Below are 115343 nucleotides of genomic sequence, written 5' to 3' on the forward strand. Positions count from 1 at the left end.
CGGCAAATCAGGCCGCTTCCCTTTCCATTCCCCGCCACATTAGGTACAGGACAGCCCATATTGATATCCAGGCCCTTAAACCCTAATTCCGCCATCCCAATACTCATTTGGCGAAAGTTTTCAGGCTTATCTCCCCATATGTGGGCAACCATCGGCTGTTCATCCTCCGTGAAAGTCAAACGGCCGCGCACACTATCCTTCCCATCCGGGTGACAATAGCTTTCTGAGTTTGTAAACTCTGTGAAAAACACATCAGGTCTGCCTGCTTCACTCACAACATGGCGAAAAACGACATCCGTCACATCTTCCATTGGTGCCAGTACAAAAAATGGCCGTGGTAATTCACGCCAGAAATTATCTGTCATAACAAATCCAAATCCTTTCATGATGGGATACAGCCAAACCTTTATCCCAAAATTAAAAACTGACCATGCTTCTTTTACACTTATAGCATGTGTCAGCACTTCTTATCAAACGATAGTAAATTTTGAACATTTCACTTTTTACACGTTAAAAAGTGAAAAAGCAAACTGAAGCAGAACACCTTAATTGAGTTAACGTAATAGACTATCGCTAAAGTTAACCCCATATCGTTCATTTCTGATCAACTCAGTCAACTCCTTAACCTTTAAAAGGGTTTGAGAGAGAAAAAAGTGTGAAGATTATCTACACCTATTTTTTTATTTATATTGTGGTTTATTAATAGTAGCGCTGACCTTCATCTTACTTAGCGGCCTTACTTTTGCTCTTTTTGGACAAAAAGGATTCCAACCTAAATAGAATATCATAAGAGTTCTCCCTATTACCAATGCAAAATAATTGTCCTGTTATCGAAGATAAAATATTTAACGCTGCACCATATCCTTATCTCAATATCATTTGCGGAAAAATAATTTGATTAAGCAAATGGGGTTGGGGGTGGTATATCTGGGTACTCAAGAGAATGTAAAAAGTTAACTTGCCGCTTGTGAATCACATGGAGTAAAGAGGATGGGATGGGAAGAGAAAATAAACTCGAACTTAACAGAATTCAAGAATTTCAATCTGGTATGTTAATATCTTTATACAATCACCTATATATGTTTGTATAAGGTTACGATTCAGTAATCCTGATCCAGAACCAATAAAATAGACTGCTGACTAAGCGCCGCAGTCCTCACTCATAAGAATAAGAAAGTGTTCATTTTCTTTCATCATTAAATAAGGCATCAGAAGTTATGGCTTTTATTTCGAATATCCTTTGTTATACCTGTGATTATTTGTATAACAGTGAAAACCCCCAAGAAAACAGTGACAATATTAAACCATGGATTATCATAGAATGAAAGATATGTTTGAAAGAAATCCAGTTCAACTATGTTTGCTGGGAATCCATTCATTTCTCTATAATTAGGACCCCATCCCGTTAATTCTGCAAAATTAAAATAAAGCTGTGAAACTAAAAATGCCAAAACCGTGAGAAACCAACTTTTTTTAGACAACGGTCGTTTTTTGTTTACTTTATCCATTTCATTATCCGTTTCCTTTTCTGCAATCTTTTTAGCCAAGTGACAATCTAACATCATTATATGATGAAGCATGATTGTCGCGATAATTACTTATTAAGGATATAACCATCGCAGGTATTACTGTAATAGTTGTTATCACTTGCGTTTCCGCCTCGGATTTATTCTTTTTTTGGGAATAAGGAAAATAATTGGGGTCCTTTTTTCCTATTTAGGCTTTCATATCATGTATAACGACCAAACATGCTTTTTTAGTGTGTTTGATCTTTTATCCACAGTTGTTGCTAATAGTAGATGTGCCGATGAGTGTCGGGGACTTTATTCTTTAAGAAAGAAGTTTACAAAATATTAACTGAAATTACAAGTATTCACGGAACTTAAACGACTTGTTATTGCTTCTGGTTCACAACAAGATCTTCATATTTTGTCTGTCATGCCGTTTCCAAACGAAAAAAGAAAGTGTTAATAGAAAGCAGCCTGCTTGGCTGTTTTTCACTTGCTTTTCCATACGTTTTTTCAACTCTTTTTATCAGTTAAATAAAGACAGATAGGACAAGGGCAAAACTTGAAAAGACCCGGAAATCGGAATTGTTTATTTACCGAAATCCAGGTCTGAATTGTTTATTTTAGTTAGACGATTTCAAAACAAGCTTCGCCACGGCTTCCACATGAGCCGTCTGCGGAAACATATCCACAGGCTGAATATATTCGACGCGATAGTCCTTCGACAGCGTCTGCAAGTCTTTCGCCAGTGTGGAAGGATTGCAGGATACGTAGACGAAGCGCTTCGGTTTTACTTTTTTGATGGTATCTAAAAATGTTCTGTCGCAGCCGGTTCTCGGCGGGTCGACGATGACCACGTCAGGGCGGAAGCCTTCTTTCGTCCATTTCGGGAGCCAGTGTTCGGCTGTTCCTGTGACATATGCCGCGTTTTTGATGCCGTGTTTTTTGGCGTTTTTCTTCGCATCATCAATTGATTCTTTAATGACGTCCATGCCGCGGATCTCTTTTGCGCCGCTTGAAACCCACATGCCGATCGTACCGACGCCGCAATACGCGTCTACGACTTTTTCTTTTCCTGTCAGCTGAGCCGCTTGTTTCACTTCGTCATACAGCTTGACCGTCTGCTCAGGGTTGAGCTGGAAGAAGGCGCGGGCGCTCAGTTCAAATGACACGTCACCGAGCACTTCTTGAATGGCATGGCTTCCGGCCAGCGCTTTTGTTTTGTCACCGAAAATGACAGATGTGCGCGCGCCATTGACGTTTTGAATAATCGATTTCACTTCCGGCAGACGGTTCTGAATGGCTTTGACGATCTCGTCTTTATTCGGCAGTGTCTCTTTCGCGGTGACAAGCACGACCTGCACTTCGCCTGTTTCAAATCCGACTCTCGTCACGATGGTGCGGACATCGCCTTTTTTGGTCCGTTCGTTATAAACGGATACGTTGTGTTTTTCCAAAATACGGCGGACGATACCCGTTGTTTTGTTTGTCGCCGGATGCTGGACAATGCATTCCTTAATCGGAACGATTTTATGGGAATCAAGTCCGTATAAGCCGGCAATGATGCTGCCGCTTTGCGAGCGTCCGACTTGGAACTGGCTTTTGTTCCGGTAATTCCAAGGGTTATCCATTCCGATCGTATCTTTAATGTTCATTTCTTCGACATTGAATCTCGTATGACGTTCCAGAGACTGAATGACGATGTCGCGTTTTTCGCGAAGCTGCTGGGTGTATGCCAGATGCTGAAGCTGACAGCCGCCGCACTGGTCGTAGACCGGGCATGGCGGCGTGACGCGGTGTTCAGACGGCTTGCGGATTTTTTTGACGCGTGCTTCTGAAAATTTCGGCTGCACATTTGTCGCTTCGGCAACGACTTCTTCCCCTGGCAGAGCGCCGGGTACGAAGACAACTTTTTTCTTAAAATAGCCGACGCCCTCTCCGTTAATGCCGAGACGTTTGATGGTCAGCGGAAATGTCTGTCCGATTTTCAATTCGGCAGGCGCCTTTTTTTGATGTTGATTCACGTTTTTTTCTCTCCGTTTCTATATAAAGCCTTCCTCATGGGAAAACGGCTGATTTGAAATATCACATCTTTTCAGTATAACATGCAGCCGGCAGTTCCTTCATGTTTTTCACTGGAAGTTTCCTTTTTTCATTCAATGCTTCTCCACAAGTACAAGGACGCATAGCTTAAATACGGCGCCCATTCCCTGCTTATCTGAAGCATCACGTCTTTTGACGGTTTATCCTCAAGGGCGAAGCGGCGTTTGACGGCGTTTTGCAGGCCGATGTCCGCCAAAGGAAACAGATTCGGGCGGCCGAGGCCGAACATGAGCACGTTTTGGGCGGTCCACGGGCCGATCCCTCTGATGGCGATCAGCTTTTTCATAATGTCTTCATCCGATAAATGAGAAAGTTCCGCCAGATTGAGCGCTCCGTCTGCAATCATCCGTGAAATGTCAATCGCATATTCCGCTTTTCTCATGCTGAACTGGAGCTCCCGCAAGTCCTGATAATCAAGCGCCGCGATCGTTTTCGGCTCAGGATAGCACCAGACGCCGTCTTTTTGTTCACCGAAGGCATGGACGAACCGTTCCGTTAAAGTAAAAGCGAAGAACAGGTTGAGCTGCTGGTGGATGATGCATTTCATGAGACAGTTGTAGACGTCATATTCCAAGACGAGCGGAGTTCCCGCATGCTCCTCAAAAAGCGCCGACAGATTTGTTTTTGAGAAATGATCAAGCACAGGCTGAAGCGGCTGCTCCCACTGAAAAATGTGTTTGATCCGTTCAATCATCTCTTTGCGGTCCGTTTCTCCGCTGACGAGAAAAACCGGGTCTGCGGCGGTGCCTTCCCCTTGAACCGTGATGACGGACAGTTTGCCGTCCCTTGTTCTGAGCGGCACTTTGATTGATCTTGCTTTAAGATCGACCGCATTCAGCGGATCGAGCGACAGCCTTTCAAGGACTTTATCAAAATGATACGGCGGTGTGACCGAAACCGTTTCCTTCCACATATGCTCCACCCCTTTTTGTCCAAGTATATCATGAAGCGGCCGGGCGGCAATTCGTATACTTTTCTTCATAACGCCGCATGATATAATGGCAGGCGGAGGGTTGTTTATGATACATATAACCGCAATCACAACACATAATGAGATATTAGATAATATCCCCCTATCACGTACAGAACAACCGGACATCGCATGGTACTGGATTGATTTTTTCGGCGCTGAGATGCATGAAACCGAGCTGCTGCGGGATTATTTTCATTTTCATCCGCTTGCGATCGAGGATTGCTTTCAGCACATGCAGCGGCCGAAAATCGACCATTATGACGGCTACCGTTTTTATGTGCTCCACGCCTTGAACCCGGACACACTGGAAATGGAAGAGGTGGACATTTTTCAGTCCGACCGTTTCATCGTCAGCTTCCATTTGCACGAATCGCCCGGCGTCTCAAGGGTGAGAGAACGGTTTTTCGCTTCTCCGGGATTAGCCAAAAAAGGGCCCGGGCACATCACTTATATGATTATGGATCAGCTTGTCGATGAATATTTCCCCGTGCTGTACAAAATTGAAGACCGGCTGAATGAAATTGAAGACAGCAGAACCCATAAATCTTACGGCACTTTAATGAATGAAGTGTTTGAATTGCGGACTGATCTTTTGAACCTGAGGCGGACGATCATTCCGATGCGCGATTTAATGTACCGGATTTTGAGCCTTGACCATGTAAAAGAAAGCCGTGAAACAAAGGCGTATTTCAGCGATATTTATGACCACCTATTAAAACTGGCTGAGCTGATCGAGTCAAACCGTGATATGACGTCAGATTTGCGGGACAGCTATGTGACGCTGAATTCAAACCGGATGAACGCCATTATGATGACATTAACTATCGTCTCGACCATTTTTATCCCGCTGACGTTCATCGCGGGGGTTTACGGCATGAATTTCGATAACATGCCTGAGCTTCATTGGAAATACGGCTATTTTATCGTTTTGGGCGTAATGGCCGTCCTTGTGGCCGCCATGCTGTTTTGGTTCGCCCGCAAAGGCTGGTTTAATATTTTCAAGTAAGAACGGCTGCCGGCTGTTCTTTTTTTTGAGAAAACATGATAGTCTGGAAAAAAACGTAAAGAGGTGTGCGTCGTTACCATCCTTTCTCACAAAATCATTTCTTCTGTCCTCCTGCTTTTCAGTGTCATGTCCATCGCCCCGCTGTATAACGGCCGTACGGTGTCTGATTACATCTTTGAGTTACTCGGCTTTTCCTCTTGGCCGGAAGATGGAGCCCATATCTCCGTCATTCCCAGGGTCGTGCTTTACTTTGCGGCGTTAATCTGGTGTGCCGCCGCGTTCAGGCGGACGCTTCCCGCGGCGGGGCTGTTTCTGATCTTTCTCAGTATGGGGGCCGCTTCCGGTATCAGTCCTGCCACCGAATATGCCGCTTTTTCCTTAAAACAGTTCGCGCCCGAAAAAGAGGCTGTCGAATATTTGAAGCACCGCAGCGAATGCAGTCATCTGGTTGAGCGAAAAAGAGCGGGCATGAGCTGCACGCTTTATATCAATCATTACGGAAAAGGGGAACAAACCATTTCTGTCACGCCGGATTTATCAGAAAACATAAAGGACGTCACATTCAAATCAAAAACGTTCACTGTAAAGCCCCGTTCAAAAACAATCATCAAGACGCGGTTTACCGGATTTTATAAGGGGAAAGCCGCATCAGACTCCGGATGGTCCTCAGAACCTGAACTGAAAGTGGCAATCGTGTACACAGCGGAATAACCATTTTGCATGTATAATGGTGGAAAACTTTTCATTGGAGGGACTGTCAAATGAAGATCGCCATCGTCGGACTCGGCAATATGGGCCGCCCCATCGCCGAAAATATCATGAAAGCCGGATACAGCCTGACTGTATATAACCGGACGAAAGAAAAAGCGGCTGACCTGCTGGATAAAGGGGCTGAATATGCCGAAACGCCCCGCCAGGCAGCTGAACATGCAGAGATCGTGCTATCCATGCTGTCAGACGATGACGCCGTAACAGACGTGACGTTCGGAGCTTGCGGCATTATTGCCGGGTTATCTGAAAACGGCATTCATATTTCAATGAGCACGATCAGTACGGCGCTGTCAGAACAGCTTTCCGCCGCACATTCGGGCAGAGGGCAGTCCTTTATCGCCGCTCCCGTCCTCGGCCGCCCCGATGCCGCCGAGAAGGCTGAGCTTCGCATCATCACAGCCGGACCGGCGGAAGCGAAGAAAAAGGCCGAACCGCTGCTTAACATCCTGAGTCAGCAAGTATTTGACACTGGTGAAGAAACAAAGACCGCCAATGCCGCGAAAATCAGCGTCAATTTCTTGCTCGTTTCTATGCTGGAGGCGTTATCTGAATCATTCTTAATGATGGAGAAGTACGGGTTAGAGCAAAAACAATTTTTAGAAATCGCCAGCGCGCTCTTTGGCTCTCCCGTCTATCAAAATTACGGCACGATCATGGCTGAGGAGAAATTTGAGCCGGCCGGTTTCAAAATGTCTTTAGGGCTGAAGGATACCAATCTGGCGCTCGCCGCCGCAGAACAGGTTTCCGCAAAACTCCCTCTTGCCGAACTGGCCAAGAGCCATTTTGAAAGCGGGATCGCACAAGGCTTCGGGGATCTGGATTGGGCCGCACTGATTAAATGTATCAAATAAGCAGTGAAAACCTCTCCCGTTTAGGAAAAATGAAACCAATGTGTTAGAGAACACATTGGTTTCTTGGCTATTATAAGCGTCTGTTTCTTTGTAATCATTCCATTCATGTCCGTATTAATTTTATTTTTCCAAATGCAATGCCGAATGTTGTTTTTATATAAGGGGTGCTGTCAACCCATATTCTCCCTTGATTTTTCTCAATTAATGCTTTGGCAATTGAGAGTCCTAAACCGCTTCCCGAGTGTCCTGAGCTTCTGGATAAGTCTCCCCTGTACATCCTCTCAAATACCTTCTCTGATTCTGTCTTTGGTATCCCCGGCCCCCTATCCCAGATCAGCAGTTTACATTCTTTATCATTCTCTATAATTTCTATGCCAAGAACTTTTCCTTCTTTTCCGTAAAGGATGGCATTCTTCAATACATTATCAATAATTCTGATGATACTCAGGCGATCCGCCATAATAAGACACTTTCTTTCCGGGATATTTATTTTAAGCTCTAATTCATTTCTTTTTATCTCCGGCAAGTATTCAATCAATAACTCTCTGGTTATTTCAGAAAAGTCAATAATATCCGGCTGCATCGGCATTTCATCTGCATCCAGTTTAGCCATGTTAAATATTTCATCAATTAACTGCTTTAAATGATTCGACTTCTTTGAAACAATGTTTACATATTCCTTTTTTTCTTCTTCCGAGGCTGCAATATCATCTTTCAACGCATCTAAATATCCTATAATTGATGTAAGCGGTGTGCGAATATCGTGTGATATGCTTGATAACAGGCTTTTTCTCGCTGCGTGCGTTTGAATCGTTTCCACCTGTATTTTCTCTAACTTCTCGATCAATTCGTTTATTGAAAAAACCATTTCATTAAATATCGGAGCCCCATTCGCAAATATTCTTGTCGTTAAGTTCCCATTTAATGTCCGCTTAACCACATGGATCATTTGAATGAGCTCATTGTTGAATTTGCAGTAAATTGTAATAAGGATTACAGACAAACCGATCAGCAGACCATAGACAACCAATTTAACAGTGTTAAGCTCTTGGTGCTGCCAGTCATATAAACAATTGAGGCAAATCAGTGTAATCTGCAGAAACATAAGATATATGATTTTACGACTCATCTTTCTCACCTGCAAATTTGTATCCTATTCCCCAAACTGTTTGGATAAATTGAGGATTAGATGGGTCTTTTTCTATTTTTTTTCTCAGCTTTCTTATGTGAACCATCACGGTATTGTCATCTTCTAAGTAATGATTGCCCCAAACATTCCGAAACAACTGAGCCTTCGTAAATACCTGTTCCGGATTGGAAGCCATAAATTTCAGCAGCTCCAGCTCTTTTGCGGTTAATGATATTTCTTCACCTGCAACGCATACGATATATCTTTTCACATCAATTGATAAACCTTTATATTTCAGCAGCGGCTTCTCTTCTGTTCCGCTGCCGCTCCCTAAAATGAAAAACCTTCTCATCAGAGCCTTAATTCTGGCCACAACCTCGTTTACGCTAAAAGGTTTTGTAATATAATCATCTGCTCCTATACTCAACCCTACAATTTTGTCAGCTTCATGGTCCTTTGCAGTAAGCATAAGTATTGGCACATTGGTTTTTTCTCTTAGTTTTCTGCATACTTCAATCCCATCCATTTTTGGCATCATGAGATCCAATATTACGAGGTGATAAGTATTTTGTTCAAATAATGCCAAAGCTTCCTGTCCATCCTTTGCAACATCTGCTAAATAAAGTTCCCGTTCAATGTATTTTTTTAATAAATCTCTGATCACTTTTTCATCATCAGCGATAAGGACACGAATTTCTTTCACTTCATGACACCCGCCTTCATATTTTTTGTATTTATGTAAGTGACAGCAAAAATTCATTATTACATGATATGCAATCTATTATATGATCTGTTAGCCAATTTTCAGTTTTTTATATAGACACAGGTGTATTCAAATTGTCGGCTTATGAAAATTGTAACGCTCAGCTTCCAAATATAACTTTGACACAAACATCATGATATTTAAAGAGTAAGCCCTAATTCCAACAAGATCAGTATTTCGATTATGTTTTTATGTCGGGAATTTGTCCCCTAACCGCTAAATTATTACCTGTTGATCAATCATCAATATGAGTTTTTTGTTTGTGCTCGAACGAACAAAAACACCTGGTTCATACAGGTGTTTCTCATCCGCCTAAACATTTTTCGACCTCTCTTTTCGGGGTAAAATACAGCCCTCCCCCTTTTCATAAATAGTTAGAACTTTTTTAGTCAATGCAAGCCTTGGTACAATCCAATACGATAACACAGCTGATATAATTCCAAAAAGAGCTCCTGCAGCAACATCGAAAGGATAGTGTACACCTACCCATATGCGTGAAACAGCTACACTAAGCGCAAATATGATCCAGCCTGTTTTTTTATATACAAGCCAAAAAGAAAATGAGATAGAAAAGAATAGGATGGTGTGATCGCTTGGAAATGAATTATCCACCGCATGATCTGCCAGTTTGTTAACATTTGAAAGAACTGCAAATGGTTGATGATTGGAATAGAGTTGACCGGCAATTTTCCCGATCATCTCTGCTATAATGAATGCCACTCCCGCCTGTATGACCATCATTCTGTTTCTATCATTTCGGGTAAACCAGAAAACAAGCATAACGAGTGCTAAAATAAACACTGCATATTCAGCAAGTACGATCATTGCCGGATTTAGAAATGGATATTCTTTTCCCAAATCGTTTATAGCACGAAAAGCGGTCATATTCATCTCTGAAAAAAACACTTATACCATCCTCCTATTTAAACACTCATTTATATTTTCACGGGATTTATACGGCACAAATCAATCGGCTTTTCACTTGAAAGTCTTTCATAAACATTAATGGATATCCGCTTTGTTAAAATAGATCACCAAGGAAGCAAATCCCAATAGTGAGATTAGGGCAATTCCTGCATAGGAGTACTCCGGAGGATAAGTAGGGAGAAGCGTATTCATTGAAATGTCTCCGGCCGCTGCCCACGGGAACAATCCTCTGTGTTCTGAATTAGCTGTCATGATATTGATCAAAGTGACTAGAATCGTAAAAATAATGGTGGGTACGTAATTCTTTAGAACAACTGTGATCAGAACAATAGGTGTTGATAAAACAAATAGTAAAATTCCCCCAATCACAAAGTGCAAAAATGATTTGAGTATGAGTGATTGGCTGAGACCCGGGAATTGCAAGATCACACCCAGTAATAAAGTAAGCCCCCACGCAACTAAAGTTAAAAAGAATATCCAGATAAATAGCAGCAATAGTTTACTAAGTATCAGATTGATTCTGGAAACGGGTATGGTTAAAAGGTTTTTCAGTGTATCATCCATGTATTCCCTGTTAAAAATATAAGCGGCAACAACTCCATACAGCGGAACCCCCACTACCAAGACTGTATATAAGTTAGCGTTGCTGAAAAGTTCATGAAATTTTATGACAGGAGCGGGATTCTCAGTCTTTATCTGTACATAAGATGCAACGACAACCATAAATGGGACGACCAAAGCTCCTATCGTACTTATTAGAAGCATCGCAGACCTTCTGAGTTTTAGTAACTCTGCATATAACAAATTAACCAATGGTTCCACCCCCAACCAATTTTGTGAAATAATCCTCCAGACGGTCTTCACTCATCAAAATTTTAAACACCTCAATATCGTTCTGAACAAGTAATTTATTAATTGCTCCCTGTTGTCCAATATGCGAGAAAATGCGGATAATTCCGTCACCATGTACTTCGTAGTCAAAGATCTGAAAATGTTTCTCTAAAAGCATCGCAGCTTTATTATCATTCGAAACTTGAAACTCAAGAAACTTTCGATTTCTCTTCCGGAGAGTATCAAATTCGGTTTCCTCTAACAGTTTTCCCTCGTGAATAATGCCCAAATGATCAACTAATTGTTCAATCTCAGACAGGATATGGCTCGATATCAGCAGAGTAATTTTTCTTTCTTCAGCTAATGTTTTAATGAGCCTTCTCATCTCTTTAATCCCAATTGGATCTAAACCATTCGTCGGTTCATCTAATATTAGTAATTCCGGATAGTGAAGAAGAGATCGGGCGATGCCAAGTCTTTGCTTCATTCCTAAAGAGTATTTGCCTACAAGCTTTTTGGTTTCATTCTCTAATCCCACAATTTCTAATGCTTCTTCAATTGCATTTTTTTTGTGAATTCCAACGATCCTGGCATTTATTTCAAGGTTTTCTTTAGCCGTGAGGTTTCCATAGAATCCTGGTACTTCTACAATTGAACCAATTCTTTTTAGAATGTCTTTCTTATTCGTATGTAAATCCTCACCGAATATCTCAATCTTTCCATGAGTAGGCTTTATCAGCCCCAGCAGCATTCTTATTGTCGTTGTTTTACCTGCCCCGTTTCTCCCCAGAAACCCGTAAATATCACCTTCATTAACTGTTATGTTGAGGTTATCAACTGACTTTTGTTTTCCATAAACTTTTGTTAAATTTGTCGTTTTAATTATTTCCGGCATTGATCCAGACCTACTTTCCTAATGCTTATGTACAATAGTATAGGAATGCGTTTTTAACTGGAGATTAACTATTTCTTAACTATCTCTTAATTCATATAAGAGGGGAAGAATTGGCAAAAAACCTGCCCCTTTAACTGGGAGCAGGTCATTCAATATTGATTCGGGTGTTTCATCTCAGTGATGTTTATGGCGTAAGGGTTTTGACGCCTGCATCAAGATAAGACTATATGAAGAGGCGCTTCTCGTTACAAAGACGGCAGCTTCATTTCTTTCTCAAACATCAGGTCATCAATGCTTTTAAACGTGTAGCCTTCTTTTTTCAAATCGGTAATGGCATCGTCCAGAGCTTCTGAATTGTCCTTTGAAACGGTGTGAAGAAGGTAGATCGCGCCGGGATGCGCCTGCTTTATCATGTGATCATAGGCATATTGTTTCCCTTTTTGCTCGTTAACCTTCCAGTCGACAAATGCGACGGACCAGAAAACGGTTTGGTAGCCGAGGCGCTTCGTTTCTTTGAGGACATATTCGCTGAATACGCCGCGCGGCGGACGGAGATACAGGTTGTCCCGCTTTCCGGTAATGTTGTACACAGCTTCCGTGACGGAATCGAGTTCGTCTTGAATCTGATCGCCCGTTTTTGTCGTCAGATCAGGATGATGAAAAGAATGATTGCCGATGATATGGCCTTCCTTTGACATCCGTTTAATCAAATCAGGCTGCTCTTTTACAAAATGACCCGTTACAAAAAAAGTGCCCGTGACATGATGTTTTTTTAACACATCAAGCACTTTCGGGGTGTACCCATTTTCATATCCGTTATCAAACGTTAAATAGATGGTCTTTTCTTTCGTATTGCCCAAATAAAAGGCATCATATTTTTTGACCAGATTGTCCAGCTGTCTGCCGGCATCCGGCGGCTGATGATTGACACTGCGTTTAAAGCCCCAGTTTATCCGTTCATTCGGAACGGCCTCTGCGCTGTTGATGCCTCCCGCAAGTAAAACGGCCATGCAGCAAATTGAACAAAACCATTTCATGCCCAGCACTCCTTCTGCATTTTTCCTTATTTTGCAGTAGGCCCTGCCCTTTTATACAGCCGCATTATGGAAAAAGAAAAACCCCGGCATTCCGCCGGGGTTTATTCCCAATCCTTTTTAAAGCGTTCGTATTTTGCTTCCAGATCATCAAGCATGCCGATGAGCCGGTCTATATCTTCAACGTCCGTTGATTCAGGGTCTAATGAATCAATGACATTCATAAACATATCGAGTCTGTTCTTCAGGTAATCGAGCTGCTGATCTTTGCTGTTTACTGCATTCCCCATACTTCCACTCCATTCATTTTTTATAATGGTAGCGTATTTTTTGCCGTTTTTCAATGGTTCCGCTACTTGCGATCTTGGCAGATCAGGTCTAAAATTAACAGTTGGCAGACGTTAGTATGCCCCATTTATAAAGGAGTTAGATAGTCATGACACAAAACACAACACTGCGTCCGATCACACCGGAGTACGATCCTTGGGAAGCGTACATGGATGTCGACCAGTATGGAGATATGAAACTGACGAACGTTGAATTCACAACAACGACTTTGTGCAATATGAGATGCGAGCATTGCGCCGTCGGGTACACGCTCCAGCCGAAAGACCCGAATGCGCTGCCGATCGACCTTTTATTAAAGCGGCTTGATGAAATTCCTTTGTTACGCTCTATCAGCATTACGGGCGGCGAACCGATGCTTTCGCTGAAATCGGTAAAGGAATACGTCGTCCCGCTTTTGAAATATGCGCATGAACGCGGGGTGCGCACCCAGATCAATTCAAATCTGACGCTTGATATCGGGCGCTACGAGCGGATTATTCCTTATTTGGACGTTCTTCACATTTCTCACAACTGGGGAACGGTCGAGGACTTTGCCGACATCGGATTTGCGATGATGGAGAAGAAACCGACATTTGAACAGCGGGCGCGCTATTTTGACAAAATGATTGAAAACAGCCGCACGCTTGTCGAAGCAGGCGTAATGGTTTCAGCGGAAACGATGCTGAACAAACGGACGCTGCCGCATATTGAACATATTCACCGGCAGATTACGCAAGAAATGAAATGCCAGCGGCACGAAGTCCATCCGATGTATCCGAGTGATTTCGCCAGCGCGCTTGAATCACTCAGCCTGACGGACATGAGACAGGCCATTCATCATCTGCTCGACATTCGCGATGAAGAGACATGGATGCTGTTCGGTACGCTCCCGTTTTACGCATGCAGCCCTGATGAAGAAGACCAGAAGCTCCTCCGCCGCCTGCGGGAAGCAAAAAACGTTACGGTGCGAAACGACCCTGACGGCCGCTCCCGCCTGAATGTCAACATTTTTGACGGAAATATCATTGTCACGGATTTCGGCGATACACCGCCGCTCGGCAATATTAAAACAGACAGCCTTCCTGAAGCATATGACAAGTGGAGACAGACGAAGCTGAGCAAAGAGCTGAACTGCCGCTGCACAAACGTCCGGTGCCTCGGCCCGAACGTCCTTGTCAAAAACAGTTATTATCAGGACACGGATTTTTCATTACGAAAAGCCAGAGGTTAACAGAAGATGGAAACGACAATTACGGACATTTTGAAAAGCAAAGTGGTTGAGATCATCATCGTCGCTCTCGTGCTTTACGCCGGTGTTTTTCTGATCAACCGCTTTGTCCAGGTGTTATTTAAACGCACGGATTTCTTAGAGGAACGGAAAGGGAAAACGATTGAAAGCCTCGTTCGGTCCATCACCCAGTATACGGCGACGATCGGGTTTATCTTTTACGTCATTTCTTTATTCGTTCATGATTTCGGCCGAATTTTAGCCGGGGCGGGTGTTGCCGGTATCGTCATCGGTTTCGGCGCCCAGTCATTAATCAAAGACATATTGGCCGGTGTCTTTTTAATATACGAACGCCAGCTTCATAAAGGCGATTACGTGACGATTAACAATCTGTTCAACGGCACAGTCGAAGAAATCGGACTCCGTTCCCTTCAGATCCGTGAGTGGACCGGCAAGCTGCTTACCATTTCAAACGGTGAGGTCAGACAGCTTCAAAACTATAACATTGATTTTATGCGGATTACCGAGTCCGTCGTGATCAGTTACAAGGAAGATCCCGAGCGGGTATATGCCGTCTTAGAAAAAGCCTGCGACATGCTCAATGATGAGCTTCGCGATTCACTGAAGCGGGATGAATTTCTCAATGCGACGGAGCCGTTTCAAGTGCATGGAATTATGAGTCTGAACAAATTAACCAGAGGCATTGAATTTACAGTGAAAGGCATGGTTCAAGACACAGAATACTTCTCGGCGAGCCTTGCGGTGAGACGCGTTCTTGCCCGGGAGCTGTACAACAACAATGTGCAATTGCTTGAGGAAATGTATCACACACAAAAAAGCTGATTCCCGAACCGGAATCAGCTTTTTTTATTTATCTCGGCTGCGCTGTCATTTGAAAACCGAATGTGACGTGATCCTGCACCGGAATCCAAGCCCCGATTCCTTGCGAAGTCACATTTTTGACGACAAGTTTCCGCTTGCTGCCTTTCAGCACCAAATACACTTCACCGTATGTTACTTTTCCTTTTTCATTAACGGCCGGAGCGTAGGCGTGCAGGTAGCCGAGCCGCTGCGGAGAAATTTTGTAGGTTTGATCGCGTTTTGTGCCTGCGCCGATAACCGTTTCAAACGCGAGCGGCAGTTTTGTTTTCTTCATCGCTTTTTGCATCATCATGCTTTTTACGTCTTCTGCGTTCGGCACCTTCGCTGTGAGCCCGCCTTTGATTTTGTATTGCTGTTCTTGGGCGTATGAGATAACCGCGGTTTGCTGCCCGCCCCGGTTATCCGCTCTGTTCGTGTTGATTTTTTTATATTCCCAGTTGGCGACCGTTTCGTTCGATTGATAGCCAAGCGCCCATTTCCCGAGAAATATTGTCGCCCGGTATCCGATGGCAAGCGGTGAACCGGAAACCGAGGATTCATTCAGCATCTTTATCAGATGCGGATTTTCGATGTTGATCTCGGATGTGTCTAACAATTCCTTCGCCAGTTTGCTCGGCTGAAGCATCGGCTGATCCTGTGACGCATTCGGATACGTATTTTCCTTTGAAATGCTTACGACAGAGTTGGGAACTTTAAACGGTTTTTTTGCATCGGCAGACGGCGTTGCGAAAAAACTAAAGGATAACAGCAGAATCAGTGTGGCATGAAACAGCTTTCTCATCATATCACTCTTTCTATAGCATTTTCCTTTAGTCTTTTCCTCCGCAAACGTTGTTATCCGCATTTTTTACAGGTTAAAGCAGGAAAAAACCGATCGCCATGATGACATAAGCGGCAAGGAGCGTAGCCCCCTCAAACCAGTTCGAATCACCGTCATTTGAAATCATCGTCATCAAAAGGACGGATGAGATCATCGCGACAAGCTCGGGCAATGTGAATACAAGCGGCATATTGACCGGAAAAAAGATGGAACAGATCACAAGAACCGGAGCCACAAACATGGCGATCTGCAAAGTCGAGCCTACCGCGATTTCAACGGCGACATCCATCTTGTCTTTGTACGCCATAATAATCGCCGACGCATGCTCTGCGGCATTTCCGACGATTGCGACGATAATCACTCCGATAAACAGCTCGCTCCAGCCGAACTGTTCAGCCACCGCATGAAACGTATGGACAAGGTTTTCAGATATGTAGGCGACGATAATGGTTGAAATAAATAAGACGGCTGTCGCTCTTTTCCCCGACCATTCAGGCTGCTCCTCTTCTTCCTTTGCCTCCGGCTGGTTCGGCTGATAAACACCGCGGTGGGTGACGAGCTTGAAATAAAGAGCCGCCACGTACAAAAGGATCATGATGATGCTGATGCCGACACTCAAATCAAGCTTGTTTTTTTCCCCCATATCCATGGAAAACACTTCGGGAATGACAAAAGCAACGATAATGGCAAAAATCAGCAGGCCGGAATTATGCCGGGCATCATGAATATTGAATTCCTGCCGCTTGTATTTCAAACCGCCGATAAAAAACGACAATCCCGCGACGAGCAGAAGATTGCCGAGCACCGAACCGGTCAGTGAAGCAAGCACGATGCCCGTAAGCCCTTCTTTTAAGGCGAAAAGCGATATAATCAGCTCTACCGCATTGCCGAACGTGGCATTCAGCAGACCGCCGATCCGCGGTCCCGCGATAATGGCAAGAGATTCAGTCGCTCTCCCCATATAACTTGCAAGCGCAATAATCGTCAAGCAATAAATAATAAACAAAACCGCTGACGGCCAGTGCATCAGGCCGCCGATGACTGAAAGCGGAACTCCCGCCGCAGCCGTAAAGAAAAAAATCCGATTCATATCTGCCTGGCTCCTTTTTTCGAATAAGTCTTTTTATATCCTTCTCAAAAACTCCCTCAATTACACTTCCTCGGCAGCCCGAATTGGCATTTTCAGGTTGCCGGACGCGGAAAATCCGTGTACGATCAAGAAAGATACTGAAGAAGGAGAAATACGCGATGTCACGACTGTACTTCTTTATTTTGGTTCTGCTTGTTTCCATCTCCGGATTTTCCCAAGGCATGCTTCTGCCGGTGATCTCCGTCATTTTTGAAACGAACGGAGAATCCGCAGCCATAAACGGACTTCACGCAACCGGCCTTTATATCGGCGTGCTTCTGGCGTCGCCGTTTATGGAGGCCCCGCTGCGCAAGCTCGGATTCAAACCTCTGATGGTCATGGGCGGATTTCTTGTTATCATCAGCTTATTCAGTTTTATTTGGCTTCAATCCATATGGTTGTGGTTTTTTCTTCGGCTGCTTATCGGAATCGGGGATCATATGCTGCATTTTTCAACCCAAACGTGGGTGACTTCCAAGTCAACGCCCCGAAACAGAGGAAGAAACATTTCGCTGTACGGACTGTCCTTCGGGCTTGGATTCGCTGTCGGCCCTTTCATGGTCCCTCTTGTGAAAACAAGTCCGTCCCTTCCGTTTATCGTATCCGGCTGTATCAGTCTTTGTGCCTGGCTGTTTGTGTTTGCCTTACGTAACGAGTACCCGGCGCAAGGTCCGGATGAAACATCCGGGGACAACAGCGCAAAACGGTTTTACCGCGCCCTTCTTTTCGGCTGGGTCGCTTTTCTCCCGGCTTTCGGGTACGGTTTTTTAGAAACGGCGCTGAACGGAAGCTTTCCCGTGTACGCCCTTCGTTTAGGTATATCCGTTGATGCCGTAGCGCTGATATTGCCCGCTTTTGCCATCGGAAGTATTGTATTCCAGTTCCCTCTCGGTTTATTAAGCGATCGATTCGGGAGAAAACGTGTTCTGCTCGTCATCTTATTAACGGGTGCCCTTTGCTTTTTGACAGCCGGACTGTTTCCGTCGCCTTCTGTCATCGGCTGCTGCTTTTTCACGGCGGGAATGGCGGTCGGCAGTATGTTTTCCCTCGGCATCAGCTATATGAGCGACCTGCTGCCGTCCCATCTGCTGCCGGCGGGCAATCTGCTCTGCGGCATTTCCTTCAGCCTCGGCAGCATGATCGGCCCGGTCGCGGGCGGCTGGTATATGCAGCGGTTTGAAAGCGCCAATTTGTTTTACTTTATTACGGTGATTCTGGTCTGTATTTGGCTTGCGCTCGTCTTCGGGAAAACAAAGCACAGTCCCGCATCCGAATCCCATTCTTTTCCGGCCTCATAAAAAAAGCCGCCTGATCTAAGTCAGGCGGCTTCTTTCTAGTGGTATCCGTTCTGCCCGTTAGCGCTTCCGCTTGTTTTATTCTTCGGGCCGTTTTTTGAGTTTTGTTTATTATGGCTTCCGCCTTTTTTCGTATGCTTGGTCATAGCCGATTCCCTCCGTTTTTCAGCTTGAACGTCATCCGTTCCTCTATAGCTTGCTCCCGCGGTACGGATTTTCATCAGGAAGCTTTTTACGTTTATGTAAAAGCGCGTTGATTTCTCCTCCTAAAATCAGCAGTGTTCCCGTAAGATAAAACCAGATCATAAGGACGATAATTCCCCCGATGCTCCCGTATGTGGCGCTGTAGTTGGCAAAGGTGCCGACGTAAAATGAGAACAGCATACTGACGATAATCCAGCCGGCTGCCGCAAATACGGCTCCCGGCAGGACAAAACGGAGGGAAAGCCTTTTATTCGGCGCGAAAATGTAAAGCGCGGTAAACACGATTAACAGGATAAGCGGACTGATACCCCAGCGGACAACCGACCACACCTGCAAAAACAGGCCGGAAGCGCCGATGAAATCTGCGGCCAGCATTCCGATTTCTCTGCCGAACACCGGCAGAAGCAGTGCGATTAAAATCGTAACCACCATCGCGATGGTTAAAAAAATTGAGGTCAGGCGAATGATGATAAATGAGCGGTTTTCCTCGACTTCGTAGGCATGGTTAAATGCTCTGACAATCGCGTTCATACCATTCGAAGCCGACCAGATGACGGCGATAATCCCGAATGACAAAAGCCCGCCGCTGCGCTTGTTCAGCGTTTGCTCCGTTATGGATTTCACCATGGACATGGCGCTGTCGGGCGCATATTGATCGACCGCCCCGAGCACGTCTTCTGCCGATATGGGAAGATAGGCGGTGAGCGTCAGCATGAAAATCATTAACGGAAACAATGACAGCAGGAAAAAATACGCCAGCTCCGCCGATTTACTTTGTCCTTCATGCAGTGAAAACCTTGCAAACAGCTCTTTTATAAAACCCATGACATCCCACCTCAATGATCGTTTTTCGAAAAATGCTCCTTCGTTTCTTTTAACAGGTCAATGACCTGCGGCGTCGTCTGCTTCAGCTTGGTGATCTGCCCGTTTAAAAAACTCAGATCTTTCGATACGGTATTGGCGATGATTTTCACTTGATCCAGTTTTGCAGAAGCCTGCTGTTTCAGGGCTTCAGGATGTTTTCGGTAAAATGCCGCACGCCGCCTGCACGCGTCCATGTTCCGGAAACATCCCTCTCTCGTCGGCTTATGTAATAAGGACAGTGCTCCGCCGGCGGCAGCGCCGATCAGAATCGCTTTTGTCATGATGCGTGTCTGCTTCATCGGTCAATCCCCCTTATAAGTGATGGTCTTTCTTTATTGTCTCCAGCAAATGACGGCACCCGGACTCGATCAAAGCGTACACCTCGCTGAAATTCCCGGTATAATACGGATCGGGCACGTCCGCAAGGTCCGACTCCGGTACATAATCAAGCAGCCTTGCAATACGCGGCGCCGCTTTTTTATAACCGGCCATGCTGCGCAGATGTCCGATATTTTCTGCATCCATCGCAATGACGTAATCAAAATCGGTCAGATCAGACTCACGGACCTGCCTCGCCGTGATGCCGCTTGCGCTGATCCCTTTCTTCTTTAGGATCTCCTTTGTCCCTTCATGCGGCGGATTTCCCGCATGCCAGGCGCCGATTCCCGCTGAATCAATGTTAATCTGCCCGTTCAGCCCGTTTTTCTTCACCATATCAGAAAATACCGCCTCTGCCATAGGCGACCGGCAAATATTTCCCAGACAGACAAACAGCACATGTATCATATCAATAACCTCCCTATTCTTTCCCCGCATTTTGAGGATCAAAAACCTTATCATCATCTTAGCAACTTTTCTGCGGCTGTGGAAATAAGCTTTTATTCTAAATGAATTCTGTTAGAATAAAGGGTACGAAAACGGTCATGAAAGGATGCATGAATTTGCCGAGCCAACAAACAGAAACGTTAAACAAAATGATTGAAGACATTTCGCAAAAGCTCAACATGCTCAATGTCGGTGTCATCAGAGCGGAAGATTTCAGTGATGAAAAAATAGAAGATCTTACATACCTTCATCAAATGGTCATGAAAAAAGCATCATTCAGCCCGAGTGAAATGCAGGCCATTGCCGAGGAGCTCGCCTCTCTCAGAAAATAAACCCATGTCCGACCTGCCGAAAAACGGCGGGTCTTTTTTTGATTTAAAAAAGTAAAAAATAAAAGTTCATCGGTTTGACACATATAAAAAGAAGGAGTATAGTAACTGTGAACTTGGTAGAACGATATACTAAATGAGCGGGCCACTTATCTTTTTTTATTTTAGTAGAACGATATACTCATTGTGATATCAGCGTTATTCAAGTTTGTCTCAGCAGCCGTTTTATCAAACAGTTTTCAAAGAAAGGCAGTGGTTCAATAAAGGGGAATGGATCTGCGCTTATCAATTTAAAAAAATAATTTAATTCTTTATTAACCGCATTAGGGGATGTCATCATGAAAAACATATACACCAAAATGGCAGCGGGTCTTTATATTAACTATTTCCTGCTGGGCATGATCAATATTATTATCGCATCCAATATGGAGGCATTATCAAAACAGCTTCATACATCCGCAGCCGGGGTCAGCTATTTGGTCTCCGCCATCGGGATCGGGAAGCTGATTTCGCTTCTGTTTGCCGGGAAGCTTTCGGATACGTTCGGGAGACGGCCGTTTATCGTGTCGGGCGCCTTTCTGTATCTGATTTTCCTAATCGGAATTCCGCTTTCGACAAACTATACGGCCGCGTTTATCTTCGCCATTTTCGCCGGGATCGCCAATTCCTTTTTGGATTCCGGGACATATCCGGCGCTTATTGAAGGATTTCCGAAAAACGCAAGCTCTGCAACCGTGTTAATCAAAGCGTTTGTATCCATCGGCGCGACGGTGCTTCCGTTTTTTATCGCGTTTATTGCGGACAGGCATTTGTTTTACGGCTGGACGTTTTTCGTACCGGGCATTATTTTCTTCCTGAACGGCTTTTTCCTGTTAAAAGTTCCGTTTCCGAATCATAAGCAAAAAGAAGACGGCGGCCGGACGGAAGCCTCTCCGTCTGATGACGCGTTCACATCACAGCCGTCGATATGGCGCGAAGGTCTTGCGATCATTCTGTTAGGCTTTTCATCTACGGCGCTGTTTATGCTCGTTCAAGTATGGCTTCCTAAGTTCGGGCAAACCGTTTTGGGCATGCCTGAGGTGCAGGCCGTCAAATTGTTGAGCTATTACAGCATCGGGGCGCTTGTGTCCGTGTTATTGCTGGCTGTGCTGTTAAACAGAGTGATTCAGCCGATTACGGTAATGGTGCTGTACCCTGTGATCGCGGCAATCGCGCTGCTTGCTCTGATTTTTATTCAGCAGCCGGCCGTATCGGTCATCAGCTCCTTTGTCATCGGACTTTCAACTGCGGGCATTCTGCAATTGGCGATGACGGTTATGGCTGTTTTATTCCCTAAAAATAAAGGTACGATCACATCTTTTGTTAATATAGCATCAAGCTTATCTTTTATTGTCATTCCGCTTGTAACGGGAGCGATATCCAAAGCCGCCGGCCTGACGCCTGTTTTTCTGCTTGATATCGGAATTGCGGCCGTCAGCGCCCTTCTCGCATTGTTTATCGGAATCCGCTTTAAGCAAGTGATGAAAGCCTGACTATTTTATAAGGGAGAGGATTTATCATGCAATCTATCACGATCAGAAATACGGTCATCGGCGAAGGGCTTCCGAAGATCATTGTGCCGCTGATGGCGGCCGGAGAGAAAGAGCTGCTCGAAGAAATTGAAGCCGTCAACGGGCTTCGCCCGGATATCATTGAGTGGCGGGCGGATGTATACGAGCATGTTGACAGCCTGGACGCCGTAAAAGGCATGCTTGAAAAGCTGCGGAAAGCCGCAGGCGCAACACCGCTGCTTTTCACATTCAGAACCCATAAAGAAGGCGGAAATAAAGTTATTGATGACCGCTTTTACATTGAATTGCTTAAAACCGCCATCGAAACAAAACATATTGACCTTGCAGACGTTGAGCTGTTTACGGGAGAAGCGGAAGTCAAATCAATTGTGAAAACCGCTGAAGACAACGGCGTATATGTCGTCATGTCCAATCATGATTTTCATCAGACACCGAAAAAAGAAGAAATCATTTCCCGGCTGCGGAACATGCAGGCGTACGGCGCGCACATTCCGAAAATCGCGGTGATGCCGCAAAGCACGGAAGATGTTTTCGTCTTATTGGATGCCACTCACACGATGAAAACACAATACGCGGACCGGCCGATCATCACGATGTCAATGGCGGGAACAGGCCTGATCAGCCGCCTGGCCGGCGAAGTCTTCGGCTCAGCGTGCACGTTCGGCGCGGGCAAAGAAGCATCAGCGCCCGGGCAGATTCCCGTTGAGGAATTGCGCAGCGTACTCAGCATTTTAAATAAACATATGTAATCAGCGTTTTTTGCCCTCAAAGCGGGTTGAAAAACAAATGAATGGACTAACGGAGGAATACATCATGAAGAAAGAATTAGGACGGATTAACGGAAAAACTCAGCTTATCGGATTATTCGCGACACCGATCGGACACTCTTTATCTCCGGCGATGCACAACCTGGCGTTTAAAAAATTAGGATTGAACTACGCTTACCTCGCGTTTGAAGTCGGCAATGAACAGCTGGAAGATGTGGTAACGGGAATGCGTGCCTTAAACGTCAGAGGCTTCAATGTCTCGATGCCGAACAAGATGAACATTCTCCCTTATCTCGATGAACTCGCGGATTCAGCGAAATTCACCGGCGCGGTAAATACAGTCGTTAATGAAAACGGCAGACTGATCGGACACTCCACTGACGGTATGGGATACGTCCGCAACTTAAAAGAACACGGCATCGATATCACAGGGAAAAAAATGACGCTGGTCGGTTCCGGCGGGGCCGCCACTCCGATAGCGATTCAATCCGCATTGGAAGGCCTCGGAGAAATCTCTATTTTCGCCCGCAATGACGCGTTTTTCGAAAAAGCGGAAGAAAATGTCCGCATCATCAATGAAGAAATGAAGGGATCTTCTTGTAAAGCGAAAGTCTTCCCGCTCGAAGATCAAGATGCGCTGCGTGCTGAAATCGCTTCAAGCGATATTTTCACAAACGGAACAGGTGTCGGCATGAAACCGCTTGAAGGCTTGAGCGTTATTGAAGATACATCCATGCTCCGTCCGGATTTGATTGTGACAGACGTCGTTTACAACCCCGTTACGTCGAAATTGCTTGAACAAGCTCAAGCGGCCGGCTGCAAAACCATTAACGGTCTCGGCATGATGCTTTGGCAGGGCGCCATGGCGTTTGAATATTGGACAGGCCGTGAAATGCCGGTTCAGTATATTAAAGAGCAAATGTTTGAATAACCTATTGTGACAGAAGCGCCGAAGGACAATCCGTCTTCCGGCGCTTTATCTTTTTCTCCCTCCTCTCTCTTTCTTCTCATGCGCCAAAACGCTTATAATGGATGTAACGAATAAAAACCAAGTGAGGAATGCGACGTATGAAACAGCAAAAAAAACGCCGGGTGACATTGCAGCAGGTCGCCGAACATGCCGGCGTCTCAACATCCACCGCTTCATTAATTGTCCGCAATAATCCCCGAATTTCCGAAGCGACCCGTGAGAAAGTGCTGCAATCCATGCGGGAGCTGGGGTACGTATATGATCGGGTCGCCGCGAATTTACGATCACAGACGTCCACAACGGTAGGATTGATTATCACTGACATTTCCAATACGTTTTTCTCAGAATTTCTGATCGGCGTTCAGAATACGCTTGAGGAAGTCGGATTAACGGTGCTGTTAGGCACGACATTTGATTCCGTCGCCAAGCAGGAGCAGCTGATCTCGACCATGCTGGAGCACAGGGTCGGCGGATTGATTTTGTGTCCGGTTTCAGGGACGGCTGAGGAAACCCTTTCCCGCCTTGAGCAGCTTGACATTCCGGTCGTGCTCGCCGTCAGGGAGATTGCCGATGCCAACTGTGATTTTGTCGGAGCCGATTATGAGGAAGGCACCTATAAGGCAGTGCGTCATTTCATTGAGAAAGGCCATCAGGAGATTGCGTTTCTGGGCGGCGTGAAGCACTCATCAACATGGACGAAGCGTATGAAAGGGTTTAAAAAAGCGCTCCGTGAAGCGGATCTGGAAGTGAAAAATGAATATGTCATTGACAGCGCGCCGACCCGCGAAGCAGGCTGTGACGCCGTGACGGAGCTCCTCCGCCGGTCTGAGCGCCCGACCGCGATTTTCTGCTTCAGTGATTTGGTCGCGTTCGGCGTCATGCAAGGGATCAGAAAAGCCGGGCTCGTTCCGGGCGAAGATATTGACATTGTCGGCTTTGATAACGTGCCGGAAGCTGAAATTTCTTATCCTCCGCTTACAACCGTTTCTTCCTTTCCGCGGCAGTCGGGAAAAGAAGCGGCTCAATTGCTGCATCATAAAATCACCAATTCCCAGCACAAAAAACAGCGCATTATTCTGGCGCCTGAGCTGGTCATCCGGGAATCTTCACAAAAAAAGCGGAACGCCTGATACGGCGCTCCGCTTTTATATTACGCAAGCAGTTTTAATGATTCGCGGTTGAATGCCGGAATGTCATCCGGTGTGCGGCTTGTGACCAGCTGGTTCTGGCAGACGACGACTTCTTCATCCACCACATTCGCGCCCGCGTTTTCCATATCGATTCGGATTGAAGTAAATCCTGTCGCTTTGCGCCCGTCCAATGCTTTCGCGTTGATGAGAAGCTGAGGGCCGTGGCAGATGGCGAACACCGGTTTTTTATCATCCATAAACGCTTTGGCAAATTGGACGAAACGGTCATCCGCACGCAGCATGTCAGGTGAGAATCCGCCCGGGATCAGCAATGCGTCAAAGTCTTTCGGATTCACATCATCGATGGACGCGTCCACTTTCACTTCCGCTTCCCCTTGTTTTCCTTTGACTGTTTTTCCTTTTTCCTGTTCAATTACGGTTAATTCATGACCCGCATCTTTAAAAGCTTTCGCAGGTTCAGTATACTCGACATCCTCAAAGTAATCCGTTAATACAACTGCAATTTTTTTACCCATAGTTACTAACCTCCTGCTTGATGAAGTCTACATAAATCCATGTACCCCAGCCACACTAACATCAAACATAGGTAACGCGTTTACCGCCCGCCTGTTTTACATAGGTCATTATCCTCATTTTTTATCTTTTCACAAGAATCATCATGAAATCTATATAAACTTTCACAAAATATTCTTACAATGGTACTGCATGACAAAATTTGTTGAAAGGTGGAGAACAGGTGAGAATACAGAAAAGACGATGCAGCGTCAATATGACACTCCGTATTCTGCTGCCCCTAGTTATGATACTTAGTCTGATCCTCCCAACATCACCCATTAAAGCAGAAGAAAACAAATCCTCCAGTGTGAATCTCAGCATTTTAGCCACAACTGACGTTCACGCTAACATGATGGACTACGATTACTACAGCGACAAACCGACAACGGAATTCGGGCTGGCCCGAACGGCTCAGCTTATTGAGAAGCACAGGCGCGAAAACCCGAATACGCTGCTTGTCGATAACGGAGACCTGATTCAGGGGAATCCCCTCGGAGAATACGCCGTAAAATATGAGAAAAATGATATCATTTCAGGCGCAAAGACCCATCCGATCATTGAAGTGATGAACAGTCTGCATTATGACGCAGGAACACTCGGCAATCATGAATTTAATTACGGGCTTGAATTCCTGGACGGGACAATCAAAGGCGCTGATTATCCGATCGTTAACGCCAATGTGAAAACAGTAAGCGGCGAAAACCGTTATACGCCTTATGTCATAAAAGACAAAACCGTCACGGATGAAAACGGCGGCAAGCATCAGCTAAAAGTCGGCTATATCGGCTTTGTTCCTCCCCAGATCATGACGTGGGATAAGAAAAATCTCGAAGGCCGCGTTCAGGTCGAGGACATTGTGGAATCCGCAAAGAAAACCGTTCCGAAAATGAAAGCTGAAGGAGCCGATATCGTCATCGCCCTCGCCCACAGCGGCATCGAAAAAAAAGCGCAGTCTTCCGGAGCGGAAAATGCCGTTTTTGATCTGGCAACGAAAGTCAGCGGAATTGATGCGATCGTATCGGGCCATCAGCACGGGCTTTTCCCTGATGCCGAATACAAAGGCGCTGATCAATTCGACGTCGATAAAGGCACGATTAACGGCATCCCCGTTGTTATGTCAAGCAGCTGGGGCAAATATGCGGGCGTCATCGACCTCCGGCTTGAAAAAACAGACAGCGCGTGGCATGTGGAAGATGCAAAAGGCAGCATCAAGCCGATTGCCGGCAATGTGACTTCGGAAAACGAAACCGTCGTCAATACCGTCAAAAAAGCGCACGAAGGCACTTTAAAATACATCAGAGAACCCGTCGGCCAGACAAAAGCCGATATCAACAGTTTCTTCGCCCAAGTCAAAGATGATCCGTCCATTCAAATCGTAACGGATGCGCAAAAATGGTACGCCGAAAATAAGATGAAGGATACGGCATACAAAGATCTGCCTATCCTCTCGGCGGGCGCCCCGTTTAAGGCCGGCGGGCGGAACGGCTCAAACTACTATACAAACATTTCCGCTGGCGACCTCGCCATCAAAAATATCGGCGATTTGTACCTGTATGACAACACGGTTCAGATCGTCAAGCTGAACGGAAGCGAAGTGAAAGACTGGCTCGAAATGTCCGCAGGGCAATTTAATCAGATCGATCAGGCAAAAGGCGGCAGCCAAGCGCTTTTAAATGACGCCTACCGCTCATACAATTTTGATGTCATTGACGGTGTCACCTATCAGGTCGATGTCACAAAACCGGCGAAATACAACGAAAACGGAACAGTCATTCATCCCGATGCAAGCCGGATCGTCAACCTTTCTTATCAAGGAAAGCCCGTCAGCGCCAAGCAGGAATTTCTGATCGTCACAAATAATTACCGCGCTTCAGGCGGCGGAGGATTCCCTCACTTAAGCAATGATAAAATCGTATATTCATCAGCCGATGAGAACAGGCAGGTCTTAATGGATTACATCATCCAGCAGAAAACGATTAATCCGCAGGCTGATCATAACTGGTCCATCCTTCCGGTCAAAGGGACAAACCTGACATTTGAATCTTCCTTGGCCGCAAAGCCGTTTGCCGACCGCGCAGATGACGTCGCCTATATCGGTGAATCACAAAACGCGGGCTACGGACAGTACAAGCTCCAATTCAAAGATGATGAACCGGGCACAGATCCGCCGAAAGATGATGCATGGAAACTCACCGTTATGCATACAAACGACACGCACGCCCACCTTGATAACGCGGCGAGGCGGATGACGAAAATCAAGGAAATCAGAAGCGAAACCGACCGCAGCATTTTACTGGATGCGGGAGACGTTTTTTCAGGCGATCTCTATTTCACAAAGTGGCAGGGGCTGGCTGATTTAAAATTGATGAACAGCATGGGCTACGACGCCATGACCTTCGGAAATCATGAATTTGATAAAGGTCCGGGTGCTCTCGCCAGCTTCCTGAGCGGTAACGGAAGCGCGGCTGACCCGTCCGGAAAATACAATTTCCAAGCGCCTGACTTTCCGCTCGTCAGCTCAAATGTCGATGTGTCCAAAGAGTCAAAACTCAGACCATTCATGAAAAAAGCAGACACATTTACGGCAGGGAAAAAGAAAAAAGCAGGCATCTATCCATACATTCTGCTTGATGTAAACGGAGAAAAAGTCGCCGTATTCGGCTTAACGACAGAAGATACGTCCGTCACATCAAGCCCGGGAAAAAGCATTGTCTTTCATGATGCCTTCCAATCCGCACAAGATACAGTAAAAGAAATACAGAACAAGGAACATGTCAATAAAATTATCGCCCTGACCCATATCGGGCATCAGCGTGATCTCGATCTTGCCAAAAAAGTAAAAGGCATCGACTTAATCGTCGGCGGACATACGCATACGCTTGTAGATAAAATGGAAATTGTTAAAAACGAAGAGCCGACCATCGTCGCCCAGGCAAAAGAATACGGCGAATATTTAGGCCGTGTCGATGTCGCATTTGACAAAAACGGCGTCGTTCTGCCGGAACAATCCTCTCTTCAAGCGCTGCCGGTGAACGAGCAGACGAAAGAAGACCCGGGTCTGAAAAAAGAGCTTGATCCGTTTAAAAAAGAGCTCGTCTCAGTCAAAAATGAAAAAGTCGGCTCAACGAAGGTCGCACTTGACGGCCAGCGTGAGCATGTCCGCTCCAAAGAAACCAATCTCGGAAACTTCATCGCGGACGGCATGCTGCAAAAAGCGAAGGAAGCGGCCGGCGCCCAAATCGCGATCACAAACGGGGGCGGCATCCGCGCGGGCATTGATAAAGGAGACATCACACTCGGCGATGTGCTGAATGTAATGCCGTTCGGCAACACGCTTTACGTCGCGGATTTAACCGGCAAACAGATCAAACAAGCCTTGGAACAAGGGTTAAGCGGAATTGAGGCTCAAGGCGGCGCCTTCCCTCAAGTTGCCGGTTTAACATACACCTTTACACTGAATAAAAAGCCGGGACACCGCGTTCTTCAAGCTGCGGCCGTACAGGATGACGGCAGCGTAAAGCCGATTTCTGATAAGAAGACATACAGAGTCGCCACCAGTAACTTTGTCGGTGAAGGCGGAGACGGATATTCCGTCTTTAACGAAGCGTCCCATAAAGAAGACCTTGGCTTTGTCGACTATGAGGTCTTCACCGAGCAGCTTGAAAAAGCGGGAAAAGCGGTGGAACCGAAAGTTGACGGCCGCGCGCAGGAAGTGTACCTGCCGACGAAACAAAAAAACGGCTCCTGGACGCTTGAAGATGACAGCGCATTTGCCGTCTATGCCAAAAACGCCAACACGCCGATCGTGTATTACGATAAGAATGACGGCGCCAAAAAGCCGATTGATCTCAGCGTGACAAAAAAACAAATCGGCCTGTTAAAGGACAGAACATCGGATTCTTCCCTTACGATCCTGCATGACAAGTTCAGCATGAAAATGCCGATGGCAAACGCTGCTTCAGCTGATACACGATTCGGCGTGACACCGAAAGGAAAAGTAAGCGGGGCGCTTTCAAATGTATACGACTTTACAATGAAGCAGAAAAACAAAGACATCAAAACATTCAAAGCGCCGGTAAAACTCACCCTGCGCATTGAGAATACGAAAAAGGCGAAACAGCCCGGCATTTACCATGTAGACCGGAAAAAGAACGTCTATACAAAAACAGACAACGGTTCGGTTACACACGATCTCGTCACGGGCTATACAAATCATTTCAGTGAATACACCATATTAAACGCAAACACGAAGAGCGCGCCGCCGACAAGCGGAGACCACGGCTCCGGAAAGCAGCCAAGCGGACAAAAACCGTCATCCGGCCCTGCACAGGACGGGGTATCGCCGGGCGGCCTGCTTCCTGATACGGCCACAACGATGTATTCCATCCTTCTTGCCGGGTTTCTCATCAGCGCGCTCGGAACCGCACTGTATCTGTATCAAAGAAGAAAAGCAAAAAAAGTGAACGAAGCATAAAAAGACCGCTTTTATCGTGCGGTTCATCCCAAGAGCTCTCCTGATCTGTTTTGCAGGGGAGCTTTTTCTCTCGGTCCCCTTCTGAGTCGACAGCCGTACGGCCGAGTGATAAAATATGACCGTTATTCGCGAAAGACTGCATCCGCATCGTTTAACACTTCACGGCAGGGCCTCTCTTTCATACGGCGCCGCCTGTTTGGAGGACTTTTTTTGAAGATAACAGGAAACAAACGAAACCGCATGTCTTACAAGAAAAAGCTGTTTTACGTGATAACAGCGCTCTGTTTTATCAGCTCGCTCATTTTCGTCACTCACAACGCTTCTTTTTATGAGCGGCCGATTGCCAAAGTGACGAAAACAACATTGGAACATCAGTCTGACGTACAGGACATGCATAAAAACAAAGATAAGACTTTCAATCAGACGATCACTGCCAGACTTGAAAACGGCAGTCAGAAAGGACAGCTCATTCATTTGTCCAATCAGTATTCATCATCCGGAGCGAATGATCAGAAATATTCGATTGGTGATGAAGTATTCGTTTCTATTGATAAAGGGAAATCATCAAACAAGGATATATCGGGAAGCATTATAGATAAAAAACGGGATAAACAGCTTTTGCTGATCGCTTGGGTTTTCATCTTCACCTTGCTTATCGTCGGCAAAAAACAAGGCTTCTTTTCGATCGTCAGCCTGATGTTTAACGCCGTTTTACTGTCGTTTGCATTAGATTTGTACAGGAAGCATCCTAATATAGGGTTAATTTTCATCTGCGGTATCTGTATTCTCATCTTTACTGTCATCTCATTGCTGCTTGTCAGCGGTTTTCACGCGAAAACATATGCCGCCATTGCCGCGACGCTCGCAGGCACTTTCGTTTCCCTGCTGATTACGTATCTGGTGATGCTGGCAACCGGAGAGAAAGGTCTCAGATATGAGGAAATGCAGTATTTAACCCGCCCTTATCACACGGTGTTCATGGCCGGGGTATTTATCGGATCACTGGGAGCGGTCATGGATGTAGCCATTACCATGACGTCATCTGTCTTCGGATTATATGAAGAAAACAAGGGTATCTCATTACAAGCTCTCAGACGTTCCGGGATGGAGATCGGAAAAGACATCATGGGGGCGATGACCAACATTCTGTTTTTTGCTTATATAAGCGGCTCTATTCCGATGATGCTTTTGTATTTGAAAAATGATTCCCCGATAGGATTCACTCTTTCTATGAACATTTCCTTGGAAATAGCCAGAGCATTGGCCGGAGGGATCGGAATCGTATTAGCCATACCCGCCAGTCTGTATGCTTCTATCTTTTTTATTAAACGAAAGAAGGCAAGCTCATGAATGTCATCGTAATTCTCGCGGCGATTTTATTTCTATTAATGGTCATCATCGGCGGAAAAAAAGGAGCGAGGTCTTTTATTGCGTTATTCTTAAATTTCGGTGTTCTCTTTCTCACCATTATTTTCATGACAGACCCGCATATCAATCCGATTGTTTTAACATTGCTCTCTTCCGCCGTGATTTGCAGCATTACTCTTTTTTATATTAATGGAGGAAACGTCAAAACCGTAACCGCCTTTATTTCTGCAATGCTGACCATTGCATTGCTGCTGTTTTTTATTATGGCCGTAACAAAACATACTTCGATTCAGGGATTCGGTGAAGAAGAATTGGGGGATATCGGCATATTCACACTGTTTGTCGGGGTGGATTTTGTAAAGGTTACCGCAGCTATGATCATCATGGGCACGATTGGGGCGATTACCGATGTCGCGATTTCCATTACTTCACCCATGCGGGAAATTTACAGTCATAATCCGTCCATGAGCAGAAAAGAACTGTACACATTCGGATTAAGCATCGGGAGAGATATTTTAGGAACGAATACGAATACGTTATTCTTTGCTTTTTTCGGCAGCTATTTGGCTTTAATTATCTGGTTTAAAGACTTATCATACTCAGCTGAAAAAATAGTGAACTCAAAAGTATTCAGTGCGGAAGCCGTCACCATTCTTTGCGCCGGAATCGGGATCGGCATCATCATTCCCGTTACGTCCTGGATCACCGCCTGTTTTTTAGCAAAACCAAATAAACAGTAAAAGCTGCCGGGACACGCCCGGCAGCTTTTTTTATCTTATACCCACTTTACAACATCTTTTGAGGCAGATCTTGTTTTCGGGCGCGGTTCTCTGACACGGTAGCCGAATGCGGCCATGACAGAGATGTCGAAACTTCCGTTTTCCAGAAGCCCTTCTTCTTCAAGAATCCGGTGGATTTCTTTGTAGTTGAAGCCTTCAACAGGACAGGAATCGATGCCGATCTGCGCAGCGGCTGTCATCATATTGCCGAGGGCGATGTAAGTCTGTTTGGATGCCCAGTCAAACAGCGCGCGATCTGATTCAAGCAGATTGAAATCATTTTTCTGGAATTCTTCCGTTTTGCTGATATAGCCTTCATACATATCTTCCGGCATTTTTTTGACTTCCCGCAAGTGATTTTTGACATAATCGGCGTCAAAACGGATATCCTTTGCCGTCCGGGCAAGCAGAAGTACGAAATGGCTTGCGGTCGGCAGCTGCTTTTGCGCCCCCCATGTGAACTCGCGGAGTTTTTCACGAAGCTCCGGATTTTGAACGACGACAAATTTCCAAGGCTCCAAACCGAGTGAGCTTGGGGATAATCTTCCCGTTTCTAAAATGAATTCAAAATCGCTTTCTGAAATTTTTTTCTCAGGATCAAATTCCTTTGTGGCGTGTCTGAATTGATACGCTTCGATGATCTGCTGTTTTTTATCTGACATTCATGATCTCTCCTTTTCATCTCGTTATGTACTATTGTAGCCATTATTTTTGAAAGTACCAGTACGCACATTTTTGTTGGATAGTATTCATTTTGATACTGACAAAAAAACGGGCTGCCGCGGCAGTCCGTTTTTATTTTTCTCTTCTCGCAAAGTCGACGAAACGGAATTTATCGAGCCTGTGCCGGCTTTCCGTATATTGGAAGAGGCTGGTATCCTCCAAAAAGACGCGGTTTTTCACGACCGCCATATGGCTGAACCCGCCGAGTTCTAAATACTTCCGGTCTTCCTCCCCCGCCGGCTCCACGACAATTTCCTTTTGCGCGTAGCTGATGGACAGGCCGAGCTCTCCTTCGAGATACTCATAGATCGAATCTTCACAAATCGCCTTCGTTAATAGAGGCACATGTTTTTTCACAAAGTAATCCTTGTCCAAAATAATATGTTCTCCGTCAATCCGTCTTGATCTGACGACTTCCCACACCTTTTCATCCGCCACTGTACCAAGCTCTTTTGCGGCTTCTGAGGGAGGCAGGATCAGCCCGAGACGGTGAACCTCCGTTCTCGTCTCTTTTCCAAGCGTTTCCGAAAGCTCTTTAAAGCTGATCAGGCCTGAGACGGGAAAGCGCATTTTTTCTCTGTCTAATATGACGGAGCCTTTGCCTTTGATTTTCTGGATGTAGCCGTTTTGCGCCAGCATATTGAGCGCTTTACGGACGGTTTCTCGTGATGTGCCGTATTGATCGCACAAATCATTTTCAGACGGAAGAACGTCTTCAGCCTTCCGCTGGCCGCTTTCAATCTGCCGCACCATATCTTTATAGATTGTGATATATTTATTCACTTTCATTCATGACCACCCAGATTAGTGTATCACGCTTTTGTCAGATGATAAACGATCGATTCATACGGACGGAGCGTCAATCGTTCCGGCCGCCCTTCCCTCGGTTCATCATTCGTCAGCAGCACCGTAAACCGCCAGCCGTCCGTGTCTTTAAGCGGAACCGTAAAGTCCGCTTCTTTCCCGTAGAAGTTGTTGATGCACAGAAGTTTTTCATCCTTGCCGTGTCTGACGTACGCCAGAACCGCCGGATCATCTTCAGCAAGCAGCTCAAACGTTCCTTCAGTCACGATGTCATATTCCTTTCTGAGCTTGATGAGCTTCTGATAATGGTAGAAAATTGAATCCGGGTCCCGCAAAGCCGCTTCCGCGTTAATGTCCCGATAATTATCCGCCGCCGGAATCCAAGGCGTTCCCGTCGTGAAGCCGCCGTGCGGTCCGCTGTTCCATTGAACGGGGGTTCTTGCATTGTCTCTTGATTTCTCTTTTAAAATGGCGATAATGTCTTTTTCTGACACGCCTTCTTCCTTCATCTTTTTGTAAATGTTCAGTGATTCGACATCGCGGTATGAGCCGATGTCATCGAACTTCGGATTGCCCATGCCGATCTCCTCACCTTGATAAATGTAGGGCGTGCCCTGCATCATATGAATGGCCGCCGCCAGCATTTTGGCTGATTTCGTCCGGTATTCGCCGTCGTCTCCGTATCTGGATACGGCCCGCGGCTGGTCATGGTTGCACCAGAATAATGCGTTCCAGCCTCCGCCGTTTTGCATCTCCGTCTGCCAAAACGCTAAAATCCGTTTCAGCTTCAGAAAATCAAACGGAGCGAGCGCCCATTTTTCACCATTCGGATAATCCACTTTTAAATGATGAAAGTTAAAGGTCATATCGAGTTCTTTATTTTCAGGGTTTGTGTACCGGATGCAGTGGTCCGCCGTTGTCGAAGACATTTCACCGACCGTCATGCTGTCATATTTCGAAAACACTTCCCGGTTCATCTCATGAAGAAATTCGTGCACGCGCGGCCCGTCCGTATAATAAGGGCGCCCGTCACGACCATCCTCGGCATCAGGAAACGATTGGTCTTTAGAAATGAGGTTGATCACATCCAGCCGGAAACCGTCGATCCCTTTTCGGAACCAAAAATGCATCATGTCGTAAACCTGTTTTCTCATCTCTTCATTTTCCCAGTTCAAATCGGCCTGCGACACATCGAATAAATGCAGATAGTGCTGGCCTGACGCCGGGTCGAGCTCCCAAGCGGAACCGCCGAATTTTGATTCCCAGTTGTTCGGCGCCCGGCCGTCTTCCTTTCCGTCTTTCCAAATGTAAAAATCCCGATACGGACTGTCGGGTGACGAGACCGCTTCTTTGAACCATTGATGCTCGACTGATGTATGGTTTACGACAAGATCCATGACGACCTTGATTCCTCTTTTGTGCGCTTCATCAAGAAGGCGTTCAAAATCCTCCATCGTTCCGTATTCTTCATAAATGGTGCAGTAATCGCGAATGTCATAACCGTTGTCATTCTGCGGCGAATCGTAAATCGGCGTAAGCCAAATGACATCAATCAAAAGCTTCTGCAAATAATCAAGCTTCTCGATAATACCGTTCAGATCACCGATCCCGTTTCCCGTCGTATCATTAAAGCTCTTCGGATAAATTTGATATACCGCTGCCTTTTTCCACCATGGTGTGCTGTCTGTTTTCATTTTTCTTCACCGCCTGTATTGTTTTGAATGGAAAGGGGAAAGGGACAGCCTGTTAGAAGGCGCCCCGCAGGTTTTCTATTTTTGCCGTTTCAGCCGCGCATACCCGTATGTTCCCGCAAACGGGAGAATCAGCACAATCAGCATTCCGATCGCAAACGGACCCCAGTACCGGCTCATAATGGAGAAGATCCCCGGCACGCCGCCGACTCCGACCGAGCTTGCGAGAACGCCTTTGACGGAGATGAACATCCCCGCGATCCCCGAACTGATCATGGCGATCACAAACGGAAATTTGTAACGCAGATTCACGCCGAAAATCGCCGGCTCTGTAATGCCCAAATATGCGGAAATGCCGGCCGTCAGTGAAAGCCCCCGCTGTTTTTTATCTTTTGTAATCAGCATCATGGCCAGAGCCGCCGATCCTTGAGCGATATTTGACAATGCGAGCATCGGCCATAAAAATGTGCCGCCGAGCTTTGATCCGATTAATTGAAGATCGACCGCGAGAAACGTATGATGCATCCCCGTGATCACAAGCGCCGAATACAGCCCTCCGTACAGCAGGCCTCCGATGGCGGAGAATTGGCCGAAAACGGCAATCAACCCCGCCGTCAGCGCGTTACCGATCGCAAAGGTGATCGGACCGATGATAACAAAGGATAGAAAACCGATGACCAAAAGCGTCACCGGTGCGACGACCAACAGCTGAATGCCCTCCGGCGTCCGTTTCGTCAAAAAGAGCTCAAGCCTGGCAAGTAAATAAGACGCCAGCAGAATCGGAAGCACCTGACCTTGATACCCGACTTTCTGCACCTCAAGGCCGAACAGGTTCCACACCGGAATATCGCCGCTCTGCTCGGCGGCCCCGTAGCCCCATGCGTTTAACAGATCAGGATGCACCAGCATCAGCCCGAGCACGATACCCAAAAGCGGGCTTCCTCCGAACCGCTTCACTGCCGACCAGCCGATTAAAGCCGGCAGAAAAGCGAAGGCCGTCCCTGCGATCAGATTAATCATATTGGCAAGATCCGCCCATTGCGGATACACTTGGACAATCGATTTCGTGCTGTAGAAAATGCCTTCCGCCGTTAAGATATTGTTCAGACCCATTAAAAGCCCAGCCGTGACGATCGCCGGCAAGATCGGAATAAAGATGTCCGCAAGCGTTTTCACAGCACGCTGCAAAGGATTCATTTTTTGCGCTGCCGCCTTCTTCACGTCATCCTTGGACGCTTCACCCATCCCCGTTTCCTTCACTAATTCCGCATATACTTTGTTGACCGTCCCCTGCCCGATCACGACTTGAAACTGCCCGTTTACCGCAAAAGATCCTTTGACAATGTCTATTGCATCAAGCATTTTTTGGTTTACCTTGGTTTCATCTATTAATGCAAACCGCAAACGCGTCACACAATGAGTCGCCGCCTCAATATTTTCAATTCCGCCGACAGCTTCAGCGATCTGCCGCGCAGCCCGGTTAAACTCACCCATGCCAACCCCTCCGTAACCGTTTTCATTTTGTCTCGCAAACTTGTATATACATGTTTATGACTCTATTGTAATGATGTATATACATGTCGTCAATCTATTTTTATAGCGCTTTCATCACAAATATACTGCGAAAGACCCTGAAACAAAAAAAGCCCCGCCGGAACCGGGCCTTGACTTCTTGTTTGGTCGGGAACATGTCCGGGCGAAATTCACAACAGGAGCACAAAAAGCATACAGTACTGTACAACTAAGTTAAAGAGGTGTGAAGAGATGCCATCCACTGTTATCAACCTGTACTATTTGAAGATTAACAGTATTTCTGGCAACGGATCTATTACGATTGGGGAAGCGGCATACAACAGTCCCACCACAAATAACAAATCACAAGGACTGAACTCTTCATTCGGCGATACGTCACCTATAGAATCGATGATGGAGAACTTGTTAAATGATCCTGATGTCAACGACCAGACAGCCATCGGAACCGCAGATACCGCAAATATTACGCCGGTGCCGCCCATTATAGATTAAAGGGGTTTTTATGAATGCCTTACCAAATTAACGTCGTCAATATAAAAGTAAACGGAGCAACGCAAAACGGAAACGTCGATATCGGTCAGACCGTACAAAACAGCCACACCGCCAACAGCAAATTTGTCGGCGCGAACTTTTCTTTAGGGGATTTTTCGCCGGCCGCCGGATGTTTGAATTCGGGCCATCTTGACCCTGACGTGAGCGATCAGGATCAGATCGCCAACCCGTCAATGCCGATCGCAAATCAAATATAGGGAGGTTCTGCCGAAGTGGATATCGAAAAAATGAGAAAGTGGCTTGAGATTACGAACGAGCACAAGCCCAGCGACTTTTGGACCAATGTCCTGAAACGGAAATCTCCCGAAGATTTTTTCTCCTTACAAAAAAACACCCTGACTTATGATATTTATCAGGATGAACAGCACACATTTGTCATTGTGGAAATGCCCGGCGTTTACGAAGAAGAATTGACATTGAGGCTGCTGTCTAGAACACGGCTGCATATAAGAGGAAACATCACACCCCTTTTTCCAAAGAACATGGGCGTCTGCCAAAACCGGTATTACGGGGAAATCGATGAGACGATTGAGCTTCCTGAACCGGCTGAGCCCCACCTGTTACAGGCGCAGTGCGTAAACGGCCTGCTCCACATTTCCTACCCGCGCCTTATGGAGCACATTCCTTTTCAGAAAAAAATCTAAAGAGCCGGCTTACGGGCGGCCCAGCCGTCTGTACACTTTCTCCTTATAATGAGAAGATGCGGGTTTTGAGAACATGGCTTTCTCCTCCGTCAGTTTGTCGAGTCTGACTTGTTTTTCCGTCCGTTTGTTCCGCAGGTGATCCCGCTCCTGTTCATTGCGGCACTTGGCGATCAAATAATCGAGCGTCATCAGCTCTTTCTTCAGCGCGCCTTCATCCTCGGCGATCCCGGCGTTTTTTAATATGCGGTAGCCCATTCTGAGCGATTCCGGAAGATGTGCGGCATCGTCTTTCGGCAGGGGCTTTCCCATTCCTTTGATGCCGGCGAACTCTCCATCCTTAATGGCGCGCTTGATTTTATCTTCAGCCACGATATGGGCAATATCCATTACTGTTCACCTCTTTTTTCAATAGAAACCGGGTATGATCATACGGAAACACAGGTCCCAGTTTGTTCCATTTATATGTTTTAAAGCTGTCATTCAACAGATCAACCGCCGTTGCGACAGCGTTTTTCGCCCTTTTTCCGATGAGCCTTTTCCACCTTTTCTATTTGCTGGTTTCATGGTATATTGATTACGTTCGTTTTTTCTATCGTTCCGTGTAAACCGTGATCGGAAAAAAGGAGTGTAACAATGAAAACATTTATAAAAGAAAGAGGACTTGCCTTCTTCTTGATAGCGGTCGTGTTATTGTGGGTGAAAACATATGTCGCTTATATTTTAAACTTTAACCTCGGCATAGACAACACGATCCAGAAAATATTGCTTTTTGTGAATCCGCTGAGCTCCAGCTTGTTCTTTCTTGGACTTGGGCTTCTTTTCAAGAAAAAATTACAGCAGACAGCCATTATTGTGATTCATTTTTTATTGTCTTTTTTGCTTTTTGCAAACATCGTCTATTATAGATTCTTTAATGATTTCATTACCATCCCGGTCATGATGCAGGCAAAGACAAACGGCGGCCAGCTCGGAGACAGCGCGTTCTCGTTAATGAGATGGACAGACGCCTTCTACTTCCTGGATACCGTCATTTTGATTATTTTGGCCCTGAAGATGAAAAAACCGGCTGAAAAACCGGCGAAGAAATCATTCAGAATCGTTTTGGCTTCCGCCGTGCTTATGTTCCTGATCAACCTCGCCGTCGCGGAATCCGACCGTCCTGAGCTTCTGACACGCTCATTTGACAGAAACTATCTGGTGAAATACTTGGGCACATACAACTTTACGATTTACGATGCCGTGCAGAATGTGAAATCAAACAGCCAGCGCGCGCTTGCCGATTCAAGCGATGTAACGGATGTGGAAAACTATATGAAGGCCAACTATGACGTGCCGAACAACGTCTATTTCGGAAAAGCCGAAGGAAAAAACGTCATCTACGTCTCATTAGAGTCTCTGCAATCCTTTATCATTGACTATAAAATTAACGGCAAGGAAGTGACGCCGTTTTTAAACAAACTGGCGCACGATAATCAAACATTCTACTTTGATAACTTTTTCCACCAAACGGGACAAGGTAAAACATCTGATGCGGAATTTATGATGGAGAACTCTCTGTACCCGCTTTCGCAAGGTTCGGTTTTCGTCAATAAAGCGCAAAACACGCTGCAGTCCGTTCCTGCGATCCTAAAAGGCAAAAAGTACACGTCTGCCGCTTTCCACGGAAATACGCAGACTTTCTGGAACCGTAACGAAATGTACAAAGCGGAAGGCATCGATAAGTTTTTCGATTCCGCTTATTATGACATGAGCGAAGAAAACACGAAAAACTACGGCATGAAAGACAAACCGTATTTCAAAGAATCCATGCCGCTCTTAAAGAGCCTGCCGCAGCCGTTCTATACGAAGTTCATTACGCTGTCAAACCACTTCCCGTTCGGGATGGATAAAGAAGACACGGACTTCCCGGCGGGAGACTTTGGCGATTCAGTCGTCAATAATTACTTCCAGTCCGCGAACTATCTGGATGAATCAATCGAACAGTTCTTTCATGACCTGAAAAAAGACGGCCTGTACGATAAGTCGATTATTGTGATGTACGGAGACCACTACGGCATCTCCGAAAACCATAATAAAGCGATGGCGAAAGTGCTCGGCAAAGATGAGATCAATGAATACGACAATGCCCAGCTTCAGCGGGTGCCGCTCTTTATCCACGCTCCCGGCGTGAAAGGCGGCCGCAATCATAAATTTGCCGGTGAAGTCGATGTCGCGCCGACCGTTCTTCATCTGCTCGGCGTCGATACGAAAGATTATCTCATGTCAGGTTCAGATATCTTATCGAAAGAGCACAGAGAAGTCATTCCGTTCCGTAACGGAGACTTCATCTCGCCGAACTATACGAAAGTGTCCGGCAAGTATTACGATACGAAAACCGGAAGACTTTTAGATGATTCAGAAGTCGACAAAAAAGAAGACTCTCTCGTCAAGACTGAGCTTGAAATGTCTGATAAGATCATCAACGGCGATCTGCTTCGTTTCTATCAGCCGAAAGGCTTTAAGAAAGTGGACCCTTCACAATTCGATTATACGAAGCGTGAAGATTCCTCAGCAGATGATCAAAAAGAATAAACAAAAGCCAGATCATATCAATGATCTGGCTTTTTTATGTTCAGCTCCCGGCGGCCATAGTGCGCTTTTGCAGGCTGTCGGAAAGAACTGAATAAGCGACGACTTTCTTTTTCTGCTGTTTGACGACATCTACATGGTCTTCGTAGCTGTATACAAACACCGTCACATCTTTTTTTCCTTTTCTCGTCTTAATGACAAGCGGATCGGCTCCGTTTTGCGGATGAAGATAACGCTCTTCATCCCCTGGGTATATATAATGCCGTTCGATAAACACGGCTTCGTTAAAATCATCAATCACCCGGCGTTTGTCTTCGCCTTCCAGACGTTTTCCGCCGAGGGAAACGGCAGCGGACGCGTCACTGAGCTTCGAATGGGTTTCAAACTTGCGGAGAATCCATTCCACCGCTCCGGTAGGAAGGCATGTCAGCACAATCTTAATCAGGCTTATGACAACAATTGAAACAACTGCAATCCATGTCACCTTACATCATCTCCATACTTGTTCTACATGAATCTTAACATAGAAGAAAACGTTGTTTTTTGTACATTATGTGAAACTTGATATATGTTCAAAAAAATCCGGATCACCTAGGTGATCCGGATTTTTCAAGTCTGCTTCTGGTCGTCACGGCGGACGGCTTCTCTCAGCTCTTCCGCGACAAATTCGACGTTCGGCCCGATAATGACCTGCGCCGTTTTATTCCCCGTTTTGATAACCCCTTTTGCTCCCGCTTTTTTAAGCGCCGCCTCATTAATGAGAGACGTATCCTGCACGGTCAGTCTGAGGCGGGTCGCACAGTGATCAATCGTTTCGAGGTTTTGCCTGCCGCCGAGCCCCTTGAGCATGGCATGTTCTTCGACGGAACCGGCCGTATCTTCACTAAGCACTTCTTCCTCTTCCTCATCATCTTCCCGTCCCGGCGTTTTCAAGTTTAACGTTTTGATGAGCATATAGAAGACGACAAAATAGATCACCGCATAACAAAGCCCGACAACGAGCAGCAAAAGCGGTTTTTCGGCAATCCCGTAGCTGAGGAGATAATCGATCGCCCCCGCCGAGAATGAAAAACCTGACCTGATTCCGAGAACATTCACGATAAATAAAGAGAACCCGGTTAATATAGCATGAACCCCGTACAAAAGCGGTGATAAAAACATAAATGCAAATTCAATCGGCTCTGTAATTCCGGTGATAAATGCCGTCAGCGCGAGACCGATCATCATTCCGGCCGTCGCTTTGCGCTTACTTGGCTTAGCCGCGGCAATCATTGCCAGACATGCGGCCGGAAGCCCGAACATCATAATCGGAAAGAATCCCGTCATATAAGTTCCCGCCGTCGGATCCTTCGCAAAGAAGCGGGCCAGATCTCCCGTTTTTCCGTGAAAATCGCCAAATTGGAACCAAAAAATATTATTCAGCACATGATGAAGACCAAACGGAATCAAAAGCCGGTTAAAAATCCCGTAAATCCCGGCGCCGATTCCGCCAAGCCCGATCATCCATTCCCCGAAGGACGTAATCACCGACTGAATCGGCGGCCACACAAATCCGAAGACCCCCGCCAAAATAATGGTGATCAGCGCCGTTACAATCGGAACGAGCCTGCGCCCGCTGAAAAACCCGAGATATTCGGGCAGCTTCGTATCCTTAAAGCGGTTATACGTGTATCCCGCAATTAACCCCGCGATAATCCCTCCGAAAACGGCCATATTATTTGTCGAATTGATTGATTTTACAGCCGCGTCCAGCATGATATAAGAAATTGCTCCCGACAGAGCGGCGGCCCCGTTGCTGTCTTTCGAAATCCCGATCGCGATTCCGATCGCGAAAATCAGCGGCAGATGATCAAATACCGCGGTCCCCGCCGCGTAAATGAACGGAATATTTAATAAGTCCTCTCTGCCGATGGCCAAAATAATACCAACGGCGGGCAGAACGGCAATCGGAAGCATAAATGATTTTCCGAGTTTTTGCAAAAATTGAAGCATTTTACCCATCCCCCTTCTTTTTTCTTAAATATACCACATAAGTTATCTAGTGATCTATACCAATTTTCCTTCATTTATTCACATAAGGCTTGTTGGTTTTCTATTTATAAACCAGTTGTGGTAAGCTTGAATCAGATGATTAAAAATAGAAAGCGGGAATGACAATGATTGTAACGAACGATCAAGAATTAGAAGGCCTTAAAAAAATCGGCAGAATCGTCGCGCTGGCGCGTGAAGAAATGAAGAAAAAAGCCGAGCCCGGCATGAGCACGAAAGATCTTGACCTGATCGGAAAGGCGGTGCTTGACGAGCACGGAGCCGCTTCCGCTCCGGAGAAGGAATACGATTTCCCGGGCGTGACATGCATCAGCGTAAATGACGAAGTCGCTCACGGCATTCCGAGCGCCTCTAAAATCTTAAAAGCCGGAGATCTTGTAAATATCGATATTTCGGCGGAGTTCGGCGGTTTTTATTCCGATACGGGAATTTCATTTGTACTCGGAGAAGGCGATGAACGTCTGCAAAAGCTTTGTAACTGCGCAGCATCCGCATTTCAGAAAGGATTGGATCAGGCAAAAGCCGGCAAACGCCAAAACCAGATCGGCAGAGCCGTCTACCATGAAGCCCGCTCCAACGGATTTACCGTCATTAAAACGCTGACGGGCCACGGAATCGGCAGAAACCTCCATGAAGCGCCGAACCACATTATGAATTACTACGATCCGTTTGATAACGCGCTGTTTAAAAACGGAACCGTGATCGCGCTTGAGCCGTTTATTTCCACGAAAGCGGAAACGATTGTTGAAACGGGAGACGGCTGGACGTATAAAACGCCGGATAAAAGCCTTGTCGCCCAAGTGGAACATACCATCGTGATCACAAAAGACAAACCGATTATTTTAACTGCATTGTAATGTTTCATCTCCCTTCCAAACAGGTATACAACAACTAACCCGAAGGAGGGAGACGCATGAAAAAAGATAAAGAAAAAATCAAAATCGAAAACGAAATACACGCCATGCACGGCGTAACGAAACAGCAGATTTTAGAGGATTTCGAGGAATTTAAGGCGTACCTTCATCAGAAAATTTCCGCCGGAAAAAAACTGGGTCTGGATGACAGCAAAATCATCAAAAGCGCCGCCATCCTCGGGGACTATCTCGCCAAACACGAGGAGCCCCGCAATGCGGAAGAAAAACTCTTACAAGAACTGTGGGACATTGCGGATGACAATGAAAAACAGCATTTGGCCCAACTTCTCGTCAAACTTGCCGGACACTGATACAGTGCCCGGCTTTTTTATGCTCCGTTATAAGAGTTGTGCTACACTGGACATATGTCTGTGAAAGGAGCCATTTTTCAACATGTGGTTTATTATCTTCGGGTTTATTTTCTTTATTGAAAGCATCATTCTCACCGTTTACGGAGTCAAGAAAAAGAAGGGGATGCTGGTTTATTTCGGCGTCGTTTTCGGAATCATGACACTCGGAACGGTGCTGTTAAAATTAACCGGCCATTAAGCATGAAAAGACCGCCCTTTACATATATATGTAAGAAAGCTTTACATCTCTGAATCGAAAGTCTCAGTTTTTGCGTTATCCCTTTTCACCGTCTTTTTATAGATGTTACAATGCCAAAAGTTTGGCAAAAACTGAAGAAACCTCCCCAGCGGGAGAACGGAGAAAGGAGTTTTCTGACATGCATTATGGCAGTAAAGGCTGGTATGTAGAAGAGTTAAAGAAAAAAGGAATTACCCACTATGAAGGAAGAAAGCTTCAAAGCTTCAAAAAGTACTTCCTTGCCAATCTGCTGGAAACAAAAAAACAAGCATAACGTAAATCAGCCGTGCTGTCAGTGCAGCACGGCTTTTTTTCTATACATTAGTGAGCCTGTCCCTTTTTTTAAGGAAGGACTCCCTCCAGCTTTCTGACAGCGCTTCTTCCCGCAGTATTTCTTCAATCGCTGACAGATTGCCGGAATCACGATATTTCACTTCATTCGCATACCAGACGGAAATGCTTTCTTTGCCTCTCGACAGACGCTTGAGGACGGGACGCGGATCGACATATCCTTCTTCAAGCACCCTGAAATAAAAGCCGGTAAATCCCGTCTGCTGTACACGGAGCACCATATCTTTGATGCCATATTTGAGCGCGAGTTTGACGCAGGGCTGGCGCGGCTGGCTTACTTGAACGACGGCTTCCCCCAGCTGAAAGACGTCTCCGATCCACACGTCTTGTTCGGCCAGTCCTTTGACCGTTACATTCTCCCCAAACGCGGCGGCGGGAAGTTTTCTCGCGAGCGTTGTTTCCCAATATGAATAATGCTCGGCGGGATACACGCACACCGCTTTATCGGGGCCTCCGTGATTCTTCAGATCAGCCTGCCCGTCCCCGTCAAAATGGGTTTTATACAGCATGACGGGAGAATCTGCGGGCCGCTTTATGATGCCGGAATTGATTTGTCTGCCGGCAAATTCATGAATTGCGGGCTTTCCGAGATTGATAGATAAGACAGAATAGTCTTGCGTCACCTCGTTCACATCCTTTGCGAAATCTCATATCTTTCCTTTATCATAGTAAGAAAAAGGTGGTTTTTCCATGCTTCAATATCATATGATTGCAGACGGCCGGGTTCAGGGCGTAGGTTTTCGCTACTTCGTCCAGATGGAAGCCGACAGACATAAGATAGCTGGCTGGGTAAAAAACCGTGATGACGGCCGGGTGGAAATCCTTGCCGAAGGTCCTGAAGAGTCGTTAAAACAATTTGCCGAAGCAGTCAGAAAAGGCAGCCCCTTCTCAAATGTCACAGGCGTAACCATCGAAGAATCACACCGTCTGAAAGGGTACCGCACCTTTTCCATCAGTTACTGATAAGGCTTGTCCTGATAATAATAATTCGGCTTCACAATCGTATTGTCATATGATTTATGGAAAATGTGGGTGGAAGCCGGCGAGATCGGCGGAATCAGCCAGGTCCAGTCGCCCGTCAGCTTTCTGCCCGCGTCTTGTTCCTGTTCTTCGAAGCGTTTAAATTGATTCGCCGCCGTATGGTGATCGACAATGCTGACACCGTGTTTTTTGTATGAATAGAGCACTGCCTTATTCAGTTCCACCAGCACCTGATCTTTCCATAGGTCGGTATTCAGGCTGGCGGAAATCCCCATGACTGCAGCGGCTTTTTTGAGCATATCATACCGTTTTTCGTCAGCAAGGTTCCTTGCGCCGATTTCGGTTCCCATATACCATCCGTTAAAAGGCGCCGCGTTGTACGACAGCCCGCCGATTTCAAGCCTCATATCGGCGATAATCGGAACCCCGTACCATCTGAGATTTAAATCGGCAAACTCTTCAATATCCGGATGGGTGATCGGCACTTCTTTCACGAGCGTCTGAGGCAGGTCATACCAGACCGGCTGCCCGTCCCCTTTCATCCGGAAAAGCAGCGGCAGAATATCAAAATCGGTCCGCTTCCCGCGCCAGCCGAGTTTTTCGCAGACAGCCGTCAGTTCATATGATGCCGGATCACCGACTCTTCCTTTTTCAGTCTCATATCCCGCATAGCGGATGAGCTGGTGATTCCAGATTTCCACTTGTTTCTCGCCATTCTGCTCAGGAGGGAAAATCGTAATCGTCGGTTTAATTTTTCCGCCGTTCGTGGCGATTTCAATATGTTCAAATAATGCGTCGCGCACCTCTTCTTTCGTGTTTACACCGCGCCGGTCAATGACGTTCAGCGATTGCCAGAACAGACGCCCGATACAGCGGTTGCTGTTGCGCCACGCCATTTTCGCCCCGTGTTCAAGCTCTTCCGCCGTATGGACGTAACTTCCCGTCCGATCTATCTCATCTTTTATCGCGTGAAGACGCGCGTTGATTTGCGATTCCATTCCGAGTTCCTGATAGCAGACATCAATAAAATCCTTCGCCTCATCCCAAAGTATTTCCGTATGTTTCAAAAAACTCTCTCCTTCAATTTACATCTGTTTCCCATTGTATCGTTTTTAGGAGTGAACACAATGGTTTTTTTGTATCATACTGGAAAATGCATAGAAAAAACACCTGTGATTTTCGCAGGTGTTTTACAAAACGGAATGCAATTTTTCAGCCAGTTTAAGCAAATCCTCACGGTAGTTTTTTCCCGTCATCGGAATTCCGTGACCCGTCAAAAGCGCTTCCGGCTCCAGTTCGGCCAGTTTCTGAACGGACGCGGCCGCCGTCTGCGTATCCGCTGTAAAATAGGCGGGCGGCCCGTGAAGCTCTTGCTTTTGAATGACAACGTCCGCAAGCGATTCCTGTTCAACAGTGATCACGGCATCACCGGCAAGCAGAACGCGGTCTTTATCCCGGAATAATGAAATATGGCCGGGTGTGTGGCCGGGCGTATGCACCCATTTCCATTCTTCAAGAAACGGAACGGTACCGTCTGAAGGCAGTGCCTGAACGGACGGAATGCGGATCGTATGGCGCGGAAACAGCGGTGACAGCTTTGCGACAAGCCCTTTTTTCGCATCGGGCCTGGCAGGCGGATAATCTGCTTTCCCCGTGACGTACGGGAGCTCCTTTTCATGAATGTAAACCGGCACATTCCAAAGCTCAAGCAGTTCTTCAATCGCACCGACATGATCAAAATGGCCGTGTGTCAAAATGACCGCCTTCAGCTGATACCCCTCTTTGAATCGGCGTTTCATTTCTTCTGTTATCATCTCCGCCGATTGAGGCATTCCCGCGTCAACCAGAATGATTTCCCGCGGAGCTGAGGGATTTTCGATAAAGTAAACATTCGCAATCTGCACGGTCAATCCGTAAACGCCGTCCGCCGCTTTAAAACCGGCGCCGCTTCTCACTGAAAAAAGCGGCATAAACGGATCACTCATCATGGCACCTCCTCTGATGCCTTTAGTGTGCGACGAACCGGGTGTTTTATGTTAAAAAATCGTGATTGCGCCGATGATGAGCGCAAAGGCCGTCATGACGATAACGGCAAGAACCGCCCATTTCATCGCAAACTTCTGGTGCTCATCAATGGTGACCCCGGCAAGCCCGACTAATAAATGCGTCGACGGCACGAGCGGGCTTAACATATGAATCGGCTGGCCGATGATCGAAGCGCGGGCGATTTCCACCTTATCTACACCGTACGCCACGGCGGTCTCGGATAAAATGGGCAGCACGCCGTAAAAATAGGCGTCATTGGGCATCAGAAACGTAAAGATACCGCTCGTTAAGGCAACAATCGCCGGAATAAACCCCCCCATCTGTTCCGGAATAAGCGATACGAGGGAAATGGCCATCTCATCAACCATCTTCGTCCCTGTTAAAATTCCGGTAAACACCCCTGCGGCAAAAATCATCGAACCGATCGCAAGCACATTGCTCGAATGGGCTGAAATACGCTCCCTTTGATCATTAAGCTTCGGATAGTTGACAATCAGCGCGATACAAAACGCAATGATGAACAGCACGGTTAAATTCACTTTTCCTGACACTAAAAATCCCACTAAAGAAAGCGTTAACAGTAAATTGAACCACCATAGTTTCGGCCGCCTCCATTCATCTTCCGCAGCCGCAGCCGTTTCATTTGTATGGGACGGCTGCTTTAATTCGATCACCCCGAGCCGTTTCCTTTCCATCCTTCCGAGTACATAAGCGACCACAATCATACACACCATTCCGCTGGCAATGACAGGCAGCATCGGCCCCGTCAGCTCTGCCGGGTCAACGCCGAGCGCACTCGCCGCACGCGGCGTCGCGCCGCCCCATGGGATCGTATTCATGATACCCATGCCGACACCGGCGATTCCCGCTAAAATAATCGGACGGATTCCGAGCATAATATACAAAGGCAGCATTGCGCTTGTCGTAATCATATACGTCGTCGAGCCGTCTCCGTCCAGTGCGACAAGCATGGTCAAAACGGCTGTTCCGACTACAATTTTGAGCGGGTCGCCTTTAACCAGCTTTAAAATACGCGACACCATCGGATCAAATAAACCGGTATCAATCATAATGCCGAAATAAAGAATCGCAAACATAATCATAACTGCAATCGGCGCCACCTGTTCAATCCCGGAAATCATCATCTCGCCGACCCGGTTAAAAGAAAACCCGGCAAACAGTGCAAACACGATCGGCGTTAATACGAGCGCCGTTAACACTGAAAGCCGTTTTGTCATAATCAGCACCATAAAAACAAGCATCATAAGAAAGCCTAAGATTGCTAACACAGTATGTCCCCCTTATTATGAATACGCTTACATTTTAAAGGCCCGATCCCCTTTATCCGCCTTTTTGCTATCTTATGAGAATTGGATATTGAAGTAAATATTTTGGATTTTAAAGATTTTTAATTTTTTATAACCTTTTCGTTCATTTTGTTCATTTATAAATAAAAAGCCTCCCGCAAATATGCGGAAGGCTTATTTTTCGCTGCTCATCATCTCTTTATAAAACTCGGTCTGCTCTTCTAAAAAGCGTTTTGCGCCGCTGCTGTTTTTATAAAAGCTCTCCCAATCCCGTTTTTTCAACATTTGCTTCCACTCCGCGGATGAGGTAATCTGTTTCAAAGCCTGATCCCAATAGGCGATCTCGCCTTCGGTCATGTCTTTCGGCCCCATGATGCCTCTCCAGTGCGCAAAGACAAACGGCACCCCCTGCTCTTTCCATGTCGGCACATCGCTGAAGCCGGAGAGCCTTTTGTCCGACGTAACGGCCGCCAATGTGATTTTCCCTTTCCGATAGGCGTCTCTCGCTTCTGAAATGGTCATTGAAGCGGCGTCTATCTCGTGGCTGATAAGAGCTTCAATGACTTCATTGCTGCTCCCGTATTGAAAAAAGCGGATATCAAACGGAGAAATTTCGGCCATTTCCGCCGCTCTCGCAAAGGAGAGCTGGTCATCATTTCCGAGGCCGGGCGCAAATCCGATTTTTATGCCGCCCGGATGTGCTTTAATATCGCCGAGCAGCCGCTTTCCGCTTTTTATCTTTGAATCCTTCGGAAGAGCGACGGTCTGCCACTCTTTTGCGATAATGGCCAAAGGCGTAAAATCAGCTGCCTTCAGCCGGCTTTGTCCCAAAATTTCATTGCTTAACAGCAGGCTTGAATTCATACTGATGACATCCGTTTTTCGTTCGTTTACATATTTCCAGCCGCTGTCTCCGCCTCCGCCGGGTTTATAGACGATCTTTACGGGCCGGCCTAATATTTGCTTCCGCTCTATTACCGATTGCAACGCTTTTGCCGTTACGTCCCAGCCCCCTTGAGGCGCTGCCGGGACGACAATTTCAACCGGCCCTTCAGCTGAACGGATGCCCGCCATCTGCCGTCCGTCAAAAGAAACCAGCGCCGCCAGCATGACAAGAAGCACTCCCAACCGCTTCATTTCTCCCATCCCTTATTCATGTGCTAAATAATATTTCCGTTCCGGCCTGCCGATAATGCCGTACTCTAATTCAGCGAGCGCTTCTTCCCGAGAAACGAGAAACTCGGCGTAGCGCCGCGCCGTTGTTCTGGAGGCGCCCATTTTTTCGCCCAGTTCTTCAGCCGTCATCCCTTTTTGGGCTTCCCTGAGCGCGTTTTTGATTTTTTGAAGTGTAATCGAGTTAATCCCGGTCGGCAGATCATTGAGCTGTTTTTGTTCTTTCTGACCGCTTCCGAAAAACATGTCGATAACGGACTGGCTCAGCTCCGGCTGTGAGTGCAGCCATTCTCTTTTTTCCCGGTACTGCAAAAGCACTTCTGTAAATTTATGTGCCGACACCGGCTTTATGACATAGTGGGAAACGCCTGATCTGAGCGCTTCCTGCAGGAGTCTTGTTTCGGCAGAAGCCGTAATAATGATGATATCAACGGAAGGAAAACGGCCGCGGATAAGGGGAAGCAGATCTGTCCCCAGCTCATCCGGCATATAAATATCCAAAAGCAGCAGATCAGGCTGCCGTTTCTCAAGCAGCGATATGGTGTCTTTGGCATTGATTGCTTTGCCGATGACATTGAATCCATCAAGATGTTCGATAAATTTTTCGTGAATTTGCGCTATTCGAAAGTCGTCCTCTGCAATCGCGATGTTAATCACACCGATTCCCCCTTTGGCCTTTCTTTCGGTATAAACACCGTAAATACGGCACCGCCGCTCTTTTGCTGCGAAATCTCTATCGATCCCTGCAATTCACTGACGGCTTCTTTCAGATTGGCTAAGCCGTATCCTCTCCTCGTCCCCTTTGAAGAGTAGCCCTTTTCAAATATCGTTTCTGTTTTTTCCTGAGGCACGCCGTCTCCTGAATCCGCCACTTCGATGACGATATCCCTGCCGATATCGGTCATAAAAAAGGCGACCTCTTTTTTCTCTTTTTCGGCGACGGCTTCGAAAGCGTTATCAATAAGATTTCCGATGATCGTAATGAGCTGGGATGAACCCACATGCTCCGGCAGCGATTCTAAAAAGCTGTTTTCATCTATTGAAAGCTTTACTTTCTTCTCAGACGCCTTTCCCATTTTTCCTAATAGTATGGCCTGAACCCGCTGTGAATGAATGTTTTGAAAGAGGATTTCGTGCTGTTCATTCTGGATGGCGTACTCTTCTTTTATCAGTTCAATGGCTTCATTATATTCTCCCAGCTCTAACAGACCGAGGATCGCGTAAAGCTTATTCGAGAATTCATGCGTTTGCGCCCGAAGATCCTCCGAGTATTTTTTCATTTCAGTCAGCTTGTTAATCAGTTTCTTGAGCTCCGTTTTTTCGCGGAAGCTGATTACCGCTCCGTATACTTGCCCGGTCTGCTTCATTTCTTTCACGTTTAAGATAAATACTTTATCTCCGGCACGCACCTCCACGTTCGGCGGTAATTCTCCCCCTGCCAAAACCGGCATGAGATTTGCGCCCGGCATGATTTCTTTTATATGCCTTCCGATCATCGGTTCCGGAAGATTCAGCATATCAGCCGCAGATAAATTCATCATGGTTACCGCGCCTTCTTTGTTTACGGCGATAATCCCTTCTTTCATCGCAAGGAGCATCGCATTTCGCTCCCGGTACAGAGCTGCAATTTCATGCGGTTCAAGGCCGAGTGTATCTTTACGGATGCTTTTTGCGAGCGCCGCCGCTCCCCCGATGCCGATAAGAAACACCAAACATGCAAAATAGCCTAAATGCCGCAGATGCGCTTTCATATCTTTTTCTATCTCATCTTGTAAAAACTCGACCGTTACCGTTCCGACGACTTCGTTATGATTTTTTTCCTCCAAAATAACCGGGGCGCTTCCCCGGACGGCCTTCATTCCGTCGGAAACCGGTGACCCGCCGAACATGACGGTTTTATTTTGCAGATTTTGATTTTCTTTCGGAATACTGCTTCGGGCCGAATGAAATGCAACATGCCCTTTTTGATCAGTGATGAAGACGGCGTGCGCGCCTGCCTGTTCTTTCATTTGTTCAATGACGTCTAACTTTGTAAAAGCTTCTTGATCCGCAAGCCGGAATGCCTCTTTTACAGGAGGCATGTATGAAATGGTTTTTGCCGTTTGCACCGCCAGCTGTTCAGCCTGCTTCTGCCCTTCCTTTAATTGCTGAAAGGCAAATATAACTGTGAGCGTTCCGATGACAAGTATTAATAAAGCCGCAATTAATCCGGCGATTTTCATTTGCAGAGAGACATAAAACCGCTTCGCTTCCAACACAGCACCAGCCGTCCTTTCCTCCTAAAATCATACCACTTTTTAAATCTTTATTTCTCATTTTTGAGAATTTTCGTGATCTTTTTCTCTTGTCATTTCTTTCAAAAAGTGCAGTCTGGTATAATTTTCCTCAAGAGAGATAAGAAGGATGAACTTTTTATAATCGCTGCGCAAAAAAAAGACTGACAGAAGCCAGTCTCGGGATGTTTAACAACGGACATATCTTCAGTTGACAGAGTGATTCTCTATGATGGCTGAGATACATTTGAATGACCAGAAATATCAATCAATTTTCCTTTGACGGCCAGGCGCCCTTCGGTTCTTACCGCTTTGTCGCATGTGATTAATGTAATCTCTTTATCTTTTGTCTCCTGAATTGCGTTTGCTTCTATTTCTGAAATCATGGTTTTTGATGTTACAGAATAAATATAGTCTTTTCTAAAGTCGGTAATCACGATTTGCGCGCCTTTTTTTATGTGTAAAAGAGGGCCGAACAATAGGTTCTCCTGCTTCAGATGGTGGCCTGCCAACGGGTAGTTTCCCTCGCCCATTTTCTGATCTGGACGCATAGTTGCCGCGCCGATCAGCAGGTTTTCATTGGTTGTGCCTTTTAAAATCGGAAGGTCTAAATCGATGCTGCTGATGGTTATCCGTCCGATTATCGGTTTCGGTTTGCGATTAAAACTTGACTGAACTGTTTCCCTGAAACCGGGCGGATGAATGGATTCAAAATCATAGTCCGCTTTTTTCATGTTATTTTTCCTCGCTTGTTCTGCGGTTAATTCCGATTCAATTTGGCTTTTACTGAGGTACGCGATCAAACAGCCTTTCATGAGAGGAGAGGAAATGAGAAGCAGCCCGGACAAAATAAGAACGGCAAGGATCATTTTTTTAACCATGAAGAAAATTCCTTTCTTGTACGTCATGCGGTGAGTATTTGGTGAGAAATGATTCTCTTTTTAAAAAAGCACCTGATCGATTCTTACATGATCAGGTGCGATAACGTCTATCTATTCCTTGCTTTCTTCTTTCTTGATACAACAGCCGCGGCTCCGCCGGCTAATAGCAGCAGAATACCGGCCGTGACCGGTATCATACCGTCCGTATCACCGGTTTTCGGCAGGTTTTTGCCTGTATCCGAGTGATTGGTTTTACCATTGGTATCAGGGTGATGCCCGCCTTGATTCGTTTGATGATTCGGTGTGTCTTTCCCAGGTGCGGGATTTTTTAATTTCTTATTAGAAACGACGACCTCAACGGCTTTTGACTGTCCTTTTTCAATGGTGAATTCAATTGGTTTTTCGTTCAGCTGATAGCCGTCAGGCGCTTTTGTTTCGATAAATCGATACTGCCCGGGCGCTAATCCTTTCACCGTAAAACGGCCCTTTTGATCCGTCTTCCATACCGCCGGCCGTTCTTTGCTGCCGCCGGTGTTTACCGGACGTCCGGCAGAATCCGTGATCTTGAATTCAGCACCTTCCAGCACCTTATTTTTATCGTCATGATCCACTTTTGTCAGTGTGGCATCACCAGGCGTCAGTGTATTCTCCGCACTGATTTCGACTGATTTTATGTCGGTATTTGTGATCTTGAATGATATTGGCGTTTGATCCAAACTGTAAAGTTCAGGCGCTTTTGTTTCGATAAATTGATATTCGCCTGCTTTCAGTCCCCGTACGATAATCTGTCCGTGCTCATCTGTCGTCAGACCTTCTCTCAGCACTTTGCCGTTTGCATCTGTCAGATTAAACTTCGCACCTTGCAGGACTTTCCGTTTGTCACCTTGATCCAATTTTGTGAGAACAACGCTGTTCTTGATGTTAACCGCAGTCAGGGCAGCCTGATTCGGTTTTCCGCTGTTCTCAGCCTTAATCGTAAACGGCACAGGGGTTGTTGACAGCAGATAACCATCCGGCGCTTTTGTTTCAACAAATTGATAGTTTCCGGGCGCCAAACCGCCGGCGTCAATTTTGCCGCCTTCTTTTGTCATCAGATCGTCTCTTACGGTTTTTCCATCACTGTCAATGATTTTAAATACTGCACCGTCTAAAACGTTTCCGTCTTGATCCTTCTTGATCAGCTGGACAGAGCCTTGATAGTTGACAAAGGTGCCGGCGTCAGACGGCTTCGGCTTTCCTTCCGCTGTTTCTGAGATGGTAAACTCTATTTTCTCCGTATTTAACACATAGCCGTCGGGCGCTTTCGTTTCGATGAAGGCGTAATGCCCCGGTGCAAGACCGGACGTTTCTACTTTTCCGTTACTATCTGAAACCAGATCTTCTTTAACCGTGTTTCCATCACTGCCGACGATTTTGAAGACTGCACCTTCAAGGTTTCGGCCTTCCGCATCTTCCTTCGTCAGCCGGACAGAGCCTTTATAGTTGACGGCCGTTCCTGCGTCAGTTGACTCCGGCTTTCCTTCCGCCGATTCTGAGATGGTAAACTCCACTTTCTCCGTATTTAACACATAGCCGTCGGGCGCTTTCGTTTCGATGAAGGCGTAGTGACCGGGTGCAAGGCCGGATGTTTCTATTTTTCCGTCCTTATCTGAAACCAGATCTTTCTGAACCGTTTTACCATCACTGTCGATGATTTTGAAAACTGCTCCTTCAAGATTCCCGCCGTCTGCATCTTTCTTCGTTAATGCGGCTTTTCCTTTATAATTCACCATTGATCCCAATTCAACATCAGGTACTTGATTCTTTTCGTTCTTTGCGATTGAGAAGTGAATGGCTTTTGTGTTTACGATAAACCCTGATGGGGCTTTCGTCTCCATCAGCCGATAGTATCCGGCGGGCAAACCGTTGATCTCAACTTTCCCATTTTTATCGCTTTCAATATTATTTTTTATCAGAGTATAGGTACCGTCGCTTGATTTTTTCTCAAGCTTAAATACAGCACCGGCCAAAGGCTTGTTGTTTTCGTCTTTTTTGATAAGCGTCACCTTATTTTTTTGATTTATGACTTTATAGAATGCTCCCGTTGCGGAGGATTTGCCGTCAATCGCAACGGAGACCCCGTTTACATAAGCATCGCTGATGGTGTAGCCGTCCGGAGCTTTTATTTCTTTCAGTACATAGGTTCCGTAACGGATATTCCCAAACGTAAGTTTACCGGCATCGTCTGTTGTGCCCGTACGCAGCAGCTGCTTGCCGTCTTTAGACCATAATTGAAAATCTGCTCCTGAAAGAGATGTTCCGTCTGATCCTGTTTTAGATATCGTCAGGCTTCCCTTCTCTCCTGATCCTGAGCCGCCGCCGCTTGAAATGGCGACAAACACTGAGCTGTTGTTCTCTTGGGTCTGCTCCTCAACATTCGTCCCCGATATCGACACTTTGTTGCTGACCTGACCGCTGCTGCCGGAAATATTAATGAGAGAACGATATTGTATGACATACGCGCGATCGATTTGTTTATAGCCGCCTATAAAGGTAAGGACAAATGATTGTTCACCGGTGGCATTGTCAGTTTTCATATCTACTTTATAGTCCTTATCTTTCTCAAGCTCCACATCACCCGGAATAAGATTTCCGCTGCTGTCTTTCATAACGCCGTTCTCATTATATTTTGCTTGATATACTTTAAAAGAATCTTCATCTATTATTTGATTCTCATCCGGTGTGTCTTTGACTTTTACGTTATCCAGTGTCGATTGGCTGGCATTGACATTGATGTTCCAATCGATATTGTTTCCGTTTTGTTTGCCGCCTTTAGAAATCAGGTTTCCTCCGTTTGCGATGGAAACTGAACCCGTCAGCGTTCGGTCTGCGTGGTCATTATTAAAGTACTCTGCTTTGTTTGTGTATTGATTCTGTTTGATGACCTGGCCTTTTAATGACGTTTTAAATTCAATCAGGTATGGTACAGCGTCATCTGTTTTGAGACGTACGATTAACGTATTTTTGTTGCCGTCTGACGGCTCCTCTATTTCATATTTTGAAGAATCCAGCGCCTCTCCTTCAATGATGGAGCCGTTTTTGCTGATAGTATACGTTTTGACAGCAACCGACCCATGCAAAAATTGCTGACCATCTGTGATCGTATCTTTTATATAAGGATTCTTTGAAGGTTCGCCATTGTAATTGATGCCGACTTTCCATGTGATTTCTTTTGAAACGGCATTGTATGAGCCGTTTTTGAATCCGTTATGGGACGTCTGATTGTTCGGTGTGAAACCGCTCGATTCCTTATTTGTGCGTTTGTTGCCGTTTTTATCGGTCCATGTGGACTCCGCCGTATTCTTAATCGTTTCGTTTGAAAAGTCAGCGTTGAATTTTGTCGTATACGTGATCTTAAACTGACTGTTTGTTTCTGCATAATCCCCGATCAATGCTATTGTAAAGCCTTGATTTCCGGATTTTTTTGTTAATGTATAGTCTGTTCCTTCTTTCAGCGTTTTGTTATCAGTCGTGTCTTGCATGTGAAATGAATCGTCAATGAGCGCCAGGCCTCCGCTGGTAAATTGATCATCCAGCGTCCAGTTTTTCATTGTGTAACCGTTTTTGTTAACTGTGATTGTCCAATCAACCGTCTTCTTCTCATAGTCTGCGTTTGAATAATGTTTAATCAGATTCTGCTGAATGGCGGTTCCCGGAGTTTCCTTTGATTCCCCTGTATCTGTCACTGCTGTGTTGGTGTATTTGACAGGACTGTCAATAATGACCCCATCGTTGATTTGAGATTGATAAATGATCTTATATGCTCCTGTGACAGTTTGCTTGAATTTTATGTCAAAGCCGTTCCCGTTATCAGTCAGCGTATAATCCTCACCCTCTTTTAATGGGGCGCCCTCTTGTTCGCTGCCGTTCTGGCTGAATGTAATCGGAAGGACTTTCAATGAACCGGGAACAAGATGCAGATCGTCTGATCCGAACGTATCCTTGATGCCGGCTTTGGATTGATCAATCTTTTTCTCACCGTAGTTGTACATAACAGCCCAGCTGAACGTTTGGGTTTCTCCTTTATAACCTGTCGAAGATTTTTCTATCATTTTTCCGTAACCCGCTGTTACGGAAGCTTCCGCAGAAATCGGCTCCGCATTTTCTCCGCTGAATGCCGCCTTGTTTGTCAGCGTGATGTTTCCGCCTTTACCCGGCTTTGCCTCATCTTTAATTTCCGTGTCATATATGAGCCGGTAGGCTGAATCAATTGTCCCGGCGAAGGTGACATTACCGTTTTCGTCAACAGTATAACCTGAAGTTATCTCATTTCCCTGACTCACCGAGCCGTCAATATTCACATCAAGTTCATACACTTTCACAGAGCGGAAAGTCAATTCGTCCGGAAGGCTTTCAGTCAATTTCGCATTCTTAACTTCTTCTTCCTTTTTATTAAGATCAACCGTCCACGTTACCTTTCCGGGATTAATACCTTTATCCAATGACCCTGATTTCTCAATGGTTTTATTGACATTCGGTTTAAAATAAACCGTTACGTCCGGCGTATCAGAGTTAACCGGAAACTTAATCTTTTGTGTGGTGGATCCTTTTATTTCTTTCTGATGGAATTGGGTGTTTACATACAATGACCCCTTGACGTTAGTATCTTCTTTTACCTCGCCGTTAAACGTCATGATGACATGGCCGCTCGTATTAATGGAAAAAGTTCCGTACGTACTATCGCCGTCGGTCAATGGCTGGTTGGTAATGTCATTATGCATGATAAATTCTTTAGGCAGATCAAATTCATATCGATCACCGTCGTTTATTGTTTTTCCCAGCTCATTCGGAATCGCCCATTGAATGGTGATATTTGCCGGAGAATTCGTATTCGCAGGGTTGTTTTTGTCATATGGTTTTCCTTTTTCATCCGTCAATTTCACATCAGTTAAAATATTTTGCGTAATCTGGCTTCCGCCTGATTGAAGGCTTTTAGCGGCAGATTTGCTTGAAATCACCATTTTTGATTGACTGCGTTTAGCAGAAGGTTTTGATTTCGTTGTCTGTTCTGCTTTCTCCCCGCCGTCTGCAGATGCTGATTTTTTCTCTGTCTTTTCCTGAGGTTCAGCAGGTGTTGAAGAGGTGTTTTTTTCTGTTTCGGAATCCGTTGTTCCGTCGTTCTTCACAGGTATTAACACCTGCTGGGCCTTGCCGGCATCCAGTTGAAAAAGAGCTTTTGCCATTTTCGTCTCATCTGTTATGTCGGGAGTAAACTTCGCCGACAGTGTAATGGAGCCTTTGGCATCCCCGGCATCCGCTTCAGCATCATTCACTTTCACTTCCAGCGTGCTGCTGTTTGCTTCAGCTTTATATATACCGATCACCCGATCAGCTGATGTCAGCTCACCTTCATCGTTATCTAATGTAAAACTTTCCGGAACCTTTATGGTGATATTCCGGTCACTTGCATCTTCCTTGTTTTTTAGTGACCATTCGTATGTCAGTGTCACTTTATCTCCCGGTGCTAAAGCCGGTTCACTGGCTTTTGACCCGTCAACAGTCTGCTGTCTGCCGTCTTTGACTGCAACTGAATCAAAGAACCCGCTCTCGCTTTGTTGTGATCCGGAAGCGGCTGCGATCGGAGTAAAGCTGACAACCTGGCTGAAGATGAAAAACAGCGTGAAGCATGAAATCAATGCCGGCCTCAGCCTTTTGCTTTTTTTCGGGCTGAACGAAAAGTTCCTCACTCCCAAGTCTTATTCCTCCCCTTTTATATAGACTTACGTTCGAACAAGCCGGTAAGCATGGGATTCTCCTTATCCGAACCAAACTACATTGTATGAAATCGGCCTATACAAATTCTGTACATGGGATCATTTCAGAAATAGCGCACAAAAAAAGACCGGCATCAGCCGGTCCGGTCATTCAATCGTCAATTGATTTTATCCTTCAATTGTTTATAGCGTTCGTATTCCTTTATCGCCTCTTCTACCTTTCCCAGTTTATTAAATAACTGCAGTTTGTATTGTATAATTTTATCGTCACCGGGCTCTATTTTCTCAACCTGCAGGCAAATGTCCATCGCTTGATGATCGTTCTTCTCTTGGATGAGAAAACCAATCAGTTCGTACGCTTTGCTGAGCCACAGATGGGCAAGACGCGCTTTTTCCGGCTCCGCCCACAGATAGCCATTCTCCATGAAGTAATGGTTCTTATATGACATGACAATGTTCATGTGCCAGGTTAGTGCAGCTGCGCTGAGCGGAGGAGCCTCTTTTAATGTTTTTTCCCATTCAACTGTATCAACCTTTACTCCGGAAAGCCGGAGAATGTATCCTATATCGGTATTTTCTATTGATTGGCTGAAGGGCAGCTGACCGATTAATTTCCGTATCTGATATATTGTCGAATAGAGCTGGGTGCTTGCTTTTGATATATCATAAGCAGGCCAAAACATTTCCATCAGCATGTCTTTACTGACTGTGCGCCCTTGATTAAGAAGTAAAAATGCATACAGTTCACGGGCTTTGGATGTTCTCCACTTGACTGTTATGTATGTTTTGACACCATTTACCGATTGATAAAAGTCCAGGTTCCCAAAACATTGTATAACATAATCCGTCCCGGTATTCTCTTCTGCCGTCCTGAGTTTTTTATTCATTCGGATTCGCTCAACAGTTGTCAGCAGCCTGGCATTGTCAACCGGTTTTAAAAGATAATCGACAGCATTTAATTCAAACGCTTTGATCGCGAATTCATTATAAGCGGTGATAAAAATAACTTGAATATTTTCATTGAGCTCCTGAATCGATTCAGCAAGCTCAATACCGTTTATCCCGGGCATTTCAATGTCAAGAAACACCGCATCAGCTGCTGAAAGCTCCGAATGCTCCAGAACTTCCGCCGGATCTTGAAACGTTATAATAGATTGAAAGGCGTTTGTCCGCTCAAGCATACGATTAAAATGAAGCAATGCCAGTTCCTCATCATCCACAATTAACGCTTTCAAACCGCATCCCACCCGTCAATATAGATATATCTGAAAATAATTTCAATTATACCATGCCTAATGCCCTATATAGTTGGATTCTTTTTCTTTCTCTTGTTGTATTATAACGTTTGTGATTACAATATTTATACATTACATAGGATAATAGAATGCCCCTGAATGGGATAAAGGAGTAATGATGTGAAAGAAAAATTTATTTCGATTTCGATTATTTGCGGCTATGCCGCTTTCTTTATGATTTTTATGGTCCTGAATTATTTTTCAGGATCATCCCTCCCTCAAGCTGAACAGGGCGTGATCAATCTGGAAAAGTGGGATTTTCAAAAGGATGGAAATGTCCAGCTGAACGGGAAATGGATTCTATATCCAAATCAGATGCTATCACCGCAGGCTCTTCATTCAGCAAAAGGAAAAAATCCCGTACTCGTTGATGTCCCCGTCAATGTGAAGCTGTTCGGAAAAACGGCCGACGTGGATTACGGAACGTACAAACTGACAATCCGCTCAAATGAAGACAATCAGGTTTTGGGGATCAGCACATCTTATATCTACAGTTCAAACCGCCTTTATCTTAATGGAAAAGTAATCGGACAGAGCGGCAATCCTACAGAAAAAGCTGATTTTAAGGCGCAGAACAAACCGTACAGCAGCTTTTTCAGGCTTCGCAAGGGTGACAATGAACTTGTCCTGCATTTTTCGAATTTCGGAAAAGTTCCCGGCTGGGGGATCGCAAAACCGATAACGTTTGGGACTCAGGAACAAATTATACGCGAGAATCAAATTTCCTTTTTCAATGATTCCATTATGATTACAGCTTTTTTCATTACCGGTATATATTTTCTCGGCTTTTTTCTGCAACGGACAAAGGATAAACATTTATTGTTCTTTTCCGTGATGTGTCTGCTTTTTTCTGCCATTATTCTTATGATCGGGAAAGAAAGAATTATCTTTCTCCTCTTTCCGTCTATTTCATTTTCATTGCTGAATTCCTTGCGTATCATCTCAACCGTGCTTGTCAGCATGGCGGTTTTTCTTTATCTCTTTTATGCATACAGAGAAATTGTCTCAAAAACGACGATCACCATTTTAACCGCTTTATCCGGGACCATCTTGATCACTGATTTTATGTCCGGAAGTTTCATTGACCATCTCTCATACATTTTACATTCTGTTCTTGCCGTTACGACTCTGTTTTATATTACATATATTTTTACGATTGCCGCCATAAGAAAAATAAAAGGAAGCACGTACCTTACACTCGCATCCGTCTCGATGAGCGCTTTTGTAATTCTTACGACCATTTCAGCTTACAGCGGCAAAACGGCTTTTTCTTTTAATTCGCTCTATTCATTGCCGACAGTCATCGCTTTATTGGCGGTGGTTCTTCTGATGGCGCAGCAATTCGCCGGAGCTTTCCGGGACAATGAAGTCCTCTCACGGAAATTAGTCAAAATCGACCAACTGAAAGATGAATTTATCGCCAAAACTTCACACGAATTCAAGACGCCGCTGAACAGCATTATTAATATATGCCAAACCCTTGTAGCCGGCAGAAAAAAGAAGACGATAGAGGAAGAGAAAGAAAATATGCAGCTGATCATCCGTATGGGCTACAGACTTTCTGATCTCGTAAATGATATTCTTGATTTGGAAAAAATGAAGCAGGGTATGCTGCAGATTCGTCCGGTTCCCGTCGATGTGCATGCCGTCATATGCAGTGAGATGAACTTCTACCGGCTTTTATCCAAACATAAAAAACTTGCCATTCTTAATCATGTGCCGGACGGCCTCCCTTTGGTGCTTGCAGATGAAAACCGATTCCGGCAAATCTTAACCAATCTTATTGAAAACGCAATCAAGTACACATCCGAGGGGAACATTATTCTTTCTGCTGAAAGCCTGAATGACAAAATGATTCAAATCACGGTGGCCGATACCGGCAGCGGCATTCCTGAGGCTGATCTTGAAACCATTTTTGATTCTTTTCAGCAAGCGGGAGGGACGGAAGAAGATGGAACGGGTTTAGGTTTAAGTATTGTGAAACAGCTCGTCAAGCTCCAAAACGGGGACATCTGGGCGGAGTCAGCGGCGGCGCAAGGATCAGCCTTTCATTTTACGTTACCCGCCGCTCAAATTGATTCTTTACCGGAAGCAAAGACCGAACTTCCTGAATCACATCCCGGGCAGAGAATGTCGGATATTTCGCTGGTCACGCCTTATTACTCAGAAAAAATCGATGCTCCGACGATTCTGATCGTCGACGATAACATCGAGAGTTTGAAAATTTTAACTGATATGCTGGAAGGTGTTCCTTATAACGTAATCGCAGTAAAAAGCGGAAAAGAGGCGCTTCAAGCTGTCTCTTCCTCGAAGCTTGACTTGGTCATATTAGACTTGATGATGCCCGACATGACGGGTTTTGAAGTCTGCACAAACATCCGCGAAAGATTCAGCATGGTCGATCTGCCGGTTCTTATCGTTACGGCAGCCATTATCAGCCATGACAAATACAAGGCGTTTCATGCCGGAGCAAACGACATCTTACAAAAGCCTTATCATTACTCTGAATTCACCGCGCGTATTAAAAATTTAATTTTGATGAAGCATACGGCTCACCAAGCCACAAATTTAGAAATGGCATTTCTTCAGTCGCAGATTAAGCCTCATTTTCTTTACAACGTATTAAATACGATCATCGCGCTCAGCCATTTGGATATTGAAAAAGCACGGGAAACCACTGCTGCATTTACAAACTATTTAAGGATGAGTTTTGATTTTCAAAACACTTCGGACATCAGCTCATTCAGAAACGAACTTTCTATCATTACGTCATATCTTTCTATAGAAAAAACACGCTTCGGCAAACGGCTTGATATCCTTTTTGATATTGAACAGGACATTGACTTCCCCCTTCCGCCTTTAATGATACAGCCATTGGTGGAAAACGCCGTTCATCACGGGATCAGTAAGAAAAGAGGCGGCGGACGGATAAAGCTGACAGCGAAAAAACAAGGCGAAAACACGTATTTTATCAAAGTGGAGGATAATGGAACCGGCATCATGCCGGGCATACAGAAAGATATTTTGTCTTCTGATGTTAATCGCAGTGTCGGCCTGAAAAATATCAATCGGCGGCTGAAGCATTTTTGCGGAAGTGAATTGACGATCACCAGCACCCCGGATGAGGGCACCGCTGTTTCGATGATGATTCACACTGCCGGCACAACGGATGATTCGAACTCACTAAAAACGTCTTCATTAAGATACTGATTAACTTCAGAAGGCTTGTAAATACTTCTGCCGGCTGTCGGGGAATTCCCGTCAGCCTTTATTTACCCAAAAAGACGTAAAAACAAAAAAGCTTGAAGAAAAAGTGATATCTTCTCCAAGCTTAGATGATCCGCACCAGTCTGGCCGTTTTCACTTAAGAAATCGTAACTCCCGCGCTTGCATATCCCGCCACTGTATTAATAAGCGAAAGGCCTGTCGCAGTGGCGGAGAATACCATTAACAGCCGGGTTTGAGGAGTTACCGCAATGTTCAGCCCTGTCGTGATTCCGTTGCTGATGCTGCCGATTGACAATACGCCGGTGAGGGGAGGAGCTAAAGTGACGGATGCTCCGGGAATCGGCGTGAACGTATTGTTCGGCACTGTGGAACTGTATAATTGTGCGGTTATCGTAACAGTCGAGCCGACAAGCGACAATGCTGCGGTTGTACTGAAATAGGCGGCAATTGATGTAATGGTTCCGCTTCTCGGAGCCGAAAAAGCAAAGTTCAGCAGAGTTCCTCCAGCCCCGGTAAGATCAATTGCACCTCCCCCTCCGACATTGACGCCCGTCACAGAATTGCCGAACCCGACAAGGCTCACCGTTCCGATTAATCCGCCGGCAATGGTCGTCACGGCAGTTGGGAGACCAGAAGCAAAAGGAATGATTGCGCCTGCTCCTGTTGCGCCTGTTACTCCCGTGGCCCCGGTTACTCCCGTTACTCCGGTGGCGCCGGTTATTCCGGTTGTTCCCGTTACCCCAGTTGCACCTGTGGCTCCCGTTACTCCGGTTGCACCCGTTATTCCGGTAGATCCAGTATCTCCGGTTGCTCCGGTCGAGCCTGTTACTCCGGTCGCTCCTGTTACTCCGGTGGCTCCTGTTACTCCAGTTGATCCCGTTACTCCGGTTACTCCTGTTACTCCGGTCGCTCCTGTTACTCCGGTTACTCCGGTGGCTCCCGTTATTCCTGTCGCTCCTGTTGCTCCGGTTATTCCAGTGGCTCCGGTGATCCCGGTTGCTCCTGTTGATCCCGTTACCCCGGTTGCTCCTGTTACTCCGGTGGCTCCAGTATCTCCAGTTGATCCCGTTATTCCTGTCGCTCCGGTGATCCCGGTTGCTCCTGTTATTCCTGTCGCTCCCGTTATCCCTGTTACTCCTGTTGATCCCGTTATCCCTGTTACTCCTGTTGATCCCGTTATCCCTGTTACTCCTGTTGATCCCGTTATCCCGGTGGCTCCTGTTACTCCGGTAGCTCCTGTTACTCCCGTGGCTCCCGTTATCCCGGTGGCTCCCGTTACTCCTGTTACTCCCGTGGCTCCCGTTACTCCGGTGGCGCCGATTTCTCCGGTCGAGCCCGTTACTCCTGTTGCTCCTGTTGCTCCGGTGGCGCCGGTGGCTCCTGTTATCCCAGTTGCTCCAGTATCCCCGGTTACTCCAGTCGCTCCGGTTACTCCAATCGCTCCGGTTATGCCTGTTACCCCGGTTGCCCCCGTTACCCCGGTTGCACCTGTTATTCCTGTCGCTCCCGTTACTCCGGTCGTGCCCGTTATCCCGGTAGCTCCAGTATCCCCAGTTACTCCGGTAGCGCCTGTTACTCCGGTGGCGCCTGTTACTCCGGTGGCTCCCGTTATTCCGGTAGATCCAGTATCTCCGGTTGCTCCTGTTACTCCGGTCGCTCCAGTATCTCCGGTTACTCCCGTTATCACTGTCGCTCCGATTACCCCGGTCGCTCCAGTTGCCCCGGTCGCTCCGGTGACGCCGGTGATCCCGGTTGCTCCCGTTACTCCGGTTGCTCCCGTTGAGCCCGTTGAGCCCGTTGAGCCGGTTGGGCCTGTCGATCCAGTTACACCAGTTGGGCCTGTTACTCCGGTTGAACCTGTTACTCCAGTTGATCCCGTTACACCAGTTATCCCCGTTACACCAGTTGGACCCGTTGCTCCGGTTGCGCCGGTTTCTCCCGTTACACCGGTTGTGCCGGTTGAGCCTGTCGATCCCGTTACTCCGGTTGGGCCTGTTACTCCTGTTGCTCCAGTCACTCCGGTTGAGCCAGTAGCTCCGGTATCCCCGGTCGAGCCAGTTACTCCGGTTGCCCCAGTCACTCCAGTTGCACCTGTTGATCCCGTTGGACCGGCCTCTCCCGTTGGGCCGGTTGATCCGGTTACACCCGTTACCCCAGTCGCTCCTGTTGTTCCCGTTGCTCCGGTTATACCAGTTGGGCCTGTTGCGCCGGTCGCTCCTGTTGATCCCGTGGTTCCGGTTACTCCTGTTGGCCCTGTTGCGCCGGTTGGGCCTGTCGATCCTGTTGCACCCGTTTCTCCGGTTGGTCCGGTTGAGCCTGTTGGGCCGATTTCTCCCGTTACACCGGTTGCGCCGGTTTCTCCTGTTGGGCCAGTTTCTCCCGTTGGGCCAGTTTCTCCCATTGCCCCGGTTACTCCTGTTGCTCCAGTTACACCGGTTATTCCTGTTGACCCTGTTACACCAGTCGCTCCGGTTTCTCCGGTTGAACCTGTTGATCCGGTTGGACCGGTCTCTCCCGTTGAGCCGATTTCTCCAGTTACCCCCGTTGCCCCGGTTGGGCCGGTTGATCCTGTTACACCAGTTGCTCCAGTCACTCCGGTTGAGCCAGTCACTCCGGTTGAGCCAGTCGCTCCTGTTATCCCCGTCGCACCGGTTTCTCCTGTCGCTCCCGTGACCCCAGTCGGGCCAGTCACACCAGTTGCTCCGGTTGGGCCGGTTGATCCTGTTACACCGTTTTCTCCGGTTGAACCAGTTGAACCTGTCGACCCTGTTGGCCCGGTTGGACCTGTTATTCCGGTTGCCCCAGTTACACCAGTCGCTCCTGTTACTCCAGTCGCTCCTGTTACTCCAGTTGGGCCGGTTGGACCGGTTACTCCTGTTGGACCGGTTACTCCGGTTGAGCCGGTTATCCCAGTTGATCCTGTTACACCTGTTGGCCCGGTTGAGCCCGTGGTTCCGGTTTCTCCGGTTGCTCCCGTTGAGCCGGTTTCTCCCGTCGCCCCAGTTACTCCAGTTTGACCGGTTGAGCCAGTTACACCGGTCGCTCCGGTTTCTCCTGTTGAACCAGTTACACCAGTTGGGCCTGTTACTCCCGTTGCACCGGTTGCGCCGGTCGCCCCGGATGCACCCGTCGCTCCAGTTTCTCCTGTTGGACCAGTTACACCAGTAACTCCTGTTGAACCGGTTGAACCAGTTGGTCCTGTCGATCCGGTTGGGCCTGTTGCACCAGTCAAGCCAGTTGTTCCTCTTGCTCCAGTCACTCCGGTTGAGCCCGTGGTTCCGGTTGCTCCTCTTGCTCCTGTTACACCAGTCGCTCCTCTTGCTCCAGTCACTCCGGTTGAGCCCGTGGTTCCGGTTGCTCCTCTTGCTCCTGTTACACCAGTCGCTCCTCTTGCTCCAGTCACTCCGGTTGAGCCCGTGGTTCCGGTTGCTCCTCTTGCTCCTGTTACACCAGTCGCTCCTCTTGCTCCAGTCACTCCTGTGGGGCCCGTCACTCCAGTGGGACCTGTTATTCCTGTTACGCCAGGTTCACCCCCGGTTTGCGCCAATGAAACGTCGTCTATTAAAACCGTGCCGGAAGAAACCTTACTTAATACAATGACGGCAGAGGCCGCGCCAGAAGGCACACTGCTTGTTTTATAGATTTCAGACCATGTGTGGAAGAGCACGTTCGGCAAATTTCCGGGTGTAATATTTTCTTGAATGGAACTGATTTGTTCACCTGCTGCGCTGACATAGTTGATCTGGAGAGTTACTTGGGGACTTGGCTCATTTCCGAGCGTTGCGAGTGATACGAATAGAGTCACTGACTTGGCTGAAATTGGAACGATTTGACTGAGGTAAGCATATGGCTGAGCTCCAATAAATTGCGCAGAATATCTCCCTGAATGTGCAAACAAACTGTTAATCTGAGTATTTGCCGAACTCCACCCCGCTAATGTACCGGTTTCAAAGCTTCCGTTTATAATCGGATTATTCATTCAATCTTTTTCCCTCTCCTTCCCGTTGTTGACCGTCTTACTTATTAAGACAGCATATTAATACGGGCTGTGTTTTGACAACCTAAATAAAAAAGGTGATTTCTTTTCATCACCTTAATCCGATCCTTGAATGGGGAATCCCGTCGCAATGAGGGAGCGGTTTGCCGCTGCGACTTGTGTTACGTAATTCGAAGAAAGGACGGATAAATAGAGCTGGTACGCGGCTGTTTCATCCGCCTTCATTTCGTCGATGTACGTAAAAGGAATTCCTATGATTTGTCCGCCTGAAGAAAAGAGGTTCCGCTCTTGTCTCTGTGTTTGTATCGATACGCCATTTCTTTGCAGATCGACAGCTAAGACCAATGAGAAATGAGACGCGAGCGGATCTAATTCCACGTTTACTTGTATGACGGCATCCGTTTTCACAAATTGATCTGTCGGCGCGGCTATCACTGCGCTTAACACGTTTATCGGTGTTCCTTCTAACGGAATCATCATCTGGTCTGCTGTATTTTGAAAAGCTACCGCAGGAACCGCTCCCGGCGGACCCTCAGGCCCCGGGGGACCGGGCGGACCCGCCTCCCCTTGCGGACCGCGGGAGCCGGCGGGTCCTCTTTTGCCTTCGGGACCTCGCAGCCCGGGTACGCACAAGGCAGATCGGTTTTCATCTGAAGACGGAAACCGTTTTTCCGTCCCTGTTTCCGGTCTTTCAAGTTCACATGGTAATTGTTCATACCGGCGTTTCATATGTCTGCTCATATATTTGTAAGGTTTCTGTTTCAATATCATGTATTGATTACGGCCGCTGCTCATATTATCACCCCGGCCATATTCTATTCGCACTGGAGTCATCATGTGCAGGCCCTTCCCCTTCCTTACAGAAATAAAAAAAGGCAGACTCAGGTCTGCCTTTTTTCTTCTACCATAACCCTAATACTTTCCACCATAATCCGCCGATCACAAGCCATGTCACAATATGGACGATTGACAGGATAAAGCCGATGGACCACCATTTGCTTTGCGATATATAGCCCGCTCCGAAAAAGACCGGAGCCGCTCCTGAGCCGTAATGCGTCGTCGAACCGAAAAGGTTGCTGAAAAACGCCAAGCTGAGCGCCGCCAACAGAGGCGGAGCGCCTGCCGCCACGATGACGGCGAGAAATGCCGCATACATGGCGCTGATATGCGCGGTTGCGCTCGCAAAGAAGTAATGCGTGTAATAATACACGACAATCAGAATCATAAATGCCACAATCCATGAAAAACCGGAAACAGAAGATTTCATCATATTGCTGAACCAAGACACCATACCGAGCTCATTCAGGAAATTCGCCAGCATCACAAGCGCCGCGAACCAAGTCAGCGTATCCCATGCACCTTGTTCCTTTTTGATGTCCTCCCATGTTAATACCTGTGACAAAAGCAAAACGGATAATCCGATCAGGGCCGTCGTCGTTGCGTCAATATTTAAGCTTCCTCCGAAAATCCACAGCGCAAGCACCAATAAAAAGACGATGACCATGGAGAGTTCGGATTTTTTAAACGGACCCATTTCTTTCAATTTTTCCGTTGCGATTTTAGCCGCATCCGGTGTTTCTTTAATTTCCGGCGGATACAGCTTATAAATGACGAGCGGCGTAATGATTAAGCTCGCCAATCCCGGTACAATGGCCGCGATTGCCCAGCTTGTCCATGTGATGTCCACCCCTGCGACATCGTGGGCCAGCTTGGCGATCAGCGGGTTCGCCGCCATTGCCGTCAAAAACATCGCAGACGTAATCAAGTTTCCTTGAAAACCGGTTTTTAATAAGAAAGCGCCGATTTTCCGCTCTGTTCCGTCTGCCGGCGTTGATCCGAAAGTTTCGGATAATGATCTGATAATAGGAAAAATAATGCCGCCCGCCCGTGCCGTGTTGCTCGGAATGGCAGGTGATAAAATTAAATCACTGAAAAGCAGTGAATAAGAAAGGCCGAGTGTTTTCTTCCCGAACCGTTGTACGAATACGTAAGAAATCCTGGCGCCGAGCCCGGTTTTGATAAATCCCCGGGAAATAAAAAAGGCGATGACAATCAGCCAGATTGTCTTGTTTCCAAATCCGCTTAACGTATTTTCAATAGATAGCGTTCCCGTTAACGCGGTGACTGCCAATGCAAAAATTGCAATTGCGCCCATTGGCAAGGGCTTGGAGATAAAGCCGATAATTGTTGCGACAAAAATAGCGAACAAATGCCATGCTTTAGGTTCAAGTCCGGACGGCGCGGGAATAAACCAAATGATTAATCCCACAGCAACAGTAATAAGCAAAGGAATGATTTTTACTGCCTGCTGTTTTTTTGCGTCTTTTTCTGAAGCCATTACAGGTCTCCTCCTATTTTGTTGTCTTCCATCCCCTATCCCATTTTACTACTTAACTAAGTTAATAAACGTTTTTGTTAATTAAAAAACACAAAGGAATATTTTCCTTTGTGCTTCTTGTTTATTATTTTAATATGCCCGACCCAGCTTTAGATATAACATCTGATTTTACATTTGATGATGAGCCAATGGAACCGTGCAATGACGGTGTCCAGCCGACGGACTGACTTAATCCGTTGGCGGCTGACGCGTTAATGGAGGAGCCGTTTAAAAGAGTGCCGTCTTCATGAAGCGCTTTTCCGCCGCTGAAGACGCTGATGACTTTATCAGCAGCCAGTCCCGGCACTTCAAAAACATTATTCTGGGCATATATTTTCGACGCGTGGCCCGCGCCCCACGCATAGCTGAACGGGTATGCCGCGCTTTTAGAGCCTGCGTAAAAATTATTATAAATATGAACCTGCCCGTACCGGACCCGCGGCGCGCGCTGGACGATGTTCTGGTAATAGTTATGGTGAAGGGTCACCTTCAGTTTTCCCTCATCCGACGTCTTGCTGTCGCTGTTTCCGATGACGGAGCCTTTGTCATGGTCATGATATTTATTATAGGACAATGTAATATAATTCGCCCCGTTGGCTATATCCGTCTGGCCGTCATGGTGCTGATATTTTCTCCCGTAATAGTAGGGAAAACCGCTGTCGGGATTCGATCCGTCATTAAAGGTGCAATGATCGATCCAGATGTGCGTCGCGCCGTTAATGGTGATATTGTCATATTCCGAGTTCCAGTTGCCGCTGCTGCCGTCCGTCGGGTCCCATTGCGGAAAATAGTCGTAAGCGTCTTGAAATTCAATGTTGCGGATGATGACATTGTCGACGCCGTTCTTTATATTAAAACTTCCGCCTGTCACTTTGGCATTTGAACCCGAGCCAATGATCGTCGTATTTGAAGGAATGTCAATCACGACCCGTGCCTTCTGTTTTTTTTGCGATCGCTGTCTGGCGTCTTCCTGGGTGCCTGACGGCGCTTTTTTCCCCCATTTGTCCGGGTCGTACGCCTTCAGATAGGCGTTCGGATCATATGCCGGATCTTTATAATCATTAAAGCCGAGTGTTTTATTGCGGTCGTCCGTATTCATATTGATTGTGCCTTGTATGTAAATAATCTTTGGCGTGCTGTTGGCGCTTCCCCCTAATGCGGAAACGAGCTGCTGTCTGTTTGATACGGTGTATACATTCGATGAAGAGGCTTTCGCGCCGCCGGTTGTCCCGCCGGAAGCGGCTCCCCAGCCGTCATTTGTTCCTAACGTCTGCCGTCCCAGATCAGCGGCATAGACGTCTGCAGGGATCATACATAAACAAACCGCCAGCATAAATAACATTTTTTTCATGAATTGTGCTCCTCCTGATTCTTTGTTCCAATTTATTACAATCGAATTGTATCAAATCAGTTGAGAAACAGCACCGAAAATGTACAGAATGTGCCTTTCGGTTTTATTGCGGAAACCGCAAAAAAATCCCAAGGGACCGAAAACCCCTTGGGATCTGTTCAGCTTACGCCCATGACTTTACTTTTTCGTTATCCGTGACAAACAGAAGAACTTTTCCTTCATCTAAGCGCTTTTCAAATTGTGACGCTTCCTCTTCTGAAAAGCCGATTTCGTGAATTTTGTTGCGGAGCTCGTCGCCTTTTTTATTAAACATATTGCCGACCGCGTGTTTAATGCCCGTTTCTTTCGCTCCGATGGTATTGACATCAGTATTATCGGCCAGGCGGTCCGTTCTGTCGTCATCATGTGAAAGCACATATACGTCCTCTTTTGCAACACCCAGCTGCTGAAGCTCTTTTACGTCCTGCATCAGTTTTTGATCATTTGTATATTCTCTTACTACCGGTTTCATTGATAAGTCCTCCCTTTTGTTTTGTATATTGGATGTTTACCCGATCAATCAAGGATCAAACAAAAGAAAGAGAGTTCAGTGGGAAAACGGGCAGATTGTCGGTGGATATTTTCTGGCGGGACATGTTACAGTAGAAAAAGCAACTTTTATCAGAAAAATAAAAATCTTCATGAGCCGATTAAGCAGGGAGGTGGTTCCTATTCATTACTTTTCACCGGAACAGCGATTTAACGCTTGGGTTGTCAGTGATTTAGTGAAGCAGGTATTCCGCCGGCATACCCGCTGCCCGGATGGAATAAAAGAGCTTACGGCCTTTGCTGAAGATACTTTTCATATTAATATCGATTTCGTTTTCTCTATCATTATCAATATCGGTGATATCGAATCCGTTCTGCCGACAGAAATTGAAAATAGGCTGAATTCTTATCTGACCGCGCTTCAGCCCGTGATTACCGCTGACATGCTTCATTCTTCAAAAACAAATGCCTATGAATATTTGGAACATGAGAAAAACACCGATGTGTACCGGTTATTCTATTAAATATGCATATAAGGAAAGAAGGGCCCTGGCCCTTCTTTTTTTATGGCCGCTGACGGTTTGATTTTGTAATCGGGAAATGGTTCGTGTTACATTTGGAACAACCACTTATCTTGAAGGAGGATTCAGTATGCCGAATCATCAGCAGCAAATTCAATTGGCAAGACGCCCCAAAGGCGTTCCCGCCCATGACGATTTCCGCTTTGAAACGATTGCCGTGCCCGAACCGAAAGACGGCGAAGTGCTTGTGAAAACAAGTTATGTGTCCGTTGATCCGTACATGCGCGGACGGATGCAAGATACAAAATCATATGTAGAGCCGTTCGCTTTAGATGAAGCCATAACAGGCGGAGTGATTGCCGAGGTTCTGACAGACGGCGATAAGCTGAAAAAAGGAGATGTTGTGATCGGAAATCTCGCGTGGCAGGAATATTCAGCCGTCAATGAGTCCGCCCTCCGCAAGTTGGATACGGATATCGCACCCGCCCAGGCGTATCTCGGCATTTTAGGGATGACCGGACTGACCGCTTACTTCGGGCTGCTCGATATCGGCCGTCCGAAAAAAGGCGAAACCGTCGTCGTTTCAGGCGCGGCGGGCGCCGTCGGCTCAACAGTCGGACAGATTGCCAAAATCAAAGGCGCGCGGGTTGTCGGCATCGCCGGATCTGATGAAAAAATCGCGTATTTGAAAGAGGAGCTTCAATTTGATGAAGCCATTAATTACAAAACGGCGGATGATATTCAAAAAGCGCTGGAACAGGCATGTCCTGACGGCATCGATGTCTATTTTGACAATGTCGGCGGACCGATTTCAGATGCGGTGATAAACCTGCTGAATGAATTCGCCCGCATTCCGGTATGCGGAGCGATCTCATCGTACAATACCGAAAGTGAAGAAGAAGACATGGGCCCCCGCGTCCAGCCGAAGCTGATCAAAACAAAAGCGCTGATGCAGGGATTCATCGTCAGTGATTATGCTGACCGCTTTTCCGAAGGCGCGAAACAATTGGCCGAATGGCTCAAAGACGGAAAGCTCCACTATGAAGAAACGATTACGGAAGGATTCAAAAATATTCCTGACGCGTTCCTCGGCCTGTTTAAAGGAGAAAACAAAGGCAAACAGATCATCAAAGTCAGTGATCTAAGTTAACATGATGATAAAAAAAAGGAGGGCTTTGTCCCCTCCTTTTCTGCTTTTTCGCATCAGCCGCGAAGAATCAAAGTAAGAAAGCCGTCTTCATCCGGCTCCGTATCTTCCAAAGTGAATCCCGCTGCTTGAAAGCAGGCTAAACTGATTTGATTGTCTTTTTCGATGCTTGCCGCCCATTCCCGCACGCCGGTAAACCCAGGATCAGTCAGCAGTTTTTGCAAGATCTGTTTTCCGTACCCTTGAAGCTGGTACAAAGGATTGACGATCAATCCGATATACGCCCGCTCCTCCACAAATTCTATAGAGACCATGCCTGCCGGAAGCTGCCCGTCATATGCCATAATGACAGTATCGTCTTCATCTTCACTCAATCGTGCATACCACGCGTCTAATGGCAGCATCGCATCCATTCTCCGTCTGATATTATCGTTCTTAAACCCGTGTTCAAGTATTTTCAGCTCAGGTTCCTTCAATATTTGACATCTGTCTATTGAAACCATCTTCCCACTCCCCCGCCTGAATTCATATTCCATTATTTTACAACAAAAAAAAGAAGGGCTTCCCGCCCTCCGTTTCTTATTTCTCAGATAGTTTTCCGCCTGAATAAACGGCCTCTTTCAGCTCAATTCCGAGTGATTTGGCCATTTTTTTCAGTTTGGATTCTTCCATCGGCGTGACAAGGCTGAGTACGGTTCCTTCTTTACCGGCCCGCCCCGTCCGGCCGGATCTGTGGATATATCCGTCTTCATTCGGGATGTCCGCGTGAATGACGTACGGAAGATCATCGATATCGAGTCCGCGCGCCGCAATGTCAGTCGCCAGAAGAAGCGGAAATTCTCCCCGTTCAAACGCTGATAATATCTTTGCCCGCTCCATTTTTTTCGCTTCTCCGTGCAGGATGCCGAGGTCCACATGGTGATAGGCGAGTTTTTCCGCATAGACGCTTAAATTCCCGATATCTCTGACGAACACGAGCGCCTGCATGCCGTTCAGCCGTGACAGTTTTTGCAAAAGCTTCACTTTATCCCGCTGATCACAGACGAGATATTGATGTGTGACACGCGCTTTTTCCGCCGTATTCCGCTCCACTTTCAAAACGGCCGGTTCGTGCGCGATGGTATTCAGCACCTGTTCTGTTTCCGGCTGCAGCGTAGCGGAAAAGCTTAAAAGCTGTCGGTCTTTCAGCGTCGTTTTAATGATTTTTTTCATCGTTTCGCGGTGTTCCTTTGTCACGAGCTGATCCGCTTCATCAAGAACGATCGTCTTGACTTCATGCATTTTCAGCTTTTTCGCCTGAATCAATTCGAGCACCCTGCCCGGTGTGCCGGCAATGATATGCGGTTTATTTTTGAGCTTCTCCACCTGCTTTTTCACGTTTGCCCCGCCGATCAAAGACAAAGCGCGAAGATCGGAGCCTTTTTTCCAATCCTGAATCACTTGAAAAATCTGCATCACAAGCTCGCGGGACGGCGCTAAAATGATCACTTGCGGATGTTTCTGTTCCGGGTTGATCCGCTCCATCACCGGAAGCGTGTACGCCAATGTTTTTCCCGTTCCCGTCGGGGATTCTGCGATGACGTCTTTCCCTTCCATAATCACCTGAGCGGCTTTTTCCTGAATGACGGTCGGCTCCTGAAAGCCTGAGGCCTCCCAGTTTTCGGCGATAAATGGTTGTGTATGCTGTAAAAATGGCCATGTTTGGGTCATGTCGTTCTCCTCAATTCTTAAAATCTACTCCATAGTATCTCAAATGCACGCGCCAAACGCAATTTTCTTTTTCCTTCCAAGCCTTTTAACAAACGGTCTCCTCCTTTATAATCATAAATGAGAAAGACACATGATAAATAAAACGTGTCTGATAACGATAGAGGTGTAATGATGAGTATTTTATCCGTAAAAGATTTAAGCCACGGCTTCGGTGACCGTGCGCTTTTTAACAATGTATCGTTCCGTCTTTTAAAAGGGGAACACGTCGGCTTAATCGGAGCAAACGGCGAAGGTAAATCAACGTTTATGAATATTATTACCGGAAAACTTGAGCCTGATGAAGGTAAGGTTGAATGGGCGAAAAACGTGCGTGTCGGCTACCTCGATCAGCATACCGTGCTTGAAAAAGGAAAAACGATCCGCGACGTGCTGAAGGATGCGTTCCATTACTTATTTGCAATGGAAGAGGAAATGAATAAGATTTACAACAAAATGGGCGAAGCAGACCCTGATGAGCTTGAGCAGCTGCTTGAAGATGTCGGTGTCATTCAAGACGCCCTGACAAACAATGATTTCTACGTGATTGACAGCAAAGTTGAAGAAATCGCCCGCGGCCTCGGCCTGCAGGATGTCGGACTTGACCGCGACGTCACAGATTTAAGCGGCGGACAGCGGACGAAAGTGCTGCTCGCCAAACTGCTTTTGGAAAAACCGGAAATCCTTCTGTTGGACGAACCGACCAACTACCTTGATGAACAGCATATTGAATGGCTGAAACGCTATTTGCAGGAATATGAAAATGCGTTCATCTTAATTTCTCACGACATTCCGTTTTTAAACAGCGTGATCAATTTGATTTATCATGTGGAAAATCAGGAGCTGACGCGTTATGTCGGCGACTACCATCAGTTTATGGAAGTATACGAAGTGAAAAAACAGCAGCTCGAAGCCGCCTATAAAAAACAGCAGCAGGAAGTGGCTGAGCTGAAAGATTTCGTCGCCCGCAACAAAGCGCGGGTCAGCACGAGAAATATGGCGATGTCCCGCCAGAAAAAGCTTGATAAGATGGATATGATCGAACTGGCGGCCGAAAAACCGAAACCGGAATTCCATTTCAAGCCTGCGAGAACGTCAGGCAAGCTCATTTTTGAAACGAAGGACTTAGTCATCGGCTACGATACTCCGCTGTCACGCCCGCTCAATCTCAGAATGGAGCGCGGACAGAAAGTCGCCCTGTACGGCGCAAACGGCATCGGGAAAACGACGCTGTTAAAAAGCCTGCTCGGTGAAATCCAGCCGCTGGAAGGCACGGTGGAACGGGGCGAGCATCAATACACGGGCTATTTCGAGCAGGAAGTGAAAGAAACCAATAACAATACGTGCATCGAAGAAGTGTGGAGCGAATTTCCTTCCTTTACCCAGTACGAAATCCGCGCCGCCCTCGCCAAATGCGGCCTGACGACCAAACACATTGAAAGCCGCGTCTCCGTTCTCAGCGGAGGAGAAAAAGCGAAGGTCAGATTGTGCAAGCTGATCAATTCAGAAACAAACCTGCTCGTGCTTGACGAACCGACAAACCACCTGGATGTCGATGCGAAAGAAGAGCTGAAACGCGCGCTGAAAGAATACAAAGGCTCCATTCTGCTGATTTCCCACGAACCCGAGTTCTACATGGATATCGCAACGGAAACATGGAATTGTGAATCTTGGACGACGAAAGTGCTGTAAACACAAAAAGGAACTCCCGCCTGTGCGGAAGTTCCTTTTTTTCTTAATGTCCGGCTTTTATTCCGGCGAGATGTTTGCGTCCCATGAGAAGGACAAGCATGCCGACAAAAACGACGATCCCGCCTACTGTATATGGAGTGCTTGCGGTGAAGTGTTCTGACAGCATTCCCGCAATCCACGGAGCGAGCGCACCGCCGATAAAACGGACTGAGCTGTAGGCTGAAGACGCGATTGAACGTTCAACCGGCGCAGAACCCATCACAGCGGTTGTCATGATCGTATTCACCATACCGAGAACAGCACCGGCGACAACGATACACGTAATGATCAACGTCTGATGGTCAGTCCAGATCCCCATGACGATGAGAATGACCGCAAAGGCGATAAAGAGAACGACGAGCGAACGCACTGTTCCCAGCGCTTTGTGCAAGAGCGGCGCCGTAAAGACTGACGTAATTGCCAGCAATAACCCCCAGCCGAAGAAGACGTATCCAAGGCCGTGTTCATCTAAATCCAGCACGAACGGAGAATAAGCAAGCAAAATAAAAAATCCAAAGTTGTATAAGAATGCAGATACTGCCATTGTCAAAAGGCCTTTATATTTGAGCGCCTTCATCGCATCAAACACACCGACGCGTTTCGCCGGTTTCGGCAGCTTCGGCAGCATGAGTGAAATCGCGCAAAGCGCTATGAACATGAGGACAGACACTCCGAAGAACGGAGCGCGCCATGAAATGCTGCCAAGCTCTCCGCCGGCAAGCGGCCCGACGGAAATCCCCAAGCCGAGCGCGGCCTCATACAAAATAATAGCTTTGGCGCTGCCGCCGACAGATACCCCGACAATGACGGCAAGCGCGGTTGAAATAAAGAGAGCATTCCCAAGCCCCCAGCCGCCGCGATAGCCGACAAGCTGAGCGATTGAACTTGAGCTTCCGCCAAGGGCGGCAAACACGATGATAAAAATAAGTCCGAGAAGCAGCGTCCATTTTGCGCCGATCCGGCTTGAAATCGCGCCGGAGAAAAACATCATAAAACCGGTAACGAGCAAATAACTTGTAAATAACAGAGATACTTCACTAGGTGAAGCATGTAATTGTGCGGCGATCGCCGGAAGAATCGGATCGACAAGACCGATTCCCATAAAGGAAATAACACAGGCAAACGCAACCGCCCAAACGGCTTTCGGCTGGCTGAATAAGCCTGTTTTCTGTTGTGATGATGTATCCATTTGACCAGACCTCCTGTTTCATCCATTAAAAGAAACGCTATATCCATAGCGTTTACAGCAAAATCATTCGATTGATTGAATGGCGCGTTCAGCTTTTTCTTTCATTCCGTTAAGGCGCGTTTTAAAATGCTGAAATGTGCTGATCTTCTCATCAATCATCTCAAGCTGGTGGTTCAAAGCGTGCTGAATCTCTTCCAGCTTTTCTTTCCGTTCCTTCGGATCCAGTGACAACAAGTACCCCTCTTTGTTTAATTCCAGCTGACGGCTCATCTCCATAAACTGCTGAAGCTCCTGAAGGGAAAAACCGAGCACTTCTTTTGTGCTGGTTACTTTTTCGAGCTCCTCCATATCATCTTCAGAGTAAAGCCGGACGCCGCCTTCTGTCCGTTTAGGAGCAGGAATCAAACCAATCTCCTCGTAAAAACGAATGGTTCGTTTTGTCAATCCGCTTCGCTTGGCAACTTGATCAATCTTCATCCATTCCAAGGTGAATCCCCCTCTTGTCGTATCTGTTTCTATTATACACCATTTGAACCTTAACGTAAACGTAAACTTTTTATGCCTGATAAACTTGGTTTGGACAAAACGTTTGTCTTTAAAGCGCCGGGAAACATCTGTGCAAGATAAAAAAAGCCGGTATGACCCGCCATCTTCTCGGGGGCCGTACCGGCTTTTCTTAATTCTCAAGTTCTTCAATCATCAGTGACAATTCGGTCCAGCGCTCCATCGCCGCTTCAAGCTCTTCAGCCGTTTTTGCCTGTTCGGCCATCAGTTCTTGAATCTTTCCGAAATCACTTCCCGCTTCAGCGATTTCCGCTTCCAGACGCTGATGCTTTTCTTCAAGGCCGGCGATTTTGTCTTCGATGCCGTCCCATTCGATCTGATCCTTATATGAAAGCTTTTTGCGTTTTTTCTTCGGCTCTTCTTCCGCCTTTTTCTCTTCGGCCGGCTGTTTTACCGCCGTCTTCTTCGCTTTTGCGTGTTCCATGTATTCACTGTACGAACCTTGGAAACGGGAAATGACACCTTGTCCTTCAAATACGATCAGGCGGTCAATGACGCGGTCAAGGAAATAGCGGTCATGGGATACGGTGATGACGACGCCTGAGAACTGTTCGATATAATCTTCGAGCACGCTTAATGTTTCCGTGTCCAGATCATTGGTCGGCTCATCTAAAAACAGCACATTCGGTTCCTGCATCAGTACATTCAGCAAGTACAGACGGCGCTTTTCCCCGCCCGACAGCTTTCTGATATACGTCTGCTGCATCGGACGCGGGAACAGAAAACGCTCAAGCATTTGTTCCGCGGTGATGACATCGCCTTCCGCCGTTTTGACGATTTCAGCCGTCTCTTTTATATATTCAATGACTTTCATATCGCCGTTCATTTCGCTGTGGTCCTGGGTGTAGTAGCCGATCCGGACCGTCTGCCCGATGGTGATATTGCCGCTGTCAGGCTGAATTCTGCCGGCGAGGCTGTTTAAAAGTGTCGTTTTTCCGATTCCGTTCGGCCCGATGATGCCGATTCTTTCCCCCGGGATGACAAGCTCATTAAACCGGCTGATCAGCGCTTGGCCGTTATAGGTAATGGTGACGTTATCGGCTTCGATCACCTGTTTTCCGAGACGGTGTGAGCCGATCGCGAAATCGAGTGATCCGGAGACTGCCTGCCCTTTTTGCTCCTTGAGCGCCTCCGCTCTGTCCACTCTCGCTTTTTGTTTCGTCGAGCGCGCTTTCGCCCCTCTTCTGAGCCACGCCAATTCGCGGCGCAGGAGGTTTTGACGTTTTGTTTCTTTTTGCTCCGCCAGCGCTTCCCGTTCGGCCCGTTTTTCCAAGAATACTTCATAGTTTCCTTTATACGTATAAAGGCTTCCTCTCTCAAGCTCGTAAATTCTGTTCGTCACCCTGTTCAGAAAATATCTGTCGTGCGTGACAAGCATAACGGCACCCGGATATTGCGATAAGTAGCCTTCCAGCCATTCAATCGTTTCATTGTCCAAGTGGTTTGTCGGTTCATCCAAAATGAGCAGGTCAGCCGGCTGGATGACGTTTTTCGCAATCGCGACGCGCTTTCTCTGGCCGCCGGACAGCTCGCTGACATCCTTCATCAGATCGGTGACGCCAAGTTTGGTTAAAACCGTTTTGGCTAACGTATTCGCCTCCCACGCATCATTCGCGTCCATTCGGGCCTGCGCATCAAGCAGCTGTTTCTGGCGCTGGTCATTTTCCGGTTCTTCATTCAGCGCCTGAAGCGCTTTTTCGTATTCTCTCATCGTTCTCATGACGGCTGATCCGCCGGAATAAATATGCTCAAGTACGGTTTGTCCGGCCGGAAGCTCAGGGTCCTGATGCAAAAACTCAATATGCACGTTTCCTGAGGCCGTAATCTCGCCTTCCTCCGTTGATTCAAGGCCGGCAATGGTTTTCAGAAGCGTAGACTTCCCCGTTCCGTTCGGGCCGATTAAACCGATTCTTTCATTCTCTTCAATATGAAAGGAGATATGGTCGAATAATGTCTTATCTCCGTATGTTTTATAAAGGTTTTCCGCTTTTATGATGCTCATGGTCCCTATCAATCCTCACGTAAGTTCATGTGTTCATTTTAAATCAGGCGCTGGAATAAAACTAGTAAAAGGACAGACAAATTTCTTGGAAGAGATCATTTTGTCCGAAGAATGTTTCCGCCTCTCCTTTTATACACTGGAGGTGAAGAGGTGATGACATGATCAGCGTCAGTTTGTGCGTTATCGTGAAAAATGAAGAGGAAGTGCTTGCGGGCTGTCTTGATTCCGTCAAAGACATTGCGGATGAAATTGTGATTGCTGATACGGGCTCGACCGACCGGACGAAAGAAATTGCGGCCCGTTATACGGATAAGATTTATGATTTTGAATGGATCGATCACTTTGCGGCCGCCCGTAATTTTGTGTTTTCGAAAGCGGAAATGGATTATATTCTGTGGCTGGACGCCGACGATATACTGACGGAAAAGGACCGTGAAAAGCTGATTGAACTGAAGGCGTCGCTTTCAAAAGAGGTGGACGCGGTATCCATGTATTATCACGTCGGCTTTGATGCTCGGGGAGAGGTCAGCTTCAGATACCGCCGCAACCGACTCGTCAAGCGTGAAAAAGGGTTCCGCTGGATCGGAGCCGTGCATGAGTATCTTGAAGTATACGGAAACATCATAGAAACCGATATTGCCGTCACACACCGGAAATCCGAGAAAAAGCACTCGCCTCCCTCAGACCGCAACTTGAAGATTTATGAGAAAATGGCGGAAAACAGTGAAACGATGACACCGCGCGATTTGTTTTACTTCGCGAATGAATTAAAGGATCACGGCCAGTATCAGCGCGCCATCACGTATTATCACCATTTTCTTTCCACAAAACAGTGCTGGATCGAAGACGAGATCAGAACGTGCCAATATCTATCCGATTGCTACAGGGCGGTCGGCCATGAAGAGGCCGCCATGACGTCTCTCTTAAAATCATTTCTGATCGATTGTCCGCGGCCGGAGTTCTGCTGCAGGCTCGGCGACTATTTTGCGGAGAAACGGCAATACCGGCAGGGCGTGTTTTGGTATGAGCTCGCCCTATCCGCCAAAAGCAGTGATGCAGGCTTTACCCAGCTCGAATATTCCACCTGGTATCCCCATCTGCAGCTCTGCGTCTGCCACTGGCAGCTCGGCGACAGAGAAAAAGCGAAGATTCATAACGACAAAGCCGCCTCCTATCATCCGTCACATCCGAGTGTCCTGTATAATCAAAACGTGCTCGGCACATAACATCAAAAAAAGAGCTGCCCCCGTATGTAGGGCAGCTCCTTATTGATTACGCTGTCGGAATTCCTCCGCTTACACTGTAAATCTGGGATGTCACATAGCTCGATTCTTCTGAGGCCAAAAAGACATAAATCCCTGCCAGCTCCGCCGGCTGTCCGGCGCGCTTTAATGGAACGGCCGGTGTTTCCTTGCCGAATTTCGGAATGTTTTCACCGGGCTGCCCTCCCGAAATCTGCAACGGCGTCCAGATCGGCCCCGGCGCTACCGAGTTGACTCTGATTCCTTTATTCGCCAGCTGCTTTCCTAAGCCGACGGTAAAACCGATAATGGCATGTTTCGTCGCGGCATAATCCAACAGCATCGGGCTTGGATTATACCCTTCTACGGATGTTGTCGTGATAATAGACGCGCCTTCCGGCAAATACGGAAGCGCCGCTTTGACGAGCCAATACAGTGAGAATACGTTGACTTCAAATGTTTGATAGATTTGTTCTGTGGCAAGATCGCTGATATCATCCACTGCCTGCTGTTTGCCGGCGACAAGAGCGAGCGTGTCAAGACCGCCAAGCTCTTGATACGCTTTTTCCGCCAATTCTCCGCAAAACGCTTCATCGCTTAAATCTCCCGGCAGCAGAACGGCTTTTCTTCCCTCTTTTTCAATTAACGCTTTCACTTCTTCGGCATCCGGCTGTTCCTCAGGCAGATAGTTAATCGCCACATCCGCCCCTTCCCGGGCATAAGCAATCGCGGCGGCCCGGCCGATACCTGAATCGCCGCCGGTGACGAGGGCTTTTCTTCCCTTCAGCTTGCCGGCTCCTTTATAGCTTGTTTCACCGCAGTCCGGCACAGGCTTCATCTCTTTTTGCAAACCGGGCGGTTCTTGATATTGTTTTGGAAATTCATCATGATCATATTTCGTCAGCGGGTTGTGCAGATTTGCATCAGACATACAAGACTCTCCTTTATCATTGGTGATGTATTCGTATGTGTACCCCTGAGCATGATGGATCAAACGTGTAAGTGCAGTTTCCGATTGATAAAGGGAAAACAAAAAAGGAGCCCGTAAGCTCCCTTTTTTTATGACTCTCCGAGTACGTTTTCAGCCATTTTCGCTAAATGCTGGGCGCTTCCCGAAATTTCCTGCATCGTGGCAGAAATTTGTTCAACCGCCGCCGCTTGGCCGTTTGTGTTCTGGTTGATGGATTCAATAGAGTCCTCCAGCCCTTTCAGCAGGCTGTGGATTTTTTTCGTAATCTGGTCAATTTGGCCGACGTTGTCTTTTGAATGAGTGGCAAGTTTGCGGATCTCATCCGCCACCACGGAAAAGCCCTTGCCGGATTCTCCTGCTCTCGCGGCTTCAATGGCCGCATTCAAACCGAGCAGATTGCTTTGATCCGAGATGCCCTTGACAGTGACGGAAATGTCGGCGATTTCTCCCGCGCTTTCACTGACTTGTTTCGCCTGAGTGGAAATCCCGGTCATCTGTGCTGAGAAACCGCTGATGGATTCTGAGATATCCACGATGGCCGAAGCGGTCTGTTCCACGACGGCGGACAGGCTCTCAGCGACATCGTGAAGCTTGGCTGATTTTTCAAGGCTCGTGCCGAGACCGACGCCGCCGATGACTTTTCCGTTTTCATCGTGAAGCGGAATCGCTCTGGCGATCAGCGGAAATCCGAACAGCTCTTTCGGCACCATGCTTGTCTTCTTCTGATTCATGCGGATCGCGTCTGTAATGATGTCCCCTTTTTGCAGCGGGTCTCCCGGCTTTACATTAAGAGAAAACGTTTTAGCCGGAATATTCACGATTAATTTTTCTGTATCATAAATTCCGATGGTGATGTCATCTTGGATCAGGCTGTTTAAAAAAGGCGCAACTTTGACAAAAGCGTCAAGCAGGCTGTGCGTTTGCTGCTCCGTCTGTATACTCATTTCTTTCACTCCTTCTTAATATGGGAATTGCCGTTTTTCATGCTGAACCGAAATCCATTTCAGCGTGGTGAATTCTTCAAGGCTCCATTCGCCGTTCAGCCTGCCGAGACCTGATTGTTTCTCGCCGCCGAACGCGACGTTCGGTTCATCATTAATGGTCGTATCGTTGACGTGAATCATGCCGGTTTCGATCCGCTTAGCAAACTCAACGCCGCGCTCAACGTTTGCCGTATGCACGGCTCCGCTTAAACCGAACGGTGTCGCGTTTGCGATGCTTACCGCTTCATCCTCCGTTTCAAACGGCATGATGCAGACGGCCGGTCCGAACAGCTCCTCCTTCGCGATGCTCATCTCAGGTTTCACATCTTTTAAAATGACGGGCTCAGCGACCGTTCCGCTGAATCGGCCGGACAGCACCGGAACCGCTCCCTCTTCTATCGCTTTTTCGACAGACCGTCTCAGACCTTCCGCCTGCCTCTCATTGATTAAAGGACCGATAACCGTATCAGGGTCCATCGGATCGCCGACTTTCAGCGATGACACTTTCGCTTCGTAAAGCTCTGTAAATTTGTCATATACAGATGTGTGAACGAGCACGCGGTTCGCCGACATACAGATCTGGCCTTGATGCGTAAACCGGCTGAATACGGCCGCATTGACGGCGTATTCAAGATCAGCATCCTCAAGCACGATCAGCGCGCTGTTTCCGCCAAGCTCCAGCAGCGGTTTTTTAAAGTGTTTGACCGCAAGCTGTCCGATATAGCTGCCCACTCCGGTTGAGCCTGTAAATGAGATAATCCGCGGCACGGGATGCTCAACAAAGCTGTCGCCGATCTCCCCGATATCCGTCACGATAACATTCAGCAGCCCGTCCGGTACGCCGGCCGCTTCAAAAATTTTCGCGATAAGCGTTCCGCCGCAGATCGGTGTTTCTTCATGAGGCTTCAGCACGACGCCGTTCCCCGCGCCGAGTGCCGGCGCAACAGATTTCATCGAAAGGAAAAACGGGAAATTAAACGGGCTGATCACCCCCACGACTCCGGCGGGTATTCTGTACAGTCTGTTTTCTTTTCCGTCAATCGTGGACGGGAGAATTTTTCCTTCCATCCGCACCGGAAATGTTGCGGCTTCTTTTATCATATTTTTGACAAGTCCGATTTCAAACTCAGCCTTCAGCCGTGTTCCGCCAAGCTCCTCCATGATTAAGTAAATAATCGCTTCTTCGTGCTCTTCAATGAAAGAAACGGCGTTTTCCAAAATGGCCCGCTTTTTAAAAGGGTTTACTTTGTCCCATTCTTGTTTCGCAAGAGCCGCGGCGCGATATGCCGCATCCACGTCATCAGACGTCGCTTTTTGGAATGAGGTGATGACTTTTTGAGTATAAGGATTTCTGTTTTCCAATACGTTCCGGCTGCTTCCATCCCTCCATCGGCCGCCGATAAACTGCTTATTTAGTTCTTCATATTGAAACATGTAAACATCTCCCTTTCACCGAAACTTGAAATTAGTTGATGAGTCATCTTTTGTATCGGTCTTAAGGTGAGAAAATTGAACTATTTCACAATAAAATTCCCGTTCCTTCCGTGCATCGACGCTTTTTAGCTTTGTCCTTTTAAAGTGGAAAATTCTTTAATTGACTGCGAGAAATTTCGACAATATAATACAAACGTCAGTGTATATAATGATAAGAATATTATGAATTTTCAGGAGGACCCATATGTCTTTACTATTTCGGAAAAAGCCGCTGGCCGACTTAAAGGCCCAGAGCAAACAGACCAACCTGTCCCGCTCGTTAAGCGCTTTTGACTTGGTTTTGCTCGGAATCGGCTGTGTTGTCGGCACGGGGATTTTTGTGATTACCGGGACTGTGGCCGCGACAGGCGCAGGACCGGCTTTGATTCTGTCGTTTGTGCTCGCGGGCCTTGCCTGCGCGCTCGCCGCGTTTTGTTATGCGGAATTTTCTTCATCGATTCCGATTTCAGGCAGCGTATATACGTATTCATATGTCACTCTCGGGGAGTGTCTCGCGTTTTTAATCGGATGGGACTTAATGCTTGAATATGTCATCGCGCTCGCCGCCGTCGCAACCGGCTGGTCATCCTATTTCCAGTCGCTTCTTGCAGGCTTCGGGCTGCATCTTCCGGAGGCGCTGACCGCCGCACCCGGCAGCAAAACGGGTGCCGTGTTCAACCTGCCGGCTGTTATCATTATTTTGGTCATTACCGCGATTGTTTCAAGGGGCGTGAAAGAAAGCACCCGCTTTAACAATGTCATTGTATTGATGAAAATTGCGATCATTCTGCTGTTTATCATCGTCGGTTTCGGCTACGTGAAACCGGAAAACTGGTCGCCGTTTATGCCGTTCGGAATGAAAGGCGTCATCACGAGCGCCGCGACCGTTTTCTTCGCGTATCTCGGATTTGATGCCGTGTCAAACGCGTCGGAGGAAGTGAAAAACCCGCAGAAATCAATGCCGGTCGGAATCATCGGCGCGCTCGCCATCTGCACCATCCTTTACATTACGGTATCGCTCGTCCTGACGGGAATGCTTTCGTACACCAAGCTGAATGTCGGAGATCCGGTATCTTTCGCGCTCCAATTTGTCGGCCAGAACAAGATAGCAGGCATTATTTCCGTCGGCGCGATTATCGGGATTACAACGGTCATGCTCGCTCTGCTTTACGCTCAGGTGCGCCTTACATTTGCGATGAGCAGAGACGGCCTTTTGCCACGCATGTTTTCCAAGGTTCATCCGCGTTTTAAAACACCGTTTCAAAACACATGGGTGACGGGGATCGTTGCCGCCGGGATCGCGGGTTTTATTGATCTGGGAACCTTGGCGCACCTCGTCAATATGGGAACCTTGGCGGCCTTTACGGTCATTGCGATCGCCGTCATCGTTTTGAGAAAGAAACATCCGGAGATCAAATCTTCCTTCCGTGTTCCTTTCGTGCCTGTTGTGCCGATCATCAGCGCATGCTTATGCCTGTATCTCGCAAGCAGCCTGCCGGGCGTGACATGGCTCGCCTTTGTCATCTGGATCGCCGCCGGGATCGTCGTTTATATGATGTATTCGAGAAAACACAGTTTGTTAAATAAATAAAAAGGGAGGCTCTTTTTTCTGTTTGAGAAAGAAGAGCCTTTTTTGCACTTGATAATTCATTCACCTTATGAATAATATGGTGTATGCTTCGTTTACATAAAAAGGAGGAGAATCACTTTGGCCATTGCCGCCCCGCTTAAAGAAAAACCTGTCAATCGTCCTGAGACAACCATGTATTCTATTTTGTTCATTATCGGGATCTGTCATCTGCTGAACGATTCACTGCAAGCGGTGATTCCGGCGATGTTTCCGATTTTGGAACGTTCCATGAATCTTACATTTACGCAGCTCGGAATGATCGCCTTTACGCTGAATATGGTGTCTTCCGTGATGCAGCCCGTCATCGGCTGGTATACAGATAAACGCCCGATGCCGTATGCTTTGCCGCTCGGACTCACCGCAAGCATGCTCGGCATTTTAGGTCTCGCGTTCGCCCCGTCTTTTCTGACGATTTTATGCTGTGTCTTTTTTATCGGCCTTGGCTCCGCCGTCTTTCATCCTGAAGGATCGCGTGTCGCCTACATGGCCGCCGGCGAAAAGCGCGGCTTGGCGCAATCGATTTACCAAGTCGGAGGGAATACCGGCCAGGCGATGGCGCCCTTGATTACCGCGCTGATTCTCGTTCCGCTCGGTCAATTCGGCTCTGTCTGGTTTACGCTTGTCGCCGCAGTCGCTGTGCTGTTTCTCATTTATATCGCCAAATGGTATAAAGGCCGCCTTATTCATTTGCGCGCCGTAAGTAAAAAATCACCGGCCTCCGCTGTGCAGACCGTGATTACAAAACCGATTATTCTCGCCCTTATCATGATTATCTTCTTAATTTTCGCGCGCTCCTGGTATGTGAGCGCGATCGGCAACTTTTATACGTTCTATGCGATGAATGCCTATCATGTCAGCATTCAGCAGGCACAGAGCTACATCTTCGTCTTTTTATTTTTCGGAGCAGTCGGAACGTTTCTCGGCGGGCCGCTTGCAGATCGTTTCGGAAAGCGGAACGTCATCATCGTTTCGATGATAGCATCGGCTCCATTGACGATTTTTCTTCCGTTTGCGGGGCCTGTCATCGCCTATGGCGTACTGGCGCTGATCGGTGTTGTTCTGATGTCCAGCTTCTCCGTGACGGTTGTCTACGCGCAGGAGCTTGTTCCCGGCAAAATCGGAACAATGTCAGGGCTTACGGTCGGGCTCGCCTTCGGAATGGGCGCGATCGGAGCGGTTGCGCTCGGAGCTCTTATTGATTCAGCGGGATTGACGCCAACCATGACAGCCGTCGCCTTTCTGCCCGTTTTAGGTCTGCTCGCCTTTGTCCTGCCGAGCGACAAAACATTAAAAGAATGGCATTCATAAAAATAATCCCTGCCTTTTCGGCAGGGATTTTATGTTTCAACCGTATAAAAATGAGTGTCAGGAACCGCATATTTCGGAATAAACCCGTCTCTGAAATCAGGAAACGCTTTTTGAATTTCATCAATCCATTTTTTTACGTTTTTGATGTACGGCACGTAAATCATATTGACTGTCGCCTTGTCATCAATGTGATAGTACCAGCACAGATTGAATTCGTTCTCCGTGACGAGCGTAAAGCCTGAAAAATGATAAAAAATCAGCGGGGTGTCATTGACATATACAGCCCCGTCGCGCAGGCTGACGTCATATTGCTCAATATTCCACAGCGCCGCATTCGCGCCGATCGACTCCGTGACATGAACGTCTTCAAACTGCGCGGGCCACTTTTCAACATACCTTTGGTCACCGTATGTCTTTTTTTCTTCATTCATCTCCACCGTACAATAGGAGATACAATCCTGTCTCCACTGCCAGACAGCCCGATACGCTTCCCCGGTATTCCGCGCGCCGACAAACCCGGTGTTGTACTGCCCCGTCAGCTTGTAATAAGACGCAAACCGTTCTGAATTGCGGTGATCCGTCAGAAAAAGGGAAGCATCCGGCTTTTCCGCAAACAGCTCGCCCGCATCTGAGAAGAAAAAGAGATCGGTGTCCAAGTGGGCAAAATATTCAGCTTCATCATACTCTGTCATCACATGGAACAGAAATGCCGGCTTCAGCGTCCAGCAATATTCATGAAACGTCCGGCCGCCCTTTGCTTCAAGCAGCTCCGGGTCCTCCATTTCATGGAGCTGAACCGCCGTGACATGTTCCCACGGCACCTGATGAAGCAGTTCGTACGCTTTTTGATCGACACACAGCACATACAGATGAAAATCCCGGCAATGCTCATGGAGAGAATGAATCATCGGCATCAGTTTAAAGATATGCGTTCTGGAAACAATGGTTGAAAAATGATATTTACTCACCATATCACATCCAATTTATTTAAGATCCACATGCAGTAAATCAGCAGCCAGCGCTTTGAACGCCCTTGCAAAGTGCGTGACGCCCAGCTTTTTTTCCGCTTTTGCCAAAAGCTTTCCGACCTCCGGCAGATTGAAGCTGTTCGCCGTGATACGCGGGCTTTTCGTCTTCCAGTCCGGGTCGAGGTTGCGGTCTTTAACCGCGTGCAGCAGCTCGAGAAAAATGTGCAGCAGACTTTCATATTTCTCATAATCAAGCAGCACTTCGATGTCTGCCATCATGCTGTTGGTTAACTCCGCGTCAAACGGGCCGTTAAACGCGAGGTGCACGTCAAGCGAATGAATGTCATTGTACTTGTCGCACATGTACGCGATATTCGCCCTGATGTCATCAACGGAAGCGCAGTTGCTCGGATGCTCCTGATGGACGCTCATGATATCGCGCCGCAGCTGAAATCTCATTCCCGACTGATGAAGCCTGATGCCGAGATCATAATCTTCAAAGCCGTATCTGACAATGCCTTCATCAAACAGGCCGAGATCTGCCACGTGCTGTCTCTTGACTGACGAATTGTTCGTAATGAAAAAACGCCACGGCAGACGGTAGCCGTTCAAATCATCTCCGTATTTTTCCAAAATGCTTTTCAGCACACGGATAAAGTCGGTATCTAAATCAAAGCATTGGTCAAGAAAACTTCCGTCTCTGATGTCACTTTCATCAAGGAGCGGCTCTTTATCGCCCGGCAGCTCTTCATACAGTTCGGCGAGTTTTTCCTTATGCTCTTTTTCAAAACGGTCATAATAAAAGCTGTAAATCCGCTTCCAGAACATACCGCATACGACAAGATCGTCCCGGTTCTCATGAGCCTTGATATGCTTCGCCACCAAATCTTTTTCAGCAAGCATATCGCTGTCATGGAAGATCAAAATATCACCTCTGGCATTGCGGACCGCCTGATTCCGGCCGTAAGCGATCCCTCTGTTTTCTTTAATTCTCACAAAAATCAGCGGAAAATTCGCGCTGAATGATTCAAGCATGGATAAGGTTCCGTCTTCCGAACCGTTGTCAGCCACAATCACTTCGAACGGCTCTGTGCATTCCTGTTCATTCAGGGACAGCAGGCTGTTATAAAGCCTCTCCTTGGAATTATATGCGGGAACAATGACGCTTGCCTTCACTTTTCGTTCACTTCCTGTATATGATCATTTATTTGTTATCATCCTCAGATGCAAAACCGCTGAACTCCGAGCAGACGGCGCTGACCGTCCCGATCACCCGCTTCAGAATGTCCTGATAAAGCTGATGGACAAACGGCAGATCGGTCCGGTCCGTCTCATGAATCTGCCGAATGTCGCCGGCTGTAACGATCCGGTATCCGCTGAAATGATAGAAAATCAGCGGACTTCCGTCTTCAAGCACAAGACGCCCGTCCTTCCATGAAAATGTGTGGCGGCCGTAATTCCAATGTCCGATATTCACGCCGGGCGTGGTGATGTCACACACATTCGGGAACAGGCCGGACATGTAATCCAAGTAGCCTTGATCTCCGAATTTTCCTTCGCCCGGCGCATTTTTGCATTCTTCCAGGCAGCGTTCTTTCCACCATCTGAGACAATCTGTGCCGGCACTGTCGGTTTTGAAGCTGAGAAAACCGGAATTATACCGGCCTAAAAGACGCTGCAGCATGTCGATTTCCTGTTTTTCAAATGAGGGAATGACGATATCGCCCCGTGACAGAAGCACCGAACAATCCGGCTGATTGTCAAAAATCGCGCGCGGATCAGCGAAGAAAAACAAATCGGCATCAATGTACGTGACACGCTCTAATTCCGGATGTCCGTCCAGCACGAATTCGAGAAATACCGGCTTCACCGTCCAGCAGTATTCGCTCTGATCTCTCGTCCGCTTCAGTTCAAGGAGCTCCTCATTTTCCAGTGCGGACACCTGAATCAAGGTAACATTATCCGGCCGCATTGCCTGAAGCACGTCATAGGTGTCTTGATCCATACACAACGTAAAAATGGGGGCGTCCGCCTGAACCGCTTTCAATGAGCCGAACAAAGCGATAGCCTGATACAGCCTTCCTTTTGATAAAACTGTGCAATATGCGCTTGTCACGTCTTTCTCTCACCTCTGTTTCTGTTACTTTTGAAAAAAGGCTTTATACCATTCGATCGTTTTTTCCAATCCTTCATCAATGGTATGCGCGGGCGTCCAATTCAGAAGCTTCCTCGCCTTTTCCGCCGATAAATATTGGTGCTTGATTTCATGGCTTCCCTGGTTGAGCACTTTCGGCTTGAGGTCACTGTCCATGGCCTTAAGAATTTTTTCTACAAGCTCCAGCACCGTCAGCTGAATCTCATTGCTGAAGTTGAACGCTTCTCCCGCAAGATTGAGCTCCTCCATCTTTTCCGCCAGCAAAAGGTATGCCTCGACCGCATCCTCGATGTAAAAATAATCACGGATAAATGTGCCGTCGCTGCGGATTTCCGGCGCTTCACCGTTCAGCACGAGCTGAATCGTCTGCGGAATAATCCGATTGAAGTTCAAATCTCCGCCGCCGTACAAGTTGCCGCAGCGCGTAATACAGACCGGAAGTCCGTACGTATTAAAATATGTGTGGCTTAACAAATCGGCACAGCTTTTTGATACGTCATACGGATGTTTGCCCTGAAGAGGCATGTTTTCATCGTACGGCAGTGTCGGCTGGTCGCCGTACGCTTTATCACTGGACGCGACGATCACCCGCTTGATGAGCGGATGCCTGCGGCACGCTTCAAGGATGTTCCATGTGCCGAGAATATTGGCTTCAAATGTGGAAATCGGATTGCGGTTTGCGACGCCGACGATCGCCTGAGCGGCTAAATGAAAGACCGTGTCAATTTCATATTCGCCCAGCGCCCGTTCAATCACATCCAGATCCTCAAGCGCGCCCTGCACGATATTCATTTGCTTCACTTGTTCTCCCTGATACAGGTTCGACTTGGGCACAGTGTCTCGGACAAGTCCCGTCACATTGGCCCCCTGATCGATCAGTTCCTTCACCAAGCAGCTTCCTAAAAGACCTGTACATCCCGTCACAAACACATTTTTATTTTTCCAGAAACTCAAACTTGATCACCATACCTTCCATACATGTTGTCCCCGGTCCCACATGTTGTTGATTTCCAGCAGATTTTTATACGTATCGATCGCCGTCCAGAAACCGTAATGCCGGTATACCGCCAATTCGCCGTCTTTCGCCAGCTCCTTCAGCGGACCTTCTTCAAACATGACGTCCCTGTCTTTCGGCAGATAATCAAATACCTTCGGGCTGAGCACGAAAAATCCGCCGTTGATGATGCCGTCACTTGAGGTTTTTTCAGAAAAGCTTTTCGCCATACCGTCTTCAACCGTCAGCGTTCCGAATTGCGAGGTCTTTTCTATACCGGTGACGGTTGCCGCAGCCCCTTTTGATTGATGATAGCTGATCAGATGAAACAGGTTGATGTTCGCCAGTCCGTCCCCGTACGTCATAAGAAAGGTTTCATCACCGATGATGTCCTTCGCCTGTAGAAGCCGCCCCGCTGTCTGCGTGTGTTCCCCCGTGTCTAAAAAAGTGATTTTCCACGGCTCGGATGTTCCCAATATCCGCACTTCTCCGGTAGAGCTGTCCAGCGTCATGCTGTGATTCTTCCAGTCATAATCTAAGAAATATTCCTTAATCATCTCTCCTTTGAAACCAAGAAGCAGGATAAATTCGTTCACGCCATAGTATTGATAGAGTTTCATAATATGCCATAGAATCGGTTTGCCGCCTATCATGGCGAGCGGTTTGGGACGTTCATTGGTGATTTCGCTCATTCTCGTTCCTTTTCCGCCGCAGAGAATGACTGCTTTCATCTCTACCCCTCTTCTCTGTGAATATTGGATTCGAAACCGCCCGTATAAGAGAAACCAACCCGATAATTTGTCCGATTCTCTATCACCGGTTTCAAAATCTACTGTAAGATATGAGAGATTGGCGCCCTTTGTGACCAAAAGCTCTCTCTTTTTTCAGATTGGTGAAGATACACACAAAAAAAGAGCCTCACGGAAATTCCGTAAGGCTCTTTCTATTATTTATTATCCTGATTCAGCTTTTCTTTGCCGTAATGATATTTAGACGGATCAACCGGCGTAAAGTCGCTCAATTTGTGGAATCTGAGCAAGTCTTTGTACATCACGCTGTCAGACAGCTTCAGCTGCTCTGTGACTCTGGCTTTCAGGTTTTTCGTTTCCTGATTGCCTTTCAGTTCTTTTCCTGTCTTCGTATCGTATACGACATTGGAGATGGAAGTATATTTCGGCGTGACGTAATCTCCGTTACGGAACGTCACCGTATCATCATGGTCTTTCGAGAAGAGATCGGTGCCGAAATTAATATATTTCTTAGAATCGATGCCTTCCAAGTGAAGGATCGTCGGCACAACGTCCATTTCACCGCCGTACGTATGGTTCACCCCGCCTTTTTTGCCGGGGATGCGAAGCATAAGCGGCACACGCTGATTCTGCGCGTTTTGATAAGGCGTAATTTCTTTGCCGAGAATTTCTTTCATCGCGCGGTTATGGTTTTCAGAGATTCCGTAGTGGTCTCCGTAAAGCATAATCACCGAGTTGTCATATAAACCGGATGCCTTCAGATCTTTAAAGAACTGTTCAAGCGCTTCATCGAGATAACGCGCCGTCTGGAAATAGTCATCCACAGTCGCGTCGCCCGTTTTCGCTTTTTCGATCGTTGCGTCTTTTTCATCAAGCGTAAACGGATAATGGTTCGTCAGCGTGAGCAAATGCGCGTAGAACGGCTGTTTCAGCGATTGAAGCTTCGGAATGGATTCTTTGAAGAATGGTTTATCCTTCAGACCCATATTGACAAGGTTGTCATCAGACATATCGTATGTGCTGGCGTCAAAGAATTTATCGTAGCCGATATGTTTGTAAATCTGGTCACGGTTCCAGAATGATTTGTAGTCACCGTGTAAAACGGCGCTTGTATAGCCCTCACTTTGGTCAAGGATGGCAGGAAGCGATTGATACGTGTTTTCCCCTTTTGTCACGAAGGCTGACCCTTCAGGCAGTCCGAACAGGCTGTTATCCATCATCAGCTCGGCGTCAGATGTTTTACCTTGGCCCGTTTGGTGGAAAAAGTTATCAAAGTACGTCATGTCCTCTCCGCCGCGTGCGAGTTTATTCAGGAACGGCGTGACTTCTTTTCCGTCAAGTTTGTAGTTGATCAAAAACGATTGGAAACTTTCCAAGTGAATCTTAATAATGTTTTTGCCTTTGGCCTTGCCGAAATACTCGGCGTTCGGCTTCGCGTAATGCGACGATGTGTAGTTTTCAACGCTCGTCAGGTCATCGCTGCTGGCATATGCCCGCTGTGATTCCGTCTGCGCCGTCTGTACGCCGTCATAAATCGTGTAATTATAAAGGCCTAAGTATTTTACAATGTAATTGCGGTCAAACGTTCTTGTCAGCAGCTCCGGGCGGTCCTCTTCGGCAATCGCCAGGTTCACGAAGAACAAAACAATACCCGTCACGATAATTAATGACGTATACCGTTTTTTCAGCTTGAATTCCTTCAGCTCACGTCTCCACACCAGAAGCGCGATTAAGATAATAATATCAACAAAGTATAAAATATCATGGCCGGACATAATGCTGAAGATGCCGTCTCCCATATTTCCGACATTACCGGATTGCTTTAAGTTAGGGAATGTCAAGAAATCATCGAAGAATCGATAGAATAGGATATTTGCATACAAAATAAACGTCATGATGAAATCAATAATCACCATGATAATCGCTGATTTGCGGCCTTTCGCAAACAATGCCAGTCCTAAAAAGAAAATGGCGCTTGAGAACGGATTGATCACAAGCAGAAACTGCTGCGTCGGACCCTTCACCCCAAGGTTGAATTCAGCATGATAGGCTAAATACGTTTTGGCCCAAAACAAAATAATAGCCAGTACAAAAAAACTAAGTCTGTAAGAAAATAATTTCTTCATGGCAACCTCTACTTTCCTAAACACTTTAAATCTGTATTCTTACTTTTTGCTTCAATTCCTGCTTTCCGAGCAAAACGAAAGCATCACACAGCCCCATAAACACACCATTTAAAAAAACGATATATTTATCATTCGTGTCATGCCCATTGAACATCTTATCCCGCCAGCCATTAGACGCAGGATATCCGTTCTTCGTTTCACATTTTTTTCTGGCATTAAAAGGTACCGTATTCAGACCCGGTCTGAAAATAGGAGATACCAAATATAAGAATAACACAAACTTCTAAAAACGAAAAATGAATATCAAAGACAGCCGCCCAACAGGCGGGCTGAAGTTATTGTATGCAAAGGGGCTGAAAAACTTGAAGGTTTTTTTGGCTGATGTAAAAAAAGGACTGGAGTCATCCAGTCCTTTTCATCACATCGGTCAAATCCCCGCCCAAACATCTTTTGCGTAAATGCCTTTTGTCTGGAGGTCCAAAAGCCATTCTTGCGCTTGCCGTTCGTCTGTTTCGTGGACCGACTGATACGCTTTTTGCAGCGTTGCCTCTACATCGGGCGCCATTTTGCTGCCGTCGCCGCATACGTAGAGGTGCCCTCCCCGGCCGAGGATGGAAATTAAAGCGCCGGCGTCTTTCGCCATTAAGTGCTGCACATACGTTTTCGGTACGCCTTCTTTGCGGGAGAAAGCCGTATGAAGCGTCACGATTCCGTCTTTTTCATAAGCTTCAAGCTCATCACGGTAAATAAAATCATGATCGTTTCTGCATCCGAAATACAGACGAGCCTCGCCCAGCTCTTTTCCTTCTTTTTTTAACGCCGCGCGGGCCTGCAGAAATCCGCGGAACGGGGCGACTCCTGTGCCGGGACCGACCATAATAATCGGTTTTTCCGGATCTTCCGGCAGCCGGAATCGTGTTTCCGGAGTGCGGACAAACATCACGATACCATCCTCAGGGCGGCGGTCCGCTAAATAATTCGAAGCAACTCCGCGATACTCACCCAAACCGCTCCGGGCGGGGCCGCGAACGACACCGACGGTAATTGAGGCCTGCCCGGGATGTTTCCGCGGCGAACTTGAAATCGAATAATACCGCGGCTTCAGCGGGCGCAAAAGCTCCAGAAATCGCTCAAACGGAAGTTCACACGCTTCATATTTTTCAAGGAGATCGAGCATTGAGACGCGCGATGTTAAGATTTGCTCCTGATAGACGCCCTCCTCAAGAAAATCTTCCAATTCCCGTTTGTGCGGCGGACAGACCGTATAAGCGGCCATTTCCCGGATTTGGGCCCTTGATGCCGCTTCCTGCAATTCGACACAGCTGCTCAGAAGATCATGCAGCCTGACCGGCCGATCGAGCGGGAGATGAGCCGCGCTCTGTCCGCTGGCCGTCAGCAGCACTTGATCATTCCCGTTCAGATTGAACCGGCGGAGAACACGGCTGACCTGCTCTTTGCTGTTTACCGGCAGCACGCCGAGATGATCCCCTTCATGATAGGCAGCCTCTTTCGGCAGAGTGATTTCAATATGCCTTGTGCTCCGGCCGCTTTCCGGCGCCTGAAGTTCCCTGTTTTCCGCAACGGATGCGTAAACCGCTTCATACGTCTGTGCCAACGGAGACCCGCCAAGCCCGCTGACAAATTGAAGACCCAGCGCACTTCGCTCTTTTTCGGCATTTTCATTCAGCTTGAGACCGAATGCCTTCATGGCGTCCGTCCACATGCTTTTTTTCCATTCATCAAGCTTTCCTTCAAAATCGCCGCTGACGTCCCCTTCGCCTCGGGCAGAAAAGCGTTCCGCCCCTTTTTCGGCAAGCTTCTCATCAATCAGTCTCGGCACAGCCTGATATGTCGCCGCCCAGTTATGATCACCGCAGCCGAAGACGGCATATCGGACACCTTCCAGCTCCCCGGGTTTGACTTCTTCAAGCCATTGAACGAATTGTCCCGCGTTGCTCGGAGGCTTTCCGTTATAAGAGGACGTAATGATCAAGAGAGCTCCTTCTTTCGGCAGTTTTCCGATCCGGTCATTTAAAGGCGCCGTTTCAGTCCGGACGCCGTGCATCCCGGCAGTATCGGCAAGTTCCCGCGCCACGCCTTCTGCGGTTCCCGTATCTGAGCCGTACAAAATCAGAAGCGGTCGGTTATCAAGCCCGATAATGGATGCGCCTTTTGTTTCCCGTTTTTCTTTTTCGACGTCTTCCGCCGCTTTTTCAGCCGCCGGGAGAGCTGCCGCAACGGCTCCTTTGTTTCTCGGCCGCACCCGGATATGAAAGTCGCCGGGCTTAATCGTCAGTGTCTGTTTAATATCGAGCTCATAATCGGTGTGATCGATAAAGGTAAAATGCTGCAGAATCATCCCCAGAACAAGAGTTGCTTCATGCAGGGCGAACTGCATACCGATACACGCCCTCTGCCCGTTTCCGAAAGGCTTATACGCATGGTGAGGCACTTGATCAGGATGTTCAAACCGCTCCGGATAAAATTCCTCCGCATTGTCTCCCCACGCGTCTTTATCACGGTGAAGCTGGGGAATTAAGACGGAAATTCTGTCTTTCGGCGTGATCGGATATTTCCCGCCGATCACCGTATCCTCTTTCGCATAAAGGCTGAACGCAGGCGCGGTCGGCCATAAGCGCAATGACTCCTGCAAAATCATTCGGATATAACTAAGCTCCAGTACTTGTTTATAAGAAGGAACGGGATCGGTCAAAACCCGATCGGCTTCTTCATAGGCTTTTTCCAAAACACGGGGATGTTTCAGCAGAAAGTAGATGGCAAAGGAAAGCAGGCCGCTGGTCGTTTCATGGCCGGCAATTAAAAACGTGATGATTTGAAACCGGATATTTTCATCATCAAGTTTTTCGCCCGTTTCCGGGTCTTCCACATTCAGCATTCTGGCCAGCAGATCCTTTTCATCCCGTCCGCCTGACCGGCGCTCTGCGATAATACTGTCTACTAACGAAAACATCGCCTGAATGTCATGATGAAATTGGCGCTTCGTCCTGATCATGAGCTTATCCTGAACATCAAGGCGCTGCATTTGGTGCATCGCTTCATCAAGGGCGCGCACCATGCTGTTGATAAACGGATGAGGCGTTTCCCTGTAATAGCTGTTAAACCGATAGTTAAAGCCGCAAAGCCCGATCGTATCAAGCGTCAGGCGGGTCATATCAGCAGGCACATCAACGGCCTCATCCGGATTCAGCCTAGCCCATTTTTGAATCAGCTGCACCGCGATATCAGTCATCATCGAATGATAATCTTTCATCGCGCGCTGGCTGAAGGTCGGCATCAGAATATTATGCGCCTTTCGCCAGTTAGGCTCATGCGTCCAGCTTGTAAACAGCCCGTCACCGGAAAATGCCCGGACTTTCTCCAAAGCACCTTCAATGCTTTTATCGAACCGCTCTTCATCACATACCTCTTTCACCAGTTCATGTCCGGACACGACGATAATGGCGCCCGCCGGGGTATGCAGCTGAAAAATAGGCCCCTGCTCGTTTGCCAGTTTGATCAGCGACATTGTAGGCTTGTCTTTATCAAGCAAAGGGAGATTGCCGAGCGGACCGAATGTCTTCGGCTGCGGAATCGGACCTGTTTCCTTCATGAATAACACCCTTTCTTACACATTGATGCGTTCCTTCCAACTACAGTGCCCTTTTCACCGGCCAATTATCCGCCGTTACGGATCAATCCCCGGATTGACGATTGATAACGGTTTTTTCTATACTGGAGAGGCTTGTTAAATACAGAAATAAGGTGAGTTCACATATGGATTTTGAAATCAAGTTTTTATCGTTTTATGTCATTCAAGTGGAAGGAAAAGACGAACAGGCAAATAAACAGTTCAAACATTTCCAGACCCTTGACACAGACGAATTTGAAGAAAGCGAGCTGAAGGATTTTCTTGACGGGGAATTGAAGAAAATCGTCAAACGGAAAGCTGAACGGCATCCGCAATCCGAGCAGGTCCCCACAAAAATCGGCCATTTTATCACGGAGCCGGGCCATGAGCTTGATTCAAATCCGAATTACAACCTTTTCAACCGCGCCAGACTTGCGGATACGAAGGAAGCATTTATCGAAGCAAGCGAGCAGTTCGTCCGTACTTATCTTGACACGAGCGCCGTGCGCGGCGGTGTTTTTATCGTGGCATCGGCCGTTCCGCGCAAATATTTTGAGGACAAATTCGTCTTTATGATGAAATGCGATTTCGAGCCGAAGGTCGCCCGCATCTCAGACGCCTCGTCTCTCATTAAAAAGGTCGAAATGGCCATCACGACAAAAAACATGAAAAGCATTCAATATCCGTATGTGCCGGAAGAAGGCATGACGGAAGAGCATGAGCTGAAAATCCACCAGGCCTCGCACGCCCGTTATTTCGAAGATTTTCTCAAATTTGTCGAATATGGCGAATCGATGCCGGAAATCATGAAAAACCAAGTCATGAACATGGTGCAGGAGCACGTGTATGAAACTTTTGAAGAAAACAGCGAAGAGCTTCAGCAGTTTGAGCACGACATTGAAATTTGGGAAGCGAGTGAAAAGCGGGAAATTCAGGAGCGCCTCGACACCCATCAAGTCATCGAGGCATCCGCGCAGATCATTGAACACACGCCGGAAGCCGAGCTGAAAATGAAAGTCGGAGAAACAGAGATTAAAGGATTACTGGCTGATTTCGGCGAATCCATCCATCTCGCAAAAGTGAACGGGCGCTATGTCGCGCTCATTGAGGCGGAGACGATCTCGTTTGAAAAAGGCAGTTCGCCGGTGGAGTTTCACAAGCCTGAGGGGCTGCATGAGGTGATTGAGCGGATACGGAATAAATCTGAACAAGACTGACAAAAGTCCAGACGCCATGCTCTGGACTTTCTTTATTTAATAAGGCTCTTTGAGCAATCGATAGCATTCACCGATGATGTCTTGGACGCCGGGTGTTCCCTTTATCTCGCGGCGGACGATTTCAGATGAGAGATTCTGCACCGGTAATGCCCGCTCCGCCCGTCTTTCGAAGTATGCTTGACATGCAGTTTCATGATTTTCGTGCTTTTGCAGTTCTTCACTAAGCACAATCGCGTCTTCAATCGCCATCGCCGCTCCCTGCGCCAATGTCGGCGCTCCTGCATGGACGGCATCCCCGCCCAGAACGACGCGGCCTCTGTGCCACGGTTCTTTAACCGCCATCTGCTCAATCTTATGAAACAAAACGGGATATTCCTTTGACATATTCTCTGTCACAAACTTCACTCCCGGAATTCCCCGCAGCAAGTCTTTCACCCGTTCAAAACGCGTGTCCTCGTCATCCCTGAAGTCAGCGTCATACGGCCGGATGATAAATACGTATCCTGTTTTTTCAGAGAGAGGCACGACTCCGACCTGCGTCTGCCCTTTTTTATACATCAGTGTCGAATCATGAAATATCGGCTCGGGAAAAGAAATGTAAAATCTGTGCGCTCCCATGCCGAGATACTCCGTTTTCACTTCTCTTTGCAGCATTTGATCGCGGACAGCGGAGCGGATGCCGTCAAAGCCGGCGAGAATGTCAGCCGTCATCGCGGTTCCGTCTGCACAATGCACCGTTATGTCATCTGCCGTTTCTTCGTAAGACACGACTTTTTTACCGAGCAGAATCGTGACCCCCGCCGCTTCAGCATGCTTTTTGAGGATATCGTTTAACGTTTGCCGCAATATATTATTCCGCCCCGGCAATGAATCATCTAAAAACGCCTCACTCACTTTAAACTGCAGCGTTCCGTTTTCATCATGCTGCTTCAGCCATTCCGTTTGAAAGCCGTGTTGGCAGCATTCATCATACACACCGATTTCCCGAAGCATCCGCAGCGCATTTTGAGGCTGGAGAATGCCCGCTCCGCTTTTTCGCATGTCGGACGCCGCCTCACAAAGGGTCACTTCAAAAACCGCTCTGCCGAGAGAAATCGCTGCGGACAGGCCGCCGATCCCTCCGCCCGCTATGATGATCTTTTTCACTTCATGGTTCATCACGATACCGCCTTCTCTATTTATTTATTTATTATCAATTAACTATTAGCCACCTTACTATATAGGCTGAAAAACTGTCAATCTTTATAGGTTGCCTTTTGAATCCGGCAAGCTTATACTTTGAATCACTAAAATGGTACGGAGGCTTACAAAAATGGAGTTGAGACATTTGCCGGATTACTCGCAGATTGCCGGACGCGCTGAGATTTACGCCGATATGGATGCTGAATCATTGAAAACATTTTTGACGTTATTTGATATGTCTAAAAAAATGAATCAGGTCATGGAGCATTATTTCTCAAGTCACGGATTGTCCGAAGGGAAATTCAAAATTTTGATGTTTCTGTTTGACGCACCCGGCCACAGCCTGAGTCCGACGGAGCTGGCGAAAAAATCCAATGTCACCAAAGCGACCATCACCGGATTGATCGACGGACTCGCACGAGACGGCTTTGTAAACCGCAGCCGGCATACCGGCGACAGACGAAAAATCAGCATCGGACTCACAAGGGAAGGAAAAGAAAAGCTGATGCTGTTTCTTCCCGGCCACTTCTCCAATATTTCAGGAGTCATGGAAAGCTTCACCGCTGAACAAAAAGCGGAATTGACAAAAATACTTGAAGTATTATTTGATAAGCTTCTGCTGTTTTCCGGCGGCAGAACATAAAAAGGCGCCCCTCTCAGCAGGGCGCCTTTTTCGCGCGGTTAATCATCACTGTTTAAAATTCCGAAAAACCGTAGCAGGTTGATAAACAGGTTAATAAAGTCGATATAAAGCGTCAATGCCATCAAAGGAATCAAATCAGCCGTGATGTCCCGGTGCTTGATCTGGTTCAGATCGTATAAGATGTACATTGAAAACACAATCGTCCCGATGACGGAATACGCCATCATGGCGGCTGAATTCAGCGGGCTGAAAATATTAAAGATCCCCACTGCGAGAAGCGCGATAACAGCGACAAGCAAGAAGGACCATAAAAACGACAAGTCCTTTTTCGTCTTAGCGCCAATCGTGCCGAGCACCGCAAAAATCACAAACGATGAACCGAATGCCTCCAATACGACATAGGCCCCCGCTGCGGACGCATAATGGCTGATAATCGGAAACAGCGTCATTCCGGAAATGAAAGCGAATGAAAACACAAACACATATCCGACGGCTTTTTTTCGGCGCAGCCAAAACGCGGCGATGATCATGGCGACCTCTAAGACCGACAGCGGCAGCATGAATGCCGGCGGAATGAACTGGCCCGTATACAGGCCGATTGTCGCAACTAACAGTGTAAACACAAATACCGTTATAATGCGCTGCATAATAGATTGTTTGCTCTCATAAGCAGCAGTTTGCATGTCAAAAGTCCTCCCAAAAAATGATCGTGATAGGTCTATTATAAATAAAATGGGAGAAATTTGTATGATTTTAAGAAGATTTTAAGGATGTCAGGCCTGACGTTTTGCTGCGCACTCCTGCATATCCATGAAATCATGCAGTTTTTTCGTCAATCCGCCGTGCCCGAATCGGATATTCCCCTTCTGCCCCGGCGTTTTCGCGAAATCGAGAAATGCCAGCACATAAAGACGCCTGACGGGAATGGGAATGACGCCCGCATCATAAAACCAGCCGTCAATTGTATTGAGCACTCCTTTGTTAATGCCGTATTGCTTCGTGCACCAATGCAGAAAGCGCACTTCGGGCAGGTGCAGATACCGGCTCTCCCGGAAAGGAACAGTTGAATGCTTCATATGTACCGCCTCCTGTCATTGGCTGTTTTTTAAGATTGTTTTACTTCTTTGCTCTTCAGGGAAAATCGATATTTCTCCACCTTATCAATTTGTGTCACTTGGGAATTATGAACCGTAATCTGAACAGTCCCGAAATCGAGCGTTTCCAGCGCACTGATAATCTTTTCGATCACATGCGGATCTACGTTTCCTTTGGACGTCATCATGCTCCCCCTTTATGTCTGGCCGTTCGTCTTTTGACAATGAGTGTTTTAATTCATACTATTCTGATAAGAAATATATAATTATACTATTATGTTTTCATTCAGAAATCAATAACATTTACACAATTTTTGGATATGTTTTCTTTGCGAAAACTTTCACTTCCTTCGCTTTGACATAAACCGTGCCGCCGACCCCCGCCCCCAAGGCGTCATATTGCTCTTTTTAAGAACGCAATCTTCCGTTCCGACATATTTAAATTGTTTTCCGCTGACAAAAAAAGCGCCCCGCCTCTGGCCGGAGCACCTTTTTTCTATGCTTTTGCTTCCTCGATCACACATGTGACACCCATGCTGGCGAGCGCCTGCTCCAGGGAGCCGTAGGTTTGATACTCTGAAAAATCAAGCCCCAACTGGATAGAAGTCTGTGCCACATCAGGCCGAATGCCGGAAAACACGGTTCTGATGCCGAGGAGAAATAACGTTTTCGACAGCATATACAATTGCTGCGCCACCATCGTATCGACAATGGGCACACCGGACAGATCAATCACAAGGTTTGTGATCCGTTTGGCGACACAGTTTTCCGGCACCGACTCCAAAATCACGCGCGCCCGTCTCGTATCAATCGATCCGATGAGCGGCAGAGTGCCGATCGTATCCGCGATCAAAATAACCGGACAGCTCAATTCGGAAATAAGCTCCTGCTGAGATGACAGCCTCGCGATCATTAATTTCTGAAACTGTTCAGTAAAATCCGTCATCAGCTGATCAAACGAGCCGTTGACAAGGTGATTCCAGCGGCGGGCATCCTCGTTTGTTACGATGTCCTGATGCTCATCCATAAAACGGGTGACCGCCTCCCAAAAGACGGTTCTTGAATTGCCGATCGCCTCAACGACCTCATGAACCTCCGCGTCTTGCTCCACTCTGCTTTTCGCTACCTGTGCGGCCCATTTTTCTTTGTTATGCTGAAAAACGGCCGGATCTTCCAAAAAAGCGCTTGCGATGACCGTGTTTGTAAAGGTATGCTGCTCGATCAGCAGCCGTTTCATTTCCTCACTTAATTGATCCGCAGAATAAAAACGCCCTCTCAGCTTCCGTCTCAGCTTGAGCCATTTTTCCGTCAGCTCTGCCGAATGTGTAATAATATAATCATGAAGTAATTGGTCTTTGTTCACTGCCGTCTCCTCTTTCAAGAATATGTACTTTTGTCTAAATTATAAATCGGAATCGCCGATCGCACTAGAGAAATTAAAAAAACCCGCACATTAAAGCTTTTGATTGCTTTTTTCGGCAGGAGGATACACTATAAAAGAAATGAAACAGGAGGTCAATATGATGATCAAAAAAATCGCGACAGTCGCCGTATACACTGATGATCAGCAAAAAGCGAAAACATTCTGGACGGAAAAAGCGGGGTTTGAAACCGTCGCCGAGCATCCGATGGGCCCGGGCGCCTTCTGGCTTGAGGTAGCGCCCAAAGGAGCCGCCACTCATTTGGTTATTTATCCGAAATCGATGATGAAAGGGGCCGAGCATATGAAGGCTTCTATCGTATTTGAGTGTGAAGATGTCTTTGCCGCATACGAACAGATGAAAAAGAACGGCATCACCTTTTTAGATGAACCGAAACAAATGGACTGGGGCAGCTTCGTGCAATTTAAAGATGAGGATGGTCATGTCTTTCTCCTGAAATCGTAATCCGTCAGGCATCCCAATTGACTTTGAGAATCATTTTCATTTAAAATGTTGGATAAAGCGTGAAAAGGATTGGAGAGTTGCCAGATGTTTGTGCAAATCAGAAAAATGACCGTAAAAGAAGGACATGCCGACAAAGTAATCGAACGCTTCAGTTCAGAAGGCGTGATTGAAAAGCAGGAAGGTTTGATAGACGTAACGGTCCTGGAAAAAAAAGTCCGCCGCGGTGATGAAGAAGTCGTCGTGTTAATCCGCTGGGAGTCAGAAGACCATTGGAAACAATGGGAAAAAAGCGAAGACCACATCGCGGCCCACAAAGCAAACCAAGGCAAGCCGAAACCTGATTATATGCTTGGAACGGATGTCGGTATGTATCATGTTAGAGCCGTTAAAACAGGCGTACATGAAAAATAATAAAGAGCATTTGCCCCAGGGCAATGCTCTTTTATTTTTTCTCCTCATACGGCAGGACAAACAGCGGTTTATCGGGCTTCCATTCCGCATACAGCACGTCCTCCGTTTTTTTGATGTTCAGCTTTTTCAGCTCCTGATTCAGCTGCTTTTCTTCCAGCCCGGCTTCTTTCAGATTTTCATACAGCACTTCGCCGTCAATAATCAGCGTGACCGGCAAAGAGACCTGCTTCGGCTTTATTTGCATGTCGCCGTTTTTCGTCGTGTCATATTGAAATTTCGGCAGGACACTGACCATCCCGTTTGTTTCTAAAATCGCGTACTCCGCTTCCTGTATGGAAAAGCAATTCGCCTGTCTGAGAAGGCTTTGCAATTGATTAATGTCCAGCTTATTCTTTTTCAGCACATCATATTTCAGTTTTCCTTTATGTATGATAATACTCGGCTCGCCTTCCAACAGCTTTCTGGAGCTTTTTACTTTCTGCGTAATCAGTTCGATGAGATAAATTAAAATCCCCCATAACAGAGAGGCAAAAATGATTTCAAAAATCCTGACGCCTTTATCATACACCGCATTTCCGACCAGTTCGCCGAGGATGAGCGCGGAAATAAAATCAAACGGCGTAATTTGCGAGAATTGAGTTTTTCCAAGCAATTTTAAAATCACAAATAAAATACCCAAACCGCATACTAACTCCCAAGCCACTGTAAGTAAATGTCCCATATTCGCACCTTCTTCTTAAAAGTCATTACCATTATGGACATTCGCCTGGTTTCTATACAGCGGCCGGCAACACACAAAAAAACGCAGCCGAGGCCGCGTTTTTTCACTTCTGCTTACTGTTTTCGATTCGATCTGACGACCCGTAAGCACACCTCAGCGGCATAACCGGCGGCCGCTCCGGAACCCGCAAACATCGCGGCAAGCCCCAAGCCCATTCCTTCCCAGCCGCCGACACCGAAAATGCTGTAAACAACCGTACCGAAAGCAGTCAGGCCCAGCACCGCCAAAAGGCACTCAGGCCACATCTTTTTCGGCCATTTCTTGCGGAGCACAGCCGATACGGCAAAGTTAAGACAAAATGCGGCCAGACAGATCAGATAAAAAAACCCCATGTCTTTTACCTCCGTCATGAGAAGCTCTTTATTTACTCATCTTTTTTTCAAACAAATGATAACCCGGCGCGAGTCCTTTTGATTCGTACCCCATTCCGCTGTAAAACGACTGAAGCACCTGGTTTTCGGACACGCAATCGAGCCGGATTTTCGTTTTTCCCGGACAAGACACACCCGTCTCCGCCCAAGTCATGATCGTCCGGCCGAGCCCCGCCCCTGCAAACCGCCTGTTAATCGCCAGCCGGTGGAGATATACGGACTCCTCATGTCCTTCATCGCCCCATAGACGTCTGTCCCACCCGCTTGCTTCGGGAAGCAGCATGACGACGCCGGCCAGCTCTTCATTCTGCCTGAATAAAAAAACATACCCTTGGGCGATCGCCTCCCGCATATTGTGGGTATCTTCCCCTTCTAGAAGGCCGCTCCACTGGTTCGACCCTTTATCGCGAAGCCATTCTGCCGCTTGCACGAGCAGCTCCATGACCTCTTCTTCATCATCCTTCCGGGCGGAGGCGACCCGGAATGCCCCCGCCTTCTCCTCCGTGATCGTAAATGGTGTCATAAAATCCTCCTGTAATCAGAATATTCGACACCTTTATTATAGACCAAACGCAGAAAGGAAAAAAACAGCCGTCGTGTTTGAGGGCCGTTTAAAAAATTTTCTTCTTATCACGTTCTTCTTTTAAAATCTCAACCGCTTCCCTGAAACGCATAGAGTGGACGATTTCACGCTCACGCAGAAAACGGAGTGAATCATTCAGGTCAGGATCATCGGAAATATCAATAATCCATTGATACGTCGCTCTCGCCTTTTCTTCAGCCGCAATATCCTCATATAAATCAGCGATCGGATCTCCCTTCGCCTGTATGTAAGACGCTGTGAACGGAACTCCGGCCGCATTGTGATAAAACAGCGCGCTGTCATGGTTGACGTAATGATCACTGAGCCCTGCATCACGCAGCTGCTCCGGGGTCGCATCTTTTGTCAGCTTATAAATCATCGTCGCAATCATTTCTAAATGCGCAAACTCCTCCGTGCCGATATCCGTCAGCAGGCCGATCACCTTGTCAGGAATCGTGTAGCGCTGGTTTAAGTACCGGAGCGCTGCGGCCAATTCGCCGTCCGCCCCGCCGTATTGTTCAATGAGAAACTTAGCCAGCATCGGGTTGCATGTACTGACTTTAACCGGATACTGCAGCTTTTTTTCATATATCCACATTTACAGATCCCTCCTTATACTTGCCATGGCCAAGGACCGCGGCCCCAGTCCCATTGAGCGCCGACCTGACTCACGCCGAATTGCAGAAGCGGTCCGTACTCAGGCTCAAACCGCTTTCTCAGCTGTCTTGAGTACCGGGAATATTCATGAAACTGCTGAAGCGCGAGACGGTCATGCGGATGCGTATCCAGATAAAGCGTCAGCTCCACCAAGACAAAGTCCGCCGCCTGAATTTGTTCCAGCAGCCGATAGTATTCATCATCAATCTTTTTCGCCATATTCGATTCCCCCCCGATAAGGATTATCATAGAAATCGTAAAGATCCTTCCAAAGGGTCCCTTTTCTCAATGCCTCCATCGGAGAAAACTGCTCCAAGTGATACGGCTGAAACCGCATATAAAGATGCGGCGGCGTTCTGTAGTATTTTCTCCCGATCGGCGGGCAGGGATCAAACCGGCTGTGGAAGGGTTTATAGGATTTGACCGGTGTAAACGGCTGATTTTCTTTCATTACGATCCTCCTTTCCTAAACACATGACCTTAATAGGTATGAATCCGTACCGGCATTTATGCCCTGTAAGAAAATAAAAAAGCCCGTTAGAAACGGACTCAATGCAACTCATCTGGAATTTGAAGTAAAAAAATCATAATGAAAAATCTGCTTGAAAACGCTGATAATGTTTCAATGTATATTCCGTAATTTGTTGATCATATTCAGGATATTCATATCTCAATAAATCAGCCACTGACTTTGAATATGCTCTAAAGAGACCCTGGCAGTCAAACAATGCCTTCCACACGCTTTCATAAGTATTGCCGACATAAGTATTCAGCAGGATTTCCCAATCTTTCGCATTCATGTAATGTTGAATATACTTATAATTCTTCCCTACACTTAATGAAAACTGATTCTCTATCCCGATATTCCACGCAATCATACGCAAAACATTAGGCCTTAAAATGTCATTCATATGATCCAGCGCAAACAGTATTTCTTTACGCATTAATCCTTTAATCACATAGGTTGAAACCATCCAAAATTCATTGCAGCAATCATCAAACTCTCTGGGAGTCGGTTTCTTTATATGATATTGTTCATCACTCGCAATAATCTTACTATTGATTCGGTCATCCTTGTCTAATACTATTTCCGCCAAACCATCACTCTGTGTAAAATAATCCTCTGTTTGACTCAGAGGAATCAAAGTTAAGTCGATTTTATGATGATCTTTAAATAGCATTAGATAGGAGAACCAGTCTCCGAGCTCCGGAGGGAAAAGTTCCATATCTTCAGGTTTTTGCATCATCAATCTTTCGCCAAACTGATCCAGCCAGCTTTCGTCAGATGTGAAAGAGTCCATATCGGTCACAAAATAAGAAATATCATAGTCTTGAAATCTGTCTCTCGGTACATTTTTATTGGTTCTTGATCCCTCTAAAGTGACAAGACGGATTCTCTCGTCCTTCATCGCAATATCAAGAATCAATTTCATCATTTCGTCTTCACTTCTCACATGTAAAACCCCCCGATAAAGAGATTTTTACAGATCTGCTTTAAAAGTCCTATGTACTTGATGATTTTGCTCCAATCGTAACACAGCTGCAATAACATGAGAAGAGCACTCTTGCTGTTCCAAGAGTGCTTTTTCCCGAATGATCAGATATATTGGCTGTCCCGATGATGATGATGGAACGGGTAGCCGCCGTAGCCTCCGCCATAGCCGCCGAAACCGTACCCCGGATATCCCCCGAAGCCTCCGTAGCCGCCGTAGCCGCCATAACCGCCGTAACCGCCAAAACCGTATCCCGGGTATCCGTAGCCTCCGCCGAAACCATGTCCCGGATATCCTCCGTAGCCTCCGTAGCCGCCAAAACCGTACCCCGGGTAGCCTCCGAAGCCTCCATAGCCGCCGCCAAAGCCTCCGCCGTAAATCGGTCTTCTTTCATTCATGATTTATCGCTCCTTCACATAGGTTACAGTCCAGTTTATGACATCCGGAAGGAAACGTATGGGCATCCGCCCAGTTTTGGCGAAATAATCAATAATTGCTTACGGAGAAATTCGATACAGGCCGACCGCATAAGTAAAATAAAAAGGCCGGAACTTATGCCGCCCCGGCCTTTTTGTCTTTATTCGCCTAAATCTACATTGTGATAAACCTGCTGTACGTCTTCCAGATCTTCCAGCACATCGATCAGCTTTTCAAATTGAGCTTTCGCATCTTCCGGAAGCTCGACTTCATTTTGCGCAAGCATCGTCAGCTCCGCAACCGTGAACTCTTCAACGCCGGCATTTTTGAATGCCTCTTGTACCGCATGGAATTGATCAGGCTCGGCATATACGATAACACTGTCATCCTCTTCTAATATATCGCGCACGTCCACATCAGCTTCCATCAGCAATTCCAGCGCTTCATCCGCCGTCTTGCCTTCAACGCCGATAACGGCAGTCGCATCGAACATGTAAGCGACAGACCCGCTCACACCCATATTTCCGCCGTTTTTCCCGAATGCGGCGCGCACTTCAGGCGCCGTGCGGTTTACATTATTCGTTAACGCATCAACGATGATCATTGAACCGTTCGGCCCGAAACCTTCGTAACGCAGCTCGTCAAAGTTCTCCTCCGCGCCGCCTTTCGCCTTTTCAATCGCACGCTCAATAATATTTTTCGGCACACTGTACGTCTTCGCGCGCTCAAGCACCACTTTTAATGCCTGGTTCGATTCCGGATCTGGCTCGCCTTGTTTTGCCGCCACATAAATCTCACGGCCGAACTTCGCGTAAATCCGGCTCGTATTTGCGTCCTTTGATGCTTTCTTTTCTTTAATGTTGTTCCACTTACGGCCCATTTTGTTCCACTCTCTTTCACGAATTGAATCTGTATGATAAATACTCTGCTTCTATTATACCTCAGCGGTTGGGTTGTTTCGAGTGTAAGACATTAGAAAAAACAGGCACGCTTAAAATCACCGGAGCGCAGTAAGCCGAATTTGAGGGTTATTGTACATAAAAAGCCTCCCTTCATACAGGAAGGAAGTCGCAAGCCAAAAGATTCATTTTATTCTTATTACCTATTTCCTACACTGTATATCCTGACTCACGTGGTAAAATTTTGATATCAAACAAAAGAAAGGATATGGTCATGGAAGTTTTCGAAGCAAACAGCCTGCTGGCCGCTGCCAAACAGCGCGCGGGTGAATACAAAAAACTGCGCGGTCAGATGGTCAACCTGAAAAAAGCGTTTCAAGGCATGGCTGATCTTGGTGACAGCGACTTCTCAGGCCGGCAGCACAAAAAAAGGAAGACTAATTATTCTTTCTTCCATTAAAGGCTATACAAATATTCTTTACATTTTCATTTAGTTCAAGTGAAGTCATAAATTTGCCGATTTTACCCATGGATAATGACAAATTTTAATTTATAAGATAAATGACCGGTTCCAATTTGCACCGGACCCTTTCTACGAGTAATTAGATAATAATGAAATACAATTTTACTCGAGTGACTAAAACTAACAAAACACATTTTTTCGAAATTAAAAGTTTGCAAATAGATTGCAGCGCTTGACGAAATAGAAAAGACAGAGATAAAAAGCAGCTATTTCTTTGAGCCATTATTTCAAATAGGCTGATTTTAAATATATCTTCCTTTTAAGGATAGACAATAAAATACTCCTTACTGATAAATTTACTCATACAATCCGAAATCAATTTGCCCCACTACCCAGTAATTGAAAAAGGACATTAACATTAGGTACCGCTTGGTGATGTAGTACCCAATAATAATGCCACCTGTCCTCATTTAATTCTTTTATCTCTTTTTACAATTAATCGCTCTATCACGAAAAGTCAAAGTCCTTTGACTGATTTTGTTGCACAAACTAAACTGTATATCATTTTATTATATATCACTTTATTCGCAGGAGTGACGAAAAAATGAGTAAATACCCAAAAACGTGATTATCACCATTTAATGTATTTTATTATATAATATTCAGGAATTTTAAAGCCAGACATACTCTCTGTGATATTCATTTATTTCTTTAAGTACAAGTTTTCCCCCACTCTTGTTAATCTTCAAAACTTCTGGGATCAAGTCAAGATCAAGCTTTACATTTCTAGTTCCAAAAGCAACTGCCCCGCTGCCGCTTAGAAGATTTTCGTACTGATCAATGCTTAACTCATATCGCTTATCTAAATGTTCTTTAATCCCTAACTGCTTAATTTTTTCTTGTCCACTTGGTGTGACAACACCACTATAAAATTCTGAACAACAGCCAGATCCATAAGAAAAACAACCCAGTCTCTTAGGCGATCCAAAGTTTCCATTATCAATGGTACTTAACAATGACAAGAAAACAGTTGCCCCCATAATATTCCCAACACGTTGACAATAAGTTAAGCCCGGAGTCACTCTAATGCTAAAATCATTCTGAATAACATCGGTCTTAGCCTTGCACATTTTACGCATCATTTTTCGATGTGCTCCCTTTACCATTCCGCCAAATGGTGTATGGAACACTAAATAATGAAATGATTTTTCATAATCAACATCTTCTACACGCTTCTTATATTCTAAAAATGAAGATTCACAACAATCCAAATACGACATAAGGGATAAATCTGCATTCCCGGCCTCGCTGTCTGGAATAGGCCTGCATGTATCCATAATCTCATAGCCGTAATACCCGTTCGCACCAATATCAACTTCGTATATATACGGTGTGTCACTAATAAGCATCGCTACAGCACCGGCTCCTCCAGTAGGTTCAGCAAATGACCAGTCAGCCATAAGTGCTTCCCCTGCATCAGCAGCCATAAATCGAGCCAAATCTGTCGCTACAACTAATACCTTTGCCCCTGGTGATACTTGTGATAGCACAAAATTAATAGCCATCTGAAAGCCCGCAGTTCCCGAATAACAAGCGTTCTTTAATTCAAAAAGACGACAATTACGGTTTAAACCTAAGTAATGGTGAATGTATGTACTTATTGATTTCCCAAAATCAATCCCTGATTCTGTACAAGTGATGACCATCTCTATACGATCCTTTTCTTGAGGAGAAAGAGCATCTATAAGAGGCATTGCTGCATTTACCCCAAGAGAAACAGGATCTTCATAAGGAAGAGGCACTGTCTTCTCCTTCATTAACAGGTTATCAAATCTTTCATTATCGAGATTCCGATATTTTGCAAGTTTTTGGACGTCCAGATAAGCAGAACCCCCGTAAAAATTAATAGCTTCAATTCCAACTGTTTGCCCGTTCATTATTTAGCCCCTCTCAAATACTTCTTTAAAACTTGATGCAACATAACTGCTTCTGAATGTTCCTCAAATCTGATTTAGATATTAAATTAATATAATGGCTCGCCCAATATAACTATTTATTAACAACAGGTTATTTTTACCACGTCTTCAGAAAAAGGATCAATATATACGGAAACCAGCCTACACTAACATTTGTGTACAATATTCATTAAGCTGTTCCGCCGTTTCAGTCATGAGCATAGTTCCTATATCAGCGACATGTCGATTTCTCCAGTCTTCCATCTCAGACCCCTTTACCCACTGATTGAAAGATCCAAGTGCGGACCCACATAAGATTTGATAATCTGACTGATTATCTTCTTCACCATTAAGAGCCCATTGAGCTGATTTAATAAAATACCATTTAAAAGTAAGTAGCATTTTCAGCTTTGGATTTATTTCAGCTTCCTTAAGTGTCTTCCTGCTTGTATACTGCTTAACCTCAGTGTAAACTTCCTCTAAGCTCTTTTTAAAATAATTATTTTCAATTTGCTTTTTCACTATTTCATCGATCCCATCAAGTGAATGATGACTGCTATAAATCGAGTGCAACTTATTGCTCCTAACTTGATACAGGGTTCCCTTCTTGAGCACCTGCACCTTACTACTCGTTTCATAAAGATCCCATGAAGGTGCGTACCCTGTATCCTGTACATTAATACCGCTTAACATCTCCTTTGCGGAAACGCTTATATCTGCTTCTACAGAACATTGATTAATTGATCCTGTTGTTATAAAATCTGCCCCCATTATAAATGCACCAGCTGCTGCTGTCGGGGTCCCGATCCCACCGCCGACACCGAGACGAATTTTATAATGATACCCATGTTTCTTAGTCATTTCACTTCTTAATCTAAAAAATGCTGGTAATAATACAAAACCATTTGCAGCATCTGTATGTCCTCCCGAATCTCCTTGAACACATACATCATAAGCCATCGGAATTTGTTGAGATAGCTGCGCCTCAGTTTCCGTAATCTCTCCTTCTCTTAATAGACTGTCAACTATCTTTTTTGGCGGCGGGCTCATATAACATTCAGCTACTTCCGGCCTTGATAGCTTAGCAATAATTCTGTTCTGTATAATGACATTACCTGTTCCATCTTCTTTAAGGCCTTTGATTCTAAACTTTACCAGTGGCTTAGTGATTGTTACATATCCAGATGCTTCAATAGTTCTCACACCATTTGTAAGAAATAAATCAAAAATTCTTTTTTCCCGTTCAGGATTCTCAAAATCAGGAGATATACTGAAACCATAAGGCTCGCCATTCTTTAATGTCCTTTGAATATTTTTAATGGCCTTTTCAACAGAGGAATCATCAACACCAACAGTGCCGTAGAACGCGAGTAAGCCTGCTTTACCCGCTTCAGTTACTAGCTGCTCCCCGGAAATCCCTCTATACATACCACCTAATATATAAGCATACTTTAAGTTATACTCATGGATGAACGAACCATCTCCCAGCATTTCCGGTGAAATACTTTTCGAGATGTTTTTTTGAAAACCTGTTTCGTTTAAAGTTGAATTCGTCACTTCTGCCTCGCTCTTGCTATGAACTTCTTCTATGATTTCATGCTGCTCTTCTCTATACTTCTCGTTTGGAAGATCCTCTTCTTCAATCATAATCGGTTCAGCGTCTCTGATAATTGCTTGAACCATACCCTGAACAACTCTCCCAGGCCCTACTTGGATAATATCCTCTACACCTTTTGCCAATAAATACCTTATGCTATCTGTCCATTCAACGGATGATACCAATTGTTCAGATAACGTTTCCAACACCCGAGACTGTCTATATGGTCTGGCATAAACATTCGAAATTACCGGAATCTTCATGCTGCCAATCTTAAACTTTTGGAGATATTCAGTGAATTCATCTCTTGCCGGCTCCATATACCTTGAATGGAAGGCTCCGCTAACATTTAGAACCTTGTACATCACACAATTGCTATGGTTCTGAAAGGGGTCTTTAGCCTTTTGAATATCCTCTCGATATCCTGCAATAACAATTTGGTTAGGTGTATTCATATTTGCCACATCAAGATTGGTAAGCTCATTTTCATGGAGTACTTGTTCAACTTGCTCCTTCGTTAATCCAACGACTGCAGCCATTTGACCGCCTGCTTCTCGGAACATCAATTCTCCTCTTTTTTTAACTAGTTTTAAACCGATTTCAAAGTCTATGGCGCCAGATGCAAATAAAGCC

The 115343-nt window shown here is 46.6% G+C and carries 105 protein-coding genes and 1 pseudogene (2 of these 106 cut by a window edge); 36 read left to right on the forward strand and 70 right to left on the reverse strand.

What is annotated here, in order from left to right; translation table 11 throughout:
* From BXO87_RS18445 to BXO87_RS18460, 4 genes are all read right to left on the reverse strand, one after another.
* Positions 1-365 carry the 5' portion of a tRNA dihydrouridine synthase gene (locus tag BXO87_RS18445; RefSeq protein WP_038457315.1) on the reverse strand. 619 nt of this gene lie to the left of the window's left edge, so 365 of the gene's 984 nt are visible here — the first part of the coding sequence; its start codon is at positions 363-365; its stop codon lies off the left edge, out of view.
* A gap of 843 nt (positions 366-1208) precedes the next feature.
* Positions 1209-1508 (reverse strand): YfzA family protein, encoded by a 300-nt coding sequence (locus BXO87_RS18450; protein WP_038457313.1) that lies wholly within the window; start codon positions 1506-1508, stop codon positions 1209-1211.
* 623 nt (positions 1509-2131) lie between these two features.
* A complete protein-coding gene (rlmD, locus tag BXO87_RS18455; RefSeq protein WP_007408520.1) occupies positions 2132-3532 on the reverse strand; it encodes a 23S rRNA (uracil(1939)-C(5))-methyltransferase RlmD in 1401 nt (466 codons plus the stop codon).
* Positions 3533-3660: 128 nt separating this feature from the next.
* Positions 3661-4524, reverse strand: coding sequence for a DNA-3-methyladenine glycosylase family protein (locus BXO87_RS18460; RefSeq protein ID WP_038457310.1), 864 nt, complete (start codon positions 4522-4524; stop codon positions 3661-3663).
* A gap of 106 nt (positions 4525-4630) precedes the next feature.
* Here BXO87_RS18460 and corA point away from each other — a divergent pair, with 106 nt between their 5' ends.
* The 3 genes from corA to BXO87_RS18475 all read left to right on the forward strand — a co-directional run bounded on the left by corA (position 4631) and on the right by BXO87_RS18475 (position 7212).
* Complete coding sequence (gene corA, locus BXO87_RS18465; RefSeq protein WP_003155549.1) at positions 4631-5590, forward strand: magnesium/cobalt transporter CorA; 960 nt, start codon at positions 4631-4633, stop codon at positions 5588-5590.
* A 63-nt stretch (positions 5591-5653) separates the two neighbouring features.
* A complete protein-coding gene (locus tag BXO87_RS18470) occupies positions 5654-6301 on the forward strand; it encodes a hypothetical protein (protein WP_038457307.1) in 648 nt (215 codons plus the stop codon).
* A gap of 50 nt (positions 6302-6351) precedes the next feature.
* Positions 6352-7212 (forward strand): NAD(P)-dependent oxidoreductase, encoded by an 861-nt coding sequence (locus BXO87_RS18475; RefSeq protein WP_038457306.1) that lies wholly within the window; start codon positions 6352-6354, stop codon positions 7210-7212.
* 103 nt (positions 7213-7315) lie between these two features.
* Here BXO87_RS18475 and BXO87_RS18480 read toward each other — a convergent pair whose 3' ends face one another.
* The 7 genes from BXO87_RS18480 to BXO87_RS18510 form a co-directional block, all read right to left on the reverse strand.
* Positions 7316-8341, reverse strand: a complete 1026-nt coding sequence (locus tag BXO87_RS18480; RefSeq protein WP_038457304.1) for a sensor histidine kinase — start codon at positions 8339-8341, stop codon at positions 7316-7318.
* The gene (locus BXO87_RS18485) at positions 8331-9044 is read right to left on the reverse strand and encodes a response regulator transcription factor (protein ID WP_014417206.1); all 714 of its coding nucleotides are present in this window, start codon (positions 9042-9044) and stop codon (positions 8331-8333) included. Before BXO87_RS18485 ends, BXO87_RS18480 begins: the two co-directional genes overlap by 11 nt.
* A 372-nt stretch (positions 9045-9416) precedes the next feature.
* Positions 9417-10010 (reverse strand): undecaprenyl-diphosphatase, encoded by a 594-nt coding sequence (locus tag BXO87_RS18490; protein ID WP_038457301.1) that lies wholly within the window; start codon positions 10008-10010, stop codon positions 9417-9419.
* A gap of 96 nt (positions 10011-10106) precedes the next feature.
* The gene (locus tag BXO87_RS18495) at positions 10107-10844 is read right to left on the reverse strand and encodes an ABC transporter permease (RefSeq protein ID WP_038457300.1); all 738 of its coding nucleotides are present in this window, start codon (positions 10842-10844) and stop codon (positions 10107-10109) included.
* Positions 10837-11757 carry an ABC transporter ATP-binding protein gene (locus tag BXO87_RS18500; protein WP_014417203.1) on the reverse strand — a complete coding sequence of 307 codons (921 nt, stop codon included), beginning with the start codon at positions 11755-11757 and terminating at the stop codon, positions 10837-10839. Before BXO87_RS18500 ends, BXO87_RS18495 begins: the two co-directional genes overlap by 8 nt.
* Before the next feature lie 245 nt (positions 11758-12002).
* Complete coding sequence (pdaA, locus tag BXO87_RS18505) at positions 12003-12794, reverse strand: delta-lactam-biosynthetic de-N-acetylase (protein ID WP_014417202.1); 792 nt, start codon at positions 12792-12794, stop codon at positions 12003-12005.
* A 101-nt stretch (positions 12795-12895) separates the two neighbouring features.
* On the reverse strand, positions 12896-13081 hold the full coding sequence (locus BXO87_RS18510) for an SE1561 family protein (RefSeq protein WP_003155558.1): 186 nt from the start codon (positions 13079-13081) through the stop codon (positions 12896-12898).
* Positions 13082-13227: 146 nt separating this feature from the next.
* On the opposite strand from BXO87_RS18510, the gene yfkAB reads away from it, so the two are divergent.
* Positions 13228-14349: a radical SAM/CxCxxxxC motif protein YfkAB gene (gene yfkAB, locus BXO87_RS18515; protein ID WP_038457298.1), complete on the forward strand. Its 1122-nt coding sequence runs from the start codon at positions 13228-13230 to the stop codon at positions 14347-14349.
* A gap of 6 nt (positions 14350-14355) precedes the next feature.
* Positions 14356-15189, forward strand: coding sequence for a mechanosensitive ion channel family protein (locus BXO87_RS18520; protein ID WP_007408513.1), 834 nt, complete (start codon positions 14356-14358; stop codon positions 15187-15189).
* Between the two features lie 28 nt (positions 15190-15217).
* Here BXO87_RS18520 and BXO87_RS18525 read toward each other — a convergent pair whose 3' ends face one another.
* Together BXO87_RS18525 and cax are read right to left on the reverse strand one after the other, a co-directional pair.
* Positions 15218-16012, reverse strand: a complete 795-nt coding sequence (locus tag BXO87_RS18525) for a YfkD famly protein (RefSeq protein WP_087920754.1) — start codon at positions 16010-16012, stop codon at positions 15218-15220.
* 70 nt (positions 16013-16082) lie between these two features.
* Positions 16083-17138, reverse strand: a complete 1056-nt coding sequence (gene cax / locus BXO87_RS18530; RefSeq protein WP_007408511.1) for a calcium/proton exchanger — start codon at positions 17136-17138, stop codon at positions 16083-16085.
* Between the two features lie 158 nt (positions 17139-17296).
* Between cax and BXO87_RS18535 the strand changes: the two genes are divergently transcribed.
* Positions 17297-18475 (forward strand): MFS transporter, encoded by a 1179-nt coding sequence (locus tag BXO87_RS18535; protein WP_076851430.1) that lies wholly within the window; start codon positions 17297-17299, stop codon positions 18473-18475.
* Positions 18476-18661: 186 nt separating this feature from the next.
* On the opposite strand, the gene BXO87_RS18540 is transcribed toward BXO87_RS18535, so the two are convergent.
* Genes BXO87_RS18540 through BXO87_RS18550 form a run of 3 tightly spaced genes read right to left on the reverse strand, consistent with a single transcriptional unit; the run spans position 18662 to position 20326 of the window.
* Entirely contained in the window at positions 18662-19501 is an 840-nt protein-coding gene (locus BXO87_RS18540) for a YihY family inner membrane protein (RefSeq protein ID WP_032872320.1), read from the reverse strand.
* Positions 19502-19512: 11 nt separating this feature from the next.
* Positions 19513-19839 carry a hypothetical protein gene (locus tag BXO87_RS18545; protein ID WP_038457295.1) on the reverse strand — a complete coding sequence of 109 codons (327 nt, stop codon included), beginning with the start codon at positions 19837-19839 and terminating at the stop codon, positions 19513-19515.
* Between the two features lie 13 nt (positions 19840-19852).
* A complete protein-coding gene (locus BXO87_RS18550) occupies positions 19853-20326 on the reverse strand; it encodes a low molecular weight protein-tyrosine-phosphatase (RefSeq protein ID WP_038457293.1) in 474 nt (157 codons plus the stop codon).
* Between the two features lie 155 nt (positions 20327-20481).
* On the opposite strand from BXO87_RS18550, the gene BXO87_RS18555 reads away from it, so the two are divergent.
* From BXO87_RS18555 to BXO87_RS18575, 5 genes are all read left to right on the forward strand, one after another.
* The gene (locus tag BXO87_RS18555) at positions 20482-20697 is read left to right on the forward strand and encodes a DUF1128 domain-containing protein (protein ID WP_003155571.1); all 216 of its coding nucleotides are present in this window, start codon (positions 20482-20484) and stop codon (positions 20695-20697) included.
* Between the two features lie 335 nt (positions 20698-21032).
* A complete protein-coding gene (locus BXO87_RS18560; RefSeq protein ID WP_076851431.1) occupies positions 21033-22226 on the forward strand; it encodes an MFS transporter in 1194 nt (397 codons plus the stop codon).
* A gap of 26 nt (positions 22227-22252) precedes the next feature.
* Positions 22253-23014, forward strand: coding sequence for a type I 3-dehydroquinate dehydratase (gene aroD / locus BXO87_RS18565; protein WP_003155574.1), 762 nt, complete (start codon positions 22253-22255; stop codon positions 23012-23014).
* 64 nt (positions 23015-23078) lie between these two features.
* Entirely contained in the window at positions 23079-23963 is an 885-nt protein-coding gene (locus BXO87_RS18570) for a shikimate dehydrogenase (RefSeq protein ID WP_024085012.1), read from the forward strand.
* Positions 23964-24100: 137 nt separating this feature from the next.
* Positions 24101-25132: a LacI family DNA-binding transcriptional regulator gene (locus tag BXO87_RS18575; RefSeq protein ID WP_025854009.1), complete on the forward strand. Its 1032-nt coding sequence runs from the start codon at positions 24101-24103 to the stop codon at positions 25130-25132.
* A 20-nt stretch (positions 25133-25152) separates the two neighbouring features.
* Here BXO87_RS18575 and BXO87_RS18580 read toward each other — a convergent pair whose 3' ends face one another.
* Complete coding sequence (locus tag BXO87_RS18580; RefSeq protein WP_003155578.1) at positions 25153-25668, reverse strand: type 1 glutamine amidotransferase domain-containing protein; 516 nt, start codon at positions 25666-25668, stop codon at positions 25153-25155.
* Positions 25669-25889: 221 nt separating this feature from the next.
* On the opposite strand from BXO87_RS18580, the gene BXO87_RS18585 reads away from it, so the two are divergent.
* The 3 genes from BXO87_RS18585 (at position 25890) to BXO87_RS18595 (ending at position 32290) form a co-directional block, all read left to right on the forward strand.
* Complete coding sequence (locus BXO87_RS18585) at positions 25890-30182, forward strand: multifunctional 2',3'-cyclic-nucleotide 2'-phosphodiesterase/3'-nucleotidase/5'-nucleotidase (RefSeq protein WP_139337735.1); 4293 nt, start codon at positions 25890-25892, stop codon at positions 30180-30182.
* A gap of 210 nt (positions 30183-30392) precedes the next feature.
* A complete protein-coding gene (locus BXO87_RS18590; protein ID WP_038457284.1) occupies positions 30393-31532 on the forward strand; it encodes a YibE/F family protein in 1140 nt (379 codons plus the stop codon).
* A complete protein-coding gene (locus tag BXO87_RS18595) occupies positions 31529-32290 on the forward strand; it encodes a YibE/F family protein (protein ID WP_076851432.1) in 762 nt (253 codons plus the stop codon). Before BXO87_RS18590 ends, BXO87_RS18595 begins: the two co-directional genes overlap by 4 nt.
* Before the next feature lie 35 nt (positions 32291-32325).
* Here the strand turns inward: BXO87_RS18595 and BXO87_RS18600 are convergent, their stop codons facing one another.
* The 4 genes from BXO87_RS18600 to treP all read right to left on the reverse strand — a co-directional run bounded on the left by BXO87_RS18600 (position 32326) and on the right by treP (position 37041).
* Positions 32326-32991 (reverse strand): NAD(P)H-dependent oxidoreductase, encoded by a 666-nt coding sequence (locus BXO87_RS18600; protein WP_031378881.1) that lies wholly within the window; start codon positions 32989-32991, stop codon positions 32326-32328.
* Positions 32992-33124: 133 nt separating this feature from the next.
* Complete coding sequence (gene treR, locus BXO87_RS18605) at positions 33125-33841, reverse strand: trehalose operon repressor (RefSeq protein WP_076851433.1); 717 nt, start codon at positions 33839-33841, stop codon at positions 33125-33127.
* Positions 33842-33864: 23 nt separating this feature from the next.
* Positions 33865-35550: an alpha,alpha-phosphotrehalase gene (treC, locus tag BXO87_RS18610; protein ID WP_076851434.1), complete on the reverse strand. Its 1686-nt coding sequence runs from the start codon at positions 35548-35550 to the stop codon at positions 33865-33867.
* A gap of 75 nt (positions 35551-35625) precedes the next feature.
* On the reverse strand, positions 35626-37041 hold the full coding sequence (treP, locus tag BXO87_RS18615; RefSeq protein WP_020955500.1) for a PTS system trehalose-specific EIIBC component: 1416 nt from the start codon (positions 37039-37041) through the stop codon (positions 35626-35628).
* A gap of 270 nt (positions 37042-37311) precedes the next feature.
* Here treP and BXO87_RS18620 point away from each other — a divergent pair, with 270 nt between their 5' ends.
* Genes BXO87_RS18620 through BXO87_RS18630 form a run of 3 tightly spaced genes read left to right on the forward strand, consistent with a single transcriptional unit; the run spans position 37312 to position 38276 of the window.
* Complete coding sequence (locus tag BXO87_RS18620) at positions 37312-37572, forward strand: spore germination protein (protein WP_007408496.1); 261 nt, start codon at positions 37312-37314, stop codon at positions 37570-37572.
* Between the two features lie 14 nt (positions 37573-37586).
* Complete coding sequence (locus BXO87_RS18625; RefSeq protein WP_003155595.1) at positions 37587-37829, forward strand: spore germination protein; 243 nt, start codon at positions 37587-37589, stop codon at positions 37827-37829.
* A gap of 15 nt (positions 37830-37844) precedes the next feature.
* Positions 37845-38276, forward strand: coding sequence for an Hsp20/alpha crystallin family protein (locus tag BXO87_RS18630; protein ID WP_003155596.1), 432 nt, complete (start codon positions 37845-37847; stop codon positions 38274-38276).
* A 9-nt stretch (positions 38277-38285) separates the two neighbouring features.
* Here BXO87_RS18630 and BXO87_RS18635 read toward each other — a convergent pair whose 3' ends face one another.
* A complete protein-coding gene (locus BXO87_RS18635; RefSeq protein ID WP_007610033.1) occupies positions 38286-38663 on the reverse strand; it encodes a DnaJ family domain-containing protein in 378 nt (125 codons plus the stop codon).
* A gap of 246 nt (positions 38664-38909) precedes the next feature.
* On the opposite strand from BXO87_RS18635, the gene ltaS (BXO87_RS18640) reads away from it, so the two are divergent.
* Positions 38910-40847: a lipoteichoic acid synthase gene (gene ltaS / locus BXO87_RS18640; RefSeq protein ID WP_032872293.1), complete on the forward strand. Its 1938-nt coding sequence runs from the start codon at positions 38910-38912 to the stop codon at positions 40845-40847.
* Between the two features lie 40 nt (positions 40848-40887).
* Here the strand turns inward: ltaS (BXO87_RS18640) and BXO87_RS18645 are convergent, their stop codons facing one another.
* Together BXO87_RS18645 and nagE are read right to left on the reverse strand one after the other, a co-directional pair.
* Positions 40888-41328, reverse strand: coding sequence for a YfmQ family protein (locus tag BXO87_RS18645; RefSeq protein ID WP_038457277.1), 441 nt, complete (start codon positions 41326-41328; stop codon positions 40888-40890).
* Between the two features lie 125 nt (positions 41329-41453).
* Positions 41454-42836 carry an N-acetylglucosamine-specific PTS transporter subunit IIBC gene (nagE, locus tag BXO87_RS18650; RefSeq protein ID WP_038457276.1) on the reverse strand — a complete coding sequence of 461 codons (1383 nt, stop codon included), beginning with the start codon at positions 42834-42836 and terminating at the stop codon, positions 41454-41456.
* Between the two features lie 164 nt (positions 42837-43000).
* On the opposite strand from nagE, the gene map reads away from it, so the two are divergent.
* The 4 genes from map to BXO87_RS18665 all read left to right on the forward strand — a co-directional run bounded on the left by map (position 43001) and on the right by BXO87_RS18665 (position 44669).
* Positions 43001-43750: a type I methionyl aminopeptidase gene (gene map, locus BXO87_RS18655; RefSeq protein ID WP_029974066.1), complete on the forward strand. Its 750-nt coding sequence runs from the start codon at positions 43001-43003 to the stop codon at positions 43748-43750.
* A 56-nt stretch (positions 43751-43806) separates the two neighbouring features.
* Entirely contained in the window at positions 43807-44118 is a 312-nt protein-coding gene (locus BXO87_RS18660; protein ID WP_003155607.1) for a DUF3243 domain-containing protein, read from the forward strand.
* 82 nt (positions 44119-44200) lie between these two features.
* A complete protein-coding gene (locus BXO87_RS20650; RefSeq protein ID WP_007610027.1) occupies positions 44201-44356 on the forward strand; it encodes a hypothetical protein in 156 nt (51 codons plus the stop codon).
* A gap of 178 nt (positions 44357-44534) precedes the next feature.
* The gene (locus BXO87_RS18665; protein WP_003155609.1) at positions 44535-44669 is read left to right on the forward strand and encodes a YflJ family protein; all 135 of its coding nucleotides are present in this window, start codon (positions 44535-44537) and stop codon (positions 44667-44669) included.
* A gap of 40 nt (positions 44670-44709) precedes the next feature.
* Here BXO87_RS18665 and BXO87_RS18670 read toward each other — a convergent pair whose 3' ends face one another.
* Positions 44710-45369, reverse strand: a complete 660-nt coding sequence (locus BXO87_RS18670; protein WP_017419099.1) for an MOSC domain-containing protein — start codon at positions 45367-45369, stop codon at positions 44710-44712.
* Positions 45370-45436: 67 nt separating this feature from the next.
* On the opposite strand from BXO87_RS18670, the gene BXO87_RS18675 reads away from it, so the two are divergent.
* On the forward strand, positions 45437-45709 hold the full coding sequence (locus BXO87_RS18675; RefSeq protein ID WP_032872286.1) for an acylphosphatase: 273 nt from the start codon (positions 45437-45439) through the stop codon (positions 45707-45709).
* On the opposite strand, the gene nosA is transcribed toward BXO87_RS18675, so the two are convergent.
* From nosA to BXO87_RS18720, 9 genes are all read right to left on the reverse strand, one after another.
* Positions 45703-46794 (reverse strand): nitric oxide synthase, encoded by a 1092-nt coding sequence (nosA, locus tag BXO87_RS18680; RefSeq protein ID WP_038457266.1) that lies wholly within the window; start codon positions 46792-46794, stop codon positions 45703-45705. The genes BXO87_RS18675 and nosA overlap by 7 nt on opposite strands.
* A gap of 123 nt (positions 46795-46917) precedes the next feature.
* The gene (locus tag BXO87_RS18685) at positions 46918-47712 is read right to left on the reverse strand and encodes an MBL fold metallo-hydrolase (RefSeq protein WP_038457264.1); all 795 of its coding nucleotides are present in this window, start codon (positions 47710-47712) and stop codon (positions 46918-46920) included.
* Positions 47713-47763: 51 nt separating this feature from the next.
* Positions 47764-49062: an Mg(2+)/citrate complex secondary transporter CitM gene (gene citM, locus BXO87_RS18690; protein WP_007408485.1), complete on the reverse strand. Its 1299-nt coding sequence runs from the start codon at positions 49060-49062 to the stop codon at positions 47764-47766.
* Between the two features lie 192 nt (positions 49063-49254).
* On the reverse strand, positions 49255-50217 hold the full coding sequence (locus BXO87_RS18695) for a tripartite tricarboxylate transporter substrate binding protein (RefSeq protein WP_038457263.1): 963 nt from the start codon (positions 50215-50217) through the stop codon (positions 49255-49257).
* Positions 50218-50229: 12 nt separating this feature from the next.
* Positions 50230-50910, reverse strand: a complete 681-nt coding sequence (locus BXO87_RS18700) for a response regulator (protein WP_038457261.1) — start codon at positions 50908-50910, stop codon at positions 50230-50232.
* On the reverse strand, positions 50907-52511 hold the full coding sequence (locus BXO87_RS18705; protein WP_038463720.1) for a sensor histidine kinase: 1605 nt from the start codon (positions 52509-52511) through the stop codon (positions 50907-50909). The genes BXO87_RS18700 and BXO87_RS18705 overlap by 4 nt, the downstream gene beginning before the upstream one ends.
* 242 nt (positions 52512-52753) lie before the next feature.
* The gene (locus tag BXO87_RS20900; protein WP_038463717.1) at positions 52754-53407 is read right to left on the reverse strand and encodes a class A sortase; all 654 of its coding nucleotides are present in this window, start codon (positions 53405-53407) and stop codon (positions 52754-52756) included.
* A 107-nt stretch (positions 53408-53514) separates the two neighbouring features.
* Complete coding sequence (locus BXO87_RS18715) at positions 53515-59139, reverse strand: SpaA isopeptide-forming pilin-related protein (RefSeq protein ID WP_038463714.1); 5625 nt, start codon at positions 59137-59139, stop codon at positions 53515-53517.
* 179 nt (positions 59140-59318) lie between these two features.
* Positions 59319-60395 carry a response regulator gene (locus tag BXO87_RS18720; protein WP_038457256.1) on the reverse strand — a complete coding sequence of 359 codons (1077 nt, stop codon included), beginning with the start codon at positions 60393-60395 and terminating at the stop codon, positions 59319-59321.
* Positions 60396-61199: 804 nt separating this feature from the next.
* On the opposite strand from BXO87_RS18720, the pseudogene BXO87_RS21110 reads away from it, so the two are divergent.
* Positions 61200-62513, forward strand: a pseudogene (locus BXO87_RS21110) (sensor histidine kinase); the annotation flags it as partial.
* A gap of 72 nt (positions 62514-62585) precedes the next feature.
* Positions 62586-63665, forward strand: a complete 1080-nt coding sequence (locus BXO87_RS21115) for a response regulator (protein WP_257645095.1) — start codon at positions 62586-62588, stop codon at positions 63663-63665.
* A gap of 154 nt (positions 63666-63819) precedes the next feature.
* Here BXO87_RS21115 and BXO87_RS18730 read toward each other — a convergent pair whose 3' ends face one another.
* The 5 genes from BXO87_RS18730 to BXO87_RS18750 form a co-directional block, all read right to left on the reverse strand.
* Complete coding sequence (locus BXO87_RS18730) at positions 63820-67662, reverse strand: NTTRR-F1 domain (RefSeq protein ID WP_084191238.1); 3843 nt, start codon at positions 67660-67662, stop codon at positions 63820-63822.
* Positions 67663-67776: 114 nt separating this feature from the next.
* Positions 67777-68475: a hypothetical protein gene (locus BXO87_RS18735; protein WP_038463708.1), complete on the reverse strand. Its 699-nt coding sequence runs from the start codon at positions 68473-68475 to the stop codon at positions 67777-67779.
* A 106-nt stretch (positions 68476-68581) separates the two neighbouring features.
* Positions 68582-70018 (reverse strand): anion permease, encoded by a 1437-nt coding sequence (locus tag BXO87_RS18740; RefSeq protein WP_007408966.1) that lies wholly within the window; start codon positions 70016-70018, stop codon positions 68582-68584.
* A 124-nt stretch (positions 70019-70142) separates the two neighbouring features.
* A complete protein-coding gene (locus BXO87_RS18745) occupies positions 70143-71408 on the reverse strand; it encodes a pectate lyase (RefSeq protein WP_038457252.1) in 1266 nt (421 codons plus the stop codon).
* A 163-nt stretch (positions 71409-71571) separates the two neighbouring features.
* Entirely contained in the window at positions 71572-71919 is a 348-nt protein-coding gene (locus BXO87_RS18750; RefSeq protein WP_003155650.1) for a YflT domain-containing protein, read from the reverse strand.
* Between the two features lie 190 nt (positions 71920-72109).
* On the opposite strand from BXO87_RS18750, the gene BXO87_RS18755 reads away from it, so the two are divergent.
* The gene (locus tag BXO87_RS18755) at positions 72110-72460 is read left to right on the forward strand and encodes a DUF3212 family protein (RefSeq protein WP_050551736.1); all 351 of its coding nucleotides are present in this window, start codon (positions 72110-72112) and stop codon (positions 72458-72460) included.
* A 127-nt stretch (positions 72461-72587) separates the two neighbouring features.
* The gene (locus tag BXO87_RS18760) at positions 72588-73607 is read left to right on the forward strand and encodes an NADP-dependent oxidoreductase (protein WP_038457251.1); all 1020 of its coding nucleotides are present in this window, start codon (positions 72588-72590) and stop codon (positions 73605-73607) included.
* Positions 73608-73660: 53 nt separating this feature from the next.
* Here the strand turns inward: BXO87_RS18760 and BXO87_RS18765 are convergent, their stop codons facing one another.
* Together BXO87_RS18765 and BXO87_RS18770 are read right to left on the reverse strand one after the other, a co-directional pair.
* Complete coding sequence (locus tag BXO87_RS18765) at positions 73661-74107, reverse strand: GNAT family N-acetyltransferase (RefSeq protein ID WP_038457250.1); 447 nt, start codon at positions 74105-74107, stop codon at positions 73661-73663.
* A 76-nt stretch (positions 74108-74183) separates the two neighbouring features.
* Positions 74184-75314: a DEAD/DEAH box helicase gene (locus BXO87_RS18770; protein WP_038457249.1), complete on the reverse strand. Its 1131-nt coding sequence runs from the start codon at positions 75312-75314 to the stop codon at positions 74184-74186.
* 171 nt (positions 75315-75485) lie between these two features.
* Between BXO87_RS18770 and BXO87_RS18775 the strand changes: the two genes are divergently transcribed.
* Positions 75486-77042 (forward strand): ABC-F family ATP-binding cassette domain-containing protein, encoded by a 1557-nt coding sequence (locus BXO87_RS18775; RefSeq protein WP_038457248.1) that lies wholly within the window; start codon positions 75486-75488, stop codon positions 77040-77042.
* Positions 77043-77085: 43 nt separating this feature from the next.
* Here the strand turns inward: BXO87_RS18775 and BXO87_RS18780 are convergent, their stop codons facing one another.
* From BXO87_RS18780 to BXO87_RS18790, 3 genes are all read right to left on the reverse strand, one after another.
* Positions 77086-78270, reverse strand: coding sequence for an MFS transporter (locus BXO87_RS18780; protein WP_032872451.1), 1185 nt, complete (start codon positions 78268-78270; stop codon positions 77086-77088).
* A gap of 63 nt (positions 78271-78333) precedes the next feature.
* Positions 78334-78756, reverse strand: coding sequence for a MerR family transcriptional regulator (locus tag BXO87_RS18785; RefSeq protein WP_032872453.1), 423 nt, complete (start codon positions 78754-78756; stop codon positions 78334-78336).
* Between the two features lie 190 nt (positions 78757-78946).
* A complete protein-coding gene (locus BXO87_RS18790; protein ID WP_038457247.1) occupies positions 78947-80836 on the reverse strand; it encodes an ABC-F family ATP-binding cassette domain-containing protein in 1890 nt (629 codons plus the stop codon).
* Between the two features lie 158 nt (positions 80837-80994).
* Here BXO87_RS18790 and BXO87_RS18795 point away from each other — a divergent pair, with 158 nt between their 5' ends.
* Complete coding sequence (locus BXO87_RS18795; protein WP_007609987.1) at positions 80995-82062, forward strand: glycosyltransferase; 1068 nt, start codon at positions 80995-80997, stop codon at positions 82060-82062.
* Between the two features lie 46 nt (positions 82063-82108).
* Here the strand turns inward: BXO87_RS18795 and BXO87_RS18800 are convergent, their stop codons facing one another.
* From BXO87_RS18800 to yfmT, 3 genes are all read right to left on the reverse strand, one after another.
* Entirely contained in the window at positions 82109-83008 is a 900-nt protein-coding gene (locus BXO87_RS18800; RefSeq protein ID WP_007408956.1) for an SDR family oxidoreductase, read from the reverse strand.
* A gap of 128 nt (positions 83009-83136) precedes the next feature.
* Positions 83137-83991: a methyl-accepting chemotaxis protein gene (locus tag BXO87_RS18805; RefSeq protein ID WP_038457245.1), complete on the reverse strand. Its 855-nt coding sequence runs from the start codon at positions 83989-83991 to the stop codon at positions 83137-83139.
* Between the two features lie 15 nt (positions 83992-84006).
* Positions 84007-85464 (reverse strand): benzaldehyde dehydrogenase, encoded by a 1458-nt coding sequence (gene yfmT / locus BXO87_RS18810; RefSeq protein ID WP_038457244.1) that lies wholly within the window; start codon positions 85462-85464, stop codon positions 84007-84009.
* Between the two features lie 244 nt (positions 85465-85708).
* Here yfmT and bcaP point away from each other — a divergent pair, with 244 nt between their 5' ends.
* Both bcaP and BXO87_RS18820 read left to right on the forward strand, forming a co-directional pair.
* A complete protein-coding gene (gene bcaP, locus BXO87_RS18815) occupies positions 85709-87094 on the forward strand; it encodes a branched-chain amino acid transporter BcaP (protein ID WP_038457242.1) in 1386 nt (461 codons plus the stop codon).
* 117 nt (positions 87095-87211) lie between these two features.
* Positions 87212-88441: an MFS transporter gene (locus tag BXO87_RS18820; RefSeq protein ID WP_038457240.1), complete on the forward strand. Its 1230-nt coding sequence runs from the start codon at positions 87212-87214 to the stop codon at positions 88439-88441.
* Positions 88442-88470: 29 nt separating this feature from the next.
* Here the strand turns inward: BXO87_RS18820 and BXO87_RS18825 are convergent, their stop codons facing one another.
* From BXO87_RS18825 to BXO87_RS18855, 7 genes are all read right to left on the reverse strand, one after another.
* Positions 88471-89409: a putative nucleotide-diphospho-sugar transferase gene (locus tag BXO87_RS18825; protein ID WP_038457238.1), complete on the reverse strand. Its 939-nt coding sequence runs from the start codon at positions 89407-89409 to the stop codon at positions 88471-88473.
* Between the two features lie 15 nt (positions 89410-89424).
* Positions 89425-90585, reverse strand: coding sequence for a glycosyltransferase family 2 protein (locus BXO87_RS18830; RefSeq protein WP_007408950.1), 1161 nt, complete (start codon positions 90583-90585; stop codon positions 89425-89427).
* 28 nt (positions 90586-90613) lie between these two features.
* Entirely contained in the window at positions 90614-91525 is a 912-nt protein-coding gene (locus tag BXO87_RS18835) for a putative nucleotide-diphospho-sugar transferase (protein WP_038457237.1), read from the reverse strand.
* Positions 91526-91549: 24 nt separating this feature from the next.
* Entirely contained in the window at positions 91550-92518 is a 969-nt protein-coding gene (locus BXO87_RS18840) for a GDP-mannose 4,6-dehydratase (protein WP_012117042.1), read from the reverse strand.
* A gap of 6 nt (positions 92519-92524) precedes the next feature.
* Positions 92525-93289: a glucose-1-phosphate cytidylyltransferase gene (locus BXO87_RS18845; protein ID WP_038457235.1), complete on the reverse strand. Its 765-nt coding sequence runs from the start codon at positions 93287-93289 to the stop codon at positions 92525-92527.
* 215 nt (positions 93290-93504) lie between these two features.
* Positions 93505-95433, reverse strand: a complete 1929-nt coding sequence (gene ltaS, locus BXO87_RS18850; protein ID WP_038457233.1) for a lipoteichoic acid synthase — start codon at positions 95431-95433, stop codon at positions 93505-93507.
* Between the two features lie 427 nt (positions 95434-95860).
* Entirely contained in the window at positions 95861-99043 is a 3183-nt protein-coding gene (locus BXO87_RS18855) for a bifunctional cytochrome P450/NADPH--P450 reductase (RefSeq protein ID WP_060674502.1), read from the reverse strand.
* Between the two features lie 164 nt (positions 99044-99207).
* Between BXO87_RS18855 and BXO87_RS18860 the strand changes: the two genes are divergently transcribed.
* On the forward strand, positions 99208-100278 hold the full coding sequence (locus BXO87_RS18860; RefSeq protein WP_060674500.1) for a DUF3900 domain-containing protein: 1071 nt from the start codon (positions 99208-99210) through the stop codon (positions 100276-100278).
* 36 nt (positions 100279-100314) lie between these two features.
* Here BXO87_RS18860 and BXO87_RS18865 read toward each other — a convergent pair whose 3' ends face one another.
* Complete coding sequence (locus BXO87_RS18865) at positions 100315-101436, reverse strand: FAD-dependent oxidoreductase (RefSeq protein ID WP_076851435.1); 1122 nt, start codon at positions 101434-101436, stop codon at positions 100315-100317.
* A 154-nt stretch (positions 101437-101590) separates the two neighbouring features.
* Here BXO87_RS18865 and BXO87_RS18870 point away from each other — a divergent pair, with 154 nt between their 5' ends.
* Complete coding sequence (locus tag BXO87_RS18870; protein WP_038457221.1) at positions 101591-102103, forward strand: MarR family winged helix-turn-helix transcriptional regulator; 513 nt, start codon at positions 101591-101593, stop codon at positions 102101-102103.
* A 38-nt stretch (positions 102104-102141) separates the two neighbouring features.
* On the opposite strand, the gene BXO87_RS18875 is transcribed toward BXO87_RS18870, so the two are convergent.
* From BXO87_RS18875 to BXO87_RS18890, 4 genes are all read right to left on the reverse strand, one after another.
* Positions 102142-102786 carry a Bax inhibitor-1/YccA family protein gene (locus tag BXO87_RS18875; RefSeq protein ID WP_032872484.1) on the reverse strand — a complete coding sequence of 215 codons (645 nt, stop codon included), beginning with the start codon at positions 102784-102786 and terminating at the stop codon, positions 102142-102144.
* Between the two features lie 90 nt (positions 102787-102876).
* The gene (ribR, locus tag BXO87_RS18880; protein ID WP_007408940.1) at positions 102877-103179 is read right to left on the reverse strand and encodes an FMN riboswitch-binding regulator RibR; all 303 of its coding nucleotides are present in this window, start codon (positions 103177-103179) and stop codon (positions 102877-102879) included.
* Between the two features lie 29 nt (positions 103180-103208).
* The gene (locus BXO87_RS18885; protein WP_003155693.1) at positions 103209-103382 is read right to left on the reverse strand and encodes a YezD family protein; all 174 of its coding nucleotides are present in this window, start codon (positions 103380-103382) and stop codon (positions 103209-103211) included.
* Positions 103383-103693: 311 nt separating this feature from the next.
* Entirely contained in the window at positions 103694-104560 is an 867-nt protein-coding gene (locus BXO87_RS18890) for an STAS domain-containing protein (RefSeq protein ID WP_007408939.1), read from the reverse strand.
* A 160-nt stretch (positions 104561-104720) separates the two neighbouring features.
* Here BXO87_RS18890 and BXO87_RS18900 point away from each other — a divergent pair, with 160 nt between their 5' ends.
* Both BXO87_RS18900 and hmoA read left to right on the forward strand, forming a co-directional pair.
* Positions 104721-105083: a VOC family protein gene (locus tag BXO87_RS18900; protein WP_032872490.1), complete on the forward strand. Its 363-nt coding sequence runs from the start codon at positions 104721-104723 to the stop codon at positions 105081-105083.
* A gap of 84 nt (positions 105084-105167) precedes the next feature.
* The gene (gene hmoA / locus BXO87_RS18905) at positions 105168-105494 is read left to right on the forward strand and encodes a heme-degrading oxygenase HmoA (RefSeq protein WP_003155696.1); all 327 of its coding nucleotides are present in this window, start codon (positions 105168-105170) and stop codon (positions 105492-105494) included.
* A gap of 31 nt (positions 105495-105525) precedes the next feature.
* Here hmoA and BXO87_RS18910 read toward each other — a convergent pair whose 3' ends face one another.
* The 9 genes from BXO87_RS18910 to BXO87_RS18950 form a co-directional block, all read right to left on the reverse strand.
* Positions 105526-106215: a YetF domain-containing protein gene (locus BXO87_RS18910; protein WP_012117024.1), complete on the reverse strand. Its 690-nt coding sequence runs from the start codon at positions 106213-106215 to the stop codon at positions 105526-105528.
* Between the two features lie 113 nt (positions 106216-106328).
* Complete coding sequence (locus BXO87_RS18915; protein WP_012117023.1) at positions 106329-106607, reverse strand: YesK-like family protein; 279 nt, start codon at positions 106605-106607, stop codon at positions 106329-106331.
* 28 nt (positions 106608-106635) lie between these two features.
* The gene (locus tag BXO87_RS18920; protein WP_038457218.1) at positions 106636-107169 is read right to left on the reverse strand and encodes a GNAT family N-acetyltransferase; all 534 of its coding nucleotides are present in this window, start codon (positions 107167-107169) and stop codon (positions 106636-106638) included.
* A gap of 88 nt (positions 107170-107257) precedes the next feature.
* Positions 107258-107827: a spore coat protein CotJC gene (cotJC, locus tag BXO87_RS18925; protein ID WP_038457215.1), complete on the reverse strand. Its 570-nt coding sequence runs from the start codon at positions 107825-107827 to the stop codon at positions 107258-107260.
* Between the two features lie 14 nt (positions 107828-107841).
* Positions 107842-108105: a spore coat protein CotJB gene (gene cotJB, locus BXO87_RS18930; RefSeq protein ID WP_007408934.1), complete on the reverse strand. Its 264-nt coding sequence runs from the start codon at positions 108103-108105 to the stop codon at positions 107842-107844.
* Positions 108089-108337 (reverse strand): spore coat-associated protein CotJA, encoded by a 249-nt coding sequence (cotJA, locus tag BXO87_RS18935; RefSeq protein WP_003155704.1) that lies wholly within the window; start codon positions 108335-108337, stop codon positions 108089-108091. The genes cotJB and cotJA overlap by 17 nt, the downstream gene beginning before the upstream one ends.
* Before the next feature lie 133 nt (positions 108338-108470).
* Entirely contained in the window at positions 108471-109340 is an 870-nt protein-coding gene (gene ant(6), locus BXO87_RS18940; protein WP_038457213.1) for an aminoglycoside 6-adenylyltransferase, read from the reverse strand.
* A gap of 143 nt (positions 109341-109483) precedes the next feature.
* On the reverse strand, positions 109484-109777 hold the full coding sequence (locus BXO87_RS18945) for a hypothetical protein (protein WP_038457211.1): 294 nt from the start codon (positions 109775-109777) through the stop codon (positions 109484-109486).
* A 179-nt stretch (positions 109778-109956) separates the two neighbouring features.
* Entirely contained in the window at positions 109957-110676 is a 720-nt protein-coding gene (locus tag BXO87_RS18950) for a YebC/PmpR family DNA-binding transcriptional regulator (protein ID WP_003155709.1), read from the reverse strand.
* A 293-nt stretch (positions 110677-110969) separates the two neighbouring features.
* Here BXO87_RS18950 and BXO87_RS18955 point away from each other — a divergent pair, with 293 nt between their 5' ends.
* Positions 110970-111155, forward strand: a complete 186-nt coding sequence (locus BXO87_RS18955) for a T7SS effector LXG polymorphic toxin (RefSeq protein WP_038457210.1) — start codon at positions 110970-110972, stop codon at positions 111153-111155.
* 674 nt (positions 111156-111829) lie between these two features.
* On the opposite strand, the gene BXO87_RS18960 is transcribed toward BXO87_RS18955, so the two are convergent.
* Together BXO87_RS18960 and fabD are read right to left on the reverse strand one after the other, a co-directional pair.
* A complete protein-coding gene (locus tag BXO87_RS18960; RefSeq protein ID WP_038457208.1) occupies positions 111830-113095 on the reverse strand; it encodes a hydroxymethylglutaryl-CoA synthase family protein in 1266 nt (421 codons plus the stop codon).
* Between the two features lie 180 nt (positions 113096-113275).
* Positions 113276-115343: the 3' portion of an ACP S-malonyltransferase gene (fabD, locus tag BXO87_RS18965; protein WP_038457205.1), read on the reverse strand. Its footprint extends 1226 nt past the window's final position; 2068 of the gene's 3294 nt are visible here — the last part of the coding sequence; its start codon lies beyond the right edge, outside the window; its stop codon occupies positions 113276-113278.

Origin of the sequence: Bacillus sp. GZB (assembly GCF_001975995.1) — a bacterium.
Lineage (GTDB): Bacteria > Bacillota > Bacilli > Bacillales > Bacillaceae > Bacillus > Bacillus velezensis.

Bases quoted from the DNA above. Each gene is read 5' to 3' on its own strand.
- BXO87_RS18945 (WP_038457211.1), bottom strand. From the start codon at position 109,777: ATGAATGAAAGAAGACCGATTTACGGCGGAGGCTTTGGCGGCGGCTAT.
- BXO87_RS18760 (WP_038457251.1), top strand. From the start codon at position 72,588: ATGCCGAATCATCAGCAGCAAATTCAATTGGCAAGACGCCCCAAAGGC.
- BXO87_RS18540 (WP_032872320.1), bottom strand. From the start codon at position 19,501: ATGGGTTTTATAAAAGAGCTGTTTGCAAGGTTTTCACTGCATGAAGGA.
- BXO87_RS18475 (WP_038457306.1), top strand. From the start codon at position 6,352: ATGAAGATCGCCATCGTCGGACTCGGCAATATGGGCCGCCCCATCGCC.
- aroD (WP_003155574.1), top strand. From the start codon at position 22,253: ATGCAATCTATCACGATCAGAAATACGGTCATCGGCGAAGGGCTTCCG.
- BXO87_RS18520 (WP_007408513.1), top strand. From the start codon at position 14,356: ATGGAAACGACAATTACGGACATTTTGAAAAGCAAAGTGGTTGAGATC.
- pdaA (WP_014417202.1), bottom strand. From the start codon at position 12,794: ATGAAATGGTTTTGTTCAATTTGCTGCATGGCCGTTTTACTTGCGGGA.
- BXO87_RS18635 (WP_007610033.1), bottom strand. From the start codon at position 38,663: ATGGATATTGCCCATATCGTGGCTGAAGATAAAATCAAGCGCGCCATT.
- BXO87_RS18740 (WP_007408966.1), bottom strand. From the start codon at position 70,018: ATGGCTTCAGAAAAAGACGCAAAAAAACAGCAGGCAGTAAAAATCATT.
- BXO87_RS18955 (WP_038457210.1), top strand. From the start codon at position 110,970: ATGGAAGTTTTCGAAGCAAACAGCCTGCTGGCCGCTGCCAAACAGCGC.
- BXO87_RS18595 (WP_076851432.1), top strand. From the start codon at position 31,529: ATGAATGTCATCGTAATTCTCGCGGCGATTTTATTTCTATTAATGGTC.
- BXO87_RS18730 (WP_084191238.1), bottom strand. From the start codon at position 67,662: ATGAATAATCCGATTATAAACGGAAGCTTTGAAACCGGTACATTAGCG.
- BXO87_RS18855 (WP_060674502.1), bottom strand. From the start codon at position 99,043: ATGAAGGAAACAGGTCCGATTCCGCAGCCGAAGACATTCGGTCCGCTC.
- BXO87_RS18545 (WP_038457295.1), bottom strand. From the start codon at position 19,839: ATGAAGCAGACACGCATCATGACAAAAGCGATTCTGATCGGCGCTGCC.
- nagE (WP_038457276.1), bottom strand. From the start codon at position 42,836: ATGCTTCAATTTTTGCAAAAACTCGGAAAATCATTTATGCTTCCGATT.
- BXO87_RS18950 (WP_003155709.1), bottom strand. From the start codon at position 110,676: ATGGGCCGTAAGTGGAACAACATTAAAGAAAAGAAAGCATCAAAGGAC.
- BXO87_RS18735 (WP_038463708.1), bottom strand. From the start codon at position 68,475: ATGAGCAGCGGCCGTAATCAATACATGATATTGAAACAGAAACCTTAC.
- BXO87_RS18685 (WP_038457264.1), bottom strand. From the start codon at position 47,712: ATGAGTGATCCGTTTATGCCGCTTTTTTCAGTGAGAAGCGGCGCCGGT.
- BXO87_RS18770 (WP_038457249.1), bottom strand. From the start codon at position 75,314: ATGACCCAAACATGGCCATTTTTACAGCATACACAACCATTTATCGCC.
- yfmT (WP_038457244.1), bottom strand. From the start codon at position 85,464: ATGTTTCAATATGAAGAACTAAATAAGCAGTTTATCGGCGGCCGATGG.
- BXO87_RS18450 (WP_038457313.1), bottom strand. From the start codon at position 1,508: ATGGATAAAGTAAACAAAAAACGACCGTTGTCTAAAAAAAGTTGGTTT.
- BXO87_RS18535 (WP_076851430.1), top strand. From the start codon at position 17,297: ATGTCACGACTGTACTTCTTTATTTTGGTTCTGCTTGTTTCCATCTCC.
- BXO87_RS18570 (WP_024085012.1), top strand. From the start codon at position 23,079: ATGAAGAAAGAATTAGGACGGATTAACGGAAAAACTCAGCTTATCGGA.
- cax (WP_007408511.1), bottom strand. From the start codon at position 17,138: ATGAATCGGATTTTTTTCTTTACGGCTGCGGCGGGAGTTCCGCTTTCA.
- treR (WP_076851433.1), bottom strand. From the start codon at position 33,841: ATGAAAGTGAATAAATATATCACAATCTATAAAGATATGGTGCGGCAG.
- BXO87_RS18665 (WP_003155609.1), top strand. From the start codon at position 44,535: ATGCATTATGGCAGTAAAGGCTGGTATGTAGAAGAGTTAAAGAAAAAA.
- BXO87_RS18600 (WP_031378881.1), bottom strand. From the start codon at position 32,991: ATGTCAGATAAAAAACAGCAGATCATCGAAGCGTATCAATTCAGACAC.
- ltaS (WP_032872293.1), top strand. From the start codon at position 38,910: ATGAAAACATTTATAAAAGAAAGAGGACTTGCCTTCTTCTTGATAGCG.
- BXO87_RS18875 (WP_032872484.1), bottom strand. From the start codon at position 102,786: ATGCAAACTGCTGCTTATGAGAGCAAACAATCTATTATGCAGCGCATT.
- ltaS (WP_038457233.1), bottom strand. From the start codon at position 95,433: ATGAAGAAATTATTTTCTTACAGACTTAGTTTTTTTGTACTGGCTATT.
- BXO87_RS18805 (WP_038457245.1), bottom strand. From the start codon at position 83,991: ATGAGTATACAGACGGAGCAGCAAACGCACAGCCTGCTTGACGCTTTT.
- BXO87_RS18525 (WP_087920754.1), bottom strand. From the start codon at position 16,012: ATGATGAGAAAGCTGTTTCATGCCACACTGATTCTGCTGTTATCCTTT.
- BXO87_RS18575 (WP_025854009.1), top strand. From the start codon at position 24,101: ATGAAACAGCAAAAAAAACGCCGGGTGACATTGCAGCAGGTCGCCGAA.
- yfkAB (WP_038457298.1), top strand. From the start codon at position 13,228: ATGACACAAAACACAACACTGCGTCCGATCACACCGGAGTACGATCCT.
- cotJB (WP_007408934.1), bottom strand. From the start codon at position 108,105: ATGGCGAAAAAGATTGATGATGAATACTATCGGCTGCTGGAACAAATT.
- cotJA (WP_003155704.1), bottom strand. From the start codon at position 108,337: ATGAAAGAAAATCAGCCGTTTACACCGGTCAAATCCTATAAACCCTTC.
- BXO87_RS18860 (WP_060674500.1), top strand. From the start codon at position 99,208: ATGGATTTTGAAATCAAGTTTTTATCGTTTTATGTCATTCAAGTGGAA.
- BXO87_RS18910 (WP_012117024.1), bottom strand. From the start codon at position 106,215: ATGGGACATTTACTTACAGTGGCTTGGGAGTTAGTATGCGGTTTGGGT.
- BXO87_RS18625 (WP_003155595.1), top strand. From the start codon at position 37,587: ATGCCTTACCAAATTAACGTCGTCAATATAAAAGTAAACGGAGCAACG.
- BXO87_RS18795 (WP_007609987.1), top strand. From the start codon at position 80,995: ATGATCAGCGTCAGTTTGTGCGTTATCGTGAAAAATGAAGAGGAAGTG.
- BXO87_RS18845 (WP_038457235.1), bottom strand. From the start codon at position 93,289: ATGAAAGCAGTCATTCTCTGCGGCGGAAAAGGAACGAGAATGAGCGAA.
- BXO87_RS18745 (WP_038457252.1), bottom strand. From the start codon at position 71,408: ATGAAAAAAATGTTATTTATGCTGGCGGTTTGTTTATGTATGATCCCT.
- BXO87_RS18695 (WP_038457263.1), bottom strand. From the start codon at position 50,217: ATGAAGCGGTTGGGAGTGCTTCTTGTCATGCTGGCGGCGCTGGTTTCT.
- treP (WP_020955500.1), bottom strand. From the start codon at position 37,041: ATGGGTGAGTTTAACCGGGCTGCGCGGCAGATCGCTGAAGCTGTCGGC.
- BXO87_RS18870 (WP_038457221.1), top strand. From the start codon at position 101,591: ATGGAGTTGAGACATTTGCCGGATTACTCGCAGATTGCCGGACGCGCT.
- BXO87_RS18780 (WP_032872451.1), bottom strand. From the start codon at position 78,270: ATGGATACATCATCACAACAGAAAACAGGCTTATTCAGCCAGCCGAAA.
- BXO87_RS18560 (WP_076851431.1), top strand. From the start codon at position 21,033: ATGAAAAACATATACACCAAAATGGCAGCGGGTCTTTATATTAACTAT.
- BXO87_RS18790 (WP_038457247.1), bottom strand. From the start codon at position 80,836: ATGAGCATCATAAAAGCGGAAAACCTTTATAAAACATACGGAGATAAG.
- BXO87_RS18885 (WP_003155693.1), bottom strand. From the start codon at position 103,382: ATGACGTCCAAAGGAAACGTAGATCCGCATGTGATCGAAAAGATTATC.
- BXO87_RS18960 (WP_038457208.1), bottom strand. From the start codon at position 113,095: ATGAACGGGCAAACAGTTGGAATTGAAGCTATTAATTTTTACGGGGGT.
- map (WP_029974066.1), top strand. From the start codon at position 43,001: ATGATTGTAACGAACGATCAAGAATTAGAAGGCCTTAAAAAAATCGGC.
- bcaP (WP_038457242.1), top strand. From the start codon at position 85,709: ATGTCTTTACTATTTCGGAAAAAGCCGCTGGCCGACTTAAAGGCCCAG.
- BXO87_RS18675 (WP_032872286.1), top strand. From the start codon at position 45,437: ATGCTTCAATATCATATGATTGCAGACGGCCGGGTTCAGGGCGTAGGT.
- BXO87_RS18915 (WP_012117023.1), bottom strand. From the start codon at position 106,607: ATGGGGTTTTTTTATCTGATCTGTCTGGCCGCATTTTGTCTTAACTTT.
- BXO87_RS18460 (WP_038457310.1), bottom strand. From the start codon at position 4,524: ATGTGGAAGGAAACGGTTTCGGTCACACCGCCGTATCATTTTGATAAA.
- BXO87_RS18550 (WP_038457293.1), bottom strand. From the start codon at position 20,326: ATGATACATGTGCTGTTTGTCTGTCTGGGAAATATTTGCCGGTCGCCT.
- BXO87_RS18660 (WP_003155607.1), top strand. From the start codon at position 43,807: ATGAAAAAAGATAAAGAAAAAATCAAAATCGAAAACGAAATACACGCC.
- BXO87_RS18480 (WP_038457304.1), bottom strand. From the start codon at position 8,341: ATGAGTCGTAAAATCATATATCTTATGTTTCTGCAGATTACACTGATT.
- BXO87_RS18800 (WP_007408956.1), bottom strand. From the start codon at position 83,008: ATGTCTGATGCAAATCTGCACAACCCGCTGACGAAATATGATCATGAT.
- BXO87_RS18765 (WP_038457250.1), bottom strand. From the start codon at position 74,107: ATGGTTTCAATAGACAGATGTCAAATATTGAAGGAACCTGAGCTGAAA.
- corA (WP_003155549.1), top strand. From the start codon at position 4,631: ATGATACATATAACCGCAATCACAACACATAATGAGATATTAGATAAT.
- BXO87_RS18865 (WP_076851435.1), bottom strand. From the start codon at position 101,436: ATGAACCATGAAGTGAAAAAGATCATCATAGCGGGCGGAGGGATCGGC.
- BXO87_RS18750 (WP_003155650.1), bottom strand. From the start codon at position 71,919: ATGAAACCGGTAGTAAGAGAATATACAAATGATCAAAAACTGATGCAG.
- BXO87_RS18580 (WP_003155578.1), bottom strand. From the start codon at position 25,668: ATGGGTAAAAAAATTGCAGTTGTATTAACGGATTACTTTGAGGATGTC.
- BXO87_RS18775 (WP_038457248.1), top strand. From the start codon at position 75,486: ATGAGTATTTTATCCGTAAAAGATTTAAGCCACGGCTTCGGTGACCGT.
- hmoA (WP_003155696.1), top strand. From the start codon at position 105,168: ATGTTTGTGCAAATCAGAAAAATGACCGTAAAAGAAGGACATGCCGAC.
- BXO87_RS21115 (WP_257645095.1), top strand. From the start codon at position 62,586: ATGTCGGATATTTCGCTGGTCACGCCTTATTACTCAGAAAAAATCGAT.
- ribR (WP_007408940.1), bottom strand. From the start codon at position 103,179: ATGAAGCATTCAACTGTTCCTTTCCGGGAGAGCCGGTATCTGCACCTG.
- BXO87_RS20900 (WP_038463717.1), bottom strand. From the start codon at position 53,407: ATGGTTAAAAAAATGATCCTTGCCGTTCTTATTTTGTCCGGGCTGCTT.
- BXO87_RS20650 (WP_007610027.1), top strand. From the start codon at position 44,201: ATGTGGTTTATTATCTTCGGGTTTATTTTCTTTATTGAAAGCATCATT.
- BXO87_RS18510 (WP_003155558.1), bottom strand. From the start codon at position 13,081: ATGGGGAATGCAGTAAACAGCAAAGATCAGCAGCTCGATTACCTGAAG.
- BXO87_RS18500 (WP_014417203.1), bottom strand. From the start codon at position 11,757: ATGCCGGAAATAATTAAAACGACAAATTTAACAAAAGTTTATGGAAAA.
- BXO87_RS18920 (WP_038457218.1), bottom strand. From the start codon at position 107,169: ATGACACCATTTACGATCACGGAGGAGAAGGCGGGGGCATTCCGGGTC.
- treC (WP_076851434.1), bottom strand. From the start codon at position 35,550: ATGAAAACAGACAGCACACCATGGTGGAAAAAGGCAGCGGTATATCAA.
- cotJC (WP_038457215.1), bottom strand. From the start codon at position 107,827: ATGTGGATATATGAAAAAAAGCTGCAGTATCCGGTTAAAGTCAGTACA.
- BXO87_RS18620 (WP_007408496.1), top strand. From the start codon at position 37,312: ATGCCATCCACTGTTATCAACCTGTACTATTTGAAGATTAACAGTATT.
- BXO87_RS18900 (WP_032872490.1), top strand. From the start codon at position 104,721: ATGATCAAAAAAATCGCGACAGTCGCCGTATACACTGATGATCAGCAA.